The 114675-nt window shown below is 62.8% G+C and carries 101 protein-coding genes and 1 pseudogene (2 of these 102 running past the window's edge); 49 read left to right on the top strand and 53 right to left on the bottom strand.

Annotated elements, in window-relative coordinates:
- The 8 genes from LZK81_RS18105 to LZK81_RS18070 all read right to left on the bottom strand — a co-directional run.
- On the bottom strand, positions 1-2428 hold the 5' portion of the coding sequence (locus tag LZK81_RS18105) for a nitrate reductase (protein WP_233954139.1). Its footprint begins 227 nt before the window's first position; 2428 of the gene's 2655 nt are visible here — the first part of the coding sequence; its start codon is at positions 2426-2428; the stop codon falls past the left edge of the window.
- 232 nt (positions 2429-2660) lie between these two features.
- Positions 2661-2999 (bottom strand): nitrite reductase small subunit NirD, encoded by a 339-nt coding sequence (gene nirD, locus LZK81_RS18100; RefSeq protein WP_233954138.1) that lies wholly within the window; start codon positions 2997-2999, stop codon positions 2661-2663.
- The gene (nirB, locus tag LZK81_RS18095; protein WP_233954137.1) at positions 2999-5461 is read right to left on the bottom strand and encodes a nitrite reductase large subunit NirB; all 2463 of its coding nucleotides are present in this window, start codon (positions 5459-5461) and stop codon (positions 2999-3001) included. Before nirB ends, nirD begins: the two co-directional genes overlap by 1 nt.
- Positions 5462-5466: 5 nt before the next feature.
- Complete coding sequence (locus tag LZK81_RS18090) at positions 5467-6264, bottom strand: ABC transporter ATP-binding protein (RefSeq protein WP_046604304.1); 798 nt, start codon at positions 6262-6264, stop codon at positions 5467-5469.
- Positions 6265-6274: 10 nt separating this feature from the next.
- Positions 6275-7168, bottom strand: a complete 894-nt coding sequence (gene ntrB / locus LZK81_RS18085) for a nitrate ABC transporter permease (protein ID WP_233954136.1) — start codon at positions 7166-7168, stop codon at positions 6275-6277.
- Positions 7169-7231: 63 nt separating this feature from the next.
- Positions 7232-8530 carry a CmpA/NrtA family ABC transporter substrate-binding protein gene (locus LZK81_RS18080; RefSeq protein WP_046604306.1) on the bottom strand — a complete coding sequence of 433 codons (1299 nt, stop codon included), beginning with the start codon at positions 8528-8530 and terminating at the stop codon, positions 7232-7234.
- 348 nt (positions 8531-8878) lie between these two features.
- Positions 8879-10156, bottom strand: a complete 1278-nt coding sequence (locus tag LZK81_RS18075; RefSeq protein WP_233954135.1) for a CmpA/NrtA family ABC transporter substrate-binding protein — start codon at positions 10154-10156, stop codon at positions 8879-8881.
- Positions 10157-10193: 37 nt separating this feature from the next.
- Entirely contained in the window at positions 10194-10781 is a 588-nt protein-coding gene (locus LZK81_RS18070; protein WP_046624600.1) for an ANTAR domain-containing response regulator, read from the bottom strand.
- A 153-nt stretch (positions 10782-10934) separates the two neighbouring features.
- Between LZK81_RS18070 and LZK81_RS18065 the strand changes: the two genes are divergently transcribed.
- Positions 10935-13364: a DNA translocase FtsK gene (locus tag LZK81_RS18065; protein WP_233954134.1), complete on the top strand. Its 2430-nt coding sequence runs from the start codon at positions 10935-10937 to the stop codon at positions 13362-13364.
- Positions 13365-13377: 13 nt separating this feature from the next.
- On the opposite strand, the gene LZK81_RS18060 is transcribed toward LZK81_RS18065, so the two are convergent.
- From LZK81_RS18060 to LZK81_RS18040, 5 genes are all read right to left on the bottom strand, one after another.
- Positions 13378-13707: a hypothetical protein gene (locus tag LZK81_RS18060; RefSeq protein WP_233954133.1), complete on the bottom strand. Its 330-nt coding sequence runs from the start codon at positions 13705-13707 to the stop codon at positions 13378-13380.
- A 29-nt stretch (positions 13708-13736) separates the two neighbouring features.
- Positions 13737-14906, bottom strand: a complete 1170-nt coding sequence (locus LZK81_RS18055) for a pyridoxal phosphate-dependent aminotransferase (RefSeq protein WP_233954132.1) — start codon at positions 14904-14906, stop codon at positions 13737-13739.
- 93 nt (positions 14907-14999) lie between these two features.
- Complete coding sequence (locus tag LZK81_RS18050; protein WP_233954131.1) at positions 15000-15536, bottom strand: flavin reductase family protein; 537 nt, start codon at positions 15534-15536, stop codon at positions 15000-15002.
- Entirely contained in the window at positions 15533-16435 is a 903-nt protein-coding gene (locus tag LZK81_RS18045; RefSeq protein WP_233954130.1) for an aldo/keto reductase, read from the bottom strand. Before LZK81_RS18045 ends, LZK81_RS18050 begins: the two co-directional genes overlap by 4 nt.
- Positions 16435-17592 carry an LLM class flavin-dependent oxidoreductase gene (locus tag LZK81_RS18040; protein ID WP_233954129.1) on the bottom strand — a complete coding sequence of 386 codons (1158 nt, stop codon included), beginning with the start codon at positions 17590-17592 and terminating at the stop codon, positions 16435-16437. The genes LZK81_RS18045 and LZK81_RS18040 overlap by 1 nt, the downstream gene beginning before the upstream one ends.
- 102 nt (positions 17593-17694) lie before the next feature.
- On the opposite strand from LZK81_RS18040, the gene LZK81_RS18035 reads away from it, so the two are divergent.
- A complete protein-coding gene (locus LZK81_RS18035) occupies positions 17695-18399 on the top strand; it encodes a GntR family transcriptional regulator (protein ID WP_233954128.1) in 705 nt (234 codons plus the stop codon).
- 22 nt (positions 18400-18421) lie between these two features.
- The gene (locus tag LZK81_RS18030; RefSeq protein WP_233954127.1) at positions 18422-20413 is read left to right on the top strand and encodes an alpha-glucosidase; all 1992 of its coding nucleotides are present in this window, start codon (positions 18422-18424) and stop codon (positions 20411-20413) included.
- Between the two features lie 158 nt (positions 20414-20571).
- Here the strand turns inward: LZK81_RS18030 and LZK81_RS18025 are convergent, their stop codons facing one another.
- Genes LZK81_RS18025 through LZK81_RS18015 form a run of 3 tightly spaced genes read right to left on the bottom strand, consistent with a single transcriptional unit; the run spans position 20572 to position 23582 of the window.
- Complete coding sequence (locus LZK81_RS18025) at positions 20572-21213, bottom strand: ThuA domain-containing protein (protein WP_233954126.1); 642 nt, start codon at positions 21211-21213, stop codon at positions 20572-20574.
- An 18-nt stretch (positions 21214-21231) separates the two neighbouring features.
- Positions 21232-22335: a Gfo/Idh/MocA family protein gene (locus LZK81_RS18020; protein WP_046624607.1), complete on the bottom strand. Its 1104-nt coding sequence runs from the start codon at positions 22333-22335 to the stop codon at positions 21232-21234.
- 47 nt (positions 22336-22382) lie between these two features.
- Entirely contained in the window at positions 22383-23582 is a 1200-nt protein-coding gene (locus tag LZK81_RS18015) for an ROK family transcriptional regulator (RefSeq protein ID WP_046624608.1), read from the bottom strand.
- A 232-nt stretch (positions 23583-23814) separates the two neighbouring features.
- On the opposite strand from LZK81_RS18015, the gene LZK81_RS18010 reads away from it, so the two are divergent.
- From LZK81_RS18010 to LZK81_RS17995, 4 genes are all read left to right on the top strand, one after another.
- Complete coding sequence (locus LZK81_RS18010) at positions 23815-25110, top strand: ABC transporter substrate-binding protein (protein WP_233954125.1); 1296 nt, start codon at positions 23815-23817, stop codon at positions 25108-25110.
- Between the two features lie 111 nt (positions 25111-25221).
- A complete protein-coding gene (locus tag LZK81_RS18005) occupies positions 25222-26148 on the top strand; it encodes a carbohydrate ABC transporter permease (protein WP_233956613.1) in 927 nt (308 codons plus the stop codon).
- Positions 26141-27025, top strand: coding sequence for a carbohydrate ABC transporter permease (locus tag LZK81_RS18000; protein ID WP_233954124.1), 885 nt, complete (start codon positions 26141-26143; stop codon positions 27023-27025). Before LZK81_RS18005 ends, LZK81_RS18000 begins: the two co-directional genes overlap by 8 nt.
- A 22-nt stretch (positions 27026-27047) precedes the next feature.
- Positions 27048-28118, top strand: a complete 1071-nt coding sequence (locus LZK81_RS17995) for an ABC transporter ATP-binding protein (RefSeq protein ID WP_233954123.1) — start codon at positions 27048-27050, stop codon at positions 28116-28118.
- 23 nt (positions 28119-28141) lie between these two features.
- Here the strand turns inward: LZK81_RS17995 and LZK81_RS17990 are convergent, their stop codons facing one another.
- The 4 genes from LZK81_RS17990 to LZK81_RS17975 all read right to left on the bottom strand — a co-directional run bounded on the left by LZK81_RS17990 (position 28142) and on the right by LZK81_RS17975 (position 33173).
- Entirely contained in the window at positions 28142-28762 is a 621-nt protein-coding gene (locus LZK81_RS17990) for a nucleoside triphosphate hydrolase (RefSeq protein ID WP_046624611.1), read from the bottom strand.
- Positions 28763-28868: 106 nt separating this feature from the next.
- Positions 28869-31181: a xanthine dehydrogenase family protein molybdopterin-binding subunit gene (locus tag LZK81_RS17985; protein ID WP_233954122.1), complete on the bottom strand. Its 2313-nt coding sequence runs from the start codon at positions 31179-31181 to the stop codon at positions 28869-28871.
- A gap of 205 nt (positions 31182-31386) precedes the next feature.
- On the bottom strand, positions 31387-32382 hold the full coding sequence (locus LZK81_RS17980; RefSeq protein ID WP_305037965.1) for an MDR family oxidoreductase: 996 nt from the start codon (positions 32380-32382) through the stop codon (positions 31387-31389).
- Between the two features lie 32 nt (positions 32383-32414).
- Entirely contained in the window at positions 32415-33173 is a 759-nt protein-coding gene (locus LZK81_RS17975) for a FadR/GntR family transcriptional regulator (protein WP_233954121.1), read from the bottom strand.
- Positions 33174-33374: 201 nt separating this feature from the next.
- Here LZK81_RS17975 and LZK81_RS17970 point away from each other — a divergent pair, with 201 nt between their 5' ends.
- Genes LZK81_RS17970 through LZK81_RS17960 form a run of 3 tightly spaced genes read left to right on the top strand, consistent with a single transcriptional unit; the run spans position 33375 to position 39269 of the window.
- Positions 33375-34787, top strand: a complete 1413-nt coding sequence (locus tag LZK81_RS17970; RefSeq protein ID WP_233954120.1) for an FAD-binding oxidoreductase — start codon at positions 33375-33377, stop codon at positions 34785-34787.
- Positions 34788-38264: an indolepyruvate ferredoxin oxidoreductase family protein gene (locus tag LZK81_RS17965; RefSeq protein WP_233954119.1), complete on the top strand. Its 3477-nt coding sequence runs from the start codon at positions 34788-34790 to the stop codon at positions 38262-38264.
- Between the two features lie 27 nt (positions 38265-38291).
- Positions 38292-39269: a nucleoside hydrolase gene (locus LZK81_RS17960; protein ID WP_233954118.1), complete on the top strand. Its 978-nt coding sequence runs from the start codon at positions 38292-38294 to the stop codon at positions 39267-39269.
- Here the strand turns inward: LZK81_RS17960 and LZK81_RS17955 are convergent, their stop codons facing one another.
- From LZK81_RS17955 to LZK81_RS17940, 4 genes are read right to left on the bottom strand one after another with little or no spacing between them, the layout of a single operon-like run.
- Entirely contained in the window at positions 39270-41375 is a 2106-nt protein-coding gene (locus LZK81_RS17955; protein ID WP_233954117.1) for an acetate--CoA ligase family protein, read from the bottom strand.
- A 10-nt stretch (positions 41376-41385) separates the two neighbouring features.
- Positions 41386-42195, bottom strand: coding sequence for an enoyl-CoA hydratase/isomerase family protein (locus LZK81_RS17950; RefSeq protein ID WP_233954116.1), 810 nt, complete (start codon positions 42193-42195; stop codon positions 41386-41388).
- Positions 42196-42217: 22 nt separating this feature from the next.
- Positions 42218-43147: a pseudouridine-5'-phosphate glycosidase gene (locus tag LZK81_RS17945; RefSeq protein ID WP_233954115.1), complete on the bottom strand. Its 930-nt coding sequence runs from the start codon at positions 43145-43147 to the stop codon at positions 42218-42220.
- 36 nt (positions 43148-43183) lie between these two features.
- Positions 43184-44293 carry a carbohydrate kinase gene (locus tag LZK81_RS17940; protein ID WP_233954114.1) on the bottom strand — a complete coding sequence of 370 codons (1110 nt, stop codon included), beginning with the start codon at positions 44291-44293 and terminating at the stop codon, positions 43184-43186.
- 118 nt (positions 44294-44411) lie between these two features.
- On the opposite strand from LZK81_RS17940, the gene LZK81_RS17935 reads away from it, so the two are divergent.
- The 5 genes from LZK81_RS17935 to LZK81_RS17915 all read left to right on the top strand — a co-directional run bounded on the left by LZK81_RS17935 (position 44412) and on the right by LZK81_RS17915 (position 49280).
- Entirely contained in the window at positions 44412-45386 is a 975-nt protein-coding gene (locus LZK81_RS17935; protein ID WP_233954113.1) for an isopenicillin N synthase family dioxygenase, read from the top strand.
- Positions 45387-45467: 81 nt separating this feature from the next.
- On the top strand, positions 45468-46505 hold the full coding sequence (locus LZK81_RS17930) for an ABC transporter substrate-binding protein (RefSeq protein ID WP_046604333.1): 1038 nt from the start codon (positions 45468-45470) through the stop codon (positions 46503-46505).
- A 90-nt stretch (positions 46506-46595) separates the two neighbouring features.
- Positions 46596-47639, top strand: a complete 1044-nt coding sequence (locus LZK81_RS17925; protein WP_233954112.1) for an ABC transporter ATP-binding protein — start codon at positions 46596-46598, stop codon at positions 47637-47639.
- Complete coding sequence (locus tag LZK81_RS17920) at positions 47636-48493, top strand: ABC transporter permease (protein WP_233954111.1); 858 nt, start codon at positions 47636-47638, stop codon at positions 48491-48493. The genes LZK81_RS17925 and LZK81_RS17920 overlap by 4 nt, the downstream gene beginning before the upstream one ends.
- A 4-nt stretch (positions 48494-48497) precedes the next feature.
- On the top strand, positions 48498-49280 hold the full coding sequence (locus LZK81_RS17915; RefSeq protein WP_046604336.1) for an ABC transporter permease: 783 nt from the start codon (positions 48498-48500) through the stop codon (positions 49278-49280).
- Here the strand turns inward: LZK81_RS17915 and LZK81_RS17910 are convergent.
- Positions 49277-50428 (bottom strand): DSD1 family PLP-dependent enzyme, encoded by a 1152-nt coding sequence (locus tag LZK81_RS17910; protein ID WP_233954110.1) that lies wholly within the window; start codon positions 50426-50428, stop codon positions 49277-49279. The two genes, LZK81_RS17915 and LZK81_RS17910, sit on opposite strands and share 4 nt — an antisense overlap.
- A gap of 135 nt (positions 50429-50563) precedes the next feature.
- Here LZK81_RS17910 and LZK81_RS17905 point away from each other — a divergent pair, with 135 nt between their 5' ends.
- From LZK81_RS17905 to LZK81_RS17895, 3 genes are all read left to right on the top strand, one after another.
- Positions 50564-51175 carry a LysE family translocator gene (locus LZK81_RS17905; protein ID WP_046608266.1) on the top strand — a complete coding sequence of 204 codons (612 nt, stop codon included), beginning with the start codon at positions 50564-50566 and terminating at the stop codon, positions 51173-51175.
- Between the two features lie 90 nt (positions 51176-51265).
- Positions 51266-51631 carry a nuclear transport factor 2 family protein gene (locus LZK81_RS17900; RefSeq protein ID WP_046604339.1) on the top strand — a complete coding sequence of 122 codons (366 nt, stop codon included), beginning with the start codon at positions 51266-51268 and terminating at the stop codon, positions 51629-51631.
- Positions 51628-52455: a helix-turn-helix domain-containing protein gene (locus LZK81_RS17895; protein WP_233954109.1), complete on the top strand. Its 828-nt coding sequence runs from the start codon at positions 51628-51630 to the stop codon at positions 52453-52455. The genes LZK81_RS17900 and LZK81_RS17895 overlap by 4 nt, the downstream gene beginning before the upstream one ends.
- A 21-nt stretch (positions 52456-52476) precedes the next feature.
- Here LZK81_RS17895 and LZK81_RS17890 read toward each other — a convergent pair whose 3' ends face one another.
- Together LZK81_RS17890 and LZK81_RS17885 are read right to left on the bottom strand one after the other, a co-directional pair.
- Positions 52477-54432: a methyl-accepting chemotaxis protein gene (locus LZK81_RS17890; protein ID WP_233956610.1), complete on the bottom strand. Its 1956-nt coding sequence runs from the start codon at positions 54430-54432 to the stop codon at positions 52477-52479.
- Positions 54433-54827: 395 nt separating this feature from the next.
- Positions 54828-55421: a TetR/AcrR family transcriptional regulator gene (locus LZK81_RS17885; RefSeq protein WP_046604342.1), complete on the bottom strand. Its 594-nt coding sequence runs from the start codon at positions 55419-55421 to the stop codon at positions 54828-54830.
- Between the two features lie 238 nt (positions 55422-55659).
- On the opposite strand from LZK81_RS17885, the gene LZK81_RS17880 reads away from it, so the two are divergent.
- Genes LZK81_RS17880 through LZK81_RS17870 form a run of 3 tightly spaced genes read left to right on the top strand, consistent with a single transcriptional unit; the run spans position 55660 to position 59401 of the window.
- Entirely contained in the window at positions 55660-56133 is a 474-nt protein-coding gene (locus LZK81_RS17880) for a (2Fe-2S)-binding protein (RefSeq protein WP_046608269.1), read from the top strand.
- The gene (locus LZK81_RS17875; protein WP_233954108.1) at positions 56133-57116 is read left to right on the top strand and encodes an FAD binding domain-containing protein; all 984 of its coding nucleotides are present in this window, start codon (positions 56133-56135) and stop codon (positions 57114-57116) included. Before LZK81_RS17880 ends, LZK81_RS17875 begins: the two co-directional genes overlap by 1 nt.
- Positions 57113-59401, top strand: a complete 2289-nt coding sequence (locus tag LZK81_RS17870) for a xanthine dehydrogenase family protein molybdopterin-binding subunit (protein ID WP_233954107.1) — start codon at positions 57113-57115, stop codon at positions 59399-59401. The genes LZK81_RS17875 and LZK81_RS17870 overlap by 4 nt, the downstream gene beginning before the upstream one ends.
- Before the next feature lie 34 nt (positions 59402-59435).
- On the opposite strand, the gene LZK81_RS17865 is transcribed toward LZK81_RS17870, so the two are convergent.
- Positions 59436-60389 (bottom strand): LysR family transcriptional regulator, encoded by a 954-nt coding sequence (locus LZK81_RS17865; RefSeq protein ID WP_233954106.1) that lies wholly within the window; start codon positions 60387-60389, stop codon positions 59436-59438.
- Positions 60390-60500: 111 nt separating this feature from the next.
- Between LZK81_RS17865 and LZK81_RS17860 the strand changes: the two genes are divergently transcribed.
- Positions 60501-61100, top strand: coding sequence for an NADPH-dependent F420 reductase (locus LZK81_RS17860; protein WP_233954105.1), 600 nt, complete (start codon positions 60501-60503; stop codon positions 61098-61100).
- Positions 61101-61103: 3 nt separating this feature from the next.
- Here the strand turns inward: LZK81_RS17860 and LZK81_RS17855 are convergent, their stop codons facing one another.
- Positions 61104-61766 carry a sulfite oxidase-like oxidoreductase gene (locus LZK81_RS17855; protein WP_046604348.1) on the bottom strand — a complete coding sequence of 221 codons (663 nt, stop codon included), beginning with the start codon at positions 61764-61766 and terminating at the stop codon, positions 61104-61106.
- Positions 61767-61853: 87 nt separating this feature from the next.
- Here LZK81_RS17855 and LZK81_RS17850 point away from each other — a divergent pair, with 87 nt between their 5' ends.
- Both LZK81_RS17850 and LZK81_RS17845 read left to right on the top strand, forming a co-directional pair.
- Positions 61854-63026: an aminotransferase gene (locus LZK81_RS17850; RefSeq protein ID WP_233954104.1), complete on the top strand. Its 1173-nt coding sequence runs from the start codon at positions 61854-61856 to the stop codon at positions 63024-63026.
- A gap of 27 nt (positions 63027-63053) precedes the next feature.
- On the top strand, positions 63054-64334 hold the full coding sequence (locus LZK81_RS17845) for a DUF763 domain-containing protein (RefSeq protein ID WP_233954103.1): 1281 nt from the start codon (positions 63054-63056) through the stop codon (positions 64332-64334).
- Here LZK81_RS17845 and LZK81_RS17840 read toward each other — a convergent pair.
- The 5 genes from LZK81_RS17840 to LZK81_RS17820 all read right to left on the bottom strand — a co-directional run bounded on the left by LZK81_RS17840 (position 64316) and on the right by LZK81_RS17820 (position 69211).
- Positions 64316-64549, bottom strand: a complete 234-nt coding sequence (locus LZK81_RS17840) for a tautomerase family protein (protein ID WP_038590168.1) — start codon at positions 64547-64549, stop codon at positions 64316-64318. The genes LZK81_RS17845 and LZK81_RS17840 overlap by 19 nt on opposite strands.
- A gap of 86 nt (positions 64550-64635) precedes the next feature.
- Complete coding sequence (locus LZK81_RS17835; protein ID WP_233954102.1) at positions 64636-65844, bottom strand: pyridoxal phosphate-dependent aminotransferase; 1209 nt, start codon at positions 65842-65844, stop codon at positions 64636-64638.
- A 15-nt stretch (positions 65845-65859) separates the two neighbouring features.
- Entirely contained in the window at positions 65860-66501 is a 642-nt protein-coding gene (locus LZK81_RS17830) for a TetR family transcriptional regulator C-terminal domain-containing protein (protein ID WP_038545783.1), read from the bottom strand.
- Positions 66502-66609: 108 nt separating this feature from the next.
- Complete coding sequence (locus LZK81_RS17825) at positions 66610-67845, bottom strand: MFS transporter (protein WP_233954101.1); 1236 nt, start codon at positions 67843-67845, stop codon at positions 66610-66612.
- Positions 67846-67849: 4 nt separating this feature from the next.
- On the bottom strand, positions 67850-69211 hold the full coding sequence (locus tag LZK81_RS17820; protein WP_233954100.1) for an LLM class flavin-dependent oxidoreductase: 1362 nt from the start codon (positions 69209-69211) through the stop codon (positions 67850-67852).
- A 94-nt stretch (positions 69212-69305) separates the two neighbouring features.
- Here LZK81_RS17820 and LZK81_RS17815 point away from each other — a divergent pair, with 94 nt between their 5' ends.
- Complete coding sequence (locus LZK81_RS17815; protein ID WP_370649316.1) at positions 69306-69869, top strand: helix-turn-helix domain-containing protein; 564 nt, start codon at positions 69306-69308, stop codon at positions 69867-69869.
- 109 nt (positions 69870-69978) lie between these two features.
- On the opposite strand, the gene cydB is transcribed toward LZK81_RS17815, so the two are convergent.
- Positions 69979-70983, bottom strand: a complete 1005-nt coding sequence (gene cydB / locus LZK81_RS17810; protein ID WP_233954099.1) for a cytochrome d ubiquinol oxidase subunit II — start codon at positions 70981-70983, stop codon at positions 69979-69981.
- Positions 70973-72391 (bottom strand): cytochrome ubiquinol oxidase subunit I, encoded by a 1419-nt coding sequence (locus tag LZK81_RS17805; protein ID WP_233954098.1) that lies wholly within the window; start codon positions 72389-72391, stop codon positions 70973-70975. Before LZK81_RS17805 ends, cydB begins: the two co-directional genes overlap by 11 nt.
- Positions 72392-72820: 429 nt before the next feature.
- Here LZK81_RS17805 and LZK81_RS17800 point away from each other — a divergent pair, with 429 nt between their 5' ends.
- Positions 72821-73504 (top strand): phosphoribosyltransferase, encoded by a 684-nt coding sequence (locus LZK81_RS17800; RefSeq protein ID WP_046604359.1) that lies wholly within the window; start codon positions 72821-72823, stop codon positions 73502-73504.
- 3 nt (positions 73505-73507) lie between these two features.
- Here the strand turns inward: LZK81_RS17800 and LZK81_RS17795 are convergent, their stop codons facing one another.
- The gene (locus LZK81_RS17795) at positions 73508-74287 is read right to left on the bottom strand and encodes an endonuclease/exonuclease/phosphatase family protein (protein ID WP_233954097.1); all 780 of its coding nucleotides are present in this window, start codon (positions 74285-74287) and stop codon (positions 73508-73510) included.
- 65 nt (positions 74288-74352) lie between these two features.
- Between LZK81_RS17795 and LZK81_RS17790 the strand changes: the two genes are divergently transcribed.
- Positions 74353-75294 carry a UPF0104 family protein gene (locus LZK81_RS17790; protein WP_046608289.1) on the top strand — a complete coding sequence of 314 codons (942 nt, stop codon included), beginning with the start codon at positions 74353-74355 and terminating at the stop codon, positions 75292-75294.
- On the opposite strand, the gene LZK81_RS17785 is transcribed toward LZK81_RS17790, so the two are convergent.
- The 3 genes from LZK81_RS17785 to LZK81_RS17775 form a co-directional block, all read right to left on the bottom strand.
- Entirely contained in the window at positions 75274-76779 is a 1506-nt protein-coding gene (locus LZK81_RS17785; RefSeq protein ID WP_233954096.1) for a phospholipase D-like domain-containing protein, read from the bottom strand. The genes LZK81_RS17790 and LZK81_RS17785 overlap by 21 nt on opposite strands.
- A gap of 341 nt (positions 76780-77120) precedes the next feature.
- Positions 77121-77303: a hypothetical protein gene (locus LZK81_RS17780; RefSeq protein WP_046604364.1), complete on the bottom strand. Its 183-nt coding sequence runs from the start codon at positions 77301-77303 to the stop codon at positions 77121-77123.
- A gap of 64 nt (positions 77304-77367) precedes the next feature.
- The gene (locus LZK81_RS17775) at positions 77368-77562 is read right to left on the bottom strand and encodes a hypothetical protein (RefSeq protein WP_233954095.1); all 195 of its coding nucleotides are present in this window, start codon (positions 77560-77562) and stop codon (positions 77368-77370) included.
- 170 nt (positions 77563-77732) lie between these two features.
- On the opposite strand from LZK81_RS17775, the gene LZK81_RS17770 reads away from it, so the two are divergent.
- Positions 77733-78245, top strand: coding sequence for a ferritin-like domain-containing protein (locus LZK81_RS17770; protein ID WP_233954094.1), 513 nt, complete (start codon positions 77733-77735; stop codon positions 78243-78245).
- 56 nt (positions 78246-78301) lie between these two features.
- On the opposite strand, the gene LZK81_RS17765 is transcribed toward LZK81_RS17770, so the two are convergent.
- Positions 78302-78517 carry a hypothetical protein gene (locus LZK81_RS17765; protein ID WP_233954093.1) on the bottom strand — a complete coding sequence of 72 codons (216 nt, stop codon included), beginning with the start codon at positions 78515-78517 and terminating at the stop codon, positions 78302-78304.
- 505 nt (positions 78518-79022) lie between these two features.
- Here LZK81_RS17765 and LZK81_RS17760 point away from each other — a divergent pair.
- Positions 79023-80039 (top strand): glycosyltransferase family 4 protein, encoded by a 1017-nt coding sequence (locus LZK81_RS17760; RefSeq protein WP_233954092.1) that lies wholly within the window; start codon positions 79023-79025, stop codon positions 80037-80039.
- On the opposite strand, the gene LZK81_RS17755 is transcribed toward LZK81_RS17760, so the two are convergent.
- Positions 80036-81460, bottom strand: a complete 1425-nt coding sequence (locus LZK81_RS17755) for a lipopolysaccharide biosynthesis protein (protein WP_233954091.1) — start codon at positions 81458-81460, stop codon at positions 80036-80038. The genes LZK81_RS17760 and LZK81_RS17755 overlap by 4 nt on opposite strands.
- A gap of 182 nt (positions 81461-81642) precedes the next feature.
- On the opposite strand from LZK81_RS17755, the gene LZK81_RS17750 reads away from it, so the two are divergent.
- Both LZK81_RS17750 and LZK81_RS17745 read left to right on the top strand, forming a co-directional pair.
- Positions 81643-82779, top strand: coding sequence for a glycosyltransferase (locus tag LZK81_RS17750; protein WP_233954090.1), 1137 nt, complete (start codon positions 81643-81645; stop codon positions 82777-82779).
- 49 nt (positions 82780-82828) lie between these two features.
- On the top strand, positions 82829-83602 hold the full coding sequence (locus tag LZK81_RS17745) for a polysaccharide deacetylase family protein (protein ID WP_046634313.1): 774 nt from the start codon (positions 82829-82831) through the stop codon (positions 83600-83602).
- Here the strand turns inward: LZK81_RS17745 and LZK81_RS17740 are convergent.
- Entirely contained in the window at positions 83599-84396 is a 798-nt protein-coding gene (locus LZK81_RS17740) for a WecB/TagA/CpsF family glycosyltransferase (protein ID WP_052756715.1), read from the bottom strand. The genes LZK81_RS17745 and LZK81_RS17740 overlap by 4 nt on opposite strands.
- Before the next feature lies 1 nt (position 84397).
- Positions 84398-85705, bottom strand: a complete 1308-nt coding sequence (locus LZK81_RS17735) for an O-antigen ligase family protein (protein ID WP_233954089.1) — start codon at positions 85703-85705, stop codon at positions 84398-84400.
- 269 nt (positions 85706-85974) lie between these two features.
- Between LZK81_RS17735 and LZK81_RS17730 the strand changes: the two genes are divergently transcribed.
- The gene (locus LZK81_RS17730) at positions 85975-87072 is read left to right on the top strand and encodes a glycoside hydrolase family 5 protein (RefSeq protein ID WP_233954088.1); all 1098 of its coding nucleotides are present in this window, start codon (positions 85975-85977) and stop codon (positions 87070-87072) included.
- Between the two features lie 5 nt (positions 87073-87077).
- Here LZK81_RS17730 and LZK81_RS17725 read toward each other — a convergent pair whose 3' ends face one another.
- The 4 genes and pseudogenes from LZK81_RS17725 to LZK81_RS17710 form a co-directional block, all read right to left on the bottom strand.
- Positions 87078-88718 (bottom strand): GumC family protein, encoded by a 1641-nt coding sequence (locus tag LZK81_RS17725; RefSeq protein WP_233954087.1) that lies wholly within the window; start codon positions 88716-88718, stop codon positions 87078-87080.
- Positions 88719-88825: 107 nt separating this feature from the next.
- Positions 88826-90784 (bottom strand): asparagine synthase (glutamine-hydrolyzing), encoded by a 1959-nt coding sequence (gene asnB, locus LZK81_RS17720; RefSeq protein WP_233954086.1) that lies wholly within the window; start codon positions 90782-90784, stop codon positions 88826-88828.
- 118 nt (positions 90785-90902) lie between these two features.
- Positions 90903-92275 (bottom strand): annotated as a pseudogene (locus LZK81_RS17715) (FAD-containing oxidoreductase).
- The gene (locus tag LZK81_RS17710; protein ID WP_046604373.1) at positions 92272-92748 is read right to left on the bottom strand and encodes a DUF4126 family protein; all 477 of its coding nucleotides are present in this window, start codon (positions 92746-92748) and stop codon (positions 92272-92274) included. Before LZK81_RS17710 ends, LZK81_RS17715 begins: the two are co-directional and overlap by 4 nt.
- Before the next feature lie 284 nt (positions 92749-93032).
- On the opposite strand from LZK81_RS17710, the gene LZK81_RS17705 reads away from it, so the two are divergent.
- The 5 genes from LZK81_RS17705 (at position 93033) to LZK81_RS17685 (ending at position 99577) form a co-directional block, all read left to right on the top strand.
- Entirely contained in the window at positions 93033-94859 is a 1827-nt protein-coding gene (locus LZK81_RS17705; protein ID WP_267967537.1) for a sensor histidine kinase, read from the top strand.
- The gene (locus tag LZK81_RS17700; RefSeq protein WP_046604374.1) at positions 94856-96226 is read left to right on the top strand and encodes a sigma-54-dependent transcriptional regulator; all 1371 of its coding nucleotides are present in this window, start codon (positions 94856-94858) and stop codon (positions 96224-96226) included. Before LZK81_RS17705 ends, LZK81_RS17700 begins: the two co-directional genes overlap by 4 nt.
- Positions 96227-96433: 207 nt before the next feature.
- The gene (locus LZK81_RS17695; RefSeq protein WP_046604375.1) at positions 96434-97417 is read left to right on the top strand and encodes a tripartite tricarboxylate transporter substrate-binding protein; all 984 of its coding nucleotides are present in this window, start codon (positions 96434-96436) and stop codon (positions 97415-97417) included.
- Positions 97418-97599: 182 nt separating this feature from the next.
- Positions 97600-98061, top strand: coding sequence for a tripartite tricarboxylate transporter TctB family protein (locus tag LZK81_RS17690; protein ID WP_233954085.1), 462 nt, complete (start codon positions 97600-97602; stop codon positions 98059-98061).
- Between the two features lie 10 nt (positions 98062-98071).
- Positions 98072-99577, top strand: coding sequence for a tripartite tricarboxylate transporter permease (locus LZK81_RS17685; RefSeq protein WP_046604377.1), 1506 nt, complete (start codon positions 98072-98074; stop codon positions 99575-99577).
- A 173-nt stretch (positions 99578-99750) separates the two neighbouring features.
- On the opposite strand, the gene LZK81_RS17680 is transcribed toward LZK81_RS17685, so the two are convergent.
- A complete protein-coding gene (locus LZK81_RS17680) occupies positions 99751-100803 on the bottom strand; it encodes a LacI family transcriptional regulator (protein WP_233954084.1) in 1053 nt (350 codons plus the stop codon).
- A gap of 266 nt (positions 100804-101069) precedes the next feature.
- On the opposite strand from LZK81_RS17680, the gene LZK81_RS17675 reads away from it, so the two are divergent.
- The 9 genes from LZK81_RS17675 to LZK81_RS17635 all read left to right on the top strand — a co-directional run bounded on the left by LZK81_RS17675 (position 101070) and on the right by LZK81_RS17635 (position 109963).
- The gene (locus LZK81_RS17675) at positions 101070-102320 is read left to right on the top strand and encodes an ABC transporter substrate-binding protein (protein WP_233956604.1); all 1251 of its coding nucleotides are present in this window, start codon (positions 101070-101072) and stop codon (positions 102318-102320) included.
- Between the two features lie 111 nt (positions 102321-102431).
- Positions 102432-103370 (top strand): carbohydrate ABC transporter permease, encoded by a 939-nt coding sequence (locus LZK81_RS17670; protein ID WP_233954083.1) that lies wholly within the window; start codon positions 102432-102434, stop codon positions 103368-103370.
- A complete protein-coding gene (locus LZK81_RS17665) occupies positions 103367-104248 on the top strand; it encodes a carbohydrate ABC transporter permease (protein ID WP_233954082.1) in 882 nt (293 codons plus the stop codon). The genes LZK81_RS17670 and LZK81_RS17665 overlap by 4 nt, the downstream gene beginning before the upstream one ends.
- A 6-nt stretch (positions 104249-104254) precedes the next feature.
- On the top strand, positions 104255-105361 hold the full coding sequence (locus tag LZK81_RS17660) for an ABC transporter ATP-binding protein (protein WP_233954081.1): 1107 nt from the start codon (positions 104255-104257) through the stop codon (positions 105359-105361).
- Positions 105362-105414: 53 nt separating this feature from the next.
- The gene (locus LZK81_RS17655) at positions 105415-105807 is read left to right on the top strand and encodes a DUF3459 domain-containing protein (protein ID WP_233954080.1); all 393 of its coding nucleotides are present in this window, start codon (positions 105415-105417) and stop codon (positions 105805-105807) included.
- A 99-nt stretch (positions 105808-105906) separates the two neighbouring features.
- Positions 105907-106707, top strand: coding sequence for a BON domain-containing protein (locus tag LZK81_RS17650; protein ID WP_233954079.1), 801 nt, complete (start codon positions 105907-105909; stop codon positions 106705-106707).
- A 63-nt stretch (positions 106708-106770) separates the two neighbouring features.
- Positions 106771-106992 (top strand): hypothetical protein, encoded by a 222-nt coding sequence (locus tag LZK81_RS17645; RefSeq protein ID WP_046604383.1) that lies wholly within the window; start codon positions 106771-106773, stop codon positions 106990-106992.
- Between the two features lie 171 nt (positions 106993-107163).
- Positions 107164-108864, top strand: coding sequence for a sensor histidine kinase (locus LZK81_RS17640; RefSeq protein WP_046608306.1), 1701 nt, complete (start codon positions 107164-107166; stop codon positions 108862-108864).
- Between the two features lie 82 nt (positions 108865-108946).
- Complete coding sequence (locus LZK81_RS17635) at positions 108947-109963, top strand: DNA topoisomerase IB (RefSeq protein WP_233956603.1); 1017 nt, start codon at positions 108947-108949, stop codon at positions 109961-109963.
- A gap of 59 nt (positions 109964-110022) precedes the next feature.
- Here LZK81_RS17635 and LZK81_RS17630 read toward each other — a convergent pair whose 3' ends face one another.
- Both LZK81_RS17630 and LZK81_RS17625 read right to left on the bottom strand, forming a co-directional pair.
- On the bottom strand, positions 110023-110583 hold the full coding sequence (locus LZK81_RS17630; RefSeq protein WP_046604385.1) for a type 1 glutamine amidotransferase domain-containing protein: 561 nt from the start codon (positions 110581-110583) through the stop codon (positions 110023-110025).
- Between the two features lie 51 nt (positions 110584-110634).
- Positions 110635-110832 carry a hypothetical protein gene (locus tag LZK81_RS17625; RefSeq protein WP_046604386.1) on the bottom strand — a complete coding sequence of 66 codons (198 nt, stop codon included), beginning with the start codon at positions 110830-110832 and terminating at the stop codon, positions 110635-110637.
- Positions 110833-111168: 336 nt separating this feature from the next.
- Here LZK81_RS17625 and LZK81_RS17620 point away from each other — a divergent pair, with 336 nt between their 5' ends.
- Positions 111169-112233 (top strand): c-type cytochrome, encoded by a 1065-nt coding sequence (locus tag LZK81_RS17620; RefSeq protein WP_233954078.1) that lies wholly within the window; start codon positions 111169-111171, stop codon positions 112231-112233.
- A gap of 34 nt (positions 112234-112267) precedes the next feature.
- On the opposite strand, the gene LZK81_RS29265 is transcribed toward LZK81_RS17620, so the two are convergent.
- A complete protein-coding gene (locus LZK81_RS29265) occupies positions 112268-112390 on the bottom strand; it encodes a hypothetical protein (protein WP_007751416.1) in 123 nt (40 codons plus the stop codon).
- 71 nt (positions 112391-112461) lie between these two features.
- Positions 112462-112728, bottom strand: coding sequence for a hypothetical protein (locus LZK81_RS17615; RefSeq protein WP_046608310.1), 267 nt, complete (start codon positions 112726-112728; stop codon positions 112462-112464).
- A gap of 114 nt (positions 112729-112842) precedes the next feature.
- Between LZK81_RS17615 and LZK81_RS17610 the strand changes: the two genes are divergently transcribed.
- Both LZK81_RS17610 and glgX read left to right on the top strand, forming a co-directional pair.
- On the top strand, positions 112843-113094 hold the full coding sequence (locus tag LZK81_RS17610; RefSeq protein ID WP_233954077.1) for a hypothetical protein: 252 nt from the start codon (positions 112843-112845) through the stop codon (positions 113092-113094).
- A gap of 72 nt (positions 113095-113166) precedes the next feature.
- Positions 113167-114675, top strand: partial view of a glycogen debranching protein GlgX gene (glgX, locus tag LZK81_RS17605; RefSeq protein WP_233954076.1) — the 5' portion only. Its footprint extends 570 nt past the window's final position; the window shows 1509 of its 2079 coding nt (coding positions 1-1509); it begins with the start codon at positions 113167-113169; its stop codon lies beyond the right edge, outside the window.

Genomic DNA, 114675 nt, shown 5'->3' with positions numbered 1-114675 from the left:
GCTTGCGCAGGTCGGCGTGTTCGGCGGCAAGTTGGCCGATTGCCCAGTTGCGTGCGACGGCGACCGGCTCGTTCGCGAGGAAAAGTGCGGCAAGCAGCTTTCCGCCGTCGAAAAAGGCGAGGCGCAGATCGCCGGATTGACGGTCGGCATATCCGAGCGGCTCGATCTCGGCCGGGATGCCGAATGTTCCCCGGCACCACGCCACCCAGTCCTCGACCGGGTCCGCGAACGCGAGTTCGATCCGCCAGCCGCCATCGGCCTTTGCGAGCGCCCAGTAGTCCGCCTGTGGGTTTAAGGGTTTCGAGGCGGAAACGGCAAAACCGTATAAGCAAGCGGCGAAAGGCCGGGCGGCGATCCCTATGTTCTTCGACGCCGGTTGACCGGAAAACGGGTCGGTGACGGGTGCGACCAGTGCATCGATGCGCGCCTTTGCAGCGAACTGGTCGTTCCAGTGCATCGGCACGAAGACGTTTCCGCGGGCCTGGCGTTCGGTCACCAGCGCCCGGACGATTGCCTTGCCGTGCGGGCTTTCGAGTTCGACCAGGCCGGCGCCGCGAATGCCGAGTTCCATCGCATCGCGCGGATGGAGTTCCGCAAAGGGCTCGGCGATATGGCCGGAAAGCCTGGCACTTTTCGCCGTCCGCGTCATCGTGTGCCAATGGTCGCGGATGCGGCCGGTGTTCAGCGTCAGCGGATATTTTTCGTTGGTGCGGTCGGTGGCTGGAGCCTGGACGGGGATGAAACGTGCCTTGCGGTCCGGATGATAGAAGCCTCCATCGGCGAAGAAGCGAGTTTCTTGGTGTGCGGTGCCGGCCGGTTGAGGCCATTGGAACGGTGCCAAGGCTTCGTAGGTCAATCCATCGACACCGGCATGAGCGCCGATATCGAAATCCCGGCCGCCGTCATTCTCGAAGGCCGAAAGTGCTGCATGCTCGGCGAAGATCTCGGCCGCAGATCGATAATCGAAGCCGTCAAAGCCCATGCGCCGGCCGACCTCCGCCATCTGCCACCAATCGGCCCTGGCTTCCCCGGGTGCGGACAGAAACCAGCGCTGGCGGGAGATGCGACGTTCCGAATTGGTAACGGTGCCGTCCTTCTCGCCCCAGCCGACCGAGGGCAGCAGGACATGCGCGTGGCGGGCCGTATCGGTGTCCCGGAGAATGTCGGAGGCCACCACGAAAGGACAGGCCTTGATCGCAGCCTCGACCGCATCTGCATCCGGCATCGAAACCACCGGGTTGGTGGCCATGATCCACAGCGCCTTGATCCGCCCATCGGCGACGGCGCGGAACATGTCGACGGCCTTCAGGCCCGGCTTTTGAGCGATCCGCGGCGAGGCCCAGAAGCGCTGCACACGGTCGCGATCTTCCGCGCTTTCGATCGCCATATGGGCGGCGAGCATGTTGGCGAGACCGCCGACCTCGCGGCCACCCATGGCATTCGGCTGGCCGGTCAGAGAAAAGGGACCGGTGCCAGGCCGGCCGATGCGGCCGGTCGCCAGATGGCAGTTGATGATGGCGTTGACCTTGTCCGTACCCGACGACGACTGGTTGACGCCCTGGCTATAGCAGGTGACGACCTTTTCCGTCGTCTCGAACAGGTGAAAGAACTCGCGAAGCTGCATTGCCGGCAGGCCCGTCCGCTCCATCAGTTCCGTGAAGGAAAGCGCGGAAGAGGCGGCAAAGGCTTCGCCAAACCCTTGCGTATGTGCGGCGATATAGTTCTGGTCGATCGCCGGGCTTTGCGCGAGGTGGGCGAGCAGGCCCATGAACAGCGCCACGTCGCCATCCGGCCGGATGCCCAGATGCAGGTCGGCGATATCGCAGGTCATCGTCCGGCGCGGATCGATGACGACGATCTTCATGCCCGGTCGCTCGGTCTTGGCCGCTGCGAGCCGCTGATAGATCACCGGGTGACACCAGGCGAGATTGGAGCCGGTGAGGATGACCAGATCGGCGAGTTCGATGTCCTCGTAGGTGCCGGGAACGGTATCGGATCCGAAAGCGCGGCGGTGGCCGGCGACGGACGAAGACATGCAAAGTCTTGAATTGGTATCGATATTTGCCGAGCCGATAAAGCCCTTCATCAGCTTGTTGGCGACGTAATAGTCTTCGGTCAGCAACTGGCCGGAGACATAGAAGGCAACGGAATCCGGTCCGTGTTCGGCAATAGTTTTCGAGAATTTTTGGGCGACGAGATCGAGCGCCTCGTCCCAATCCGCCTGCCGGCCGTCGATCTCAGGCGAAAGGATGCGGCCGTCGAGATCGATGGTTTCGGCGAGCGCCGAGCCCTTCGAGCAGAGCCGGCCGAAATTGGCCGGATGCTCGGGATCACCCTTGACCGTCACGGCGCCAGAGTCCGCCACTGTGGCGATGACGCCGCAGCCGACGCCGCAATAGGGGCAGGTCGTCCTGGTTTCAGTGGGCATGATGGTGCCCCTTTACATATGGAGTGCTGCGGTTACCCCCCTCTGTCTTGCCAGACATCTCCCCCTCAAGGGGGGAGATCGGATGGAGCACGGGCTTCTCAACCCAAATGCCGCGGTGGCTCCGAGCCCGTGCGCCCGATTTGAAGCAGGGAGCAAGCCACTCGCCGATCTCCCCCCTTGAGGGGGAGATGTCCGGCAGGACAGAGGGGGGTATCTCCGCATCCATCCGGAACTACTCCGCCGCCGCCAGCATCAGGTTTTCAAGCGCGATGAACAGCTTTCCGTCCTCGTTGCGGATGGGGATGATGCGCACCTCGCCTTCATCCGCCCCGAGTGCCCTGCCTGTCTCCAGCGAGATCACCCAGTTGTGCAGCGGGCAGGTGACCGAGGTGCCGTGCACGATGCCTTCCGAGAGGGGCCCGCCCTTGTGCGGGCAGCGGTTTTCGATCGCATAGACCTCGTGCTCGTCGGTGCGGAACACGGCGATCTTCATCGACGGTGTCTTCACGCAGCGCGCGCCGAGGAGAGGGATGTCGGAAATGTCGCCGATCGGGTGCCAGTTCATGTTCATCACTCCGCAGCTTCCGGGAAACCGACCGTCGCCATCGGCCGGAACTCGTGTTTGTCCTTGCCGGAGACACGCTCCGACCAGGGATCGACCTGGGCGAACTTCTGGGAGAAGACGAAACGCTCGTAATAGGCCTGGCGCTTGGCCGTATCGGTCATGATCTGCCGGCGGATTTCGTCGAGGCCGATGCGCTTCGCCCATTTGTAGATGCGCTCGAGGTAACGGCCCTGTTCGCGGTACATCTGCGTGAGTGCGACGATGTATTCGAGCGCCTCGTCCTCGGTCTTCACCAGGCCGAGCACTTCGGTGCCCTTGATGTCGAGACCTGCGGCGCCCGCGAAATGGATCTCGAAGCCCGAGTCCACGCAGATGACGCCGATGTCCTTGCAGGTCGCTTCCGCACAGTTGCGCGGACACCCCGAAACGGCCAGCTTCAGCTTGGCCGGTGTCCACGAGCCCCACATGAATTTCTCGATGCGGATGCCGAGGCCGGTCGAATCCTGCGTGCCGAAGCGGCACCAATCGGAGCCGACGCAGGTTTTCACGGTGCGCAGGCCCTTGGCATAGGCCTGGCCGGAGATGAAGCCCGCCTTGCCGAGATCGGCCCAGACGGCGGGCAGGTCTTCCTTCTCGATGCCGAGAAGGTCGATGCGCTGGCCGCCGGTGACCTTCACCATCGGGATTTCGAACTTGTCGACCACGTCGGCGATGGCGCGCAGTTCGTTCGAGTTGGTAACGCCGCCCCACATGCGCGGGACGACCGAATAGGTACCGTCCTTCTGGATGTTGGCGTGGACGCGTTCGTTGATGAAACGCGACTGGTAGTCGTCGGCGTATTCATCCGGCCAGTCGCAGACGAGGTAGTAGTTGAGCGCCGGGCGGCACTTGGCGCAGCCGCAGGAGGTTTTCCATTCGAGTTCCTGCATGACCGCCGGGATGGTCTTCAGGCCCTTCGCCTTGATCAGGCGGCGGACGTCGTCGTGGCCGAGCTCGGTGCAGGTGCACATCGGCTGCACGGCCTTCGGATTGTAGGCGTCGCCAAGCGTGATCGCCATCAGCTGTTCGACGAGGCCGGTGCAGGTGCCGCAGGAGGCGGACGCCTTGGTGTGGGCGCGCACGTCGTCGAGCGATGTCAGGCCCTTGGCAGTGATCGTCGAGGTGATCTTGCCCTTGCAGACGCCGTTGCAGCCACAGATTTCCGCATCATCCGGCAAGGCTGCAACGGCCGCCATAGGGTCCAGCGGGGACCCTCCCTGGTAAGCCTGGCCGAAGATGAGCGTGTCGCGCATCTCCGAGATATCGGTTGCCTTCTTCTTCAGGTCGTTGAACCAGGCGCCATCGGAGGTCTCGCCGTAAAGGACCGTGCCGATGATGCGGTTGTCCTTCAGGACGAGGCGTTTGTAGATGCCGGCGGTGGCATCGCGCAGCACGATTTCCTGGCGGTCGTCGCCATCGGCGAAGTCGCCGAGCGAATAGAGGTCGATGCCGGTGACCTTGAGCTTTGTCGGCGTGTCGGAATGTACGAAGGCCGGCTTTGTGTCGCCGGCCAGATGCGACGCCGCGATGCGGGCCATCTCGTAGAGCGGTGCGACGAGGCCGTAGACCATGCCGCCCACTTCGGCGCATTCGCCGATGGAATAGATGTCGCCGTCAGACGTCTGCATTCCCGCATCGACGACGATGCCGCGATTGACCGCGAGGCCTGCTTCCTTGGCGAGGCCGGCGCTCGGGCGGATACCGACGGCCATGACCACCAGCGTCGCCGGAATGATCGTGCCGTTGTCGAGTTCGACGCCCTCGACCTTGCCATTGCCGATGATCGCCTTGGTATTGGCCTTGCAGATCACCTTGATGCCGCGTTCTTCGACGGCCTTCTGCAGCAGGTAACCGGCGGCCGGATCGAGCTGGCGCTCCATCAGCGTCGGCATCACGTGCAGCACGGTCACGTCCATCCCACGCTGGGCGAGGCCGGCGGCTGCTTCGAGGCCGAGCAGGCCGCCGCCGATGACGATCGCCTTTTCGCGCGACTGGGCGGCGAGAAGCATGGCCTGGACGTCGTCGAGGTCGCGATAGGTGATGACGCCCGGCAGGTCCTTGCCCGGCACCGGGATGATGAACGGCACGGAGCCGGTGGCGATCACCAGCTTGTCGTAGCTTTCGGTGACGCCGTGATCGGAGGTGACGGTCTTCACCGCCCGGTCGATGGCGACGATCTTGTGGCCCTTGTAGAGCGTGATGCCGTGGTCGATGTACCAGCCGTCACCATGGATGACGATCTGCTCGAAGCTCTTTTCGCCGGAAAGCACCGGCGAAAGCATGATGCGGTCGTAGTTGACGCGCGGCTCGGCGTTGAAGATCGTCACGTCGTAGCGGCCGGGAGCCTGTTCGAAGAGGTGTTCGAGCATGCGCCCCGGCGCCATGCCATTGCCGATGATAACGAGTTTTTCTGTGCGTGTTTCTGGCATGGTTCTTACTCCGCGGCTTCGACGAAGCGGTGGCGTTCGTAGAGGAATTTCAGCACCGCCTCGCGGCACTTGAGATATGTTCGGTCGGAGGCGAGCTCGATGCGGTTGCGCGGCCGGGGTATGGTCACGTCGAGCACTTCGCCGATCTTGGCGGCCGGGCCGTTGGTCATCATCACGATGCGGTCGGACAGCAGCACGGCCTCGTCGACATCGTGGGTGATCATCACCATCGTGTTGCCGAGCCGGCTGTGGATCTCCATGACCGCATCCTGCAGATGGGCGCGGGTCAGCGCGTCCAGCGCGCCGAAGGGCTCGTCGAGCAGCAGGATCTTCGGCTCCATGGAGAGCGCCCGGGCAATGCCGACGCGCTGCTTCATGCCGCCGGAAATTTCGGAGGGGCGCTTGTCCTTGGCATGGGCCATCTGCACGAGGTCGAGGTTTTCCATGACCCAGTCATGCCGCTGTGCCTTGGTCTTGGTGCGGCCAAAGACTTTTGAGACGGCCAGGTTGACGTTTTCGTAGACCGTCAGCCAGGGCAGCAGCGAATGGTTCTGGAAAACGACGGCGCGTTCCGGACCCGGTGCGTTGACCTCACGGTTTTCGAGCAGCACAGCGCCCGCCGAGACGGGCGTCAGCCCGGCAATGAGGTTCAAGAGCGTGGACTTGCCGCAGCCGGAATGGCCGATGATCGAGACGAACTCCCCCTTGGAGATGGTCAGGTTGATGTCCTTCAGCACTTCGGCGCGATTGCCGCCGCGATCGAAATGTTTGTCGATATGGTCGAGCTTGAGATAGGCGTTCATGATCCGCTCCTCAGTTTGCCGAAGCGCCGCGGGTGATAATTTTGCCGAGTGCAGAGACCAGCTTGTCGAGGGCGAAGCCGACGATGCCGATATAGGCGAGCGCGACGATGATGTCGGGCAGGCGCGACGAGTTCCACGCATCCCAGATGAAGAAGCCGATGCCGACGCCGCCCGTCAGCATCTCGGCTGCGACGATGGCGAGCCAGGAGAGACCGACGCCGATCCTGAGACCGGTGAAGATGTAGGGGGCGGCCGACGGCAGCATGATCTTGAAGAAGAATTCGATCTGGTTCAGCCGCAGTACCTGCGCGACGTTGCGATAGTCCTGCGGGATGTTGCGCACCCCGACGGCGGTGTTGATGATGACCGGCCAGATCGAGGTGATGAAGATCACGAAGATCGCAGAGGGGCTCGAATCCTGGAAGGCGGCGAGCGACAGCGGCAGCCATGCAAGCGGCGGCACGGTGCGCAGCACCTGGAAGATCGGGTCGAGACCGCGCATCGCCCAGATCGATTGTCCGATAATCGCACCGACGATGACGCCGGTCACGGCGGCGAGGCCAAACCCGTAAGCGACGCGCTGCAGCGAGACCAGGACCCGCCAGCCGAGCCCGATATCCTGCGAACCGTAAACGAAGAACGGATAGGCGATCAGGTCATAGGCCTCCGTCCAGACCACATGCGGTGAGGGGAGCGAGGCATCCGGCGCCGAACAGAGGACCTGCCAGACGAGCAGGATCAGCGCCAGCACGACAACCGGCGGCGCGACGTTGCGCAGTGTCGTCATGCCGATCTGCTTGAAATCGATCCTCGATACGGGCTTGCCGGAAAAGCGGACGATATTGGCTGCCGGCTTTGCGGTAGCGACTGCGGGAACATTTTCTTTTTTTGCCAGGGCGGACATCGGCGCGCTCCTTAGAGTGGGTAAAAGGCCGGCGCGTGCGTCCACGCGCCGGAGGTGGGGAAATCAGGACGCTGCCTTGATCGAAAGGCTGTCGAGATAGGCCGAGGGGTTTTCCGGATCGAAGACCTTGCCGTCGAAGAAGGTCTCCTTGCCGCGCGAGGAGGTGGCCGGGATGTCGGCTGCCGCGACCCCGAGATCCTTGGCGGCGTCGCGCCAGATGTCCTCGCGGTTCACCTGGTTGACCAGCGCCTTGATGTCGGTATTGGCCGGAAGGTTACCCCAGCGGATGTTCTCTGCCATGAACCAGGCGTCATGGCTCTTGAACGGGAAGGACGCATTGTCCTTCCAGAATTTCATGAACAGGCTGGTGCCCTTCACGTCGCGGCCATTGCCGTAGTTGATGTCGCCCTTCAAACGGCCAAGGACGTCCTTCGACGGCACGTTGAACCACTGGCGGCGCCCGAGGATCTCGGCCATCTCCGCCTTGTTGTCCATGCTCTCGGCCCATTGCTGGGCTTCCATGACGGCCATCAGCAGAGCCTTGGCGGCGTTCGGGTTCTTCTCGATCCAGTCGGCGCGCAGGCCCAGCGCCTTTTCCGGATGGCCCTTCCAGAGTTCGCCGGTGGTGGCCGCCGTGAAGCCGATGCCCTGGTTGACGAGCTGCTCGTTCCAGGGTTCGCCGACACAGAAGACGTCCATGTTGCCGACCTTCATGTTGGCCACCATCTGCGGCGGCGGCACGACGATGGTCGAGACGTCCTTGTTGGGGTCGATGCCGCCGGCGGCGAGCCAGTAGCGGATCCAGAGGTCGTGCGTGCCGCCCGGGAAGGTCATCGCCGCCTTGATTTCCTTGCCTTCGGCCTTCTTCTTCTCGAACGCCGCCTTCAGCTTGGATGCGTCGAGCTGCACGCCGGTTTCGGCATATTCCTTGGCGACCGAAATGCCCTGGCTGTCGAGGTTGAGGCGGGCGAGGATCGCCATCGGCACGGGCTTGTTGTTCTGGGTCACCTTGCCGGTGTGCATCAGGTAGGGAAGCGGCGAGAGGATATGGGCGCCGTCAATGCCGTTCGCGGCACCGCCGAGCACGAGGTTGTCGCGGGTCGCACCCCAGGAGGCCTGTTTGGCGACATCGACGTCCGGCATGCCATATTTTTCGAAAAGACCCTTTTCCTTGGCGATGATCAAAGGGGCGGCGTCGGTGAGGGCGATGTAGCCGAGCTTGATGCCTTTGACTTCGGGGCCGGCCGCGGCTGCGAAGGCGCCGGACGGGAATGCGGTCTTGACGGCGCCGACGAGGGCGGCGGTGGCGGTGGTCTTGATCAGGCTGCGGCGGGTGATGCCGGTCGTCGAAATCTTGGTCATGCGCAGGTTCCCTCTGCTGGTTCTTAGGAATTCAGGCACAAAAAAACGCCGCTCGGAGATCGCGCGCCTGGGAACTGGGAGGAGTTCCGGGCAGCAAAAACCTTGCGACGTCGATGTCTTGGGAAGCGCTTATCACGCGCTCATCTGCTCCAATCGCCATTGACCGGAGCAGTTTCTAATATGCAAAGGCCGTGCCAGTTTTCGAGCGCTCTGCTAGGGCGCTGAAAAACAACAAAATTTCGGTTGTGAAAGTTTTGGCTTAAATTGTCGGCAGCTTATCGCGCTGCAATATTTTTGTGCGATTGCCAAACTGAGGGCGCCAAATGCTGTGCAGCGCTTGCCGGAATTTCAGACGTCCTGACGGTCAGAACGGGCAGCGAGAGAGCTTCGGACGGCGAAATCCCGGACGTAATCCATCATGTTCGAGGGGTCGAACACATGGCCGTCCATGAAACGGTCACCGCTTCGGTCCCCTTCGACGCCGACGTCCGGTTCCGCCGGACCGATGCCAAGGGCGGCTCGGTAGAGATCTGGACGATAGGCCGCAGCCGCGGCCCGCAGGCCTTGTTCGCTGAATTCGATCTGACCCCAGCGGATCATCTGGCTGTAGAGCCACAGTGCATGGTTCGGCCGCGGATAGTTGGCAAATCCGCGGTGGAAGGTGAAATAGTCGGCGATGACGCGGCGGTTGCCCTTGGCATCCAGGTTGAACGCACCCGAGAGGACGTGGCGGATGATATCGACCGGCGCGGCGATGAAACGGTCGGCCGCGAGCACTTCGGCGAGCGCGTCGTGGTTTTCGGCCCTGTCGCACCAACGGGCCGCGGCATCGAGCGCGACGATAAGACGGGAGACGGTTTCGGGATGGTTTTCGGCCCATTCCGGCCGCATGGCGATCACTTTTTCCGGTGCCGAGGGCCAGATATCCTGCTTGGCGGCGACAATCCGGCCGACCCCGCGTTCGGATGCGACCATGTTCCATGGCGCGCCGACACAGAAGCCGTCGATGGCGCCGGCTGCCAGTGCGTCGGAGGTCATCGGCGGGGGCACGACGACGAGTTTCACATCCCTGTCCGGGTCTATTCCGCCGGCGGCGAGCCAATAGCGGAATTCGTAATTATGCGAGGAGAAGGGATAGGTCACGCCGAACATCGGCAGTGCTTCGCCGCGTTCCCTCATGGCTTCGAGCACTTCGGCGAGCGCCTTTGCGTTCTCCAGGGCGCCCGCGGTTTCCGATATCCCGCCGACCTCGCGCATGCGCTCGAAAAGCCGCGTCGAAAGCGTGATCGCATTGCCGCCGCGGCCGAGTGAGAACGGCGTGATGGTGGGCGAGGGGTTGGAACCGAGCCCCAGCATGGAGGCGACCGGCATCGGCGACAGCATGTGGGCGATGTCGAACTGACGGAAGGCGAGGCGGTCGCGGACATTGGCCCAGGACACGTCCTTGACCAGATCGAGGGTCAGCCCCTCCTTCGCGGCAAAGCCGAATTCGGCGGCGGCGATCAGCACGGAAGCGTCCACCAGCGGGATGAACCCGGCGCGCAGTATCTTCGGTCCCTCGCCGTTCGAACGGGTAGGCGCGGAGAGGTTGCTTCCGGATCGGTCGGTCTTCATCATCATGTTCACTCCGGCTTTCTCCCGGACATTTCGGTACTCGGAACCATCACATCAACAGGCCCGCTGCCGTGACCACGCTTTGAGCGATGTCCGACATCTTCTTCTTTTCGTTCATTGCCGTCTGGCGCAGCAGCGCGAAGGCGTCTTCTTCCGACAGGCCGCGCATCTTCATCAGGATGCCCTTGGCGCGTTCGATCACCTTGCGCTCCTCGAGCGCCGATTTTGCCTCGGCGAGTTCCCGCTGAAGCCGGCTGAAGGCGTTGAAGCGGCTGACCGCCATGTCGAGGATCGCCTTGACGCGCTCCTTCTTCAGCCCGTCGACCACATAGGCCGAGACGCCCGCATCCATCGCCGCTTCGATCAGGGCCGTATCGGAACGGTCGACGAACATGGCGATCGGCCGGCTGACGGTGCGGGTCAACTGGAACAGATGCTCCATCATGTCGCGGTTGGGGTTCTCGATATCGATGACGATGACGTCCGGCTTCAACGTTTCGATGATGCGCGCGACGCCCTGAACCTCGTGGATGACGGTGACTTTGCTATGCCCAGCCTCCCGCAGCCCTTCCTCGATGATGGAAGCGCGGATGGCATTTTCATCGATAACCAGAATGGTGAGATCGGGTGGCGGCATTCTTATAGTGATGACGCAGCGCAGCAATCTTGGCAAGGGTAACCGGCACTCCGACCGATTTCATGACATCATTCGCCGCTTGGAAAGGACCAGTTAACCTTTATTTTCTACTTCCTATGAGAATGTGCCCTTCCCGTATCTCGTCTGGTTGTCATGCAGTTCTCACGCAATAATCATCCTCAGAGTTCTGACCTTTCCAACGCCGAAGACGACGCTGTCGACCCGGCGCAGCCGGGTCTTCGCCGCCAGAATCTGGCTGATCTCAACCAGTCGGCGATCGAGCAGGCGCCATGGCAGGCGGCGTTCCGGCTGGCCCCGAACGTGCGGTTCACCCGCACGCCCGAAAGCGCGCTGGCCCGCAAGGCGAACGCCGGGCAGGCTCCTGCGGAGCAGGCCGAAGCGCCGGTTGCCGAGCAGATCGAAATCATCCCGTCCGAAGCGTACCCGACCCCGGCCACGGATGATTCGCAGGTCCCCGGCGAGGCGCTCGCCGCCCCGATCGAACAGATCGCGGGCCTGCAGCAGCTTGCGGCGACGATGCGTTACCATGTGCCGGAAATGCCTGCCGTCGCCGTCGCGCGGCCCGAGCGGCTTGAGGAGGCAGCGCCAATCGCGGTGCCGCGCCAGGATATAGCGATCTCCGATTTCGCCTTCTGGGACGCCATGCCCTTCGAACTCGAGGGGCCGGTCGTTGTGGAAACGGGCGTTCAGCCGGCTGAACCGCCAATCGCAGCTGCCGTGGTGCAGCCGGGCGAACCGGTGACGGCGCTTTATCGTGAAGTCCCGCGCAGGAGCGTGGCCAGAGCCGTGGTGGTTGCGCCGTCTCCGAGACCGGAGCCGGCGAAGGCGCCGGAGCCGGTCGCACCCGTCCGGGTCGCTCCGCAGCGCGTGGTGAAGGCCAGGGCACCGGTCGTCGAACCGGCGCCCGCCCCTATCGCACAGGTGCCGGTGCCGGCACCTGCCCTGGTCACGGCGGCCCCGATCGTCGCTCAACCCGAAGTCCTTCGTCCTCGGACCGTCCGGCCGGCAGAAGCGGAATATGAATTCCCGCCGATCTCGCTCTTGCAGGAGCCGCAGGGCGAGCGTGGCCAGGCGATGCAGCCGGACGCGCTTCAGCAGAGCGCCGGCCTGCTCGAAAGCATTCTCGAGGATTTCGGCATCCGCGGCGAGATCATCGATGTGCGGCCGGGTCCGGTCGTGACGCTTTACGAATTCGAGCCGGCGCCGGGTGTCAAATCCTCGCGCGTCATCGGCCTTGCGGACGATATCGCCCGTTCGATGTCGGCGCTGTCGGCCCGCGTCGCCGTGGTGCCCGGCCGCAACGTCATCGGCATCGAGCTGCCGAACGCGACCCGCGAAACCGTGTATTTCCGCGAGCTGATCGAGTGCGAGGACTATTGGGAAACCAAGCACCGGCTGGCGCTCTGCCTCGGCAAGACGATCGGCGGCGAACCCGTTATCGCCGAGCTCGCCAAGATGCCGCATCTGCTCGTCGCCGGCACCACCGGCTCGGGCAAGTCGGTCGCCATCAACACGATGATCCTGTCGCTTCTCTACCGGCTGCGGCCGGAGGAATGCCGGCTGATCATGATCGATCCGAAGATGCTGGAGCTTTCCGTCTATGACGGCATTCCGCACCTGCTGACCCCCGTCGTGACCGATCCCAAGAAGGCCGTTCTGGCGCTGAAATGGGCGGTCCGCGAGATGGAGGATCGCTACAAGAAGATGTCGCGCCTCGGCGTCCGCAATATCGACGGCTACAACCAGCGCGCCGCGGGTGCCCGCGAAAAGGGCGAGGTCATCACCGTCAGCGTCCAGGCAGGCTTCGACCGGCAGACCGGCGAAATCCTCTACGAAGAGCAGGAGATGGATCTCTCGCCGATGCCTTATATCGTCGTCATCGTCGACGAGATGGCCGACCTGATGATGGTCGCCGGCAAGGATATCGAAGGTGCGATCCAGCGGCTGGCGCAGATGGCACGCGCCGCCGGCATCCACCTGATCATGGCGACCCAGCGTCCGTCGGTCGACGTCATCACCGGCACGATCAAGGCGAACTTCCCGACCCGTATCTCCTTCCAGGTGACGTCCAAGATCGACAGCCGCACCATTCTCGGCGAACAGGGCGCCGAGCACCTGCTCGGCCAGGGCGACATGCTGCACATGGCCGGCGGCGGACGAATTTCCCGCGTCCACGGGCCGTTCGTCTCGGATGCCGAAGTCGAACTGGTGGTCCGCCACCTGAAGACCCAAGGCCGGCCGGACTATCTCGGCACGGTCACCGAGGACGAAGACGACGAGGAAGACGAGGACGTCTCGGGCCAGGAAGCCGTGTTCGACAAGAGCGCGATGGGCGGTGACGACAGCGACGAGCTTTACGACAAGGCCGTCAAGGTGGTCATGAAGGACCGCAAGTGCTCGACCTCCTATATCCAACGCCGCCTTTCGGTCGGTTACAATCGCGCCGCTTCGCTGGTCGAACGCATGGAACAGGAAGGCTTGGTCGGCCCGGCCAACCATGTCGGCAAACGCGAGATCATTGCCGGCGGCCGCTCTGCGGCGGCCGAGGATTTCGGGGACTGATCGCTGGCGGCCCTTACCGCTGGCGGCAGATGAAGGGCAGGAAACTGCTTGCTGTGCCGAAATTCATCGCCGCCATGGTCAGCGCATTGGCGAGTTCAATCTCCTTGGGCGAGTGCGGGCAGACGTCCGCACCGCTCGAACAACCATCGGCGATGAACTTTTCGTTGCCTTTGATGAACTCGGCGCTAACGCCCTCGAGCCCGATGAAATCCTTGGCCCGGTTCCAGGCGCGCTCGTAGCGCACGCATTTCTCCTTGGCCCAGGCTTCGACCTCAGCGTCGTCGGCACGGATGGGACCGAAGCCGGCCAAAGTGACGGCAAGGATCAAAAGAATTCTGGTCATGCGGTGTCCGGATCCTTGGTTCCGGAGGATTACCGGCTGCGGATATAATCACTGAGCCGGTTGGCAGCATCCTCGACCTGCAGCGGATCGCGCAGGAAACAGGCGCGCATGAAGCCCTGTCCGCCCGGACCGAACGCGGTTCCCGGCGCCAATCCGACGCCCGTCTTGTCGACGATCCTGAAGGCTTCCTCGCGGCTGTCGGTGACGCCGTCGATCTTCAGGAAGGCATAGAGTGCGCCGGCCGGTTTCAGCGTTTCCACACGGTTGGTAGCGATCAGCGCGTCACAGAGGATGTCGCGGGATTTCCGCGCCCGCTCGATATTGGTGCGGACGAAGTCGTCGCCCTGTTCGAGGGCGGCGATCGCGCCTTTCTGCATGAACTGGGCGACGCCCGAGGTCGAATACTGGATGAGGTTGGTCAGCGTCTGGCCGATTTCCGCCGGTGCGACCATCCAGCCGACGCGCCAGCCCGTCATGCACCAGTTCTTCGAAAAGGAGTTGGCGAAGATGATCCGGTCTTCCGGCTCCATGACGTCCATGAGGGACGGCGCGCGGGCGCCTTCGAAATAATAGAGGCCGTAAATTTCATCGGCGATGATCCACAAGCCATGTTTGCGGGCAAGCTCGAGGATCGCCTTGAGATCGTCATGGGTGGCGGTCCAGCCGGTCGGGTTGGACGGCGAGTTGATAAAAATCGCGCTCGTCTTCGGGGTGATCGCCGCCTTCAGCCGCTCGATATCGAGCACCCAGCGACCGTCGGTAAAGCCGAGTTCGACGGTGACCGGCTTGGCTTCCGAAACGCCGATGGCGTTGACGACATTCGGCCAGGCGGGAGAGAGATAGACGATCTCGTTGCCGGCGGAGGCCACCGTCTGGATGGCGAGCACGATCGACTGCATGCCGGAGCCGGTGACGTAGATATTGTCGACCGACAGGTCCTTCGCGTAGTGCCGCTGGTAATAACGAACGATCGACTCGCGGAGCGCCGGAATGCCCTGCGTCCAGGTGTAGAAGGTCTCGCCGGCGAGCAGGGCTTCGCTGGCGGCGCGGGTGATGAAATCGGGCGTCGGAAGATCGCCTTCGCCGATCCAGAGCGGCATCAGGTTTTCGCGGCCTCGGGCATAGGTGACGATTTCGCCAATGCCGCTACGGGGCGCTGCCGCGGCGCGGGCGCTGATGTCCGGTCTGATGATGGTCATGGATTGCCCTGTCGGTCCTGGCTGGTTTGTCGCAAAACTGACTTGGCCCAACCGCGCCCGCGGGTCAATATTTCCCGTGCCGGATTTTGGTCTTTACTGGCTGGTGGTGCTCGCGAAGCGGCCGAACGTGCCGCGCGAGAAACACAGCGGATCGCCTTCCCGATGCGCTGCGCGCAACACGCGGCCGAGGATCAGCGTATGATCGCCGGCATCGTGCATCGAAGATAGCGCGCATTCGAAGCGAGCCAGCGTGCCGGGGATGACCGGCACGCCTTCGTGGTTCTGGTTCCAGAAAAGCTCCTCGAACCCAAGACCGCCGCGCGTGAACCGGGCGCTCAACAGGTCCTGGTCGGCGCTCAGCACATGGATGGCGAAATGGCCCGCCGCCGTGAAGGCGGCATGGCGCGACGAGCTCTTGGCTGGCGACCAGAGAACCAAAGGCGGATCGAGCGACACCGAGGTGAAGCTGTTGACCGTCATTCCGATCGGGCCATCCGGAGTTGTTGCCGTCACCACAGTCACACCGGTCGTGAACGCCCCGAGCGCATTGCGATAATGCCGCGCGGTCGATGCATCCGGAATGAAGATCTGTTCGCTGGATATGCTTGCGGTGTCGGCAGTGATCATCATGGCACCTGCTTTCCGGTTGCTGCTGTGTAGAGTTCAAACCAGGACTGGCGATCGATCGTCACCTTCGCGGTGTCCGCGATCGTGGCGATCCGGGCAAGATTGTTGGTGCCGAGCACCGGCAGGATGGCGGCGGGATGGGCCAGCAGCCAGGCGACCGCGACGGCCGTGGCTTCGACGGCCTGCTCCGCGGCGATCCGCTCCAGGACCGACATCAGGCCCTGATTGTTGAAGAGCGAGCCGCCGCCGAGCGGCGACCAGGCCATCGGCGCGATACCACGTTCCTGCAGATAGGCAAGGTCGCCATTGGTGAAGGCGCTTGCCGCCACAAGGCTGATCTCGATCTGGTTGGTGACGAGTTCGGCCTCCATGGAAGATTGCAGCAGCGAGAAATCCCAGGGACGGAAATTCGAAACGCCGACGGCGCGCACCTTGCCGGAAACGACCAGCGCGTCGAGCGCCGGGCCTGTCTCGTCCGGATCCATGAACGGGTCGGGCCGGTGGATCAGCAGGAGATCGATATAGTCGGTGGCCATGTCGCGCAGCGAGGCCTCGACCGACGCGGTGATATGGGGGGCACTGGTATCGTAATGCTTGCCGCGGACGGCGGAATGGCGGCCGGCCGGCGCGACGATGCCGCATTTGGTGACGATCTCGATTTTGTCGCGTAGCGCAGGCGAGGCTTTCAGCGCCGCTCCGAAAATCGCTTCCGCCGTGTAGCCGCCATAGATGTCGGCCTGGTCCATGGTGGTGATGCCTTGCGCCAGGCAGGCTTCGATCTTCGCCTGGACATGTTTCGGCGAGGTATCGGCATCGTCGCCGATCCGCCACATGCCATAAACGAGGCGGCTGAGCTGGAGATCGGGCGAAAGTTGAATGCGGTCTAGGTGATGAGGGGCCATCAGTGTCGTCTCCCGTTGCCGAGCGGCGTTGCGGGTGTCTCGGCCGGCACGCGACCATAGGCATGCGGCAGCGAACAGGTCTTGAGCTCGGGCAGGACCTTCTGGCCGAAATGTTCCGCTTCGTCGAGATGCGGATAGCCCGAAAAGATGAAGGCCCGGATGCCCATCTTTTTGTAGGCCTCGATTTCCGAAAGCACCTGGTCGGCGGAGCCGACAAGTGCCGCGCCGCAGCCGGAGCGAGCCCGGCCGATGCCGGTCCACAGATGAGGCTCGACGTAGCCGAATTTGTCGGCGAGTTCGCGGGCCTTCGCCTGGTGCGAGACACCGAGCGAGGTGCTGTCATGGGCGCGGCTGCGGATCAGCTGGCCGTATTCGTCGTCCAGCTTGGAGACCAGATGCTCCGCATATTCGCGGGCCTCCTTCTCCGTGTCGCGGACGATCATGTGGACGCGCAGGCCGTAGTCGAGCGTGCGGCCATGGGCGGCGGCGCGGGCATGGACCGCCTTCATGCGCTCGGCCAGCTGGTCCCTGGTTTCCGGCCACATCAGGTAGACATCGCATTGGGCGCCGCAGAGCTCCAGCGCATCCGGCGAGTAGCCGCCGAAATAGAGAAGCGGGCCGCCGTTCTGCTGGTAGGGGCGGGCAGGCTCGGTGGTGACGCCCTTGAAATTGTAGACTTCGCCCTCGTGGTCGATCGTGTCGCGGGTCCAGGCCTGGCGGAGGATCTGCACGACCTCGTGGCTGCGGCGATAACGGAAGGCGCTGTCGGCGACTTCGCCGGGGAAATCGGAGCTGATGACGTTGAGCGTTAGCCGACCCTTCAGCATGTGGTCGAGCGTGGCGACGGTGCGGGCGAGCATGATCGGCTGCATCTCGCCGCAGCGGATAGCTGCCAGCAGATTGATCCTGTCGGTTATCTGCGAGCAGGCGGCGGCGAAGCTCAGCGTGTCCTGGCCGACCTGGTAGGAAGAAGGGCAGAGGATGTTGCGGAAGCCGAGCGCCTCAGTGCGCTTGACGATGTCGGAGCAATGTTCCCAGCTCGATTTCAGCGCATCGTCGGGGACGCCGAGATAGGCGTAGTCGTCTGAGCACAGGGCGGCGAACCAGGATACCTCGGCGGCATCGAGATCCGGCGATGTTATGGGCACGATCGTCATCAGATTCTCCTCAACTCCTGGCACTTGAATATCATCCGCGTTTGTGTAAATCAATAGTGTATCAATTTGAGTGCGTCATTCCCGGGGAGGGGGAAACGGCTTATGGACAGTTATCCGGGCAGCCTGCCGATCTATCTGCAAATTGCCGAGCTGCTGGTTCGTGACATCGCGGCCGGCCGGCTCGTCGATGGCGAGAAGCTGGCGCCCGAGCGCGACATGGCGGTGCAGCTCGGCATTGCCGTCGGCACGCTGCGCAAGGCGCTGGCGGAACTGCAGAACCGCGGGCTCCTGGAGCGGGTGCAGGGGTCAGGCAACTACGTCCGAGCGATCAGCGATCCGAAGAGCGTTTATGCGATGTTCCGGCTGGAACTGATCCAGGGCGGCGGTCTGCCGACTGCGGAATTGCTCGACGTGATGCGGCTCGACAAACCCAAGGACCTGCCGAAGTTCGGCTTTTCGCCGGAAGGCCATCGCATCCGCCGCATCCGCCGGCTGTCGGGCAAAGTCGCGGCACTCGAGGAGATCTGGCTCGACGGTTCCTATGTGGCGGCGATCACCCCGGAGGAGCTGTCGGAGTCCCTCTATCTCTACTACCGCACCCGGCTGGGTCTTTGGATCGTCCGGGCGGAAGACAAGATCGACCTCGACACCGTGCCCGACTGGGCGCCGCCTGCCTTCGGCCAGAAGCCGGGCGCGCCGATCCCCCACGTGCTCCGGACGAGCCAGACACAGGACGGCGCCCTGGCCGAGGTTTCCCGCACATGGTTCGACCATTCCGTGGCGCGATACGTATCGCGGCTGCGGTAGACAACAATCGAGTACCGACAAGATGAAATTCGAGACGACACAAGACGGTTTTTCCATATCGCTGAACGGCCGCAGCATCCTGCGGCACAGCGCTGCCTCGCCATGCATATTCGTCGGCCAGGGACAGGAGCGGATGGACATGTACCGCGGCAATTTCGAGGTCGAGGATTACATCGTCGAGCGCAGCGCGCTGCGCCATGCGGATGTCGATGGCAACACGATCAGCCTTTCGGAGGCCGAGGGCCGGGCGCCGCGGCTGGAACTGACGGTCTCGGAAACCGCCGTGCACTTCCGCTCATTGGACGAGACGATCAACCGCTTCTGGATCCGAATTCATGCGGACACTGACGAGCATGTCTGGGGCGGCGGCGAGCAGATGTCCTATTTCGACATGCGCGGGCGCCGCTTCCCGCTCTGGACCTCGGAGCCCGGCGTCGGCCGCGACAAGACGAGCGAGATCACCTTCAAGTCTGACCTGAAGGACAAGGCGGGTGGCGACTATTACAACACAAACTACCCGCAGCCGACCTACATCTCCTCGTCGCGTTACGCGCTGCATGTGGAGACGACCGCCTATTCCGTCTTCGATTTTCGCCGCAAGACGTTTCACGAGATCGAAGCCTGGGCGGTGCCGGAGCGGATCGAACTGTTTGCCGCCCCGAATTTCGTCGAACTGGTCGAGGCGCTGTCGCTGCGGTTCGGGCGGCAGCCGGAGCTGCCGGACTGGGTCTACAAGGGCGCGATCATCGGCCTCAAGGACGGCGTCAATTCCTTCGAGCGGCTGGAAAAGATGCGCAGTGCCGGCGTCCAGGTCTCCGGCCTCTGGTGCGAGGATTGGGTCGGCCTTCGCCAGACCTCGTTCGGATCGCGGCTGTTCTGGGACTGGCGGGCGAATGACGAGCGTTATCCGGACCTGCGCCAGCGTATCGCGGAGCTGAACGGCGAAGGCATCCGCTTCCTCGGCTACGTCAATCCCTATCTCTGTGTCGATGGTTCACTGTTTCCGGAAGCCGAAGCGGCGGGCTATTTCGCCAAGGATCAGCTCGGCCGCACGGCGATCGTCGATTTCGGCGAGTTCGATTGTGGCGTCGTCGATTTCACCAATCGGCAAGCGGCCGATTGGTTTGCCGAGGAGGTCATCGGTCGCCGTATGCTGGATTTCGGGCTGACGGGCTGGATGGCCGATTTCGGCGAATACCTGCCGATCGACGTGGAACTTGCGAACGGCATCGATGCCAAGCTGATGCACAATGCCTGGCCGACCCTCTGGGCCGAAGTCAACGCCAAGGCGATCGCCAGCCGCGGCAAGACGGGCGAGGCGCTGTTCTTCATGCGGGCCGGCTTCACCGGCGTGCAGAAACATTGCCCGCTGCTGTGGGGCGGCGACCAGTCGGTGGATTTTTCGCGCCATGACGGGCTCGTCACCGTGATGTGCGCGGCGCTTTCATCCGGCCTGTTGGGCAATGCTTATCACCACTCCGATATCGGCGGCTATACGAGCCTGTTCGGCAATGTCCGCACGCCGGAACTGCTGATGCGATGGGCGGAAATGGCGGCCTTCACGTCGGTCATGCGCAGCCACGAGGGCAACCGGCCACGTGACAATATCCAGATCGACCAAGACCCTGAGGTTTTGGAACATTTTGCGCGGATGACGCGGATTTATGTGCATCTGGCGCCGTACCTGAAGACGCTATCCAAGGAAGCTGTCACGCGAGGTCTGCCGGTGCAGCGGCCGCTTTTCCTGCATCACGAACACGATCCGAAGACCTATGCCATCCAGGATGCCTATCTCTACGGCTCGGAACTGCTGGTGGCGCCCGTCTGGCATGCAGCGCAGGAGGTGCGGAACGTCTATCTGCCGGAAGGGATGAGGTGGGTGCATGTGTGGAGCGGGAAGGAATATGCAGGTGGGGAAGATGTGACGGTTGCGTCGCCGATCGGTAGCCCGCCGGTGTTTTATCGGACGGATGCGTCGTTTGCGGAGATGTTTGCAGCGTTGAAGGGAATGTGAGGCGCTGCGGCAAATTCCCAATCTCCCCCCTTGCGGGGGAGATGTCACCGGAGGTGACAGAGGGGGGGTGCAGCGAACTCAGTTGTCGAAGAATGTGCCGCAGCACCCCCCTCTGCCCTGCCGGGCATCTCCCCCGCAAGGGGGGAGATCAGACTGCCTCACCGCGCCGCCCAGTTCGCGCCGCGGCGGAAGATCGTCTTCATCTGCGGCACGTCGAATTCTTTCGCCTGGTGGCCGAGCGAGGAATAGAAGACGCGGCCCTTGCCGTATTTGCGTTTCCAGACGACCGGCATCACCACCCCGTCGATCCAGTAGGCGTGGTCGCCGGTAAACGTGGTCGTGGCCAGCACCTCGTTCGAGGGGTCGACATGCATGTAATATTGCTCGGACGTGTAGGGGAAATCGGTGATCCCCTCCATCAAGGGATCATCCGGCCGTGTGATGTTGACCGTGTAGTCGATGATGTTGCCTGGATGGGCGACCCATTGGCCGCCGATGATGAACTGGTAGTCGACCGACTCGCGGAATGCGTCGCCTGCGCCGCCGTGATAACCGGCAATGCCGACGCCCTTCTCAACGGCTGCGGCGAGGTTCTTCACCTCCTCCTTCTCGATCTTCGACATGGTCATGATCGGCACGATGAGGCTCAGATCGTGAATGGATGGGTCGGCGAAGGCCTCGGTCGAATGTTCGAGATAGACCTTGAAACCGTCTTCCTCGAGCATGTCCTTGATGATTTCGGCGCATTCCTGCGGTTCGTGGCCGCTCCAGCCGCCCCATACGATGAGTGCTTCACGCATTTTGTTCGTCCTCCAGAATTATTTCGCCAGCCGTCCATCGACGAGCGATTCCGACAGCGGAGCGGGCCGCTCCGTGGCCGTGGTGATCTTGATCGTGCGCCCTTCGGCGGACGCCGTGTGAAAGGCTTCCATGACCTCCAGCACATGCAGCGCCAGATCGCCGTTCGCCCGGTGCGGTCGGTTGGAACGGATCGCGTGGGCCAGGTCCGCGACGCCGATCGAGCGGTAGTTGCCGTCCGCATAGGGCAGGGTGGTGGGCTGGTCCTCGAACTGGCCGCCCTTCTTCAGATAACCGACAGGCCCCTCGAAACGGTTCGGGTCCGGAACGATCAGCGTGCCCTCGGTGCCGTAGACTTCCAGCGGCACATGTTTGTGGCCGGCGACGTCGAAGCTCATGCCGATCTGAACGACCGCGCCGTTGGCAAAGGCCATGACACCGGCCACATGGGTCGGAACATGTACCGGAATGCGCTCGCCGTTGCGCGGCTCGCTGGTGATGATGCGCTCCTTGCGGGGCGTGATGGCAAAGCCCGCGACCTGCGAGACCGGGCCAAGCAGGTTGACGAGATCGGTGATGTAATAGGGACCCATGTCGAGCATCGGACCGCCGCCGACCTCGTAATAGAAGGCCGGGTTCGGATGCCAGCGCTCGTGGCCCGGGCACATGAAGGTCGCGGTGCCGCCGACAGGCAGGCCGATGACGCCCTGGTCGATCAGTTCGCGGGCGGTCTGGTGGCCGCCGCCGAGGAAGGTGTCGGGGGCAGCGCCGATGCGCAGACCCTTGGCCTTGGCGGCTTCCGCCAATTTTTTCCCTTCCGCGAAATTAATTCCGAGCGGTTTTTCCGAATAGGTGTGCTTGCCCGCGTCGAGCGCCTGCAGGGCAACAGTGACATGCGCCTTGGGGATCGTCAGGTTGACGATGATCTCGATCTTCGGATCGGCGAGCAGCTCATCGACGGTACGGGCCTGGAGATTGAATTCGGAGGCTTTCGCATCGGCCAGATCGCGGTTGAGATCGGCCAGTCCGCGGATATCGAGGATCGGAAAGGCTGTGGTCATCGCTTTCAGATAGGCGCCCGAAATATTGCCGCATCCGATGATGCCGATACCGACTTTATCCATAGTTTCCTCCCGATGAATGCTGATGATTTCTGGTGCCTTGGCGCGCGTCAGAGCGCCGGCCCGGTGGTGCTCCAGGGCGATTCGTAAAGCTCGTAAAGTGCGACGGCGGCAGCTCCCTGCGCCCAGAAATCGTCGGTCGAATCGTCGAAGACGAGTTCGCTGACGCCTTTCAGCGACGGCGGAATGGCGAGCGCATAGGCATCGCGCAGGCTGTTCAGGAACGGTTCGCCGAGCGCCAGCGATGAGCCGACGAGGATGACACGCGGCGGCGCAAACAGCGTGACGATATTGGCGACCGTCAGCCCGACAGCCTCGCCGGCGCGAACGGCTGCGGCGATCAGCCGGTCGTCGTCGGCCTGGATCAGTGCCTGGACATGGGTCATGCCGCGGCCGAGCCTTACTGCTTCGGCAAAGCGCCCGTCCGCCTGCTGCTCGCCGAGGATGGCGCTTTCTCCGGCCTGGCTCGAAAGCCTCACGATGCCCTGCGGTCCCGTGCCGAGCACGAGATCGCCGAGATTGTGGCTGAGGCCGCCGGCGCCGCGGAAAAGCCGGTTGCCGTGCAGCACGCCGAGGCCCAGTGTCTGTTCGAGCGAGATCAGGACCATATCCTGCAGATCGCGGGCCTTGCCGAACCAGTGATGGCCAAGCGTGATAGCATGAGCATCGCTCTCGACGATCGTCGGGGTCGACAGGCGCGCCGACATTTCGGCAGCAAAATCAATGTTGATCTCGCGAAAGATCGGGCTCGAACGGACATGCCCGGTGCGGTGTTCGATGACGCCCGGAAGCCCGAGGCAGACGCTGTCGACATCCTCCAGCGACAGGCCGGCATCGACGACGCAGCGGCGCACGCCGTCCTCCACGAGGTCGGCGATGACGGCGATCGGCTGGCGGTCGATCCGGATCGGCAGGGTGAGCTTGGAGAGTACGTCGCCGCGGAAATTGGTGACGACGAAGACCATGCGGCTTGCAGCAATCTTGGCGCCGACGACGCGGGCGGCATCCGGATTGACTTCCAGCATGACGCGCGGCCGGCCACGCACCGCCTCGTTGCGGATATCGCCCTCGTGGCGCGTCAGGATCAGCCCGTCATCCAGCAGCGAACCGGTGATGGCGGAAACGGTGGTTGTCGAAAGTTCGGTGCGCTCGGAAATTTCGACGCGGGAGATGGGACCGCGCCGCCGGATCGTATCCAGCACGCTGAGGCGGTTCATCGCACGCATGAGTTCTGGATCGGCGGTTTTCATCTCTTCTGCGCACTCGTCGGCTTTTGCACCGAACCGTCATTTAATTCGAGGTGCAAATTAAATCCGCTTTGTTCTAGAGCCGATTTTGGGCGGTGTGCAATAGATAAAAGCAGGGAAAGGCGCAAATTTCGCCAAAATCCGGGAATGTCGCGTGGGGCTATTGACAGATGCGACAGGCTTGCCGATTATTTAATTCGGATACAGGAATAAAGCTTTGGGAGGAGCGCCTTCAATGTCCAACAGATATCACAGGATGCGTCTGATTTCCGCGACCGCCGTCGCTCTCGCGGGTGGCCTCTTTACGGCCGGCGTTGCTGCGGCGGACAGCGTCATTCGCTGGATGCATGTCGAGCAGGTGCCTGGGAACATAGCCGTCTGGAACCAGATCGCCAAGGATTTCGAGGCCAAGCACCCCGGCGTCAAGGTCGAACTGCAATTCCTCGAAAACCAGGCCTTCAAAGCCAAGCTGCCGACGCTTCTGCAGTCGAACGATGCGCCGAGCATCTTCTATAGCTGGGGTGGCGGCGTGCTCAAGGCGCAGTCCGAGACCGGCACGCTGCGGCCGATCAATGCGGCGCTCGATGCCAACGGAGGGGAATGGCGCAAGTCGGTGAATGCCTCCGCGGTCGACGGTCTGACCTTCGACGGCAAGGTCTGGGCTTCGCCCTTCAAGAGCGGCCTCGTTTCCTTCTATTACAACAAGGAATTGTTCAAGAAGGCCGGCGTCGATGCCTCGAAGATCGCGACCTGGGACGATTTCCTCGGTGCCGTCAAGGCGCTGAAGCAGGCAGGCGTGACGCCGATTGCCGGCGGCGGGCGGGACAAGTGGCCCCTGCATTTCTACTGGAGTTATCTCTCGATGCGCGAGGCGGGGCAAAAGGGCTTTGCCGACGCCAAGGCAGGCAAGAACGATGGATTCGCCGGCAAGCCTTTCGTCAAGGCCGGCGAGCGCATGGCTGAGCTCGGCAAGCTTGAACCGTTCCAGAACGGCTATCTGGGTGCAACCTGGAACGATGCGCTTGCCACGTTCGGCGATGGCCGTGCCGCGCTCATCCTGAGCTTCGAGAATACGCCCGCGACCCAGGCGTCGAATTCGACGAGCCGCAAAGGCCTTGCCGACGACAATATCGGTCGCTTCCCCTTCCCCGTCGTCAGCGGAGGGCCCGGTGTTACCACCGACAGTTTCGGCGGTCTCAACGGATGGGTGGTCACCAAGAACGCGCCGCCTGAAACCGAAGAATTCCTCCGCTACATGGCGAGCGTCGACGTGCAGAAGGTGCTCGCCAGGGATACGCAGATCATGCCCGTCGCCAAGGGTGCGAGCGAAGCGATCTCCAAGCCGCTGCTGAAGGAAGTTGCCGAAGCTCTTGCCAGGGAAACCTGGCACCAGAACTTCCTCGACCAGGATCTCGGTCCCAATGTTGGCGCGATCGTCAACGACGTCAGCGTGGAAGTGGTTTCCGGCGGCATGAAGCCGGCTGCCGCCGCGCAGCAGATCGAGGATGCCTATTCTCTCGAGCGCAAGTAAGCGCAGTGCCGGCGCTCCTTGAGGTCCTGACCCCGGGAGCGCCGGTTCCTGTTTTCGCCTGACGCCGTTTTGCAGCCTGAAAGGCTCGAAAAATCGATGAGCGATACGCTGATGTCTGCCAACGCCGTGCCTTCCGGGAAAACGCTTGCGGTCTCGCGGCGCAGCAAGCGGTCGCTCGCCAACAGCAAGTGGCCGGTGCTGATCCTGTTCCTGCCGCCGGCGCTTCTTGTGTTCACGGTGCTGGTCATTCTGCCCATGGGCGAAGCCGCCTGGTATTCCTTCTACAACTGGAACGGCTATGGTAGCCCGACGCAATGGGTTGGCTGGCGCAACTACCAGCTCATTTTCCGCAACAGTGCCTTCACCCAGGCACTGATCAACAACGGCCTGATCGTGCTCGCCTCGCTCTGCGTGCAGGTGCCGCTGGCGCTCTGGCTGGCGACGATGATTTCCAGCCGGATCAAGGGCGCGCTGTTCTTCCGGCTGATCTTCTTCCTGCCCTACGTGCTTGCGGACGTCGCGGCCGGCATGATCTGGCGTTTCGTCTATGACGGGGATTTCGGTCTCGTCGCCGGCATCTCGCATTTCATCGGCGTCGAACCGCCTTTCTGGCTGGCCGACCGGGACGTGGCGATGTACGCGATATTGGGCGTCGTCGTCTGGAAGTATTTCGGATTTCACATGATGCTCTTCATTGCCGGTCTGCAGGCGATCGACAAGAGCGTGCTGGAAGCGGCAGACATCGACGGTGCGACCGGTTTCCAGAAGTTCCGGCTCGTGACGTTGCCACTGCTCGGCTCCACCGTGCGTCTCTCCGTCTTTTTTGCAGTCGTCGGCTCGCTGCAGCTCTTCGACATGATCATGCCGCTTACCGGCGGCGGCCCGTCGAACTCGACGCAGACGATGGTGACGTTCCTCTATAATTTCGGGGTGACCCGCATGCAGGTCGGGTTCGGCAGCGCCGTCGGCGTGGTGCTGTTCGTGATCTGCGTGACGCTCGCCTTCAGCTACAAGCGGGTATTCATGCGCAATGACTGATATCTCGACAGCACAGCCCATCGATGCCGCCAGCGCGCCGACCTCCGGCCAGCGCATCCGCGCCGGCACGCAGGTCTATATGTACGCGTCGCTGATCATCGTGGCGGCAATCGTGGTGGTGCCGCTCATCACCACTGCGCTCGGAGGCTTCAAGACGCTGGGCGAACTGCGCGGCAACCCCTTCGGCCTGCCGGTGGAATGGCAGTGGTCGAACTACACGGACATCATCATCAGCAAGCGTTACTGGCTGCAGATGAGCAATTCGCTGATCATCGCCCTGCTGACGGTGTTCCTGACATTGACGTTCGGCGCCATGGCGGCCTTCTGTTTCGCGCATATCCGCTTCTTCGGCACCGATTATCTGGTCAACTATTTCCTGATCGGACTGATGTTTCCGGCGGCGACCGCCATCCTGCCACTCTATATCCGCATCCGCGATCTGGGGCTCGTCGATACATATTGGGGCGTGGTGCTGCCGCAGGTCGCGTTCGGCATGGGCATGAGCATCATGCTGTTCCGCAACTATTTTCGCAATCTACCGTCCGAACTCTTCGACGCGGCCTTCGTGGATGGTTGCGGCTACATGCGCTTCTTCTGGCATATCACGCTGCCGCTGTCGCGGCCGATCATCGCCACCGTCGGCATCATCTCCTTCGTCGGCAGCTGGAACAGCTATATCGTGCCGCTGATCATGCTGAATTCGGAGAGCCGCTATCCCTGGCCGCTCGGCATCATGATCTACCGGGGCGAATTCAGCACCGAATGGCAGCTGGTGCTGGCCTTCATCACGCTCACCATTTTGCCCACCATCATCGCCTTTTTCCTGGCCCAGAAGCACATCATCGCCGGTCTGACCGCCGGTGCGGTGAAATCCTGAGCCCTGACCCGGAGTAACTCGCATGGCATCCGTCGAACTCAGACAAGTCCGCAAGGCCTATGGGGCACTCCCGGTCATCCACGGCGTGTCGCTGGCGATTGAAGACGGCCAGTTCGTCGCTCTGGTCGGTCCGTCCGGCTGCGGAAAATCGACGCTGCTGCGGATGATTGCGGGGCTTGAGGAAATCACCGGCGGCGACGTCATCATCGACAACGCAGTGGTCAACGAGCTGACGCCGCGCGAGCGCAACATCGCCATGGTGTTCCAGTCCTATGCGCTCTATCCGCATATGACGGTCGCCGAGAACATGGGCTTCAACCTGCGCCTTTCCGGCACCCCGAAGCCGGTGATTGCCGAACGCGTCGCCGAAGCCGCGCGCATGCTCGACCTCATGCCGCTGCTCGACCGCAAGCCGGCGCAGCTTTCCGGCGGCCAGCGCCAGCGCGTCGCCATGGGCCGGGCGATCGTCCGCAACCCGGCCGTCTTCCTGTTCGACGAGCCGCTCTCCAATCTCGACGCCAAGCTGCGCGTGCAGATGCGCGCCGAGATCAAGCAACTGCACCAGAAGGTCGGGACGACGTCGATCTACGTCACCCACGATCAGATCGAGGCGATGACGCTCGCCGACCGGATCGTCGTCCTCAACCAGGGAAAGGTGGAGCAGGAGGGCACGCCGATGGAACTGTACAAGAAGCCGGCCAACCTCTTCGTCGCCGCCTTCATCGGTTCTCCGGCGATGAACCTTCTCGACGGCACCGTGGATGGCGATGGCGGCGAACCCTCCGCGCGCCTTGGCGACGGAACCGCGATCCGCATCGCGCCGGATCGCAAGGTAAAGCGCGGCCAGGCGATCAAGGTCGGCCTGCGTCCGGAACATCTCAGCCCCGGCATCGGGGGGACTGCGCTTGCCGGGCAGACGCTGCTGGTGGAGCCGACCGGCGCACAGACCCACATCATCTTCGACCTTGCCGGCCACCCGGTGGTCGCGATCGTCGACGGCGAATATCCGGCCCGCTACGGCGCGCGGTTCGAAGCCAACATCCCGGCCGAACAGGTACATGTCTTCGACCGCGAAACGGGCGTGGCCCTCTAGTCCGGCATTGTCCGCAACAGGCCTCAGAAGCTTTCGAGCCTGATGTCGGCAGGCCGCGAGTGGGTGAGGATGTAGCGGCCGTTCGGCAGGTCGTTGCCGTCGAGTTTCCACGCGATCCCCGCCTCGTCGAGCCCGTAATGCACCCAGCGAGCCTTGAGCCGCTCGCGCAGCACGTCCTCCGAAGGGCCGACGAAAATGGTGAAGTCGAACATTTCGGCAAGCCGCGACCAGGGCGCTTCGTCGATCAGCAGGTAATTGCCTTCCGCCAGAACGATATGAGTATCGGGCGAAATCGGGCGGGCCGAGGCGATGGCGATCTCACGCGATCGGTCGAAGACCGGCACCAGCACTTCCTCGTCACCCTGCCGCACCGCCCTCAGGATATCCGCAAAACCGCGCACGTCGAACGTCTGCGGTGCGCCCTTGCGGGGCAACAGGCCGCGGGCTTCCAGGATACCGTTGTCCATATGGAAGCCATCCATCGGCAGGACTTCTGCCAATTCGCCGCGCGCCAGCAGGGCTTCGTGCAGGGCGTCGGCGAGCGTGGATTTTCCCCCGCCCGGCGGGCCGGCGACCGCAACGATGAAGCGCCGGCTATTCTTGGCCCGGTCGATGACGGTGTCGGTGATGTCGTCCAGTGTCATTGCGTCGACGCCTTGCGTTCCAGTTCGCTGAAAGGACTTCTAACGTCCCGCAAGGCGTACACGCAATCCACGAACGGGATAGGCGACCGGCGCGCGGATCGGAGACTTATCGAGCGCCCTCCCTGGCGGCCTTGAGGGCCTCCCAGACCCTGGAGGGCGTTGCGGGCATATCGAAATCCTTGACACCGGCAGACCGGAGCGCATCCAGGATGGCGTTCATCAGCGTCGGCAGCGCTCCCGTCGTGCCCGCTTCGCCGCCGCCCTTGACGCCGAGCACATTGGTGGGCGAGGGGGCCGGCAGGTCGAAGAAGCGCGGCGTCGGCATGAAGTCGGCTCGCGGCATGAAATAATCCATGAAGCTCGCGGTCAGCATCTGCCCGCTGTCGCGGTCATAAACAATCTGCTCGCCAAACACCTGGCCCGCGCCCTGGGCAAGACCGCCATGCATCTGGCCTTCGAGCAGCGTGTGGTTGATGACATGGCCGGCATCGTCGACGCCGATATAGGACGTGACTTTCGTGTCGCCGGTATTCGGGTCGATCTCCACTTCGGCCACATGTACGCCGCCGGGGAAATTTCGCTCCGGCTGGATCGACGCCAGTGTGTCCAGCGCGTTGCCATCCGGCGTGAGGTTACGGGCGGCCAGTTCCAGAAGCGAGATCGACATGTTGGTGCCGGCCACCCTGTAGTGGCCGTGATCGAATTCGATGTCGGTTTCGGAGGCTTCCAGCGTCTCGGCGGCGAGCTTCAGGCCCTTCTTCACCACCTCGCGTGAGGTGATCGTCAGGGAGGCGCCGTGCGAGGCCATGGTGCGCGACCCCATCGTGCCGGCACCCTTGAGCTTGTGAGGCGCATGAACGCTGTTGGCGCGCAGGTTGATCAGGTTCTCGTCGATGCCGAGTTCCTTGGCGACCAGCCGCGGCAGCACCGTCTCGTGCCCCTGCCCGGCAGAGCCGGAAAGCGTGTAGAGCGTTAGCGTACCATCCGCCTCGAAGCGGATCTCGGTTTCCTCCGGCATATGGCCGCCGCCCGAAGGCTCGACGAAGACGCCCATGCCGATGCCGCGCAGATGGCCGCGCTGTTCCGATTCCTTCCGGCGGGCTTCGAAACCCTTCCAGTCGGAGATCGAGACGGCCTCTTCCAGCATCGCGACATAGCTGCCGCTGTCGTAAATCGTGGTCGGCGTCTTGTAGGGATAGGCGTCGTCGGGGATCAGGTTCTTCTGGCGGATCTCGATCCGGTCCATACCGAGATCGGTGGCGGCCTGATCGACCAGCCGCTCGACGAAATAATTGATGTCCGGACGGCCGGCGCCACGGTAGGCGGCGATCGGCGAGGTATTGGTGAAGGCGAGGCGGTTGAGCCCGAAGACGGCGGGAATGCGGTAGCAGCCCGTGCCGGTCAACATCGGGTTCAGCACGTTGATCAAGGCTCCGGCCGGCGAATGGTAGGCGCCGAGATCGCAGACGACGTTCATTCGGATGCCGAGGAATTCGCCGGCTTCGCTGAGCGCCATCTCACCGGTGAACCGGACGGCGCGTCCGTGATAATCGGCGAGGAAGCTTTCGGTGCGGCTGGCGGTCCAGCGCACCGGCCGACAGAGTTTCTTTGCGGCAAGCATGATCGCCGCATATTCCGGGTAGGGTGCGCCACGGATGCCGAAGCTGCCACCGACATCGCCCATGTGGTGCCGCACCTTTTCCGGCGGGTGGCCGGTGAAACGGGCAAGGCCATCGGCAAGGCCCGTGCCCTGGCTGGCGGAATAGACGTCGAAGACCTCCGTCTCGGCGTCGTATGCCGCCATGAAGGATTTGAGTTCGAGAGGGTTGGCGGCGACGCGCTGCGACTCGACCGTCAGCGTCGAGATATACGCGGCCTTGGCGAAGGCTTCATCGGCTGTCGCCTTGTCGCCGAAACTGTGCAGGAAGACGAGATTACCCGGCACATCGTCGAAAAGCTGCGGCGCGCCGTCCTCCAGCGCATCCTCCGGATCGATGATCGCCGGCAGATCCTCGTAGTCGACCGCGATCAGCTCGACCGCATCGGCAGCCGCCTCGGCATTGTCGGCCACGACCATGGCAACCGGTTCGCCGACGAAACGGACGCGGTCGGTCGACAGAGCATAGCGGTGCGGTGCCTTGATCTTCATGCCATCGACGCCGGGGAAGGAGACCAGCGGGCCGGGGGCGATCAGGCTCGCTTCGAGCGCATCCCTGCCGGTCAGCACGATATGGACGCCCGGTGCGGCGAGCGCCGCCTCGACATCGATCGAAACGATGCGCGCATGCGGCTGGTCGGCTCTTAAAAAAGCGGCGTAGAGCTGGTTATCCAGCACTTTGTCAGCGGTATATGCGCCCTGGCCGGTAACAAGTCTTATGTCTTCCCGGCGACCGGTGAAGACCTCATGATCACTGTTCAAAAACACTCTCCCACGCCACGCAATTTTCTGCCGTAGATATCTCTACCGCCTCTGGGCCGCGAATGGAAAGCCGCCTCTGCTCGACGAGCGGCGCGCAATCGTCCATGAGGCAGCGTGTGCGGCACACGCCAGGGAAGTGTTTGGGGTAGAGGGGGCAGTCGTGCTCAGCGGCTGATGGCTTGAGCGCTGAGCAGAATACCTTTTTCTACTTCGTCACATCGATCACCACCCGGCCGCGGATCTTGCCGGCGATGATATCCTCGGCAAGCTGCGGCAGGCTGGACATCGGTTCCGTCGTGGTGATCTCCGAAAGCTTGGCGGGATCGAGATCGCGAGCGAGCCGCGCCCATGCCGACAGCCGCTGTTCGCGGGTGGCGATGACGCTGTCGACGCCGATCAGCGTCACGGCGCGCAGGATATGCGGCAGCACGGTGCCGGGAAGGTCGGCACCGCCGGCGAGGCCGCAGGCGGCGATGGCGCAGCCGCGCATGGTCTGGGAGAGCGCGTTGACGAGGGTCGTCGAGCCGACGCTGTCGACGCCGCCGGTCCAGCGCTCCTTCTGCAGCGGGCCGCCCTTTTCGGCAAGCACGGCGCGGTCGATGAAATTGGTGGCGCCGAGCGAGGCGAGGTAGTCGTGGGTTTCCGGCCGTCCCGTGGAGGCGGTGACATTGTAGCCGCGGGCCGCGAGAAGGGCGATTGCAACCGAGCCGACGCCGCCGGCGGCACCCGTGACCAGCACTTCGCCTTCACCCGGCTTGATCGCCCCCCATTTTTCCAGCGCATCGACGCAGAGCGCTGCGGTATATCCTGCGGTGCCGATTGCCATCGCCTGTTCCATCGAGAAGGCGTCGGGCAGGCGGATCAGCCATTCCGGCTTGACGCGCTGGTAGCGGCCAAAGGCGCCCCATTCAGTCTCGGAAAGACCCCAGCCGTTCAACACAACCTTGTCGCCGGCCTTCCATTCCGGCGAGCGGGATTCGACCACGGTGCCGGATAGGTCGATGCCGCCGATCATCGGCATGCGCCGCGCGATGCGGCCCTTGCCGGATATCGCCAGCCCGTCCTTGTAGTTCAATGTCGAATAGGCGATCTCGACCAGCACGTCATTGTCGGGAAGATCGGCGATCGAGATTTCTCTGAAGGCGCCCTTCGGCTTGCCGTCGACGGCATCGATCACCATGGCGGTGAAGGTCTCAGTCATGTCTCTCTCCCGATAGTCTGGTGTGATTGAATTTAGGCGGAGGCCTGCACGGTGGTATCGCGCCTGGCGCGCGCATCGAGCACGGCGGAATAACTTTCGCGCACATAGGCGAGCAGGCGGGCCAGCGCATCGGCGGCCTTTGCATCCTCGCGGCTGCGTACCGCATCGACGATTTCCTGGTGCAGCGAGGCGACGTGGCGGCGTTCGCGCACCCGGAAGACGATCATGTTGGTGATCGGAATGAAAGCCTCGATGACGGTGTACATCATCAGCTTCAACGGGCCGTTGCCGGTCGATTCCACCAGCGCTCTGTGGAAACGCACGTCCGAAGCGCAGAAATCCTCGTCGCTGACAGCTTCGTCGAGCTGCACCGCGATCTCCGCCTCCATCGCAACGAGATCGGTTTCGCTGCGATTTGCGGCGGCCAGCCGGCAGCAGACGGCCTCCGTCTCCAGCCTGGCGGTGATGATCTCTTCGATATCGAAGGCGCCGATGCCGACCAGCAGGGTGGCGGCGCCGGTAATCGCCTTGGACAGGCCTTCCGGGTCCGGCCGCTTGACGAAATTGCCGCCGGTCGGGCCCCGTTTGGAGTGAATAAGGTTCTGGGCGGCGAGGCGCTTCAGGGCCTCGCGCACCGTCGGGCGGGAAATGCCGAAGCTCTTGGCAAGTTCTTCCTCGGTTGGCAGGCGCTCGTCGATCTTCAGCCGGCCGTCCATGATCGCGGAACGGATATTGTCCGATACCTGCCTGGCGATGCCCGTGCGGACGACCTCGTCGTATTTGAGGATCATGTCACCCTTCCCATGGTTCCTGCCATAGTGATGCCACGGGAGGGGCAAAAAGGCTACTGCTTTTTAAATATAGGTTTGACAAATAGGGGAATGGGAATAACCTCGCCCCCAAGAAACAAGGGGACAAGAGGATGGGCGCAATCGCATTCGGTGAAGCCGGAGTGCAGGGCCTTAAGGCAGGATATTCGCGGGAGGGCGTCCTTGTCCTCTGAGCGCGCGAACCGCCTTCTCTCCCACCTCGAAAACCGGCTGGACGCCGCTGCGATCCTCACCGGCGATGCGATTTCGGATGGGTACGCTGCGGATGCCACCGCTCGCGGCGCCCGGCCCGCAGCCGTTCTACGTCCGCGCAATACCGAAGACGTTTCCGCCATTCTTTCCGCCGCCAATGAACTGCGCCAGCCGATTGTCGTGCAGGGCGGACGCACCGGGCTTTCCGGCTCCTCCCGGCCGGTCGAGGGGGAGGTCTCCATCTCGCTCGAACGGATGAACGGCATCGAGTCGATCGACATTGCGGCCCAGACGATGATCGTCCAAGCTGGCACGCCGCTGCAGGTCGTGCAGGAGGCGGCGAGCGATGCGGGCCTGTTCTTCGGCGTCGATATCGGTGCGCGCGGCACGGCGACGGTCGGCGGTAATATCGGCGCCAATGCCGGCGGCATCCGGGTTCTGCGTTACGGCATGTACCGGGCGCAGGTCATGGGTCTGGAAGCGGTGCTGGCGGACGGGACCATGCTTTCCTCCCTCAAGGGGCTGCCGAAGGACAATTCCGGTTACGACCTCAATCCGCTGTTCATCGGCACCGAAGGCACGATCGGGGTCGTGACCCGCGCCTGCCTCAAACTGCATCCGAAGCCGCGGATCGAGCGTAACGCCTTCGTGGCGCTGCCGTCGCTGAAAGCGGCGCAAGATCTTCTGGCAAGGCTGCGCGTGGAACTCTCCGGCCTGCTTTCCGCCTTCGAGGCGATCTTTCCAAACGTTTATGAAGGCACGGTCGACTACATGGGCATCCGCCCGCCGGTCGAAAAAGGGGCCGGCATGTATGCCATGGTCGAGATCCAGGGCCAGGCGCCGGATCAGGACAACGAGCGTTTCGAAGCGGCGCTTGCCGCCGCATTGGAAGACGGGCTCGCCACCGACGTGGTGCTCTCCAATTCGCTGCGCGAGTTCAACGGGCTCTGGGGCATTCGCGACGGCATCAACGATTATCTGTTCGGTACCGGGGTGATGATCGGTTTCGATATTTCCGTGTCGCTTTCCCGCATGCAGGAATTCCTCGACAAGGCCGCACTCGCCATCGACGAGATCGATCCGGAGGCGCGGAGCTATATTTTTGGCCATCTGGGCGACGGCAACCTGCATTACTGCATGTTCAGCCATCACGAGAAAAAGGTCGCCGAGGCGATCTTTGCGGGCATCGAGGCGGTCGGCGGTGGTGTTTCCGCCGAGCACGGCATCGGGACCGACAAGGTGAAGTATCTGAAATATGCCCGCAGCGGGGCCGAGATCGCCACCATGCGCCGGCTGAAATCCGCATTCGATCCGAATTATATTCTCAATCGCGGCCGGGTCTTCGAGGCGCCGGTGTCCGTGCAGCAGGTGGAGCGCGCGTAGATGTCGATCCATATCGCACCGGATACGAACCTCTCGGATAGCAAGGTCAGCCTCGACGACCGTTATACGCTGGAAAAAGGCCGTATCCTGGTGTCGGGCACACAGGCGCTGGTGCGCCTGCCGATGATCCAGCGCCAGCGGGATCAGGCGCGAGGCTTGAATACTGCCGGTTATGTTTCCGGCTACCGCGGTTCGCCGCTTGCCGGTTTCGACCGGGAGATGGGACGTGCGAAGAAATTTCTCGATGCGAGCCATGTAAAATTCCATCCGGGACTCAACGAGGACATGGCGGCGACAGCCGTGTGGGGCACGCAGCAGACCGGCATGTTCCAGGGCGTGCGTTACGACGGCGTGTTCGGCATGTGGTACGGCAAGGGGCCGGGCGTAGACCGCAGCATGGACGTGATCCGCCATGCCAATGCGATCGGCACCAATCCCAACGGAGGCGTGCTGCTGCTGGTCGGCGACGATCACGGCGCGGTATCCTCCACCCTGCCGCACCAGAGCGAGCACAACCTGATCTCAGCCATGGTGCCGCTGCTGTCGCCTGCCGGCGTCGGCGAATATATCGAATACGGCCTGCTCGGTTTTGCGATGAGCCGCTATTCCGGCGCCTGGATCGGCTTCAAATGCCAGACCGAGATCGTCGAATGTTCGGCGACGGTCGATCTCGATCCGGACAAGCCGCAGATCGTTTTCCCCGACGAGACTTTCGCGCCCGACGGCCTGTCGTTGCGCTGGCCGGACGGGCCGCATGCGATGGAACTGCGGCTCGAGCGCAAGATGCTCGCCGTGCAGGCCTTTGCCCGCGCCAACGGTCTCGACCGCGCGATCTGGGGAACCACGGGCCGCGCTCGTCTCGGCATCGTCTCGACCGGCAAATCCTGGCTCGATCTTTTAGGCGCCCTGGCGCTGCTCGGCATCAACGAAGCCCGTGCCGCCGAACTCGGCATCGCGCTCTACAAGGTCGGGATGGTCTGGCCGCTTGAGCCGCAGGGGATCGCGGAATTCGCTTCCCGTATCGACGAACTGCTCGTGGTCGAGGAAAAACGCTCGATCCTCGAAGACCAGATCAAGGCGCAGCTTTTCAACCTGCCCACTGAGCGGCGTCCGCGCGTGTTCGGTAAGGTGGGCGAGAGTGGTTCAACGCTGCTGCAGGCGATCGGCGAGATCAATACGCTCTCGGTCGCCAAGGCCATTCTCTCGCGGCTCGGTACACTCGACGAGGCGCTGCAGGCGAGAGCGCGTTTCGTCGAAGAGATGACGCTTGCTCTTGGGGTGGAGGCGACCGCGCTGAAACGCGAGGCCTATTTCTGCTCGGGCTGTCCGCACAGCGTCTCGACCCGCCTGCCGGCGGGAAGCCGTGCCTCCACCGGCATTGGCTGCCACATGATGATCATCGGCAACGAGGACCGCAACACCTCGACCTTCACCCAGATGGGCGGCGAGGGCGGTGCCTGGATCGGCCTGTCGCCCTTCACCGACGAGAAGCATATCTTCGTCAACATGGGCGACGGGACCTATTTCCATTCGGGCCTGCTCGCCATCCGTGCCGGGATCGCGGCGAGGGTCAACGCCACCTACAAGATCCTCTATAACGACGCCGTCGCCATGACCGGTGGCCAGAAACATGATGGCGACGTTACCGTGCCTGGCATTGTCGGGCAGATGCTGGCCGAAGGTGCGGCGCGCGTCGTGGTGGTCGCCGAGCGGCCGGAGGTCTGGCAGGGCAATCTGCCGCGCGAAGTGTCCATCCACCACCGCGACGAACTCGACGCGGTGCAGCGCGAGCTGCGCGACATCCCCGGCGTGACGGTGCTGGTCTATGATCAGGTCTGTGCCGCCGAAAAGCGCCGCCGGCGCAAGCGCGGCGCCTATCCGGTCTCGGACAAACGTGCCTTCATCAACGAGCTGGTCTGCGAAGGCTGCGGCGACTGTTCCGCCGTCTCCAATTGCATTTCGATCGAGCCGCAGGAAACCGAATTCGGCCGCAAGCGGCGCATCAACCAGTCGAGCTGCAATACCGATCTGTCCTGCATCAAGGGCTTCTGTCCGAGCTTCGTCACCGTCGAGGGCGGGAGCATCCGCAAGCCGGCGGCGAAGTCGAGATCGGTGAAGACCGACGATCTGCCGCTGCCCGTGTTCACCGCGACCTTCGAGACCCCCTACAGCATGCTGCTCGCCGGCATCGGCGGTACCGGCGTCATCACCGTCAGCGCTATCCTCGCCCAGGCGGCTTTGCTCGACGGACTGGTCCTGCTGACGCTCGACCAGACCGGGCTTGCCCAGAAGAACGGTTCGGTCGTGTCACATATCCGGCTGGCGAAGGACCCGGCGCAGATCAATGCGGTGCGGATCGGCCCCGGCGAGAGCGACCTCGTGCTCGGTTTCGATATCGTCGTCGCCGCGCAGAAGAATTCGCTCGCCTCGTTTGCGAAGAACAAGACGCGCGCCGTCATCGACGACCATTTTGCACCGACCGCTTCCTTCGTGAAGGATACGACGATCGATTTCCGGCAGGAAGCCACGCTGAAATCGCTGCGTCGTGCTGCCGGTGACGAGGCCGTCGAGACGGTTCCCGCAACCGACATAGCAACCGCGCTGCTGGGTGACGCGATTGCTGCGAACATGTTCCTGCTCGGCCATGCCTGGCAGCGCGGGCTGGTGCCGATCAGCCTCACCGCCCTCGACAAGGCGATCGAGCTCAATGGCACCGGCATCGCTATGAATCGCGCCGCCTTTGGGTGGGGCCGCCGTGCCGCCGTCGATCCGGAAGCCGTCGCCCGTGAGGCTGGCCTCACAAAGTCGGAGCCGAAGGCCGAGACGCTGGAGGAGATGGTTGCCAAGCGGGTCACTTTCCTGACCGATTACCAGAATGCCGCCTATGCCGGGCGCTACAAGGGTTTGCTGGATATCGCGAAATCGGCCGAGGCGCAGCTGCGAGGCATGACCGGTTTTGCCGAGGCGGTGGCGAAAAACGCTTTCAAGCTGATGGCCTACAAGGACGAATACGAGGTCGCCCGGCTGCATCGGGACCGGAGCTTTGAGAAGAAACTCGCCGAGCAGTTCGAAGGCGATTTCAGGATCAGGCATCACCTGGCGCCGCCGATGATCGCCAAGATCGACCGGCGCACCGGCCATCCCGCCAAGATCGCCTTTGGCGCATGGATCCGACCCGCCTTCGCGGTGCTCGAAAAGTTGAAATTCCTGCGCGGCACGTCCTTTGATCCTTTCGGCCGCACGGCCGAGCGACGGATGGAGCGGCAGCTGATCGCGGACTATTTCGATCTCGTGACCGAGCTTTCGGCCGGGCTCGATATCGGCAATCATGCGCTCGCCGTCGAGCTCGCCGGCCTGCCGGACATGGTTCGCGGCTTCGGCCATGTGAAGCTCGCATCCGTCGAGCGCTTCGAGAAGCGCAAAGCCGATCTCCTTGCGAAATGGCGGGCGAGGGAGCCGCTCACCCATGTCGCGTAACCGTTCCCGTATCCGAGAGTGACCAGCATGGCAGAGAAGATCATCATCGATACCGACCCCGGCCAGGACGACGCGCTGGCCATCCTGCTGGCGCTCGCCAGCCCGGAAATCGAGGTTCTGGGGATCGTCGCCGCCGCAGGCAACGTGCCGCTGTCACTGACGACGAAGAACATCCGCAAGGTCTGCGAACTCGCCGGCCGTCCGGACATCAAGGTATTCGCCGGCTGCAGCCAGCCGATGACCGGGCCGCTCGTCACCGCCGAACATGTCCACGGCGCGACCGGCCTCGACGGCGCCGATCTTCCCGAGCCGACCATGCCGCTTCAGGAACAGCATGGTGTCGATTTCATCATCGAAACGCTCTTGAGCGAACCGGAAGGCACCGTGACCGTCTGCACGCTCGGCCCGCTCACCGACCTCGGCAAGGCTTTGACCCGGGCGCCGGAGATCGCCGGCCACATCAAACAGATCGTGCTGATGGGCGGCGGGTTGTTCGAGGGCGGCAACATCACGCCGGCCGCGGAATTCAACATCTATGTCGATCCGCAGGCGGCAGCCGTCGTGTTCGGCTCCGGTGTGCCGATCGTGATGATGCCGCTCGACGTCACCCACAAGACGCTGACGACCCGCGCCCGCGTCGCAGCAGTCCAGGCGATCGGTACGCCGCTCTCCGACGCGGTGGTCGGCTGGCTCGATTATTTCGAGCGCTTCGACGTGGCCAAATACGGCAGCGACGGCGGGCCGCTGCACGATCCGAACGTGATCGCCTATCTGCTGAAGCCGGAGCTTTATTCCGGCCGGCTCTGCAATGTGGAGATCGAAACGGAGTCCGAACTCACCAAGGGCATGACGGTCGCCGACTGGTGGGGTGTGTCCGGCCGGCCGAAGAACGCGACGTTCATGCGCGACGTCGATGCCGACGGCTTTTATGCGCTGCTGACCGAACGGCTGTCATGGTTCGGCCGCGCGGAGGTTGAGGCTAACCCGAAGCTGCGGCTCGTTTGATCAATCCCGCTTCCGCGGAATGATCAGCGCATCGAGGATGCGCACGCCCCTGCCTTCCGGCAGGACTGCAACCGGGTTCAGATCGATCGCCTCTATATCGTCGCCATACCGGGCGGCAAAGTCCGATACCTGGACCAGAAGCTCGGCGAGCGCCTGGCGATCAGCCTTTGGCGCACCGCGATAGCCTTCCAGCAGCGATGCCAGTTTCGTTTCCCCGATCATCGCGTCGGCGCGGGCAAGGTCGATCGGCAGGAGGTCGAAGGCGGTGTCCTTCACCAGCTCCACCAGCACGCCGCCGATGCCGACGACGAGCCCGAAACCGAAGGGTTCGTGACGGATAAGACCGACCAGTGCCTCGATGCCGCCCGTCACCATTTCCTGTACCGAGACGCCGCGCAGATCCGCATTCGGGGCGTAGGCGCGGGCGCTTGCGATGATGGCGTCGAAGGCGGCGCGGGCTTCCGCTTCCGACGCGATGCCGAGCTTTACGCCGCCGGCCTCGGTCTTGTGCGGGATATCGGGCGACTCGATCTTCATCACCACCGGGAAGCCGAGCTGCTTTGCAGCTTCGGCGGCCGCGTCGGCGCTGGTGACGAGTTGTTCCCTGGGGACCGGGAGTCCTTCCGCGGCGAGCAGTTGTTTGGCCTCGCGCTCAGTCAAAGCCTCCGCGGGGAAGTTCTTCTTTGTCGCCGCCACCTTGTCGGGCCAGGAAACGACCCTGCTCCGAGTGATCAAGCTTTGGACGGCTGTCAGCGCGCTTTTCGTACCGCGCAGCACCGGCACGTTCGAAAGCTTCGCCTCGACAGCCGGATGATGGCCGGAGGAGAGGTTGCTCATGAACACGACCGGCACCTTGCCGGTTTCGGCATATTCGGACACGGCTTCGGCAATGCCGAGATATTCGGAGGCGCAGAAATCGTCCAGACCGGCGGGTGCATCCTGCGTTGCGACGATCAGGCCGATCGACGGATCGTCCGCGAGAGCGTGCAGGACGTCGCGATAGATCTTGCCGTCGGCGAAGACGACGCCCGTCGTATCGAGCGGGTTCTGGGGAGTGGCGAAGGGCGGCAGCAGCGTCTTTACCCGAACCACCGTTTCGGGCTGCAGGTCGGGCAGGGAAAGGCCGACCTCATCGGCGATATCGGAAACATGCGCCACGCCGCCGCCGGAGACGCCGACGATCGCGACGCCCGGTTTGGTGGGCCTGTCTTTCAGCGTCAGGCAGAGCGTCGCCGTCTCCATGAAGCCGTCCATATCGGGCACCTCGATGATGCCGACCCGGCGGAAGAAGGCGCGGTAGGCGTCGTTGCTGCCGGCGAGCGAACCGGTATGAGCGGCGGTCGCCTGGGCGCCGCGGGTCGAGCGGCCGGCGCGAAGGGCGATCACCGGCTTGTTGGTGGCGTGCATCCTCTCCATCGCGGCCGCCAGTTTTTCCGGTTCGCGGATGGCCTCGATGACGATGCCGACGGCGCTGGTATCGTCATCCGTCGCGAGGAAATCGAGGTAGTTCGGAATGTCGGTTGCGGCGCTGTTGCCGGAGGAGACGATATGGCTGAGGCCGAACCGGCCGGTATTGCCGAGCGCGATGGCGCTGGCGCCGGAATGGGAGAGGATCGCGAAGCGGCCCTTCTGGAGATTGGTCGAGAGGCTGGAGGAATAGAGTGCGGCGCCGGAGCTCAGGTTGAAGAGGCCGAGGCAGTTCGGGCCGCAGATCGCCATCCCGTAGCGCTCGGCGATCTCGACCAGTTGCCGCTGGCGTTCACGGCCGGCCTCGTCAAGTTCCGCGAAACCGGAGGCCAGCACGACCGCCGCCTTGACGCCGGTGCTGCCGGCCTCTTCAAGGGCCGCGATCACCTTGTCGGCGGCAATGCCGATGACGGCCACATCCGCAGGTGTATCGAGTGCGGAGAGGGAGGGCGAGGCGGGAAGCCCGAAGATCGTCGCGGCCTTCGGATGCACCGGAATGATCTGTCCCTGATAGCCGAAGCGCATCAGGTTCTTCATCACGTAGCTGGAGGAGGCGTCGGCGCGCTCGGTGGCGCCGACGACTGCAACGGAGCGCGGCGCCATGAGAGCCTGCATCGCCTTAGGCGTGTTGGCCGTCATGGCCGGGGCCTCAGTCGAGGCCCTTGAAGGGATCGTCACGGAAGGCGAGATATTCCTTCAGCGACATCTTGGCGAGGTTTGCCATCCACTCGCGGCCCTGCCGGGTGACATGGAGGGCGGCAATCGCCTCGATATTGTACTGGAACGACGGCATCAGCCCGGCAACCATCTGCTGGTTGTTGATCGAGGCCTTCGTGTATCTCAGTGCCGGCACCGGCATGCGGGCCAGCTTGCGGGCGAGGTTTTCGGTCTTTTCCTTGAGCTGGTCGGCCGGCACCACCTTGTTGATCAGGTGCATGCGCAGCGCTTCTTCGGCATCCACCATGTCGCCGGTGAACATCAGCCAGCGCACGTCGCGGGTGGCGAGCAGCCAGGGCATCATCAGCGCCGGCGGGCCGGAATTGTGGCGCACTTCCGGTTCGCCGAACTTGGCGTTGTCGGCGGCGATTGCGAGATCGCAACACATCATCAGTTCGAGCGCGCCGGCAAGAGCGTAACCGTTGACCGACGCAATGACCGGGATCGGGGCGCGCCAGATGTTGAGCAGCGCCTCGGCATTTTCCGACATGTCCTCGCGCCAGAAATCGATGTCGACGTCGAAATCGCCGCCCTGGAGGTCGTAGCCGGAGGAGAAGGCGCGCCCGGTGCCGGTGATGACGAGCGCATTGACGTCCGGATCGGCGACGGCCGCGGCAACCGCCGCGTCGATCTCGCGGATCACCGTCTTGTTCATCGCATTCATCTTGTCGGGGCGATTGATGGTGATCGTCGCGAACTTGTCGGTGGCATCCTTCTCGTACAGGATCGTCTCGTAGCTCATGGCAGTTCCCCTTATTTTTGAACTATTTGCCGGCTTTCTTGAGTGCCGCGTAGGCGACGGCCATCTTCGCGGCGAGCCGCGCATTGTTCCTCACCAGCTCGATATTGGCCTTCAGGCTTTCGCCCTTGGACAGTTCGTTGATGCGGGCGAGCAGGAAGGGCGTCAGCTCCTTGCGGCCGATGCCGCGTTCCTCCGCCTCCCGCACCGCGTCGGATATCGTGCCGTCGATGAAATCAGGGGTGAGGGCTGCTGCCTCCGGGATAGGGTTGGCGATCATCAGACCGGTGCCGGTGCCGAGCTGGTGGTGCAGATACATCGCCTTGGCGATCTCTTCCGGCGTATCGAGCCTGTGGTCGGCCTTGAAGCCGCTTTTACGGGTGAAGAAGGCCGGGAAGTCGTCGGTGCCGTAAGCGATCACCGGCACGCGCTGGGTTTCGAGATATTCCAGCGTCTTGGCGATATCGAGGATCGACTTGACGCCGGCGCAGACGACGGCGGTCCTGGTGCGGCCGAGTTCGGTCAGGTCGGCGGAAATATCGAATGTCTGTTCGGCGCCGCGATGCACGCCGCCGACGCCGCCAGTGGCGAAAATGTCGATGCCGGCGAGATCGGCCATCAGCATGGTGGCGGATACGGTGGTGCCGGCCGACTGGCCGCGGACCATGGCGACGGCAAGGTCGCGGCCGGAGGCTTTTACCACACCCTTGGCCCGGGCCAGTTCTTCCAGTTCGCTGTGTTCGAGGCCAACGCGCAGCTCGCCGTTGACGACGGCGATGGTTGCCGGGATCGCGCCGTTCTCGCGGATCACCGCTTCGACACCAAGGGCCGTTTCGAGGTTCGCAGGGTAGGGCATGCCGTGGGTAATGATGGTCGATTCCAGCGCCACGACCGGGCCGCCGGCTGCGATCGTTTCGGCCACTTCGCGGCTCAGCTTCGGTTTGATAAGGGCCATTTCGGTATTCCTTAGATCGTTTCGAGCGGCCGGAAATTAGCCAGCCAGTCGGTGCATATTGGCTTCCAGGAAGCGTTCGGACAATTCCGTATGGACGCTCGCCGTGCTTTCGGTGGTCAGCGTGCCGAGCAGCGCGCCGGTGCGGGCCGCAGTGTAGGTGTCTTCGCCGTGCAGGATCCGGTGCAGCGTGCCGGCGATCATAGCATCTCCGGCGCCGGTGATGTCGATCGGCCGGGCATGCACGGCCGGGAAGGTGCGGGCGCCTTCGGTGCCGGCAACCGCGATGCCGCGCGGACCCATGGTGACGACCGCCTCGCGGGCGCCGGCGGCCTGCAGGGCAAGCGCCGCTTCTTTGGCGTCGTCGATCGTTTCATGCGCCTTGCGTCCGAGGACCGCATTGGCCTCGTCGATATTCATGAACAGCAGGTCGATGCCGGTGAGATCCCTTGGCAGACGAGCCGCCTTGGGTGTCGAGACCGCGTCGATCGCCAGCTTGAAACGGGCGCCCTGGCGTTTGGCGATCAACGCGGAAAGCGTTTCGGCCGGCAGGTTGCAGTCGGAAAACACCCAGCTTGCGGCGGCGAGATGCGGCCAGATGCGCTCGATATGGCTCGGCAGCAGCAGGTCGAAAATGCTCATGTCGGCAATGCCGAGCACGAGGTCGCCCTTGGTGTCGAGGATGGCGGCATATTCCGCCGTCGGGCGCTCGGTGGTGGTGATGATCTGGCTGACATCGATGCCGCGGTCGCGCATGTGCTTCACCACGGCGCGGCCGCCTTCGTCATCACCGACGATCGAGACGAAACTGGTGGTGGTGCCGAGAAGTGCGAGGTTTTCCGCGACGTTGCGGGCAACGCCGCCGAGGCTGCGCACGCCATCGACCGGATTGGAGGTTTCGAAGACGAATTCCTGCTTGGCGCGGTATTTGCGGTCGAGCACGGCGCCGCCGATGCAGACGGCGCGGGTCTCGGCCGGCATTACGTAGCCGCGGCCGAGGATGTAACCTTTCTGCATGAGCTGCACGATGTGGGCGGCGACCGTGGAGCGCGCCAGCCCGAGCATGGTGGCGATCTCCTGCTGGCCCGCGAACGGGTTGTCCTTGATGATTGCCAGGACGGCCGCTTCCTGTGGCGCAAGGTCATCCATGTTCAGTCGATCGTCCTTGAGGCGAGAGAACCACGTTGCAACTTCGTTAATTTTGTTATGGACAACAACAGATGTTTTTGTCAACATCTGTTTGTCAGATGTAAATTGGAGGAAGGTCATGCCCGTTTCGAGCGCCAATCCTGTGTCATCCAATGGTGCCGTTCCCAGCATCCCCGTCATCGACGTGGGCTCCTTCATCCGCAACGAAGCCGGCGCTGCCGCCGTCGTCAAAGCCATCGAGACGGCCTGCCGCGACACCGGTTTTTTTCTCGTCACCGGCCACGGCGTTTCGCCGGAGGCGACGTCGAGGCTCTACAATCTCGCCCGCGCCTTCTTCGATTACCCGCAGGATTGGAAGAAGACCCAGGGCCGCGGCACCGGCGTTCCGGGCGGCGTCGCGTTTTCGCCGATCGCCGAAGAGGCGCTTGCCGCCACCCTCGGCATCAAGACGCCCGGCGACTACAAGGAAAGCCTGAACTTCGGCCAGAACCTTCCCGGCGACACCTGGCCGGACCGGCCGGACGGGCTGGAGCGGGCGTTCCGCGACTATTTCAAGGAAATGGAAATCCTTGCCAAGCATATGCGCCGCATCTTCTGCCAGGCGATCGGGCTCGATCAGTCTTATTTCGAACCTTCCTTCGAAAACCATCTCTCGGCGCTGCGCGTCATCAATTATCCGGAACAGGACGAATCGCCGCTGCCGGGCCAGATGCGCGCCGGCGTCCACACCGATTACGGCTTCATGACCATCCTGCGCTCGGAGGCATCCGCCGGTGGGCTGCAGGTGCGCAACCGCAACGGCGACTGGCTGGATGCGCCGTCGATCGAAGGGGCTTATGTGATCAACATCGCCGACGCCTTCATGCGCTGGACGAATGACGAATGGGTCTCGACGCCGCACCGCGTTGCCAATCCACCAACCGGTTTTAAGGGCACGGCGCGTCGTCAGTCGATCCCGTTCTTCCTCAATCCGTCCAAGGATACGGTGATCGAGTGCCTGGAGCCGTTCGTAAAGGGTGGTGCCAAATATGAGCCGATCACCTATGGCGAATACATCGACCTGAAGACGAAGCAGGCTTTTTCCAAAGGCTGATCATCGACCAATTTCGTGCGCAGAAGCGGAGAACCGCCGGCACAGCAAGGTCTCGTAAGACCGTAACAAGGGGAACTGAACATGATGGATTTGACAAGGCGGCAAACGCTTGCCGGAATGGGTGCATTCGCTGCGGCCGGCCTTTTCGGCCTTCCGGCGCGGGCTCAAGCCAAGACGCTGGTCGTGCCGACGCTCGGCGGGGTGTGGGAACAGTACTGGCGTTCGACCGTCGGTCCCGCCTTCACCAAACAGACCGGCGTCGCCGTGACGCTCGACGTCGGCAACGGCCGTGTCTGGGGCGCCAACCTGCGGGCGGCGGGGGCCGCCAAGCCTCCCTATTCGATGGTGATGACCAACGAGGTCTTCGCTTCGGGCCTGCGCAAGGAAGGTTTCTTCGAGAAGCTCGACCTCACCAAGCTGCCGAACTACGCCGACCTCTATCCGCTCGCCAAGAAGACCGACGGCTGGGGCGCGATCGGCGCCGTTTCGCCGATCGGCATCGGCTACCGCACGGACCTGGTGAAGACCAAGCCGAAGTCCTGGAAGGACCTCTGGAACAATCCGGAGTTCAAGGGCAAGATCGGCCTCTACAACTTCGCCAACAGCGCCGGCAAGATGGAACTGCTGCTGTTCTCGAAGATCTTCGGCAAGGACCAGTACGACGTCGATGCCGGTTTTGCAGCGCTTCAAAAGCTGGGCTCGGTGATCCAGGTGGATTTCAACATGTCGACCGGCCTTGCCTCCGGCGAGATCGTCGTCGCACCCTTCGACTTCGGCGAGATCGCTCGCCTGCGCCGCCAGGGCCTGCCGGTCGACTGTATCATCCCGGAGGAAGGGATGTTCATGTTCGATCAGACCATCAACATCCTCGCCAACGCGCCGGAAAAAGAGCTGGCCTACCAGTACGCCAACTTCCTGCTGTCGCCGGAAGTACAAGGGATGATGATGAAGGAGTTCTTCATCTCGCCGACCAATTCCAAGGTGATCGTGCCAGCGGATCTCAAGGTCGACGTGCCGGTTTCCGGTGCCGACATGGACAAGATCCTCACCTGGGACTGGAACTTCGTCAACGAAAAGCAGGGCGAGCTCGCCGAACGCTGGGCGAAGACCATCAAGTGATTTCCCCCGCTGCGATCATGGTCTGCCTTCAAAAGCAGATCATGATCGGCTTTTTTCGGGTCAGGCACTTCAATTGGAAAGTGGAATTTCATGACAGAGGTTAGCATCGAAAAGCTGACCAAGGACTACGGGCAGGGTCCTGCGGTCAACAGCATTTCGATCAGGATAGCCGAGGGCGAGTTCATCTCGCTGCTCGGGCCGTCCGGTTGCGGCAAGACGACGACGCTGAAGATGATCGCCGGTTTCGAGGATGCGACCGCGGGCGCGATCCGCTTCGACGGGCGAGACGTCGTGCATGTGCCGGTCGAAGAGCGCGATATCGGCATGGTCTTCCAGAACTATGCGCTCTTTCCGCATATGACGGTCGAAAAGAACCTCGCTTTCGGGCTTGAGATGCGGAAGCTTCCAAAGGACGAGATCCGCACCCGCATCGCCAAGGTGCTGGATATGGTGCAGCTCACGGGCTATTCGGAGCGTTATCCGCGCCAGCTTTCCGGCGGCCAGCAGCAGCGCGTGGCGCTTGCCCGCGCTTTGGTCATCGAGCCAAAAATTCTGCTGCTCGACGAACCTCTCGCCAATCTCGACGCCAAGCTGCGCGAGGAGATGCGTGTCTTCATCCGCGACCTGCAGCGCCGGGTCGGCATTACCACAGTCTACGTCACCCACGACCAGGCCGAGGCAATGACCATGTCCGACCGGGTCGTGGTGATGTTCGGCGGCCGCATCGCCCAGATCGGCACGCCCTCCGACATTTACGAGCGGCCGGCCAATCTGGAGGTCGCCGAGTTCGTCGGACAGGTGAACATCATCCGCGGCAAGGTCGGCAATCGCGTCGTTTCGACGGCCTTCGGCGATGTGCCGGTCAGCGGAGATTTTGCCGATGGTGCCGAGCTGATGCTGGCTCTGCGTCCGGAAGCGGTCGAGTTGCTGCCGATCAACTCAGGTTCCACAGGGGCGCCGGCCAAGGTTCTGTCGAGCTATTATTCCGGCAGTCTTGTCGATTACCGGCTGGAGCTTGCGACCGGCGCCGTCGTCAACGTGCAGACGTTCCCGCGCACGCGGTTTGCCGATGGCGAGCAGGTGCTCGTGCATGCGCCGGCCGATCGCTTCTGGCCGCTCGGAAGCGCCGCATGAATGTTCCGTCCAAGAAACGACTCGGACCGCTGCTGCTGATCGCACCCGCCGCGATCCTGCTCGGCGTCTTCCTCGTGCTGCCCTATCTCAATATCGTCGTCATGAGCTTCCGTATGCCGGGGCAGGGAACGCCCTATGGGCCGGGCTTCACGCTTGGCAATTACGGAAAATTCTTCTCGGATTTCTTCTATGTCCAACAGGTGATCAACACGCTGTGGATCGGCTTTCTGACGACCTTCCTCTGCCTGATCCTCGGTTATCCGGTCGCCTGGCAGCTGGCGCGCGGAGCCTCGGCTTTTCGTGCTGTCGGCTACGCGCTGGTGCTGTCGCCGCTTCTCGTCGGCATCGTCATCCGCAGTTATGGCTGGACGATCCTGCTCGGCAATAATGGCATCATCAACCGCACGCTGACCGGCTGGGGCCTGATCGATGGGCCGCTGCCGCTGATGTACAATGCGCTCGGCATCATCATCGCGCTGGTGCATGTCTTCCTGCCTTTCATGATCCTGCCGATCATGAGCGCCATCCAGGGCATAGATCCGTCGCTCGAAGCGGCTGCCCGTTCGCTCGGGGCGTCGAAGATCACCTCCTTCCGGCGCATCACCCTGCCGCTGTCGCTGCCGGGCATCCAGGCCGGCTGCATCCTCGTCTTCGTCCTGTCGCTCAGCGCCTATGTGACGCCGTCGCTGATCGGCGGCTTGCGCGTCAAGACCATGGCGGTGACGGTGGTGGATGCGCTGATCGATACGTTCCAGTGGCCGTTCGGTTCGGCGCTGGCGTTGATGCTGTCGGTGACGGGTGCGATCTTCGTCGTTTTCTTCGGGCGGCTGACCGTCATGAAATGGAAGGCATAGAGACATGTCGAAACCGTTCTTCACCGTCTATTGCCTGATCATCTACGCTTTCCTGTTGGCGCCGATCGCGGTCGTGGTGATTGCCTCGTTCAATGCCGGCGCTTTCCTCACCTTCCCGCCGCAGGGGCTCTCCTTCCGCTGGTACCTCGTTTTCTTCAACAACGAGGTGTTCATGCGGGCGATCCGCACCTCGCTGTGGATCGCGGCACTGACCACTGTGATCTCCGGCATCATCGGCACGATGGCGGCGATGTTCTACGTGACGCACGCCGGCAAGCTCAAGGAAACGGTACGGGTCGCCATGCTGGCGCCGCTGCTGCTGCCGGAAGTGCTGACCGCAATCTCGCTGCTGTTCTTCGTCTATTCGGTCGGCCTCGGCACGCAGAACCTGGTCGGCATGATCGTCGGCCATGTGCTGATCACGCTGCCCTTCGTGTTCATCAACGTGTCGGCCTCGATGGAAAGCTATGATCCGGCCTGGAGCCTTGCGGCGCAGAGCCTCGGGGCAGGGCGGTTCACCCGCTTCCGGCGGATCATGCTGCCGCTGATCAAGCCTGGCGTCATCGGCGGCTGCCTGTTCGCCTTCATCATCTCGTTCGACGTCTTCACCATTTCCTTCATGCTGAAGGGTGTCGGCATGTCGACGCTGCCGATCCAGCTGTTCGATTATCTGCGCACCAATTTCACGCCGGAAGCGGCGGCCGTCTCGACCTGCTCGATCGTGCTGACGATGGCGGTGGTGATCATCTCGGAAAAGGTGCTGGGCCTGCGCATCCACCGGTTCTAGTAGAGCTTGCCTCGGGCGGTGACCGGCCAGAGCGCCTCGACGCGGCCGTTCCGCACACAGACATACCAGTCGTAGAGATTGCATGTCGGGTCGCAATGGCCCGGAACGAGGAGCAGTCGGTCGTTGAGCTTCAGCGTATCCTGCGGGTCCTCGATCTTGCCGTGTTCGTCCGATGCGCTGACGAATTTGAGGTCGGGTCGTTCGAAGACGGTCGGCAGGCCGCTGTCGATTGAATGGGCCTTCAGCCCCGCATCGCAGACGGCGCGGCCGGAGGCCGGCTTGCTCATGATCGAGGTCAGTACGAACAGCGCATGCTCGAAGCTGCCGACCGTGCCGTTACCCTCCGTCGCGCGGACGCGGGCATAATCGGCATCCATGAAGATGTAGGAGCCCGGCTGGATTTCGTTGTAGAGGCCGGACGCGCCTTCGAGATTGTGGGTGCCGGTCCCCGCGCCGGTGATGATCTTCGGTTCCAGCCCCGCGTCGCGCAGCAGCTCGGCCGTTTCCCGCGCCATGCCGATCGCCTTGTCGATGGCGGCGCGGCGCTCGGCCGGATCGTAGATATGCTGGGCGCTGCCGTGATAGGCCTGGATACCGACGAAGGCGAGGTTCGGCGCGGCGGCGACCGTTTTTGCGAGTTCGACGGCCGGTGCGCCGGGCAGAACGCCACAGCGGTGGGCTCCGCAATCGATCTCCACCAGTACGTCGAGCGTCACGCCATGCCGGATAGCCGCTTCCGAAAGCGTTGCAACGACTGCCGGATCGTCGATGCAGACGGTGACATGGGCGCTCTTTGCGAGCCGCGCCAGCCTATCGATCTTCTTCGGATCGGCGACCTCGTTGGCGACGAGCACGTCGGTCACGCCACCGCGCACCAGTGCTTCCGCCTCGGATACTTTCTGGCAGCAGATGCCGACGGCCCCGCCGTTTGCCATCTGGTAAAGCGCGATATCTGCCGACTTGTGGGTTTTGGCATGCGGACGCAGCCGCACACCCATTGCCTTTGCATAGGCTTTCATCCGACCGACATTCCGCTCGAAGGCGTCGAGATCGATGATCAGCGCCGGCGTCTGGATGTCGTCGATCGTGTCGCCGACGGAGGCCGGCAGGTCATAGCCGATGTCGAGGTCTTTGGGAGAAGAGGTCATGAGATCCGGTCCGCAATGAGATGGCGCGACGATAGGTTCCTGGGCCCCTCCAAGCAATCGCCGGCCTGCAATTTCGTTCAAGATCGGTGTGGGGTTCTTCGGTAGCCATGGGAAAACCTCTTGAAAGGATCACCCATGAGCCCGGAATTCCTGATCACTTCCCTCATCGTCGTCGCGTCGCCGGGCACCGGCGTGCTGATCACGCTCGCCGCCGGCCTGTCGCGTGGCGCGCGGGCGAGCGTTGTCGCCGCCTTCGGCTGCACGCTCGGCACCCTGCCGCACATGATCGCGGCAATCTCGGGCCTCGCAGCGCTGCTGCATGCCAGCGCCCTGGCCTTCGAAATCATCAAATATCTCGGCGTCGCCTATCTGCTGTTCATGGCCTGGCAGGTGTTGAAGGAAAAGGGCGCGCTGACCGTCGCGACGGACCGGACGCCGAAATCCGTTGGCCAAGTCATCGTGTCGGCAATCCTTGCCAATGCGCTCAACCCGAAACTGTCGATCTTCTTCTTCGCCTTCCTGCCGCAGTTTGTCGGTCGGGACGAGGCAGCACCCGTTCTGCGCATGGCTGAACTCAGCCTCGTCTTCATGCTGATGACCTTCGGTGTCTTCGTCCTCTACGGCCTGTTTGCCGCCTCGGTGCGCAGCCACGTGATCTCGCGGCCGAATATCCTTGCCTGGATGCGACGTATCTTCGCCGGCGCCTTCGTGGTGCTCGGCGCGAGACTTGCGCTTTCGGCGCGATAGTTATTACCTGCCGCGTAATTGAGACGATGCAGCCGCTCCGGCATGTTCGCCCTGCCTGCCACGAGCAGGGCGATCTCAAGGAGAAAAGACATGACCGATGCGAACACCAAAGCCGAACGTTATCTCGCCATCTGGAACGAAACGGATGCCGTTCGCCGCAAGACGATGATCGCCGAAACCTGGGCGGAAGACGGGCTTTACGTCGATCCGCTGATGCGCGGCGAAGGCCATGAGGGCGTCGATCGCCTGGTCGAAGGCGTCCAGGTGCGGTTTCCGGGTTTCCGCTTCACGCTGATCGGCACTCCCGACGGTTACGACGACAATCTGCGCTTTTCCTGGGGCCTCGGCCCGGAAGGCGGCGAGGCGCTGATCAAGGGCACGGATTTCGCCGTCCTGGAAAACGGCCGGTTGAAGTCGGTCTGCGGTTTTCTCGACCAGGTCCCGGCTGCCGCATGACGACTCTCGCACCCGCCCGCCCCCTCGGTGATTTTCTGCGCGAATGGCGCCGCCGCCGGCGCATGAGCCAACTCGACCTGGCGCTCGAGGCCGATATCTCGCAGCGTCATCTGAGCTTCATCGAAAGCGGACGGGCGGCCCCGAGCCGGGACATGCTCCTGCATCTGGCGGAGCGGCTTGACGTGCCGCTTCGCGAGCGCAATCCGATGCTGCTCGCCGCCGGTTTTGCGCCGGTCTTTGCCGAGCGCAAGCTCGACGATCCGGCACTTCAGCCGGCGCGGCGGGCGATCGACATGGTGCTGAAAGGCCATGAGCCTTTCCCGGCGCTCGCCGTCGACCGGCACTGGACGCTGATGGCTGCAAATGCCGCGGTGGCGCCGCTGCTTGCCGATGTCGCCGACCGGTCGTTGATCGAGGGGCCGGTCAATGTCCTGCGGCTCAGCCTGCATCCGCAGGGCCTCGCGCCTTACATCGCCAATCTGGCGGAATGGCGTAGTCACCTGCTCGAACGGCTGCGCCAGCAGATCTCGGCGTCCGGCGATCGCGTTCTCCAGGCATTGCTGGAAGAGCTTTCCGGCTATCCGGTGCCGGACGGGGCGTCGAAATCGGCACCGAAACACGATTATGCGGGTATCGCCGTGCCGATGGAATTGCGGACGGAGGCGGGGCTGCTGTCGTTCATCTCGACCACGACCGTCTTCGGCACCCCGGTCGACGTGACACTGTCGGAGCTGGCGGTCGAATCCTTCTTCCCCGCCAATGACGAAACGGCCCGGCTTCTGCGCCAAATGGCAGAAACCGGGCCGTCGAAGAGCGACAGTTAGAGAGCTAGTCTGGCCGGCGGATCAGAATTCGGTCCACTGGGATTCGGCGGTTGCTGCAGCCGCTGCACCCCCGAAGGACTTGCTGACGCGCTGTGCAAGGCGGCGTGCCGGCGATTCCTGTGGGACGGCGTTGCGGCCGGCGGGCGCCGGGCCGGAGCCGTAGGCCGGCCGCTGCATGCCGGAACGCCGGCCGCCTTCGGAGAGCTGGAAGCGGGTGAGGAGATCACGCAGCTTGGTGCTTTCCGATGCGAGGTTGGCGCCGGCGGCGTTGGTTTCCTCGACCATCGCGGCGTTCTGCTGGGTCACCTGGTCCATCTGGTTGACGGCCGAGTTGACCTCTGCGAGGCCGACCGACTGTTCGCGGGCGGCGGTGGCGATCGCATTGATATGCTCGTTGATGGTGACGACGTGGCTCTCGATCGTCTTCAGCGCTTCGCCGGTTTCGCGCACCAGCTTTACGCCGTTCTGGACTTCGGAGCCCGACTTGCGGATGAGATCCTTGATCTCCTTGGCCGCATTCGCCGAACGCTGGGCGAGTTCGCGAACTTCCTGTGCGACGACTGCAAAACCCTTGCCGGCTTCACCGGCGCGGGCCGCTTCGACGCCGGCATTCAGCGCGAGAAGGTTGGTCTGGAAGGCGATCTCGTCGATCACGCCGATGATGTTGGAGATCTGGCTGGACGATTGTTCGATGCGCTGCATGGCATCGACGGCGTTGGCGACGACGGCGCCCGACTGGGCGGCGCTGGAATTTGCCTGCAGGGCGATCGTCTTTGCCTCGTCGGCGCGCTTGGAGGAGTTCGAGACGTTGGCGGTGATTTCGTCGAGGGCGGCGGCGGTCTCCTCGAGCGAGGCGGCCTGCTGTTCGGTGCGCTTGGACAGGTCGTCGGCGCTCTGGCTGACTTCACGCGAACCGCTGTCGATCGACTGAGCCGATCCGGCGACTTCCGAAAGGGCTTCGCCGAGACGGGACACGGCCGAGTTCAGGTCTTCGCGCAGCGCTTCGAAATCCGGAGCGAAGGGCTCGTTGAGCTGGAAGGCGAGGTCGCCGGAGGCGAGGCGGCGCAGGCCGGCGGCAAGGCCGGAGGTCGCTTGCTGGAGGCGGGCCTGAGCGGAGGCTTCCGCCTCTTCCTGCAGGTGGATACGGTCGGCTTCGGCTTGGGCACGGGCTTCTTCGGCCTGTTCCTGAAGCCGCCTGTTGGAGATCGCGGCCTGACGGAAGACCTCCACGGCACCGGCCATTGCCCCGACTTCGTCATTGCGTCCTGCAAAGGGGATTTCGGTCGCGGTGTCGCCTGCGGCAAGGCCGCTCATCGACGCCGTGATGCGCTGGATGGGTCGGGCGATACCGGACAGCACGTAGACCGCGGCACCAACGATCAGCAGGAAGACGACGCCAAGGATGCTTTCCATCGTGGTGAGCGCGGTTGAATAGGTCGTCTCCGCCTTGGCGGTTTCGAGGGCCGCCTCGTCCGTGTTCGACTTGACCAGCTTGGTAACGGCTTCCATGACCGGCTGGATTGTGACGCGCATCTTTTCCATCTCGACGCGGGCGCGGGCGTCGGAGGCCTTGCGGGAGAAGTCCAGCATCTTCTGCCCGTTGAGGACGTATTTGTCGATGCCCGTCTGGATCTGGTCGATGATCTGCTTTTCCTGATCGCTGGAGATCAGCGGCCTGTAGGTTTGGAGAGCAGCCTTGAGCGCGTCGGACTGCTGGGCGATCAGCTTTTCCGCAGCGTCCATGCCGAAATCCGACGTGGTCGTCAGATGCCCCATATAGGCGACCGTCATTCCGAGAATGGCCGTCTCTATATTCTTCGAGGCCTGGACGCTCGGCATCGAGTTTTGTGAAATCGTGGTGAGATTTCCAGCGACATTGGAGAGCGAGGAAATGGCTGCCCAGGCGAGAACGGCGACAAGCGTCGCGATCGCGCCGAAGACGGCGATGAGCGAGCTGCGAATGGAGAGACGGGACATGAGGTTCGGCTCCGGATTGGTGAAGCCTCGAAAGAGGCGACGCGTTTTCACGCGCAGATCTGATATCTGGCGGTGTGGGAAGAGAACCGGTCTCATACCGGCTCCTGCGCTACACCGGATGGCGGTCGCGCGGTAGCCGGGAGCTTAGGGTCAAACTCTTTAACGACAGATTGAATTTTGATAGTATATAATGACTTTTGACGATTTTCGGCGCAAAAAATTCGAAATTTCGTCTGTGCTATCCGCTTATTTTATAACAATAATATTGGAATCTGATTTTCTGAGTAACAGGCTACCTGTCAATCTGAGATTGCTTGATTTTCCGTTCAAACGAGATGCGAAATCTAGCCCTGTGACAAGCAGGTCGGGCGCAGATCCGATGCACGGAAGAGGCGTTATCTCCGGGTCCGCAGGCCGTCCATCAGCAGGCCGATCAGGCGATGCGACCGCTCACGCCATTCGGGCGATTCCGGGATGGAATAGATGCTCGACAGCGCGTGCAGGAGATCGGTCGTTTCGATGTCTCGGCGGACATATCCTCCATCGCCTGCAGTCTTCAAAAGACTTTCCAGCGCGCCGCGGATGAGGCCCGAGCCCTCGGAAAAAAGGGAGGAGTTGGATGTCATGAGAATGCGCAGGCTGTTGGCCATGCCCCGCTTGGTGGCAATATAGCCGACGAAGCGCCGCATCCATTCCTCGAGCGCCATGTCCGGCGAATGTAGCCTGGCAAGCTCGGTGGCGGCGCTCGCCAGGCCTTCGAGTTCGCGGCGATAGACCACCTCGACGAGATGCTCACGGCTGGGAAAATGGCGGTAAAGCGTGCCGATGCCGACGCCTGCCTGCCGTGCTATATCTTCCAGCGAAGTCTCGACGCCCTTTTCCGCAAAGGCTGCGGCCGCGACTTCGACTAGCCTGTCGCGGTTGCGGCGGGCATCGGCGCGAAGCCTGGCCGGTGCTGGCGATGCTGTCTTCGGCTCGGCCGAGGCCAAAATGCTGCTCCAGGCAAATGAGGGCTTGACGAAAATCCGTAAGCCACTAGTTTAAACGGAGGCGCCTCCGGTTATGTGGAGTGCCTTCCACTTCTTAGTCCAGAGGGGGACGGATGTCATGCCGAAATGTGCCGGTGCTTCTCTTGGCCTGGCATCATCTAGGGCATCACAGCCAGTTGGCCAGTCCGTCCCAGGCTTTAAAGTTCTCATTCTCGTGACGATGGCAGGAGCTTGATCCATGACACGAACCATCCATCTTTCGCTCGATATCAACGGGGGCCGGTACGACCTCGATGTCGAACCGCGCGTCACCCTGCTCGATGCCCTGCGCGAACATCTGGCGCTGACCGGCACCAAGAAGGGTTGCGACCAGGGCCAGTGCGGCGCCTGCACCTGTCATGTCGACGGCAGCCGCGTGCTTTCCTGTCTGACGCTCGCAGCCCAGGTCGAAGGCCGGCAGATCACCACGATCGAGGGGATCGCCGCCGAAAACGGCGAGCTGCACCCGGTCCAGGCAGCCTTCGTCGAGCATGACGCATTCCAGTGCGGCTATTGCACGCCGGGCCAGATCATGTCCGCAGTTGCCTGCATCCGCGAGGGCCATGCGGGATCCGATGAGGAAATCCGCGAATACATGTCCGGCAATCTCTGTCGGTGCGGAGCCTATAACAGCATCGTCGCGGCAGTGCGCGAAGCGGCGGAGATGGCGTGATGAGAGACTTTTCCTATCTCCGCGCCTCCTCGGCCGACGAAGCCCGCCAGGCGACGCTCCGGGCCGGTTCAGTGCTGCTTGCCGGCGGCACGACGCTGCTCGATCTTGCAAAATGCGGCGTGATGGAACCGGAAACGGTCATCGACATCACCCACCTCTCGGGCCTCGGCGAAGTCATCGTCGATGCTGGCGGCGCCACGATCGGTGCGCTTGCCAAGATGGGGGAGGTTGCCGATCACGCAGGCATCCGCGCCGCTTTCCCGGCGGTTTCGGAATCGCTGTCGCTGGCGGCATCCGCCCAGCTCCGCAACATGGCGACGATCGGCGGCAACCTGCTGCAGCGGACGCGCTGTTCGTATTTCCGCGAGCCGGACGTGTTTCCGGCCTGCCACAAGCGCAATCCCGGTTCCGGCTGTTCGGCGCTCGGCGGCGTTACCCGCAACCATGCCGTTCTCGGCACGAGCGATACCTGCATCGCCAGCTACCCCGGCGATCTGGCTGTGGCACTGGTTGCCTTTGATGCCGTGGTCGATCTCGGAGGCCGGACGGTGTCGGTCGACGACTTTTTCCTGACACCGGGCAATACGCCGGAGCGGGAAACCGCGTTGCAGCGCGGCGAGATGATCACCGCGATCACCGTGCCGGCCTCGGCGGCGGCGAGGAACTCGACCTATCTGAAGGTCCGCGACCGACAGTCCTATGAATTTGCCGCAGCCAGCGCTGCGGTCGGGCTGGAATTCGAGGCGGACGGCAAGACGGTGCGTGATATCCGCGTCGCTCTCGGCGGCGTCGCCACCAAGCCGTGGCGGGCTCGCAGCGTCGAACGGGCCCTGGTCGGCAAGGTGCTCAGCGCGGAAACCGTCGAGGCGGCGAGCCGGCTCGCCATGGAAGGTGCCGTTTCGCATGGCGCCAATCATTACAAGATCGAACTTGCGCCGCGCGTCGTCGCCCGCGCCATCCTGAAAGTTGGAGGTCTCGCATGACCATCATGGAACCCCGCAAACACGGCGACGCCTCCGACGGGACCGTCGGCGGCCGCCAGACGCGCTTCGAAGGCAATCTGAAGGTGACCGGTGGCGCGACCTATGCGTTGGAATATCCGGTCGAAGGCCTTGCCTATGCCATCCTCGTGCAGAGCACCATTCCGGCCGGTCGCGTCATTTCGGTCGATGCGAAAAAGGCGCTTGCTGCCCCGGGGGTGCTGATGGTGCTGACGCCGGATGACGACATGGGTCTCCTGGTCGCCTCCGACTGGGGTGGCAATCGCCCGGAGAACCAGCCGTATTATCCGCTGCCGCGGCAGGTGCAGTACAACGGCCAGTCGATCGCCGCCGTCATCGCGGAAAGCCGCGAACAGGCGGTCGAGGCGGCAAGGCTGATCTGCATCACCTATGAGAAGGCACCGCATGTCGCAAGCTTCGACGATGCGGCGGCCGGCGAAGGCAAGGTGATGGACAATCTGACCTCCGGTTGGGGAGATGCCGAGGCAGCGCTTGCGGCCGCACCGGTTCAGATCGAGGGCGAATATTCGACGCCGCGCGAATATCATGTCGCCATGGAGCCCCATGGGCTGACCGTGAAGTGGGATGACGACCGGATCACGGTCTGGGAACCGAGCCAGTGGTCTCACGGCATGGCGCGCAGCTATTCCGAATGGTTCGGCATTCCTTACGAAAACGTCCGCCTGATCTCGCCGTTCATCGGCGGCGGGTTCGGGTCGAAGGGGGCGGCTCTCGCCCATGGCGCGGTGGCCGCTTTCGCGGCAAGGAAGCTCGGCCGGCCGGTCAAGCTTGCGCTGACGCGACCGCAGAATTTCACCAACTATGGCGGTCGCGCCGCGACGCGCCAGAGGATCAAGATCGGTGCGACGGAAGACGGCATCCTTCAGGCGATCGTTCATCGCGGCGCCAGCGAGACCTCGACCTATGCGGACTGGCCGGAGCAGACGGGTGCTGCGACGCCGATCCTCTACAGGATAGAGAATTTCTCGTCGCAGCATCGGGTCGTGCCGGTCAATACCGTCACACCGGGTGCGTTGCGCGGCCCGGGAAAGAACCCCAGCGCCTTCGGCATCGAAAGTGCGATGGAGGAACTCGCCTACAAGCTCGGCATGGACCCGCTCGAACTGCGGCTGAAGAACTATGCCGACCACGACTACCAGTCGGGGAAACCCTGGTCGACCCGCCGGCTGCGCGAAGCGCTGACCGAAGGCGCCGAAGCCTTCGGCTGGTCAAGGCGCAGCCATGAACCACGTTCGATGCGTGATGGTAAGACCCTGATCGGCTGGGGCATCGGCTGCGGCACGTTCCCGGTCCTCCAGGCGCCGAGCGAGGCGATGATCCGCATCCTCGGCAACGGCCGTGTCGAGGTGGTCAGCGGTGCGATCGACATGGGGCAGGGGACCTATACGATCCTTGCCCAGACGGCTGCCGAAGTGTTCGGCATTCCCGTCGACCAGGTCGAGGTCCATCTCGGCGATTCCCGGTTGCCGGGTTCGGCGATTGCCGGCGGCTCGATGCTGGCGGGCTCCATCCTCGGCGCCGTGCACAAGGCGGCGACGGCGGCCCGCGACGAACTGATCGGACTGGCACTCAACGACGAGAAATCGCCGCTGCGCGATACCGGGGCCAATACGCTGACGTTCAGCGGCGGCCGCATTGCCGTTCCCCGGGATCAAGGCCCGTCGCTCACGCTTTCGGAACTGATGGCGGCACTCGGTCGCGACGAGATCGAGATCCTGAGGAATACGCTGCCGGAAGGTGCTACCGCCCAGGAGCAACGTCAGGCCTGGACGACGATGGCAAAGGTTCAGGGGCCGACCATGGGCGAATATTCCATGCACAGCTGGTGCGCCCATTTCGCCGAAGTACGGGTGGACGAGGATTTTGGAACGGTGCGGGTGTCCCGGATCGTCTCGGCCTTCGATTGCGGCCGGCTCTACAATCCGCGGCTGGTCGAAAGCCAGTGGCGGGGCGGCATTATCATGGGCATCGGCCAGGCGCTGCTCGAGGAAGGTCTCGTCGACCAGCGCAACGGCCGCACCGTCAACAACAACATGGGCGACTACCTCGTGCCCACCAACGCGGACGTGCCGCATATCGAGGTGATCTCCGTCGGCATTCCCGACTACGGCGCCTCGGCGCTGGGTGGCAAGGGCGTCGGTGAAGTCGGCATCGTCGGCGTCGCGCCGGCGATCGCCAACGCGGTCTTCCACGCAACCGGCAAACGCGTCCGCGACCTGCCGATCACGCTCGAAAAGTTGATCTGATCGATCTGGCGCACCCGGTTCCGGCCGGGCGCGCCTATCTTCTCTTCGGCATGTTCGATGCCCCGAGGCTGCCGGCAAAACGTTCGGCCAGACGTTCCTTCCGGAAATGCTCGACCACGAAATCGACAAAGACGCGGGTCTTTGCCGGCAGCAGGGTCTTGCTGGCGTAGTAGATCGATATCGGCCCGATATCCGCATACCAGTCGGGCAGCAGGCGGACGAGCGTACTGCTCTCCAGATACGATAAGGCATCGGGCATCGCGATCATCGCGACGCCGAGGCCGAGGTCCGCGGCGTGGGCAAGGGCGGCTGGGTCGTTGAACACCATCTTTTCCCTCAGTGCCACCGGCACTTCGTCGCCGCCGGCATTTCGCATCACCCATTGGCGGATACGTCCGGTATTGGAGGAACGCATATGGATGCCGTCGAGGTTCGCAAGATCCGCCGGATGGGCCGGCATGGATCTATCCTTCATGTAGGCCGGTGAAGCGACCAGAACGATATGGGCCGGCGCCAGCACCCGGGCGACAGCGCCGGGCGTCAACTCAAACCCGCCGCCGATCGCTGCGTCATATCCCTCGGCGATCAGATCGACCTGCCGGTTTTCGAACGCCCAGTCCGGGCGGATCAGCGGGTAGCACGCCATGAACTCCGGCAGCAGCGGCAGAATATAGTCCGTTCCGAAATGCGGGCTCATGCTGACCTTGAGTACGCCGGCCGGTTCCACTCCGTCCGAAGAGACCTCGGCGATCGCGGTCTGCAGCGCCTCGACGTGGTCGCGGATCTCCGACAGAAAACGTTCGCCCGCTTCCGTCAGCGTCAGCCTCCGCGTGCTGCGCTGGAAGAGGCGGGTGCCGAGGTTCCTCTCAAGCATCGCGACATTGCGGCTGACGGCCGCGGGCGTCAGCGCCAACCGCCTGGCCGCAGGCGAGAAACCGCCGAGTTCGGCGCTGCGCATGAAGGATTCGAGATTGGCGAGACTTTCCACGGCAGGTAATTCTCAACGATTGCTTGAAGATGATTGGCATTATTACCGGCTAATCAAGCGCCAATCCAGAAGCGATATTCCTGTCATCGAAACATACGGAGTATCGCAATCATGACCATCGGTATCATCGGCGCCGGCAATATCGGTGCAGCCTTCGCCCGCGCTCTTGCCCGCAGCGGCGTGCGTGCCACCATCGCCAATAGCCGCGGCCCGGCCTCGCTCGAAGCACTGACGGCTGAGCTGTCGCCCTGGATTTCCGCCGGCACGATCGAAGAGGCCGCAAGTGCGGACATGGTGCTGATCGCGGTTCCATGGACGAAGCTGCCGGCGGCCCTTGCCGGCCTGCCGGACTGGAACGGGCGGATCGTCATCGACGCCAACAATCCGATCGAGGCGCCGCTCTACAAACCGGCCGAACTCAACGGCCGTCTTTCCAGCGAGATCGTGGCCGACCTCGTGCCGGGCGCCCGGGTGGTGAAGGCGTTCAATCATCTGTTTGCAAAGCTCGTCGAGGCCGACCCCGCTTCCGAGGGCGGCAAGCGGGTGCTGTTCTATTCGGGCGACGACGCGGCGGCAAAGACGGACGTCGCCGCCTTGACGGAGAAGCTCGGCTTCTTCGGCGTCGATCTCGGCCCGCTTGCTGTCGGGGCCAAGCTGGCGCAGTTCCCGGGCGGCCCGCTGCCGGGACTGAACCTCGTCAACTTCGGCTGACGCTCAGTCGTCCGAATAGCGCTCCTCGGACCAGGGATCGCCACGCAGGTGGTAGCCGTTCTTTTCCCAGAAGCCGGCCTGGTCCCGGTCGAGGAACTCGATCCGGTTGAGCCATTTGGCGCTCTTCCAGAAATAGAGGTGCGGTACCACGAGCCGCACCGGCCCGCCATGTTCCTCGGTGAGCGGCTTGCCTTCCCACTCCGTGACGATGATCGCGTCCGGCGAGGCGAAATCCGAGAGAAGCAGGTTGGTGGTATAGCCGTCATAGCTGGTCAGCATGACGGCGACGGCCTCTTCCTGTGGATCGACGAGATCGAGGAAATCGTGCGTCGAAACGCCTTTCCAGTTGTTGTCGTAACGGGACCAGGTGGTCACGCAATGGATGTCGGAGCGCATCTCTGTCTGCGGCAAAGCCTGGAAGGCGGCCCAGTCCAGGGTTTTCCGGTTGTTGACGAGGCCGCGCACGTCGAGTTTCCAGCGCTCGGTCGAGACCTGCGGCTGCTGGCCGAGATCGAGCACCGGCCAGTTCTTGACCAGATGCTGGCCTGGCGGCAGGCGGTCGGTTTCCGGCCTGGTGATCCGGCCGGTCAGGAATTTGCCTTGTTCCGCCCATTTCCGTTTGGTGATGGTGAGCTTCGAATCCTCGGGCTCAATCTCGTCGGCCATATCCGGTTCTCCTTGCGTCGTGCGATAATCTGATAAACAAGAAAGGCAATCAATTGCCTGTTCGGAAAATCCTGTTCTCGGAAGATCATGCCTGCGTTCAATCCTCTTATCGAAAAACTCAGCCCTCCGCCCGTTCCCTCCGTCGCCGCCTGGGGCCGTGCCTATGACGGGTCCAAAGGTCCGCTGATCGACCTCTCTCAGGCCGTACCCGGTTATCCGGCCCATCCGGACATGCTGAAGCTGCTCGGCGAGACCGGCTCCTCAAAAGCCTTTACCGGATACGGCCCGATCGAGGGCGAGGCGGAACTGCGGACCGCCTATGCGGCGCATGTCTCGGAAGTGTATGGCGCGGGCATCGGGCTCAGGAACATCCACATTACGTCAGGCTGCAACCAGGCCTTCGTCTGCGCTGCGATGACGGTGGCCGGCCCCGGCAATACGGTGCTGATGACCGAGCCCTTCTATTTCAACCACGAAACGACGCTGGCGATGATGGGCGTCAAGACCGCCTTTGTCGCATGCGAAGCCGCCAACGGTTTCCTGCCGGATCTCTTAGGACTTGAAGCCGCGATCACCGGCGAGGTGCGGGCACTGGCGCTGGTGTCGCCCAACAATCCGACCGGGGCGATCTATCCGCCGTCATTGCTCGAAGCGATCTTCAGGCTCTGCCGGAACAAAGGCATCTGGCTGATCCTCGACGAGACCTATCGCGACTTTTTAGCCGTCGCAGGCCAGGCGCCGCATACCCTGTTCAGCCTCGACGGCTGGGAAGACACGCTGATCAGCCTCTACAGCTTTTCTAAATCCTTCTGCATTCCCGGCCACCGGCTTGGGGCGATCACCGCCGGTCCGGTTGCGGTCGAACAGATCGCCAAGATCATGGACAACCTGCAGATCTGCGCGCCGAGAGCGGCCCAGGCTGCCGTCGCCAAGGCTCTGCCGCTTCTCGCCGACTGGCGGGAGGAGAACCGCCAGGAGATCGGCCGCCGTGCGGATGCGCTGAAGGCGGTGATGCGCTCCGTCAACGACTGGAAGCTCGATGCAATCGGCGCCTATTTCGCCTTCGTGCGGCATCCCTTTCCGGGCAGGAGTTCCGCGGAAGTGGCGGAGAAGCTGGCCAGGCAGGCGGGCGTGATCTGCATTCCGGGCGCCTATTTCGGCGAGAGCCAACAGAATTATCTGCGCTTCGCGTTCGCCAATGCGGACGTGCCGACGATCGGGCTGTTGCGAGAACGTTTGCAGAACTTTTCCCTATCGTGAGCCTGAGCGTCCGTATATAAGCGGAGCATGGTTCAACAAGCAGGCAGTGCCGATCTCCCGCTTCACGGCGGCCGGGTTCCCCGGTGGCTCGGCGAGCGCATGACCAAGCTCGGCGCCGTCATCACCCAGGCGATCGTCATCGAATACGGCCGCGACGAACTGCTGCGGCGGCTGGCGCATCCCTTCTGGTTCCAGTCCTTCGGCTGCGTCATGGGCATGGACTGGCATTCTTCCGGCATCACCACCAGCGTTCTCGGCGCGCTGAAGCGCGGGCTGACGCCGATGGCCGGCGAACTCGGCATCCATGTCTGCGGCGGCCGTGGCCAGAGCTCCCGCAAGACGCCGGACGAATTGATCGCCGTCGGCAACCGCGTCGGCATCGACGGCAGCGGCCTTGCGACGACCAGCCGGCTGGTCGCCAAGGTGGATAGCGCCGCGGTGCAGGACGGGTTCGATCTTTACCTGCATGGCTTCATCGTCACCGACGACGGCAAGTGGGTCGTGGTGCAGCAGGGCATGAACGGCGACAAGCGCCAGGCGCGGCGCTACCACTGGATTTCGGAGGGCTTGAAGAGCTTCGTCGATTCCCCGCATGCGGCGATCGAGGGCCGTGGGCAGGGGGAGATCGTCAACCTCGCCGACCACCGTGCCGAAGCTTCCCGAAAGGGCCAGCTCGACCTGCTCGCGACGCTCGGGCCGGACCGGATCGTCCGCGAGGCGATCGCCATCGAGCCGGCTCGAAAAACGAAGGAACTGGCGCAGCCGATGCTGCCGCATCTGATCATGCCGGCCCATCACGATGTCCGCGAGGAGGACGTCAACATGAGGCGGCTGCATGGGACGCTGGCGGCGGCGGCCGATCGCGGGCCTGAACATTTCGAGAACCTGCTGCTGATGCCGGGCGTCGGCGCGCGGACGGTCAAGGCGCTCGCCATGGTCGCCGAGGTGGTGCATGGCGCGCCCTGCCGTTTTTCCGATCCGGCGCGCTTCTCGCTCGCCCATGGCGGCAAGGACCGGCATCCGTTTCCGGTGCCGCTGAAAGTCTATGACGAAACGATCAAGGTGATGAAGTCTGCGGTCGGCAAGGCCCGGCTCGGCCGCGAAGAGGAGTTGCAGGCGCTGAAGCGGCTCGACGACCAGGCCCGGCAGATGGAACGGTATGTGACAGGCCCGGACCTCAAGGAGATCGTCGCCGGCGAATTCCGCCAGTCGCACGAATGGGGCGGCCGCAGCGTCTTCGGCTGGGAGCCTCCGGCGGAGGAGGCTGCCAATTTTCCAGAATCAGCCGATCACTTGAAGGGATCATAACCGGGCTTTTTGTAGACAAGCTCCGGCTGCCCCTGGATATCCGGCACGTAGACCTTGTCCGTCCAGGCGTCCCTCGGAAAGTCCTGGATTGCGACCGACACGGAACTCTCGGCAGAGCCGAGGGCGGTCATGACCGCCTTCGTCACCTCGGCCGTCAGCGCCTGCTTCTGCTCTTCAGAGCGGCCCTCGATCATTTTGACGATAACATGGGGCATGTTGCGCTCCTCCGATGGGCAGTTTTGAAATCAACCGGAAGCGAGCATAGCCCGTCTCGTTCGTGGATTTCAATCGTGAACTCCGCTCACGCCATCGGCGTCGTCGCGCGGTCTCTCGCAGTGGATGCGATGCGGCCGGCGAGGTCGGCGATACGTTCCATGGCGGTTGCAACCACATCGTCCGGGACCGTCAGCGAGATGCGCAGGAAACCTGCGGCCTGGTCGCCGAAGGAGGTGCCGGGCATGACGGCGACCTTCTCCTCGCGCAGCAGTTCCCAGGCGAATTCCTCGCCGTTGAGGCCGGTGGCGGTCACGTCGAGCAGGACAAACATGCCCCCTTCCGGCGGCATCGGCTTGACGAGGTTGCTGCCTGCAAAGGCCTTCTCGACGATCCTGGCACGGCGGCGATAGTTTTCCCGCATCACGTCGGCGGTGTCGAAATGCTGCGACAGCGCCATGGCGGTCATGTCGGAGATGAAGGGCTGCACGCCGAACAGCATGGTCTCGGACACCGGCAGCAGTCTTTCACAGAACTCTTCCGGGCCGGCGGCCCAGCCGCTACGGAAGCCGGGGGCGGCGTGAGATTTCGAGATCGACGAGACCGCGATGGTACGTTCGGCCAGTGCCGGAATGTCGAAGGGCGAGGCGAAGGGCGTGCCTTCGAAGATCAACTGCTCATAGACCTCGTCCGAAACGATCCAGAGGTCATGCTTGCGGCAGACCTCGCCGATCGCGGCGATCTCGGCGGCGGTCAACACCGCGCCGGTCGGGTTGTGCGGCGTGTTGAGGAGCAGTACGCGGGCCTCCGGCGTGATCGCCCGTTCGAGGTCCTCGGCCTGCAGGTGGAATTTCTTTTCCGGACGCAGCGGCACGGGGATCATATGCGCGCCGGTGGAGGCGATGACGCCTTCATAGGTCGCATAGAGCGGATCGCCGACGAGTACGCCGTCGCCGGCTTCGACGAGGCCGGTCATGACGCCGTAGAGAGCGGTCTGGGTGCCGGGGAAACAGAGGAAATTGCGCTCTGTGACACCTGGCCGGCGCTTCGAATATTTCTCGACAAGCGCCTTTAGCACCGGCGGCTCGCCGCGGCCGTTGGAATAACGGGTGCGGCCGGCATACATGGCGCGCGCCGCCTCGTCGAGCAGAGCCTTGTCCGGCTTGACGTCCGGCTCGCCGATGGTGAGTTCGATGATGTCCTCGCCTGATGCCTGCATGCGGCGGGCGGTCAGGTGGAGTGCCCAGCGGCCGGAGCCGAGATGGGCGAGGCGGTCGGTGATCGAGGCATAACGCATCGGTGGTTCCTTTTCCTATCGTTGTTCGGCCGAAAGCTCGCCGGGCTGCAGGCGCAGCAGCGCTTCCACGGAGATCAGGGCATTTTCTGCGAGTTCGTGTTCCGCAAACGTATCGGCCGCAAGTGTTCCCTCCAGCCAGAGGCCGTCGACGAGCGCGTTGACCCCGATCGCATAGGTGCGGCATTGGGCGGGGCTCAGTGCTCGCTTCTCCTCGACGAAGAAGGCGGACAGCAGCGTCTCCAGAGCTTCAAGGAAAGAGAGATAGTTTTCGCGGTGGATGGCGGCGAAACTCTGGTCGATCTGGATATGGCTGATGAATGCGGCCCAGAGCGACAGCGTGCGCGGGTCGGTGACCGGCGGCGTCACATTGGCGACGATGAAGCGGCGCAGGCGCGAGCGGGCCGTCTCGCCTTCGATCGCGGCAGCAACCGCCGCCTCGGTCATGCCGGCCATCACCTTGCGGTAGGCTGCCTGCAGCATCTGGTCCTTGCTGCTGAAATAGTGCCGGATCAACCCGCCGGTGACGCCGGCGCGCATGGCGATCTGGCGGACCGTCGCGCCCTGGATGCCGAATTCGGCAATGCAATCGAGCGTCGCGGCAATCAGGTCCTCGCGCCGCTCGGCCTCGCTTGCCCTATGGTAGGTGCGGCGGTTCACGGGTCATCTCCTGAGGAACGGGCAGGCCGTTCTCGCACGGCATCACGGCTTATTATACGCCCGAATAATTCGCGCAAGCAAATTCCGTCGCCGCGCCTCGTCGCCCGATCAGCGCCTACCGCCGGCGAGCCGGACGGCTTCCGGCCTGCCGCGCAGGATCAGCATGGAGGCGGCTCCAAAGATCGGCCCGACCGCCAGCAAAACGAACGTCCACCGCCAGCCGCCAAGCAGCGCGGCTAGATGCGGCATCAGCCAGATCATGAAGATCGTCAGCGCGAAACCCATGCCCATCTGCAGCGATAACGCTGTGCCGATGTAATTGCGGTCGGCAAGTTCGGTGACGGCGGCGGAGAATTGCGCCGAATCCCCGATGATCGAAATCCCCCAGACGATCACCACCAGCGCCAGCAACCAGAAGGGGCCGTCGAAAACGAAGCCGATGGTCAGCGCACAGGCGCCGGAGACGATCATCAGGCCGGCTGTGGTGGCGGTGCGGCCGAAACGGTCCGAGAGCACGCCACCGGCGAAACAGCCGAAGACGCCCGACGCAACCGCGATGAAGGTGAGCAGCGAGGCTTCGCTGCTGATGCCGGTGCCACCCTTGTCGAGTGCTGCGGTCAGGTAGGCAAGCAGCCAGGCCCACATGGCATAGAGTTCCCACATATGGCCGAGATAACCACCGTTGACGAGGAGCAGGTTGCGATCCTTCAGCACCCGGCCGATCTGGCGGGGATCGAAAAGAGCCTTGCCGAATGGATAGGGGCCTTCACGGGTGAAGAGGAGGAGAACAACGGCGCCGACCAGCGTCGCACCGCTCGAAAGCAGCACGACATTGTGCCAGTCGACCGCCGACGACATGCCGCGGAAGAGATGTGGCAGCGACGAGCCGGCGGTGATCGCGCCGATGACGCCGGCCAGCGCCAGGCCGCGGCCGGAGATGAACCAGGTGGAGACGAGTTTCAGCGCCGGCGGATAGACGCCGGCGAGTGCAAAACCGGTGACCATGCGGCAGAAGATGGCGCCGGCCGGGCCGGGTTCCAGAGCCAAGGCGGCATTGGAGAGCGCAGCAAGCAGGGCGGAGGCCGCCATCAGCCGGTTCATGCGGATGAGGTCCGGGAGGTTGAAGAGGCTTGCTGCCAGCGCGCCGATCACGAAGCCGATCTGCACGCCGTTGGTGAGCCAAGTGGCGGCATTTTCGGACAACGACCAGGCGCGCTTGAGCTCCGGCGCAATGGCGTTTGCCGAAAACCAGCAGGAGAAGGAGAGCACGACGGCAAGGCACAGCAAAGCCAGCATCGACCAGCGGCCTTCGGCCGGCGTTTCCAAGGTCGTCGCGGCACTCATCAGTTTATCCCATGCTGCGATATCTGGCGGCGATATGCCGTTCCGACAGCCGCGGCGTTCCGAACAGTTTTTCACGGAAGGGGCCTTCGCGATAGGCGGTCTTGTAGAGGCCGCGTTCCTGCAGGATCGGGATCACCAGTTCGATGATATCGTCAAAACATTCCGGAACGACGGTACGCGACAGGTTGAAACCATCGACGCCGGCCTGGTCCATCCAGGCGACGAGATTGTCGGCGATCTGTTCTGCGGAACCCACCATCGGCGCCTGGCGGCTGCCGAGCACCATCTGTTCGAGCAGCTTGCGCTTGGTCCATTGCGGCCCGGCGGTGCGGTTCATCGCCTCGACGTTCGAGACGATCGCCGAGCTCTTGCCGGTCTCGATCGGTTCGTCGAGATCGTATTTTGCAAAGTCGATGCCGAGCGAGCCGGCCGCATGCACCAGCGCACCTTCGGAGCTCGCATAGGCGCGATAGTCCTCGAACTTTTCGCGCGCTTCCTTTTCGGTGCGGGCGGTGACGATCGTGGCGCCGACGAACACTTTGACGTCCTCGGCGTTGCGGCCGTATTCGACGGCGCGAGCCCTGATATCGTCGACGATACCCTTTACGCCTTCGATCTTCTGGCCGTTGACGAAGACGCACTCGGCATGGGTCGCGGCGAACTGCCGGCCACGGGTCGAGGATCCGGCCTGATAGAGGACCGGCGTGCGCTGCGGCGAGGGTTCGCAGAGATGGATCGCCTCGATGCCATATTGCTTGCCGCGGTGGTGGACCTTGTGGACCTTGGCCGGGTCGGCATAGACGTGGTTCGCCCGGTCGAAGACCACGGCGTCGTCCTCCCAGCTTCCTTCCCAGAGCCGGTACATGATCTCCATGTATTCGTCGGCGAGGTCGTAGCGGTCGTCATGGGCGGCCATGCCGTCGAGGCCGATCGCCTTGGCGGCGCTGTCGAGATAACCCGTGACGATGTTCCAGCCGATCCGGCCGCCCGTCAGGTGATCGAGCGTCGACATTCGGCGGGCGAAGACGAACGGCGGTTCGTGGGTCAGGTTGGCGGTAACGCCAAATGAGAGATGTTCGGTGACGGCAGCCATGGCCGGTACCAGCAGCAGCGGATCGTTGACCGGCACCTGTACTGCGCCTCTCAAAGCCGCCGCGTTGCTGCCGCCGAAGACGTCGTTGACGCCGAGCACGTCGGCGAGGAATATGCCGTCGAACAGGCCGGCCTCCAGCCTCTTCGCATAATCCGTCCAGTATCGGAGCTGGGCATAACGGTGCGACTGGTCCCGCGGATGTGCCCAAAGCCCCTGCTGGATGTGGCCGACGCAGTTCATGTCGAAGGCGTTGAAACGAATTTCGCGCGTCACGATCTTCCCTTTGAATTCCTCATTGCCGACAAGGCGTGTCTCTTATAGGATGTCTCTGTCCACTATAGAAGACGATCATTGAAAGGCAAGCCGCTTGCAGCAGATGGAGAACGACCCGGTCCAGGCGATCGCCACGCGGCTGAAGATCGAGCGGGAGGCGCGGGGCTGGTCGCTCGCCGAGCTTGCCGAACGCTCGGGCGTGTCCAAGGCGATGATCAGCAAGATCGAGCGCAGCGAGGCGAGCCCGACGGCGACCGTGCTCGGCCGGCTTTCGGGCGCTTTCGGCCTGCCGCTTTCGGTGTTGTTGGCGCTTGCCGAGCGGGCGCAGGAGCGCGTCGCGCTGCAGGCGGAACAGCCGGTCTGGACCGATCCGGAGACAGGTTATACCCGACGCGCCGTCTCCCCGGCCAATTCCCCGTTGGAGCTTCTGGACGTTTCGCTGCCTTCCGGCGTGCGCGTGCCCTATCCGGCATCCGCCTTCGCTTTCCAGCACCAGCAGATCTGGGTTCTGTCAGGCCGGCTCGATTTTCAGGAGGGGACGGTGATGCATCATCTCACAGAAGGCGATTGCCTTCTGCTCGGCCCGCCTGCCGATTGCGTCTTCTTCAACCCAGGCAAGGAACCGGCGCGTTATGTGGTGGCGCTGACCCGGCGCTAGGCGCCGAGCCAGAATTTGATGATCAGGCCGACAATGCCGACCGTTACCACTCCGGCCACCCAGAGTCCGACGAACCAGGCGAGCCGCCTGAAAGTTTCGCCACCTGCCATCAGTGATAACCCTCTTCCGGATCGACCTTGCCGCGGAAGACCCAGTAGGCATAGCTCGTATAGGCAAGGATCAACGGCACCAGGATCAGCGCGCCGACCAGCAGGAAGCCGAGGCTTTCGTCCGGCGCCGCCGCATCCCAGATCGTCACGGATGTCGGCACGATATAGGGGTAGAAGCTGATGCCGATGCCTGCGTAACCGAGTATGAAAAGGCCGAGCGCTGCAAGGAACGGGCGGCTATCGCGGTTGTTTTTCAGGCCCGTGAGCAGAAGCCAGAAACAGCCGAGGACCAGCAGGGGCACGATGACGCTGAAGATCGCGGTCGGCCAGGAGAACCAGCGGTTCAGATAGAGCGGCTCGAGAAAGGGCGTCCAGAGGCTGAAGATCGCCATGGCGGCGAGCGTCGCGAGGGCGGCGATGTAGGAGAGGCCGCGGGCCTTGTCGCGAAGGTCGCCCGTCGTTTTCATCACCAGCCAGGTCGAGCCGAGCAGTGCGTAGCCGATGACGACCGCAAGGCCGGTGGCGATCGAAAAGGGAGTCAGCCAGTCCCACCAACCACCGGAATAGGCGCGGTTTGCAACCGGAATGCCCTGTACCAACGCCCCGAGCGCGATCCCTTGAGCCAACGCCGCCATGAACGAGCCGCCGGCAAAGGCCCAGTTCCAGAGATATTGCGCCCGGCCGGTGCGCCAACGATATTCGAAGGCGACGCCGCGAAAGATCAGCCCGAGCAGCATGGCGATGATAGGTGCGTAGAGTGCCGGCAGGATCGTCGCGTAGGCGAGCGGAAAGACCGCCATCAGCCCGCCGCCGCCGAGTACCAGCCAGGTCTCGTTGCCGTCCCAGACCGGGGCGACGCTGTTCATCATCACGTCGCGATGGCGTTTTTCCGGAAACAGCGGGAAGAGAATGCCGACGCCGAGGTCGAATCCGTCGAGAATGACATAGGCAAGCACCGCAAAGGCGATGATGGCCGCCCAGATGAAGGGAAGGTCAATGACCATGACGGCCTCCTGCAGGGAGCGTTGCGGTATGCGGGGCCGGCGTGATGCCGGCGGTTCGGATCGGGCCTTCGCCGAGATCGCCGCTCGGATCGCGCGGCAGGCGGGACATCAGCCGCAGGATATAAAAGGTGCCCGCGCCGAAGACGAGGAAATAGACGATGATGAAGGCGACCAGCGAGGAGCCCACAGCCGCCGCCGCGATCGGCGAGACGGAATTGGCGGTCAGCAGGTGGCCGTAGACCGTATAGGGCTGGCGGCCGACCTCGGTTGTCACCCACCCGGCGAGCACGGCGACGAAGCCGGCTGGCCCCATGACCATCGCGGCCCGGTGCAGCCATTCGGAGGTGTAGAGGCGGCCTCTCCATCGACAGTAAAGGCTCCAGAGGCCGAGGCCCAGCATGGCGAAGCCGAGGCCGACCATGATGCGGAAGGACCAGAACACGATTGGTACCGGCGGCTGCAATTCGCGCGGCACCGTGTCGAGGCCCTTGAGCGGCGCATCGAGGCTGTGTTTCAGGATGAGGCTCGAAAGCTTCGGGATCTCGATTGCGTAGTCGATCCGTTGTTCGGCCTGGTTCGGCAGGCCGAAGAGGATCAGCGGCGCGCCGTCCGGATGGCTCTGGTAGTGGCCTTCCATCGCCATGACCTTGACCGGCTGGTGCTCCAGCGTGTTGAGGCCGTGCTGGTCGCCGGCAAAGATCTGGATCGGGGCGACCAATGTCAGCATCCACATGGCCATCGAGAACATCGTGCTGGCCCGCAAGGGGGCGGTGCGGCGCAGAAGGTGCAGGCCGCCGACCGCGCCGACCACAAGGGCGGTGGTCAGATAGGCGGCGAGCACCATGTGGACGAGGCGGTAGGGGAAGGACGGGTTGAAGATGACCGCCCACCAGTCGGCCGGGATGAACTGGCCCTTGTCGTTCATCGCAAAACCCTGCGGCGTCTGCATCCAGGAGTTGGCGGAAAGGATCCAGGTGGCCGAAATCAGCGTGCCGACCGCGACCATCAGCGTCGCGAAGAAATGCAGGCCGGGGCCGACGCGGTTGCGGCCGAACAGCATGATGCCGAGGAAACCGGCCTCCAGAAAGAAGGCTGACAGCACTTCGTAACCCATCAGCGGGCCGATGATCGGGCCGACCTTGTCGGAGAACACGCTCCAGTTGGTGCCGAACTGGTAGGACATGACGATGCCGGAGACGACGCCCATGCCGAAGGCGAGGGCAAAAATCGTCTTCCAGAAGTCGAACAGCTCCAGATAAACGACCTTTTTCGTCCACAGCCAAAGACCTTCCAGCACAGCGAGATAACTCGCCAGCCCGATCGAAAACGCGGGGAAAATGATGTGGAACGAGACCGTGAAGGCGAACTGCATGCGCGCCAGCAGCGTCGCGTCGAAGGTCTCGAACATGGCGTATCCCTTTTCTGGCGCGGCCAATGGCCCACCCATCTCATCGGATGACAATCGGTGCGGGGCGTCAAGAGATCAATACGCGTGAATGCCGCGCGCCCCGATGCCGCAGTCCTGCGTCGGACCGCCACAGTGAACGAAAAAGCGCTTCCCGGTGAGGGGAAGCGCCAAGTTGGGGAGGGTACTTATGACAATGTCGGCCGCGTGGAGGTCATGCGTCCGACCCGCGGTGAACCCATGATCATGAGTTTTGTTCCCCTATCGCCTGCATTCTCGTGTTTCGAAAACGGGGCAGTTGACCGGAGCGAATGGAACCTAAACCATGCCCCAAGGTTGTCCGGTGTCCTGGCGGTGATATGATCCGCTGCGGGCTGGCATTACGAACCAAGTGCAACGGCAGACGCCATCGCACCATCCTGGGAGGATGACATGTCCGGTCTAAGCCCAACCTTTATCGATCGCGAGGATGCCGGCAGGCAATTGGCGGAAGCAATGCAGGCGGCGCCGCTTCCTGATGCCGTGATCCTGGCCCTGCCGCGCGGCGGCGTTCCCGTCGCCTTCGAGGTGGCGCAACGTCTGGGGCTGCCGCTCGATCTCCTCATCGTTCGCAAGATTGGCGCGCCCGGTCATCCGGAATATGGGATCGGCGCCGTCGTCGATGGTCGGGAGCCGCATATCGTCGTCAACGAGGAGGCTGCTCGCCATTTCCACGTGCCGCCCGGCTATCTTGCGGCGGAACGTGAGCATCAGCTCGCCGAAATCGAGCGCCGTCACCGGATGTATTTCGGTGAGGATGAACCGAGCGAGCACGATCATAGGGGCCGCGACATCATTCTCGTCGACGACGGCATTGCCAATGGCGTTTCGATCCGCGCCGGCATCCATGCGTTGAAGGACATGGGGGTTGCATCGATCCGGATCGCGGTGCCGGTCGCGCCGCGTCAATTACTGGAATCCCTGCAGGATGAGGTGGACGACATTGTCTGCCTGTCGGCTCCAGACCGCCTGGAGGCGGTCAGCCTGCATTACGGCGACTTCAGGGAGACGACCGACCAGGACGTGGTGCGCCTTTTGAAGGAGGCTCACCGGCTCAGCCGCACCCTGACCCATTGAGGATCAGAGCTCGACAGTGACCAGAAGCGGCAGATGATCGGAGGCCCGGCGGGAAAGCGGGGTCGATACGACCTGCGTCGCGATCGGCGTGACTTCGCTGGAGACGAATACGTGGTCGATCCTCAGGAGCGGCAGACGCGACGGGAAGGTGGCTTTGGGCCTTCCCCCGCTCAGAAGCGGTGCGTCCGCCATCTGGCGGGCGACGGCTTTGTAGGTCGCGGTCACGGGAGTGGCGTTGAAATCGCCGATCAGGATCTTCGGCTTGCCGTGGCAATCCGGTGCCCCCATCCAGGACGGCCCGAGGATCTCGCCGATCTGGCGCATCCGGTCGCCGCCCAGCAGGCCGAGATGGGTATTGAAGACCTGCAGCTTGTGCTCGCCGACCTCTATTTCCACCCAGACGGCGCCGCGCTGCTCCCCATGTGAGGGCAGGCCGGCACCCTTGACCATTCTTGCCGGCAGGGCCGTCAGGATCGCATCGCCGTAACGCTCTTCGGCGACGTTGAGTGCAGCATGGAAATGGAATTCCATCTGTAGAAGAGACGCAATCGCGTGCGCCTGGTCTATCCCGCCGGTGCGGCTGCGGCCGACATCCAATTCCTGCAATCCGATGATATCCGGTTCCAAGGCCGCGATAACCTCGGCCACCCTGGCGGGGTCGAGCCGGCGATCGGTACCGATGCAGCTATGCACATTATAGCTCAGGATTTTCAGGCGATGCCTTGTCTTCAAAGGCTGGGCCGGGGAGGGGCCGGCTCTGGCTGGCGATGTCTGATCAGTCATGGAGCTGGGAACACCTCGGTCCCGGTTTCGTTCCCATTGTTATACAGCCGTTTACGGGAGGGACCATGATCGCCAGACGCCATCTGCTCAAGTTTCTGATCGGCGCTGCGATCTGCCTGGCGGCCTTCCTCGTCTATCGCAGTCTCGGCCGCTACACGGTCGACGAGATCGAGGAATCGGTCCGGTCGATCGCCGCTTTCCGGCTCGCGACCGCGTTTTTCTTCGTCGTCCTTTCCTATCTCTGCCTCGGCGGCTTCGATGCGCTTGCCGTGCGGTATGCGGGCAAGCCGCTTCTCTTGCGGCAGACCTCGCTCGCATCCTTCACGGCGCTGTCGATCGGTCACAATGTCGGGCTTTCCGCGCTCAGCAGCGGTGCCGTGCGCTACCGGTTCTACACGCGCTGGGGTCTGACCGGCGAGGATATCGCCAAGGTCATCGTCTTCTGCGGAGTGACCGTCGGCCTTGGTCTGGGAACGCTGGCCGGGCTGGCGCTGCTGCTCCAGCCCGGTGACGCGGCGGACCTGCTCGGCCTCGACCGACCGGCGCGGCTGGCGGCAGGGCTTCTCTGCCTGGCCGGCCCTGCCGCCTATCTGCTGATCTGCGCCTTCGTGCGCCGTCCTCTTGTCGTGCGCAGCTGGCGTTTCGAACCGCCGGCGATACAGCTTGCGCTCGGCCAGATCGTCGTCGGCACGCTGAATTTCGCCTGTGTCGCGGCTTCCATCCAGCAGCTTCTCGCAAGCTTTACCGATGCCGGTTACCTGGCCGTGGCCAGCGCCTATGTCACCGCCAACATAGCCGCGCTGATCAGCCATGTGCCGGGCGGGCTCGGCGTGCTGGAGGCGACCATGCTCGGGATCCTGCCGACATCCGCGTCGATCGGCGCTCTGATTGCCTTCCGTGTGCTCTATTTTTTCGTGCCGCTCACGGTCGGGGTGCCGACATTTCTCGTCACCGAGGCTTATTATCGTCATCGGGGCGGCAAGTTCCTAGAGCAGACGGTGATGTGACAGGCGTGCGAAAAGCCGCCTGAGCCCAGCCTTGATTTCCGGAATCGGCCAGAAGGGCTGTTTCGGGTCGATGATCCCCGTGCCGACCAGAGATTCCGTTTCGCCTTTGTCCGTATCGACGTCGTAGCTTCGCAGGCCGCGCGGCTTGACGTTCAGCCGGTCGACGGCCGCCAGAATGGAGCCGGTTTCCGCGATGATCCGCGCAACTTCCGCCGGTTGGGCGTCGAGATGTTCGGCGATCAGCTCGTTGCGGAGCGCGGCGATCGCCTGCCTGCCGGACGGGTCCGAGGTTTCGATCGCAAGGTCCGCCTCGGTGTCCAGCCCTTCGGAGCGGTTGTTGAGATTGGAAGAGCCGACCCGCACGAACTGGTCGTCGACGATGATCAGCTTGGAATGGACAATGATCTCCTGCTCGCCGCCGTTGCCGTCGGAAACCGCAGCAAAGAAAACCCGCAGGCGTCCATAACGATCTGCGCGCTTGAGGCGACGGATCAGCCGGTTGCGGTTATGGCCCATCATCAGCTTTTCTAGGAAGCCATGGGATTCCCGGGTGACGATCACGAGGATCTCCGGGCCGTCGGCCTTCCTCAACCGTTTGGCGAGGGTTCGCGCCACGCCGAAGGAGGCGAGGTACTGCGTTTCGATATAGAGGTGGCGTCTGGCCGCCTTCAGCGCGTCGTGGGTCAACCGTATCGCCTCGCGGTGGCCGCGATGGCCCTTCCATTTCCACGCCTCGGTGAGCGCCAGGCCGGTGTTGCAGCCGGTCAGCGCCGGCTCCAGGTCTGCCGGCCAGGCATTTCTGCCCGGCATATCGAGGGGGGAAAGGACCTGGCGTGTCGCCTTTTTCCACCGACGGCGTGCGACGTCGCCGATCAGCCTTGCCGTATCGCCGGTCACGATCGTCTGTATGTCGTGGACGGGCCCGTAGGCGGTTCCGTCCGGCGCCCGGCGCAGCGCGTTGTCAATCGCATGGCTGCGGTCGTCCCAGCGGCGGGCGGTCAGGTCGATGCCACCGAGGAAGGCGGTCCGGTCGTCGATCGCGACGATTTTCTGATGGTGGCTGGCGCGCAGCGGATGATCGAAATCGAAATGCAGGAAGATCCGCGGATGGTCTTTCCAATCCATCTTGCCGAACATCTTGAGGCTCTTGCCGGAATAGACAGGCCCCATGCCCCAGACCAGGATGCGGATTTCAAGCGAGGGCTTTTCCTCGACCATCTTGCGCAGCAGAGCACCGATCGTTTCACCGTCGGGGTCGCGCGGACGAAGGACGATGTCCGGATCGAAATCCCAGCCGATGATGAAGATCGAACGTTCCGCCAGCCTCAATACCTGATCGAGCCGGCGAAAATAGTCGTCGCCATCGATCAGGAAGGCGAGCTTTTCGGCCTTCGCTCTGCGCCAGACATTCCGGCCGGGCCGGATGATGGGTTCGAATGAGAATCCTGCATCCCGCGTCGGGATCGATTGCGTCGCTACATCCACCTGGCCACCTCATCATGGAATGGCAGATGAACGCGCGGATTTTGTCCTTGTTCCAAGGCTGTATTCCCGCACATAGCCGGATGGAGTGGCCGGATGGCGGCGCTACTCGATAACCGTTTGCTGAGGCGGGTTGGGTGCAATGAAATTGTTGTTGCCGTCTCGGAAGATTTCCATTGCGACAATGAGCCCGAGAAGGATGAGAGCTGCCGCACTCAGCAACTTCCCAAGACCGCCCGTCATGGGTTTCTGTCGGCTCTCGTCCTGCGCTTGCCTGTGCTCTGCACGTGTACGGCCATGGATGTTCATGATCGATCTACCGGCGCTTTCGCGCCGGTACCTCTTCAACTGGATGCCAGATTGCCGGGCGGCATATAGACTGGCGGATTGGGATTCTCGTCGGGATTGGGCAACGGCGTCTCATCCGGCAGCCGATCCGGTTCCGGTTCGTTTATCGGTGGGTCCGGCTTCCAGATGGGCGCCGGCATGGGCGGGCGTTCACTTGGTTCGCGAGGATCGGGTATCATGGAAAACTCCCTGTTACTCATTTCACAACCGCCCGGCATGGCGATTGTTCCTCGCTAATTGACCCTAACGGTTCGTGGAGCCGGTGCTGGTCGGGTCTGTTCCCGGAGCCGGCGTCTGCGCCCTATCGCTCGTCGCAGGAGGTGCCGGAGCCTGTGCCGTATCATCCGACCTGCCGGTGAAATAATAACCGACGGCCATCAGGAGGAGCGCTATGGTAATCCCTCCGACGATGGAATTTGCCCTCATCTCGCGTGACATGATCTTCGCCTCTATGGCTCGTGATTTTACTACTGGACAATTCACAAAGGGCGGCAATGTTCCAGGCATTAAGGCGAAGAGGAACTTCGCATGCTTTCAGGGGTTGAATCTGGCTGTCTTGCGTTCCCAAAAGCAATCGATTTGGGCAACCAACTTGCGAGGAGAAGCGAATGACCCATGCCCGAGACAATTTCCTCGCGTGGCTGCGTGCCGCCCATGCCATGGAGGAACAGGCGATCACTACGCTTTCCGCTCAATCCCGGCGGATCGAGAGTTATCCCGACCTCAAGACCCGGATCGTGCAGCACCTGCACGAGACGGAGGAACACGCCCAGGCGCTGAAGACGCTCCTCGATCACCTTTCGGCAACCGGCGGCGTATCGGCGATCAAGGACATGGCTGCCAAGCTGGCGGCCAAGGCGCAGGGCGTCGGCGGCATGTTGACCAGCGACGAGGTCGTCAAGGGAGCAATGGCAAGCTATGCCTTCGAGCACATGGAAATCGCCAGCTACCGGGTCCTGATTGCAGCGGCCGACGAGCTGGATGAAATGGAGGCGAAGACGGTTTTCGAACGCATTCTTGGCGAGGAGATCGCAATGGCCAACTGGCTGGAAGCCAATCTCGACGCCATCACCCGCGTATTCCTGATGCGGGACGAACGAGACCTGATGGCCAAGAGATAAGTGGCGAAGCGTTGAAGAGGGTGGCCAGCCGATACGATGGCGGCTGGCACCGGACGTCAGGTTCTTAAGGGGGCATCCGTATCGAGATGGATCTGCAGATCTCGTGGATCGCGTATGCCCTGTTGATAAAGCTGAATGATCTGTGCTGCGAGATTGTTTGCGGCGAGGCTGCCGCCGGCAAGTCCACGCTCTGCGCAGATCTCGTCGAACAAGCGTTGGAGAAATGCCAGTTCCGTCGGTTCGAAAGTGTTGGTCAGGACTGCTGCATTCATCTTTTCAGCCTCCCAAATGGCGGCGAAAGCGCTTCCTGTCTTCCAGTCGCCGGCGCGCTCTTGTCTTCAAGCCGGCAATAGCCAAAGACTACTACTTCTCTTCCACTTTGCAAGGGAGGAAAGCCGGGTGGGCGCAGCAGTGGATTGCTCAAAATCCTTTCTCAAGCAGTCGTGAATGTAAGTGTTTTTTCAGTGGTCAAGATGGTTCGCCTGGTGATCGTGATACTGTTCGGTCTGCACCGTCTTGCTATCCAGTCCGCGTTGATGTCTGCTTCCTGATTGTAGTGTTCGCTCAAAGGGTAGAAGCGCGCAGGGGAGTTTTTGATCCGCGAAAAAGCGGATAGGAGAAATCTGAATGATCTCCCTGCTCAGATTTTAAGATTTCAGCCCTAGGGTCCGGCTCATGAGGCACGAATTCAGCTCAGCTTTTCCAAAAGCTGCCGATACCCTAATTCCTTCGGGGAAGCGGATTCTCCAACTGGTAACCCATGACAAGATGGGGGGCGTGCGTACCCTCGTGCAGATGGTGGAGACCGGCTTGCACGCCCGCGGTTTCGAGGTGCAGACGCTGCCTCTCGACACCGGTCATGGAACGGTCGCCACTCTTCGCAATCTTGCACGCCTTGGCTGGACCATCCTGTCGGGAAAATACGACGCGATCTTCACCTACCAGGCTGCGGCCTCCGTCTTCGGCGGTTTTTTCGGCTTTCTGGGCCGCGTGCCGGTGCGTGCCGCCCATCACACCGCAGCGCCGGAGGGTATTCGCCGGCATTGGAAGGCACTTGACTGGCTGTTCGGTTCGGTCGGGATATTCACCCATTTCGTATCGAATTCCGTTTCCACCAGCGCGTCGTTCGGCAAATGGCCTGCTGCCTACCGGCGGCGGTTCATTCTGATCCCGCATGGTGTCGATCCCATTCCGTCGGCTCGCGCAGCGGTCGACTGGCGGCAGCGCCTTTCCATTCCGCCAGATGCTTTCGTGCTGGTCGCGACCGGGAGGCTGGTAGATCAGAAGGACCACGGGGTATTGGTGGAGGCGCTCCGGATGCTGCCGGGCATGCATCTGATCATCGCCGGCGACGGGCCGAACCGGGAGGCGCTGGAGGACAAAGCCCGCACTCTGGGTGTGGCGGAGCGCGTCCATCTGGTCGGCTCAATCGAGCGGGATGCGCTCGGCGACATCCTGATGGCCGGCAATATCTATGTGTTCCCATCGATCTGGGAGACTTTCGGTCTTGCCGGGGTGGAGGCTTCGATGGCCGGGCTGCCGGTCGTCGCGTCCGATCTCCCTGTTCTGCGGGAGGTGCTGTGCATCGGCGACGGGCATCAGAACGCAGCCATGACGCGGTTCCATCCGCCCTGTGACGCGATCAGCCTTGCCGACGCGGTCAAAAATCTCGCTGCGAATTATCCGGATGCGCAGCTTCGGAATGATTTTGCGCGATTGCATCAAGAGCATCACAGCCGGGAGCTCATGCTGGAGCGCTATACGAATTTCCTGCACTCCGAGAGCGGCGTCTAACCGCGTCGCGGATAAAAGCGCTGAAGCAGCGAGCGGGCGTCGAACAGGTTCCAGCGTAGCGCGATATAGGCGCTGGCGATGCCGATCAGGACGAAATTGATGGCGCTTGCAGCCGGCTCTTCCGCCAGGAACTGGACACCTTTGCCGATGACGACGAGAGCTATGCCGAGAGCCAGCAGCAGGCCCCCACGGGGCAGGTCGAGAGGCATGCGCAGGTTCCCCGACGCGTAGACCAGGCAGATCAACAGCGCCGCCGCCTGCCCGAGCGTAAAGGCGATGGCGGCGCCGATTGCGGCGTATGAAGGGATCAGCAGGTAGCTCAGCGTTCCGGTGACCGCCAGCATCGCGACGGACGCGACCAGTTCCAGGTTTGTTGTCCCGCTGAAATAAATGATCTGGCCGAAATAGTGGGCGCGCATGACGAGAATGGCATTCGCGACGAGCAGGATCGGCATGATCTGGGTGACGACCGGCAGATAGCTCGGAGCGAGCAGGATCCCAAAGATGGCGTCGCCGAGCAGGATGAAGGACGCGGTGCCAAAAATGACGATATAGCAATGCGTGATGAAGGCGCGCTTGAGAGTATGCCGGGCTTCGCTCCCTTTCCCCTCTGTATGGAGGTTCTTGGCGCTCGAAATATATCCTGCGCTTATCGCCTCGGCCAAGACCAGGAACGTCTGCTTCATGAGGTCGAGTACGGTCCCGTAAGGGGCGACGGTGCCGGTATTGTAGAGGCCCGCCAGCAGCAGCCGGTCGACATTCATGGCGGCAGCCGAGGCGCCGAAGGCGATGGCAAGCGGCCAGCCATAGCGCCACATCCGCCGCACGTCGCTGCTCCGGGGCCAGACGAAGCCGGACGCCCATATGGTTCGGCTGAAGTGCCGGAAAACCGGCACGGAACCCAGCGCATAGCCGAGCCCCACGCCTGCCAGCAATGCGCCGGGCGTGTCGAATTCGAGGACGGCGATATAACCGAACAGCAGCGAGAAGACGGCGCGGGCGATGGTCGCGATTGCAACAAGCCGGACCAGAAGGTGGGCGCGGCTGATTTCGATGGCGACGAAATACAAGGTGAAGCACACCACCAGCAGGCTGCTGCTGACCGCAACATCGGCATGCAATGTTCCAAACAGGTAGAACAGGTATATGAAGCCGATCGCCGGCAACATCACCACCCCCGAAACCAGCATCAGCGCCCCTGCGAGCCTATCGGCTTCCTTGGGGTCGTATCGTCCGAAATGGGCGAATACGATCCACTGGACGCCCAGGCTGTAGACCATCATGCATATCGAAAACCCGACGATATACTGGCCGTACACTTCGGCGCTGGTCATGCGCGTGAAGATGGAAACCGACACGAGATTGATGATGGCCGATGTCGCCCGCGAGGCTAAATACACCGAGGCATGTCTATCGCTCAATTTCGTCGCCCAATAATATGCATTTGGTCAGAATTAACCGCTAACCCTCTAGGGTAGGCTCGATCGCCGGGAGTGACGTAGATCCTTCCTTAGCAGGAACAAACGCAATAATCATAGGGCATGTGATGATTATGAATAGCTCTCGGATTGTTGATCCGGTCGCAGCCCGAATCTGTTTTCTCGTGCGTGGTTTCGATGGCGGCGGTGCCCAACGCGACGCCATCCTGCTGGCAAACGAACTGCAGGGTCAGGGATTTCCGAGCGCAATCGTTACGCTTCAGAGCTCGGGCCCGTTGCGGGGCCTGATCCGCGCCGACGTGCCCGTTGTCGATCTCGGCAACGGCCGCAAACTGCGCCTCGCCTTTGCGCCCGCCGCATTGCGAAGGTTGCTGGTCACGGGGCGTCCGAGGGCGCTGGTGTCTTCCGAGGCGGCGGCGAATGTCCTGGTGGTCCTGGCCTCCCGAGGGCTTGCAAGGGAAACGCGGCCGTCGATCGTCCTGCGCGAGGTGGCAAGCCCCCTGCAGGCGCGAACCGGCGATCCCTACTGGCAGAACCGGCTGGCCTACAGGCTGATCCGGTTTGCCTATCCGCGCGCCGATCTGGTCCTGACGCTGACGGCCGGTGCGCGAAACGACCTCATCGACCGTTTTGGGGTGCCGGCCGCCAAAGTCGCCAATCTCGGGACCAATGCCGTGCTGACACCGCAGATGCGGAAGCGGATCGAGCAATTGGGCCGCGCCCCGGAACCGGGCCACATCGTCTCGGTCGGCAGGCTTTCCCCGGAAAAGGGGTATGCGACGCTGATCGAGGCCTTTGCGCAGCTCAGGCAGATGCGCGCGGCGCAGCTGACGATCGTCGGGGAAGGCGATGAGCGCGGCAATCTGGAGGCTTTGATCGAAGCCTTAAATCTATCGCAGGACGTCAACTTGCCGGGACACGATCCGGACCCGTTGTCGATCGTGTCGCAGGCCTCGCTTTTCGTATCCTCCTCCTCGCACGAGGGGCTGGGGAACGCGCTGATCGAAGCCATGGCCTGCGGCGTGCCCGTCGTGGCGACGGATGCGCCTTACGGTCCGCGCGAGATCCTGCAAGGCGGCAGGCTTGGACGGTTGGTGCCGGTCGGCGACGCGACCGCGCTTGCGCAGGCCATGGCGAAGACGCTCGAAGAGCCGCCCGAAAGCGCGGTTCTCCAGGCCCGCGCCGCGGAGTTCAGCGTTGAGACATCGGCCGAAAGGTTCATCCATCTTCTTCAGGCGGCAGGGATCGCGGGAAATGCCGTTTCTGCGGCGCCGGAGATTGAGACAACCGTAAGTATTTGACATTATGTTCTGAAGCTCTGGGAGATCCGACCGCAATGGATGGGGGTAGATGAAAAAGCCGAAACTCTGGGAGATGTCCGGTTCCGAGATACTGGCGGGAGTATCCCGCAAGATCGGGCGACACGTATATTTTCGCCCGCACCTGTTGAAGCTGGATGCGCCTGTCGTTGCTTTCACGTTCGACGATTTTCCTGTCTCGGTCTTCGAAAATGCGGCGCCCGCTCTTGAGGATGCCGGCATGCTCGGCACGTTCTACCTTGCAAGCGGCCTGATGCAGCGCGTCGAAAACGGCCAGCTGATCGTCGATGAGGAGATGGTCGCGACGCTTTCGGACAGGGGACACGAGATCGGCGGTCACACCCATGGCCATATCAATGTCCAGAAAACGCCCCGTCGCGACCTCATGGCCGATGTCAGGCGAAACGACGAGGAAATCGCCCGGATCGTCGGCTCCGCAAAGCCGGTTTCCTTCGCTTATCCCTTCGGGATGATTTCGGTCCCGTCCAAGCTGGCGCTGATGCATCACTATCCGGGCCTGCGCGGCATCAAGGTCGGCACCAATTCCGGCCTCATCGATCTTGCCCATCTGAAAGCGCAGGAACTCTATGACTGCAGCAACGATTCCGCTTCGATCGACAGGATGCTGGACGATGTCGAGCGGCGCTGCGGCTGGCTGATCTTCTATACCCACGACGTGCGCGAGGACCCGACGAATATCGGCTGTTCGCCGGCCTTCTTCTCGCAGGTGGTCGACAAGGTGCGCCGGCGCGGCATCAAGGTGGAGACGGTGATCGATACGCTGAAGCGGATCGGCGTCGCCTAACGGGTCTTGTCCGAGCCCGGGCGGTCGGCCATGACATCCTTGTAAACGGCCCAGCAGAACGCCCAGGACGTGACGAAATAGCGCCGGGCCAGGCGGCGCGGCTCGGTCGCCACGCGCCAGAGGAATTCTAGCCCGGCTTTCCGCAGGAAGACCGGAGCACGCGATTTGACGCCGGCATAGAAATCCAGCCCAGCGCCGAAACCGAAGCCGTAGCAATCGGGAAGGTCGGCGCGGTGCTTGTCCATCCAGATCTCGGACTTCGGGGCGCCGATGCCGAAGAAGATATGGGTGACGCGTCTTTCCCGGAGCATCGCCACCAATTCGCGTCCAAAGGTCTCATTCTGCTCGAAAGCCGGGGGCGCTGTGACGATGAGGTGCTCGGAAAAACCGAGCGCCTTCAGCTTGTCGTCGAGGATCGCTGCCGTGGTTTCGCTCGAGCATAGGAGCAGGGGCCGGTGGGTGCCCGGCTTGAGGCGCTCGATGATCTCGGGAAACAGGTCCGCGCCGGTGATGCGGCCGGGGACGGCCAGCCCGCGCAGCCGCGCATAGAGAAGCACGGGGGCTCCGTCGACGGTGGTCAGCCAAGCCTTGTCATAGGCGGCCCTGAAGGCGGGGTTCCTGTTCAACTGCACGATGTGATCGAGATTGGCGGTCACCAACAGCCGTAGGCCTTCACCGGGCGGCACCGGTTCGGAGACGATCGTGTCGACGATCCTGCCGGCGTCCCAAGTGGAGAACTCGATGCCGAAGGCGGACGTCCGCTGCCGCTGTTTTACCGGTGCTTGCTCGGACATTTCAGGCGTATGCTGGTCCATAGGCGGGCTCGGCCTTCCTTGAGGCTATGATGCGGTAGCGGGCCTGGTAACCAAGGCCGAACATGGCAACCATCATCGTGAACCAGATAGGCCCCGACCGGGCAAGGAATACGCTTTCGAGGCAGGCCAGGAAGATCGAGAAAAGCCAGATCCTCAAGAAAAGCCTCGTCAGCGGCGTGAAATTTTTTGCGGCGTCGATTGCCGCCAGATTTTTAAGGGGAGTAGCCAAGACCCATATCACCATCAATATCAATCCCGGTATGCCGGCGTTCATGGCGGCATCGACATAGGCATTGTGGGCATCCACCGCACGCACGGCCCAGTTCAAGGTGCGCATGTCGCTGTTGACGAGGCTCTCCGCACCCCAGAAAGAGCCGAAGCCATAACCGGTGATCGGTTGCTGTGCAATAGCATCGAGTGCCAGCCGCCAGATGTCGGCGCGTGCCGTATAGGTGGTATCGATCCCGGTTGCCGCGACAATCTCCCTCAGCGGCGCGATCGTCGACACGCCGACGGTCGCCAGGTTGAGCAGTCCAACGCCGCCGAAGACGACAGGAATTCGGATCCAGCGCCAGCGCTCGAAGAAAATGCTGAGGACGAAGATGCCGGGCAACATGGCGGTCGAGGTCTTTGCGCCGGTTTTCAGCAGGAACAGGCAGCTCGCAGCAATGACCAGCAGTCCGATGACCCGGGACCATGCGGACATCAGGTAGATGCCGACGAAGCAGGAGAGCGCCATGACGACGCCGGTCTCGTTCTTCTGGACGTAAATTCCCTTCCAGAGCCCCGCATGCTGCGGCTCGAGAAAGTCGGTCAGCTGATGGACGGCAAGCCTCGGAAGAAACAGCACGCCGAAATAACAAAGGCCGACGATCAGCATGACGCCGCCGCCGGCAAGCCTTGCAAACTGGCTCTCGCCCTTCGGCAGCATCAGAAATGCGCTGGCGCTGATGCAGACGGTGAGCGCAATCAGGACGCGCCTGACGGCACCGAGCGGGTCGACCGAAAGTGCCGCCGTCAGAAACAGCCACCCGAATACGAACGCAAGCAGCAGGCGCGGCTGGAAGATGACGCTCCGCACCCTCGGGGTCATCGCATAGACAACCACGATCAGGAACAGAACGTAGGCGAGCAGCTGGCTCCAGAGAGCAGGCTTCGCCAGGGCAGGATTGAGGCTGGTGTCGACGAAAGGCGTCAGGGTGATCCAGTAGAAGCACCCGACACAGCAGAACAGCAGCTTTGCGCCGAAATTTCCAGAAGACGCAACTTCGTCCGTGTCTCTCGCCATCCACCCGCCGCCGCGTTCTCTTCGCGCGCGAATCGTAACAGAAACCGCCGAATCTCGCCAGCATCCATATCCGGCGGCCACTGCTGCGAGGTTCGTCGAGAGCGGCCGAAGCCGACTTCGAGGACCGTGACCGCGACGATGCGAGATTTCGGCCGTTCATCATAACTGCATAAATTTAGCCGGTTTGCTTGACCTTGATGGTGTCGAACCAGAACTTGCGCTCAGCCTGCAATCCCTGGCAGGCTTGCTGGCTCCAATGGAGATTTCGAATGCTGGGAATATTCTGTCGGCTTGCCGGATCTCTCATGCTGATGGCACTCGGAATTGCCGGTGCGCAGGCGCAGAATTTCGTGCTGAAGCCGTTTTCGGAAGCCCACGCGCCTGAAATTGCCGGGTTGACGGCGGCTGAGCAGAGCAAGGCGCTGGGGCGAGGGGTCAATTTCGGCGGAACGCTGGAGGCGCCGAGCGAAGGCGCCTGGGGAGGCAGGCTTTCCACCGAGCTGTTCGCGGCCGTCAGGCAAGGCGGGTTCCAGACCATCCGGCTGCCGGTCCGTTTCAGCAGCCATGCGGCCCTCTCGGAACCCTACAAGCTCGACGAGGCTTTCATGAAGCGGGTCGACTTTGCGATCAACAACGCGCTGTCCCGGGGCCTCAACATCATCATCGACTTCCACCATTATCATGAGATGGATGGCGATCCCCTCGAGGCGGAGGAGGTCGCGATCGGTGTGGAGACGAGCCGCGAGCGTTTCCTGGCGATCTGGGAACAGCTGGCGCAGCGATACCAGAGCCTGCCCAACGACAAGGTGCTGTTCGAAATCTACAACGAACCGCACGGCAAGACGGAGGAGGTCTGGAACGATCTGCTCGCCAAGGCGCTTGCGGTGATCCGCAAGACAAATCCCTACCGCTTCCTGATTGTCGATCCGGCGGAATGGAGCACGGCCTGGGGGCTCGAGAAGCTGGCGATCCCGGCCGACGACCGCCGCCTGATCGTTACCATACACAATTACGCACCGTTCAAATTCACGATGCAGGGCGCCAGCTGGATCGAAGGATCCAGGCCGTGGCTCGGAACATCCTGTTGCGAGAAGGCCCAGATCGAGGAGATCAGGACGCCGCTCGACATGGCGGCCGAATGGGGGAAAAAGAACGACCGGCCGATCTTCGTCGGGGAATTCGGCTCCAATTCGCTCGCCTATTATCCCGACCGGGTGACCTACACGCGGATCATGCGGGAAGAGATCGAGAGACGCGGCATGAGCTGGGCCTATTGGGACTTCGCGTCGCACGAATTCGGCCCCTGGGACCCAACCACCAAGTCATGGCTGCCGGAACTGCACGAGGCGTTGGTTCCCAAGAAGTAGAAGGTTCAGGCGAACTCGCGGCCGGCTTCGCGCATATGGCCGAACAGGCCGAGTGTGAGTGCCATCAGCACGCCGAAAATAGCGCCGGCGGAAGCCCCGCCGATCAGCAGCAGCACCGAGCTCGGCGGCCAGCTCTTCGACTGCGGCGGCATCGGCGGTGAGATCACCCGGACATTGCTGGTGTCGATCTGCTGGCGCTCGCTGATCTGGTGCGTCCGCGACAGATAGGTTTCGTAAACGGCTGCCTTGGATCGGGCGTCCCGCTCCAGTTCGCGCAGGCGCACCTGCGCATCGTTTTCGGTAAACACGGTCGATCGCGAAGCGTCGGACTTGCGGCGCAGTTCCTGAAGGGCGCTGTTGGCCTGATCGACATCGGTCTTGGCGGACTGGAGAAGACGGGCGGCTTCCTCGGAGATCGCGCGGTCGACCGAAGCGAGCTCCGACTGCAGGGCGACAAGGCGCGGGTGCCGGCTGCCGTAGACGAGCGTCATCGAGCTGATCTGCTGCTGCAATGCGCTATAGCTGGCGCGCAGGGTGACCATGCTGGCAGAATCGAACACCGCCGAATTCACAACCCGTCTGTCGGCATAGGCCGCCTGGAGCTGCTTGTAGCGGGTATCGGCCTGGATCAGCCGCTGCTGGGCATCGAGAACCTGCGTATCGAGGGCGCCGGAAATGCGGGTGCTGGTGAGTTCGCCGGCGGTCGATTGCAGGTCGTTCTGGCGCTTGAACTGCTCGACCTTCTCCTCGGCTTCCGTCACCGAGCGGCGCAGTTCGTCGAGCCGGCTGTTGAGGCCGATTGCGAGCTGGCCGGCGCTATCCGACGAGGATTTGAACAATTCGCCTTCGAAGGCGGAGACAATCGCGTTCGACAGCTTGATCGACTTCTCGGCGTCTCCCGTCCAGACTGACAGGACGACGACGAACGAGCCGTCGTCGCGGGTCGCGGAAATCTGCTTTTCAAGCTGGCGCAAGACGCTCAACTGCTTGTTCTCGGGCGCGGACGGCGATGAGATCAGGCTACGCAGGCCGTCAAGCCGTCCCGGGCGGTTGAATTCCGGGTCCTGGGTCAGGTTGAGATCGTTGATGACCTTGGTCAGCACGTTGCGCGACGTCAGGACCCGCAACTTGCTCTCGACTTCCAGAAGCTGGGAATCGCGCTGCGGGTTGGCGGAGAAGACGTCGTCGGAAACGAGGTTCAGGTTGGACGGATCGATGATGATTTCGGTGCTGACCGAATAGCGCGGCGAGGCAATGGCGGCGTAAAGCAGCGCGAGCACGGCGCCGAGGATCGCCGCGGCAATGATGCGCAGGAAGCCCCTGCGCAGCCACCGGATGATATCGGTGAAATGGATATCCGTCAGGCTGTGAAGCTGTGCCTCGATCCGTTTTTCAAACGGAATGTCCTCGTATCGCATCCGGTCGTCATCTTCCCGTTCGTGGGCGGGCGGCTCACGATGATAGTCCGAACGGGTTCGATAGTCAGGTACAGAAGAAGGACGAGGCCGGTTGCGCGGCGAGGGGCGTTCTTCCGGTTCTTCTTCAACGATTGGATGATCCAGGAGGGAGCTCTGGTATTCGCTGCGATGACGCAACGCCCGGGCCGATGCCGACCGCCGAGTATGGGGCTCCTTCGGCTCGTACATGGACTACCTCCGCCCTTCCGCCCCAGCGAAAGAACCTACAATTGGACACACTCCGGCGATCATGGCGAATTGTCGTGAATTTTAAGTTAATTGAGGATTTTCAAGAGCTAATATGCAGCCTTGCGAACGGGATGCGTCTCGTCCGCTGCGGATCGGGCAAAACCCTTCAGCCAGAGCTGGGTGGACAATATGCCGACGAAAGCGGCATTATCTCGGAACCCAGAGACCGGGGCTAGGCGGCATTTCTGATGGAGTTTTGTGACGGCCCTCGGATTGAAGAGGCCGGCGGCGGCGACTGCCTGTTCGCCCAGCATCTCGCCGACATAGGCCTGTGCGTTGTTGCCGGTGAAGGAACGGCTGTCCGGTGCGCGGTAGGGCTGTTTCGGGCGCTTGCTGATGACATCCGGCAACAGGTCCCTGGCGACCCGGCGCAGGATGTGTTTCTCGTCGAGGCCCTTGAGCTTCATGTCGGGAGCCAGCCGGCTGGCGAACTCCACCAGCCGGTGGTCGAGGAACGGGAACCGGCCTTCGATACCGTGCGCCATGGCCATGCGGTCGCCCTGGCTTGACAGGATGTAGCCCGGCAGCAGGAAGCGGCTTTCCAGATATTGCGCCTGGTGCAGCGGATGCCAGCGGCCGAAATTTGCCGGCAGGCGGGAAGCGAGTTCTTCGGCCGCATCATAGCTGCCGAGCGTGGCGCGGAGATCGTCGGAATAGAAGATCTTGGCGGCCGCCGTCGAGCGGAAGCGCGGGCGGTGGGAGAAGAGCGGATCGTTCGTCCCATCGTTGCCGGCGCCGAAAAAGGCGGCAAGATATTCCGCCGACTGCTGCTTCAGTCCGGGCAGATAGGGATAGAGCTTGCGGAAGAGATGCGGCCGCATCTTCGATCCCGGCTGGCGGGCGCAGAAGCGGCGCACGCGGGCCTCGCGAAAGATGTCGTAGCCGGCGAATACCTCGTCGGCGCCTTCGCCGGTTAGCACCACTTTCATGCCGGCGTCGCGGACAAGGCCCGAGAGGCGGTAGAGCGGTGCGGGTGCGGTGCGAAGGACCGGCCGTTCGGTGAAGCGGATCACATCCGGAAAGCTCGCAGCGATATCGGCCGAGCCGCTGGCGACGGCGCGGTGGTGGGTGCCGAGCGCTTCTGCGACCTGTCGCTGGAAGGCGCTTTCATCGTGTTCGGCATCGTCGAAGGTGACCGAGAACGTGTTGAGGCCATTCGGAGCCATCGGTGCGGCGAGCGCGGTGATCAGCGATGAGTCGAGCCCGCCGGAGAGGTAGGCGCCGACCGGCACGTCGGCGCGCATGCGCAGCCGTGTTGCATCGGTCAGCAGCGCCCGCAATTCCTCTTCCCTGGCGGACTGGTCGACCTCGGCATGATCGCCCGCATCCGGAAAATCGAGCACCCAATAGGGCCGGGTTTCAGTCCGGCCGTTTTTGGCGATCATCAGGTGGCCGGGTTCGAGCTCGAAAATCCCCTTGAAGGCGGTGCGTGGCGGGATCGGCGCCCAGAGGGTGAAAATCTGGTCGAGCGCCAGCGGATCGAGTTCGGCCTCGATGCCCGGCACTTCCAGCAGCGCCTTGATCTCCGAGGCGAAATAGAGCGAGCCCTTGTGCTCGGTATAAAAGAGTGGCCGCACACCCATCCGGTCACGGGCAAGCATCAGCCGGCGTTCGCGGTGATCCCAGATCGCGAAGGCATAGTCGCCATTGAGGCGGGATAGACAGGCTTCGCCATCGGTCGCGTAGAGCTGCAGCAGGACTTCCGTATCGCTGCCGGTGCGGAAGGTAATGCCGCGCGCCTTCAGCTCGTCGCGCAGTTCGACATAGTTGAAGATCTCGCCGTTGAAGACGATGGTGAAGCGGCCCTCGGCATCCGTCATCGGCTGCTGGCCGTCGGAAAGCCCGACGATCGACAGCCGCACATGCGCAAGGCCGATGCCGGGAGCGGTGAGAATGCCTTGTCCGTCCGGTCCGCGATGGGCGATCACATGTGCCATGGAAGACAGCAGAGCCTCCGGATTTCCGGAGCCGTATGCCTCACCCACGAAGCCCGCAAAACCGCACATCTGTTTCCATCATGAACAGGGACACTGATGCCTCCGGTCATAGACGGAAATGCTTGCTGGCCCGCTTAGAGGATCGATAAAATTGTAATCGTGTCCAAAAGAGGCTCAGATCGGCTACTTAAACCGGCTTCATGCCGAGGACGACCGTCGGCCAGAATTCCGAGACCGTCGGATGGATCGGCACCGCCCAGCGCAGCGTATCATAGGTGGCGCGGGCATTCATCATGTCGAGCACGCCGTGGATGGATTCGTCGCCGCCGGTGCCGAGGATGGCGGCGCCGAGGATCTCGTGCGTGTCCGCATCCGCCACGAATTTCATCAGGCCCTGTGTCTCGCCCTTCTCGACCGCGCGGCCGACCCTTGCCATGGACTGACGGCCGACCAGCACCTTGCGGCCGGATTTCCGGGCTTCCGCCTCGCTCATGCCGACACGGCCGAGCGGCGGGTCGATATAAAGCGCGTAACCGACCAGCCGGTCGGAGACCTTGCGGTTCTCGCCGTCGAAGAGGTTGGCGGCGATGATCTCGAAGTCGTTATAGGCGGTGTGGGTGAAGGCGCCGCGGCCGTTGCAGTCGCCCATCGCCCAGATGCCCGGAACATTGGTCGAGAGGTCGTCGCCGACCTTGATATAGCCACGGGCGTCCAGCTCGACGCCGGCCTTGTCGAGGCCGAGATCGTCGGTGTTCGGACGGCGGCCGACCGCGAGCAGCACGTCGGAGCCGATCACTTCCGGTGCGCCATCGGTGCAATCGACTCCGACGGCGACGCCGTCCTCATGCTTTCGGAAGCGGATGCATTCGGCGCCGGTGCGAACATGGATGCCTTCGGCTTCGAGGATTTCGCGGATCGCCTGCGAAATATCTTCGTCCTCGCGGCCGACAAGGCGCGGGCCTTTTTCGACGACGGTGACTTCTGCGCCGAAGCGGCGGTAGATCTGGGCGAATTCCAGCCCGATATAGCTGCCGCCGACGATGACCAGATGTTTTGGCACCCGGTCGAGCATCACGATGTCGCTATTGGTCATGTAGGGCACGTCATCGACGCCGGGAAAATCCGGGATTGCGGCACGGCCGCCGACGTTCAGGAAGATCTGCGGCGCGGTCAGCAATTCGTCGCCGACGCGGATCGTGTTCTTATCCTCGAACCGGGCATGGCCACGGATCAGCGTGCAGTTCGGCATGCCCTCGAGCCAGCTTTCGTTGCCCTGGCGCGAGTCGAGCGTCACCTTGTGCGAACGCCGCATGACGGCCGGCATGTCGATCTTCACGGGGCTGTCGAGAACCACGCCATAATCACCGCCGCGGCGGGCGAGATGGGCGGCATAGGCGCTGGCGACGAGCGTCTTGGTCGGCTTGCATCCGGTATTGACGCAGGTGCCGCCGACATGTTTGCGCTCGATGATCGCAACCGTCTTGCCGGCGTCGTTGAAGCGCCCTGCGAGTGAGGGCCGGCCTGGCCGGCCCCTATGATGATTGCGTCGAAGGTTTTCATACCGCGGCCGCGACAGGCAGGGACGCGATGATGAGGTAGGCCGCGACGATCGCGACAGCGTCCTCGATGAAGGCGGCCGGTGGATCCTTGCCGAAGCTGGCGGCCAGCTTGCCGCGGACGGCGGCGCCACCATAGGTGCCGATTGCGGCGCCGATGATGCCCGCGACGAGGCCGACGATCCAGCCACCATAGGGCGTGCCGATCGCAGCACCCGTAAGCGCCCCCATGACCAGGCGGGCGCCGAACTGCTGCGGCACCTTGCGGCTCGGCGTCGAGGGGAGCTGGTCGGTGACCAGTTCGACGACGGCAAGGATGGTGAAGATGCCGACGGCCCAGATCGTGCCCATGAAGGAGAGCCAGGAACCGGAGAGATTGAGCCAGCCGAGATAGGCAGCCCAGGCAATTGCTGCAGGTGCGGTCATGGCGCGCAGGCCGGCGACGACACCGATCAAAAGTGCGAGTATATAGACCATTAAAAACCCCTTGCGCCGCCCTTGCGGCTTTCCCCATTTGCGCCTGTGATCGAAGCACGATCAGTCGTGAAGTCAAGCGGTAGGTGGAAATTATTACGAGAACACGAGGAATGCTTGCACGATCCGATCACGCCCGCCGGCTCCTCCAAACACCCCCAGCGACCATCATCCCAGATGCCGGTCGCATGCCGGAAGGATTTTATGGAAATCAGCAGTGCAGCGGTTAGAATACCGCTTTCCCGTCATCCCAGGCGGGAAAAAATGAGCGGAGGAACCCGGACCTGTTGAGATATCGCATTCTTCTGCCTTTGGCCCTGCTTGCGGCGGTCGGTCTTGCGCTGGTCTTCAAGGGCAGTGAGATCCTCGCGCGCGGCTATATCGAGGAGGCCGAAGTCCAGGCAGGCACGACTTTGCGCCTGGCGGTCTCGGCGCTCGACGGCCATCTGAAGCGCTACGAGGCGCTGCCGGCGCTGATCGCCGATCAGCAGAATATCGAGGCGGTGATCCTCGATCCGAAGAACGAGACGCTGCGGGCGACGACGAATGCCTATCTCAAGGAGATCAACGGGCTTCTGAAATCCTCCGATATTTATGTGATGACCATGGACGGCGAGACGATCGCGGCCAGCAATTATGACAGCCCGGTCAGCTTCGTTGGCGAGAATTTCACCTATCGTCCCTATTTCCAGGATGCGGCGGAGGGCCGTCAGTCGCGCTTCTACGCGCTCGGCACGACGTCTTTGAAGCGCGGCTACTATTTTGGCTCGCCGATCGTGATCGGCGGCGCCATCCGAGGCGTGATCGTCTTCAAGGTGGATATCGACATCCTCGAAGCCTCCTGGGGCGGCGGCGACGACCGGATTTTCGTGTCGGATCCCGAAGGCATCATTTTCATGACCGGCAGTCCGGAATGGCTTTATGCGAGCATCCTGCCGCTGACGCCCGACCGGATCGCCCGCACCGAGGCGTCGCGGCGGTATGCGGATGCCAAGCTCCGCGAATTGCCGGTCGAGCGCGGCAGCTTCGCAGGGCGCGATGTCATGACCATCCGGGATGGCGGGGTCGAGAAGGAATATCTCGTCGTATCGCAACCGATGCCGGATGCGGGCTGGACCGTCAACGTGCTGATGGATACCGGCTCGGTGCATACCCAGGCGAAGACCGCGGCGGTTGCCGCACTTTTGACGCTCTGCCTTGCAGGCTTAGGGCTCGCCATCGTCCTTCAGCGCCGTGCGCGGCTCAACGAACGCCTGATGCTGCAGGCCGAGGCCCGCAACGAGCTCGAGCACCGCGTCGCCGAACGCACCGCCGATCTCGCCCGCGTCAACAGCCGCATCGAGGAGGAGATCGCCGAACGGCGGCTCACCGAACAGCGGCTGCGCCAGACCCAGGCGGACCTCATCCAGGCGGGCAAGCTCGCAGGCCTCGGGCAGATGTCGGCGGCCCTGTCGCACGAACTCAACCAGCCTCTCGCCGCTGCCAAGACCTATGCGGAAACGGCCGGAGTGCTGATCGATCTCGGACGCACCGACGATGCGCGGGACAATGTCCGGCGCATTTCGGCGCTCATCGACCGCATGGCCTCGATCAGCAGGCATCTGCGCAACTTCGCCCGTAAGCCGAACGAGAAGCTCGGGCCCGTCGCGCTGGACGACGTGATGCGCGACACGCTGGAGATCGTCGCGGCGCGCCTGAAGGCGGCGGATGCGGAACTGGACATCGAGATCGATCCCGCTATTCCCGCGGTGAAGGCAGGCGCGGTGCGGCTTCAACAGGTGCTCGTCAACATTATCACCAATGCCGCCGATGCCGTCGAAGGCCTCGACGACCGGAGGATCGCGGTTTCCGCCGAGCAGGCGGGCAACAAGGTCGTGGTGTCGGTGCGCGATCGCGGGCCGGGCGTCGCCGCGGCCATCCACGAGCGTATCTTCGATCCGTTCTTCACGACCAAGGGTGTCGGCAAGGGCCTGGGGCTGGGGCTGTCGATCTCCTACAACATCATCAAGGATTTTGGCGGCAGCTTGAGCGTTGCCGATCATCCGGAAGGCGGCGCGGTCTTCCGGATCGAACTCGAGGTCGCCGACGGCAATCTTCTGGAGGCGGCCGAGTGAGCGAGCAAAGGGTTCTGCTGGTCGACGACGAGGAGGAGTTGCGCCGTTCGACGGCGCAGGCGCTGGAGCTCTTCGGCCTGGCGGTCCTGACCTTTTCCAATGCCGATCATGTGCTGGAACTGACGGGCTTCGGCTTCGACGGTGTCGTCGTCAGCGATATCCGCATGCCGGGCACCGACGGCATGACGCTGCTCCAGAAGATTCGCGAGCTCGATGCAGAAATCCCGGTTATCCTGGTCACCGGTCATGGCGACGTGCAACTCGCGGTCAAGGCCATGCGGGAAGGCGCCTACGATTTTCTGGAAAAGCCGTTCACGCCGCAGCATCTCGCCGGCATCATCCGGCGCGCGCTCGACCGGCGCAGCCTGGTGCTGGAAAACCGCCGCTTAAGGGCCGTTGCCGGCAAGCGTGACGATGTCGAAGCCCGGCTCCCCGGCCGCACCCAGGTCATGGTCGATCTGCGCTACAGGATCCGCGCCATCGGCGCCACGGATGCCGATACGCTGATCATCGGCGAAACCGGGGCCGGCAAGGAAGTGGTGGCGCGGGGCCTCCACGACATCAGCTCGCGCGCCAACCGGCCCTTCATCGCCATCAATTGTGCAGCCCTTCCCGACAACCTGATCGAGAGTGAGCTTTTCGGCCACGAGGCCGGCGCCTTTCCAGGAGCGCTCAGGCCGCGCTACGGCAAGTTCGAACACGGCCGCGGCGGGACGATCCTGCTTGACGAGATCGGCTCGATGCCGGTCGATCTGCAGGCGAAGTTCCTGCGCGTGTTGCAGGAGCGGGTCATCACCCGGCTCGGCTCCAACGAGACAGTGCCGCTCGACGTGCGCTTCATCGCCACCAGCAAGGTGGATTTGGAAGCGGAAGTGGCGGCCGGCCGATTCCGCGCCGACCTCCTTTACCGGCTCAACGTTGCCACCATCCATGTGCCGTCGCTGGCGCAGAGACGATCGGATATTCCGCTTCTCTTTCTCCAACTGGTGCGGGAGGCAGCGGCGCGCTATGGCCGCGATGATATGGAAGTGCCGGCCGAGGTGATTTCGGCGATTGCCCAGCGCGACTGGCCGGGCAATGTCCGGGAACTCCGCAACGCCGCCGACCGGCTGGTGCTCGGTCTCGACCCGAAGCCGGGCGAAACCGGCGGTGCGAAGGATGGGGCGGGGCGGCTTGCAGACAAGGTTGCAGCCTTCGAGCGCAACCTGATCGCCGGCGAGATCGCAGCGCATGGCGGCGCGCTGAGACCGGTCTACGAATCCCTCGGCATCTCCCGCAAGACACTGTACGAAAAGATGCAGAAATACGGGCTCGACAAGAAGCTGCTCGGTCCGGAGCACATGCTGCAGGATGACAGGGACGGTTGACAGCGGCTGCATGTGTGGATTTCCACCCATGCTTTTTGGCGATTGTTCCCGAATCCACCCATGTTGCGCCGCGGTATTTACGGAAATGCTGTTTTAAGGGCTCCGCAACGATTGCGCGTGCTGCGCGCCCTGCCGCAGATGGTCCTCAGGTTGGCGCCGGAGGAACTGGGCGTCCGCTGTGCCACATTTCATCCTGGAGGAGCCCCGATGAAAATTCTGAACGCCCTTATCGGCGCGACCGCTCTTGCGGCGCTTTCCCTTTTCTCCGCTTCGGCGAATGCGCAGGGGTATCCTGACCGCCAGATCACCATGGTCGTGCCATTTGCGGCCGGCGGCCCGACTGACACCGTCGCGCGCCTCGTCGCTGAATCGATGTCGAAGGATCTCGGCAAGCAGATCGTCGTTGAAAACGTCGGCGGCGCCGGCGGTACCCTCGGCGCTGCCCGCGTTGCGAATGCCGAAGCGGACGGCTATACCGTTCTCCTGCACCACATCGGCATGGCGACCAGCGCTTCGCTCTATCGCAAGCTGCCCTATGACACCCTGAACGCCTTCGAATATGTCGGTCTCGTCACCGACGTTCCGATGACGCTTCTCGCCCGCAAGGACATGCCGGCGACCGACCTCAAGGGTCTCATCGAATATGCCAAGGCCAACAGCGACAAGGTGACGGTTGCGAACGCCGGCATCGGCGCCGCTTCGCATCTGTGTGGCATGCTGTTCATGAGCTCGATCAAGACGTCGCTCGTCACCGTTCCCTACAAGGGCACCGGGCCTGCGATGACCGATCTTCTCGGCGGCCAGGTCGACATCATGTGCGACCAGACCACCAACACCACCAAGCAGATCCAGGGCGGCACGGTAAAGGCCTATGCGGTCACGTCCCCGGCACGTCTCGGCGTCCTGAAGGACATCCCGACCGTCAAGGAAGCCGGTCTGCCCGACATGCAGGTCGGCATCTGGCATGGTCTCTACGCGCCGAAGGGCGCCCCGAAAGAGGCGATCGACAAGCTCAACAAGGCCCTCAAGTCTGCCTTGAAGAACCCGAACGTGGTCGCTCGCTTCGCTGAACTCGGCACCGAGCCGTCGCCGGACAACGACGCCACTCCGGCGGCTCTGAAGGCCAAGCTCGAGAGCGAAATCGCTCGTTGGAAGCCGGTCATCCAGGCCGCTGGCCAATACGCGGACTGAGTTGGTGCGTCTGGCCGATCTCCCCCTTGCGGGGGAGATGTCCGGCAGGGCAAGGGGGGTGTTTCACCACACTCCTGTTGAACTAGTCGCACCACCCCCTCTGTCACCTCCGGTGACATCTCCCCCACAAGGGGGGCGAGGGGAGTTGGCGGCAAAAGCCTCTCCCACTTCACGGAGACACCATGAATTCTCTGAAATTCGACACTGCCAATCTGATCTGCGGGCTGCTGCTGGTCGCGACAGGCCTGTTCTTTGCCTACCAGTCGTTCGAACTGGAACTCGGTACGGCGCTGCGCATGGGGCCTGGCTATTTTCCGTTCATCCTCGCCTGCGCGCTCATCCTGTTCGGCGCGCTCATCCTCTTCCAGTCGATGCGGGTGGACGGTGGGCCGATCGGAGCGCTCGCATTGCGCGGCATGGTCTTCATCCTGCCAGCGCCGATCTTCTTCGGCCTTACCGTTCGCGGGCTGGGCTTCGTGCCGTCGATCTTCGTCACCGCACTGATCGCCTCCTTCGCCTCGGGCCGCATGAAACCGCTCACCGCACTCGTCCTGTCGGCGGCGCTGACGGTCTTCTCGGTCGCCGTCTTCAGCTATGGCCTCGGCCTTCCGTTCCGCCGTTTCGGGCCCTGGCTCGGTTATTGAGGATTGACTGATGGATCTGTTCAATAATCTCGCGCTTGGTTTTGCGACGGCGACGTCGCTGGAGAACCTGTTCTTCTGCCTGATCGGCGTGCTGCTCGGCACCCTGATCGGCGTGCTGCCCGGCATCGGCGCCACGGCGACGATCGCCATGCTTCTGCCGATCACCTTCCAGCTCGAACCGGTGTCGTCGCTGATCATGCTCGCCGGCATCTATTACGGCGCGCAATACGGCGGTTCGACCACGGCGATCCTGATCAACATGCCGGGCGAGTCCTCGTCTGCCGTCACCGCCATCGACGGTTACCAGATGGCGCGCAAGGGCCGGGCCGGAGCAGCTCTGGCGATCGCCGCGATCGGCTCGTTCTTTGCCGGCACCGTATCGACCTTCCTCGTCGCGATCTTTGCGCCGCCGCTCACCCAGATCGCGCTGCAGTTCGGCGCGGCCGAATATTTCTCGCTGATGGTGGTGGGCCTCGTCTCCTCGATCGCACTCGCCCACGGTTCCATCGTCAAGGCGCTCGCGATGGTGGCGCTCGGCCTGCTGCTCGGTCTCGTCGGCACCGATATCTACACCGGCACGCCGCGCTTCACGCTCGGGATACGCGAATATGCGGACGGGCTGAACTTCGTGGCGGTCGCGGTCGGCGTCTTCGGCATCGCGGAAATCCTGCGTAATCTCGAAAACGAAAAAACCCGCTCCGTGCTGATGGCGAAGGTCAGCGAGCTCATGCCGTCGCGGGAGGATTTCAAGGCGATGGTCGGGCCGGTCCTGCGCGGCACGGCCATCGGCTCGATCCTCGGCATCCTGCCGGGCGGCGGCGCCATCCTTGCGGCGTTTGCGTCCTACACGGTCGAAAAGAAGGTTTCGAAACATCCGGAAGAATTCGGCCACGGGGCGATCGCCGGCGTTGCCGGTCCGGAATCGGCCAACAATGCCGGTGCGCAGACGTCGTTCATCCCGCTGCTCACCCTCGGCATTCCGGCCAACCCGGTCATGGCGCTGATGATCGGCGCGATGATCATCCAGGGTATCGTTCCAGGCCCGAACGTGGCAACCGAACAGCCGGCCCTGTTCTGGGGCATCATCGCCTCGATGTGGATCGGCAACCTGATGCTCGTCATCCTCAACCTGCCGCTCATCGGGCTGTGGGTGAAGCTGCTCACCATCCCCTACTACGTGCTGTTCCCGATCATCATGGCTTTCTGCTCGATCGGGGTCTACAGCGTCAACTCGAACGTCTACGACCTCTACGCCGTCGCCTTCTTCGGCCTCATCGGCTACGTGCTGTTGAAGCTGCGCTGCGAACCGGCGCCGCTGCTGCTCGGCTTCGTGCTCGGGCCGCTTCTGGAAGAGAATCTCCGGCGGGCGATGATCCTTTCGCGCGGCGATCCGGCCACCTTCGTCACGCGTCCCATCAGCGCGGCCCTCCTCTTCCTCGCGGCCCTCGTCCTCGTCATCGTCTTCTTGCCAAGCGTGAAGAAGAAGCGCGAACAGGTCTTCGTCGAAGAGGACTGAGAAGCCGCGGACAGCGCGTCATCGGATCTCCCCCCTTGCGGGGGAGATGCCGGCAGGCAGAGGGGGATGGTTCCACATCCTCCTCGTAAGTTGAGTTCGCTGAACCACCCCCCTCTGTCACCTCCGGTGACATCTCCCCCGCAAGGGGGGAGAAGGGAGTTTGCTGCACCGCCTCAAACCGTCTGCAGCGCCTGCAATTCCTGTATGGGGGCGGGCCCGGCGATCCGCTTCAACAGCAGCTTGCCCATCAGAAAACCTGCTTCCGTCAGGTCTTCGTAGATCGTCTCTACGCGGGGGCGGATCTGGTCGAACAGGCCCGATGTCTGCTTGGCCACCAGCCTTATATCCCTGCCGAGTTCGAGACGATGGTCGTAGGCGGATGCCATGACCGCGAGTGCCGATACCTCGCCGCCGCAGATATATCCGTCCGGGCGCTCCGGCTCGCCCATTCGGTGGAACAGATAGTCGCGAATGTCATCCGACTTGCTGTCGAGCGTGACGTCCTTGGCGATTTCGAAGCCGATGCCTTCCTCGCGCACCGCCGTCATGAAGCCGTGCCTGAGGTGGTGGGCGAAGGTGAAACGCTCCGGCGGCAGTATGATCGACAGCCTTCTCGCACCTGTGGCGATCAGCTTTTTCGCGGCCTGGTACGCAAAACTGTAATTGTCGTAATCGACATAGGGATGGGCGGTGGCAAGCTCGGTCCGGCCGTGACAGATGAACGGAAAATTGTTCTCCATCAATAGCTTGACGCGTTCGTCCGCCGGTTCGGTACGGGTGAAGACAATGCCGTCGGCCATGCGGTTGCGCATGATATGGCGCACCGGTTCGATCTGCGGCGTATCGGAAAAATGCGGCGTTATGACCAGATGATAGGCCGTGCCTCGCAAGGCTTCGGTCAGGCCGTTGATCATCGAGGTGGCATAGCCGAGGATTTCCTCGTGCGGATCGAGAACGAGGCTGATGACATTGGTGCGGCCAGTGCGCAGGCGCTGCGCCGCCCGGTCCGGCAGGTAGCCGATATCGGCTGCGACCTTGCGGACGCGCTGACGTGTTTCGAGCGCTATCTGCGGCGCATCGGCAAGCGCGTGCGATACGGTCGTGACCGCAAGTCCTGTCAGTTCGGCGATCGTCTTAAGGGTGGGCTTCGCGCCAACGCCGGATTTTGCGGCTGCCCGCTCCGACTTCGCCCGCCGACCCTTGTCCCCCAGGTCTTCCAGCGACATATCCTCTTCTCCTCCGCTCCCGCCCCGGAACCGGAGCGAGCCTCATCTATATCGTTACAAATTTTTCGAAAGTCGCCAGGAATTTTTCTCGATTCCTGAGTAAAAATTCGTCGCGTACCAATTTTGCTAGTTTTTTCCTCATGTTAAGCCGATCGCTTGGTGATGTAAAAAATCCTCCGAGCGGGTTGACACTGACTGCAATTATATCGTTATAAATCGCCATATCCGGAGAGGAGCCCGGATGCAAAGGGAGATTCTCAATGAATATTCGAATGATTGCCAAACTCGCCGCCGGTGCGGCACTTATCGCCATGACCGCCGGTGCCGCCAAGGCGGCAGAACAGGTCGAAGTCCTGCATTGGTGGACTTCGGGTGGTGAAGCGGCCGCGCTCAACGTGCTGAAGGAAAACCTCCAGAAGCAGGGCGTCGCCTGGAAGGACATGCCGGTCGCCGGTGGTGCAGGCTCTGCTGCCATGACGGCGCTGCGCGCCCGCGTCACGGCCGGCGACCCGCCGACCGCCGTCCAGCTTCTCGGCTTCGACCTGAAGGACTGGGCCGAAATGGGCGTCGCCGCAAACCTTGACGACCTCGCCAAGAAGGAAGGCTGGGACAAGGTTATCCCGGCCGCTCTCCAGAACTTCTCGAAGTTTGACGGCCACTGGATCGCCGCTCCGGTGAACATCCACTCCACCAACTGGCTGTGGATCAACAAGGCGGCACTCGACAAGGCCGGCGGCAAGGTTCCGACCAATATTGCCGAGCTCATCACCATGCTCGACGCCTTCAAGGGCCAGGGCCTCACCGCCCTCGCTCACGGCGGCGTTCCGTGGCAGGACGGCACGCTCTGGGAAGCCGTCGTGCTTTCGACCGGCGGTCCGGACTTCTACAAGAAGGCCGTTCTCGATCTCGATCCGGCAGCACTTTCCGGCGATACGATGAAGAAGGTCTTCGACACGATGTCGAAGCTGCGCACCTATTTCGACCCGAACTTCTCGGGCCGCGAATGGAACCTTTCGACCGCCCTCGTCATCGAAGGCAAGGCCGGCGCCCAGGAAATGGGCGACTGGTCGAAGGGCGAATGGCTGCGCGCCAACAAGAAGCCGGGTACGGACTTCGTCTGCATCCGCTTCCCCGGCACGCAGGGCTCGGTCCTCTTCAACGCCGACCAGTTCATGATGTTCAACGTTGGCGGCGACGCCGAAAAGGCCCAGCTCAAGATGGCGTCCGCCGTCGAAGATCCCGCCTTCCAGATCGCCTTCAACACGGTCAAGGGTTCTGTTCCTGCCCGTACCGACGTCTCGAACGAAAAGTTCGACGATTGCGGCAAGAAGGGCATGGCGGATCTCACGGAAGCTTCTTCCAAGGGCACGCTGATGGGCTCGCTCGCCCATGGTTACGCTCAGCCGGCTGCCATCAAGGAAGCCATGCTCGACGTCATCACCCAGCACCTCAACGGCCAGCTCACCACCGAAGCAGCGCTGAAGCGCCTGCCGGAAGCGGTGAAGGCTGCCAAGTGATCGCGTTTTCGCGAAAGTTCTGACATCCGAGTGGCCGGGATAATCTCCCGGCCACTTTTCAAATTCCGGCTCGCCGGTATCTCTTAGTTCTGGTGTCTGCCGGAGGTCATGATGACGACAATCGAACCGGTTCCCGCCCTGTCGCCCCAAGGGGCGCCGCAGAGACAGGGACGCACTTTTGCGGACGGAGTGCGCAACGCGCTGCCGAAGATCGTGCTGGCGCCGTCGTTTGCGGTGATCCTCGTCTTCGTCTACGGCTTCATCCTCTGGACGGTCTACCTTTCCTTCACGACCTCACGCATCCTGCCGGTCTACAAATGGGGCGGTTTCGACGCTTATTTCCGCCTCTGGTCGCAGCCGAACTGGTATGTGGCGATGCAGAACCTGGCCATCTTCGGTGTCCTCTATATCGGTATCTGCATCATTCTCGGGCTTGGCATCGCGATCCTGATGGACCAGCGGATCCGCGCCGAAGGCCTGCTCAGGCCGATCTTCCTCTATCCGATGGCGCTCTCTTTCGTCGTCACGGGTACCGCGTGGAAGTGGTTCCTCAATCCGGGTCTCGGGCTCGAGAACACCATGCACAATCTCGGCTGGACGAGCTTCAAGTTCGACTGGCTGGTCAATCCCAAGATGGCGATCTACACCGTCGTCATTGCCGGGGTCTGGCAGGCGTCCGGTTTCGTCATGGCGATGTTCCTGGCCGGTCTCCGCGGCATCGACGGCGAGATCATCAAGGCGGCCCAGATCGACGGCGCTTCAACTGTCTCGATCTACCGCCGCATCATCATTCCGCTGCTGCGACCCGTCTTCCTTTCCGCGTTCATCGTGCTCGCGCATATGGCGATCAAGTCCTACGACCTGGTCATCGCGCTGACCGGCGGGGGGCCGGGCAATGCGACCGAGCTGCCCTCGACCTTCATGTATTCCTACACGTTTACCCGTAACCAGATGAATGTCGGATCGGCGAGCGCCGTGATGATGCTGATGGGCATTACCGCGATCATCGTGCCCTATCTCTATTCGGAACTGCGGGAGAGAAAGCAATGAGCGCGACACAAGAAACCGTCAGCGCCGGCGGAGCCCGCACCGCCCGCTATTTCATCTATGCAGCCCTGATCATTCTGGCGCTGGTCTACCTCCTGCCGCTCTACGTCATGTTGTCGACGTCCTTGAAGTCGCTCGACGAAATCCGCGGCGGCGACATGCTGGCACCGCCGCGCGATCCGTCGGTCGCCGCCTGGGTGCGCGCCTGGGGCGAGGCCTGCATCGGGGTCAGCTGCGTCGGCATCAAGGGCTACTTCTGGAATTCCATCAAGATGGTGGTTCCGGCGGTTCTGATCTCGACCCTGCTCGGTGCGCTCAACGGCTACGTGCTGACCAAGTGGCGCTTTCCGGGCCACAAGCTGGTCTTCGGCATGATGCTGTTTGCCTGCTTCATTCCGTTCCAGGCGGTCCTGATCCCGATGGCACGCGTGCTCGGCACGTTCGGCCTGTCGAACTCCACCGCCGGCCTGGTCCTCGTCCACGTGATCTACGGACTCGGCTTCACCACGCTGTTCTTCCGCAACTATTACGAAGCTTTTCCGGATGAACTCGTGAAGGCCGCGATGATCGACGGCGCGGGTTTCTTCCGGATCTTCTGGCGCATCCTGCTGCCGAGTTCCGGGCCGATCATCGTCGTGACGATCATCTACCAGTTCACCAACATCTGGAACGACTTCCTGTTCGGCGTGTCCTTCTCGTCCGGCACGTCCTCGCCGATGACGGTGGCGCTCAACAACCTCGTTGCCTCCTCCACCGGCGTCAAGGAATACAATGTCGACATGGCGGCTGCGGTGTTCGCAGCGCTTCCGACGCTGTTCGTCTATGTCGTCGCCGGACGCTATTTCGTGCGTGGCCTGATGGCCGGCGCAGTCAAGGGATAACCGCACATGAGCTTTCTTGAAATCAAGGATATTCGCAAGAAGATCGGCAATAACGAGATTCTGAAGGGCATCAATATCGAGCTCGAAAAGGGCGGCTTCCTGGTTCTCGTCGGGCCGTCCGGCTGCGGCAAGTCGACCCTGCTCAACGCGATCGCCGGCCTGCTGCCGCCGTCGTCGGGCGATATCGTCATCGACGGCCAGGTGGTCAACGATCTGCACCCCTCGCGGCGCGACATCGCCATGGTCTTCCAGTCCTACGCGCTCTACCCGAACATGACGGTCGAACAGAACATCGCATTCGCGCTGGAAATGCGCGGCGTCGAGAAGACGCAGCGCGAGGCGGCGGTCAAGCAGGTCGCCAAGACGTTGCAGATCGAGCATCTCCTGAAGCGCCGCCCGAGCCAGCTCTCCGGTGGCCAGCGGCAGCGCGTCGCCATGGGCCGGGCGCTGGTGCGCCAGCCGCGCGTCTTCCTGTTCGACGAGCCGCTCTCCAACCTCGACGCCAAGCTGCGCGTCGAAGTGCGCGCCGAAATCAAGGCTTTGCACCAGAACACCCACGCCACCATCGTCTACGTCACCCATGACCAGATCGAGGCGATGACGCTTGCCACCAAGATCGTCGTGCTGAAAGAGGGCATGGTGCAGCAAATCGGCACTCCGGCGGAAATCTATGGCCGTCCGGCCAACCTCTTCGTCGCCGATTTCATGGGCTCGCCGGCAATGAACATGCTGAAGGGCAAGGTATCCGGCGCCAATGGCCAGCAGGGCATCGCGCTGTTCGGAAACGACGGCGTCAGGGTCGCCATGCCGCCTTCCGTGACCACCACCCTTCCGGAGGGCAAGGACGTCATTCTGGGCCTGCGTCCGGAGACGATTACCGATGCCGGTCTCGTCGATCCGCAGGCCCGCGCCACCGCCCGGATCGAGGCTGAAGTGACGATGATCGAACCGACCGGCTCCGATACCTTCGTCACCGGCAAACTGGACGGCGCGACCTTCACCGCCCGCACCCGCTCCGACGTACATGTCGCGCTCGGCCAGAAGTTCCCGTTCGCCTTCAATCTCGACAAGGCCGTCGTCTTCGATCCGCAGACGACCAACCGTATCGAATAAGCGGGCGGGGGCGTTTGACCTCCGGTCCTTTTGCCTTTTTCGGTGGAAACCCGGTGAACGGGTCGAACCGGGAGAATATCTTCGACCCGAACGCGGTGGAGACGTTCGATCGCTCGAAGCTGCATTGGGATCGCGCTCGCACGCCGGAAGGGCAGCTGCATCGCGACCGCATGCGCACGCTGATCGCCAAGCGGCGCAAGCATATCGTTCCTGGACTTCTCGCCGTCCCTCCTCACTCGGGCAGGATGCTCGATACCGAAGACGGCGTGATTGCCGTCGATTGGCGGCTGGCGGACCGCCTGCTGCAGCTTCGTGCCAATCTGACGGCCAGGGAGCAGGCGGCACCGCCCGTTTCCGGCACCGTCATCCATGTCGAACCGGCTGAAATCGCTGCCGGTGATATTCTTCCGGGCCTCTCCATGGTTGTGGCCGTTTCTCCCGATTGACCTCCAGCATTCCTCCCAAAGGGGGAACAATCCCGAGGAGGCGGGGTTGAGTCTGTGTCCCATGCGAAACGGGACCAAACCAGACCGAGGAGACAGACAATGGCTAGTGGAAATCATTCCCAATCGGGCGGGTATCGAAACGACCGGATGCGCGACGAGCGTGATTTCGCGCGCGAATCCTCCAGCGATTACCGCCCGGGCGATACGGGTTATGTGCGCGGTTCCAGCGACGATCCGCGCAGCCGCGATGCAAATCGGGAGGACGGCGATCCCTCGCGATTTCCCCGCTACGGTCGCAGCGAACAATGGGTATCCGACGATGGCGGGTTCGAGGCCGGTTATGGTGATTCGGAGCGGTCGCAGGCCTGGGCCCGCGAGTCCTACCGCGGCCGGCCTTCGTCGTTCAGCTACGAGCCGGGCCGCAACCGCGTCAACCAGGCCTATGGCGACCGTTACGGCTCGGACTATCGTTTCAGTGGTGAAGGCCGTTCCGGTTCTGACAGCCGCTTCCGCGGCGCGGACGACTATGGCCGCAAGCGCGGCTTCATGGAGCGCGCCGGTGATGAAGTCGCCTCCTGGTTCGGTGACGAAGGTGCCGAACATCGCCGGAAGATGGATGAACATCGCGGCAAGGGGCCGAAGGGTTATCAGCGCTCCGACGCCCGTATCGAGGAGGACGTCAATGATCGCCTCAGCGACGATCCGGTACTCGACGCATCGAACATCACCGTGACGATCCAGGGATCCGAAGTGACGCTCGACGGTTTCGTGTCGAGCCGCTGGGACAAGCGGCGGGCCGAGGATCTGGTGGACGAGGTTTCCGGCGTCCGACACGTCCAGAACAACCTGCGCGTCAACAATAGTTCGACCGATATGCTGACCGGTTCGACCACGATCTGATCCGGTCTGATCCACGAGTCAGGCCGCTGTCGGTGGCCTGACTCCATTCTAGAAGGAGACATCATGACCGAGAACAATGATACCGCCAAAATCCACAAGGACGCCGCGGGGCAGTACGCCAAATCCCAGGCGGACGGCAAGGCAAACGGCGTCGCAAGCGCCAAACCGACTGTGATCACCGGCTCCGACGACGCGACGAAGCACCGCAATCCGCCCGGCGAAAAGGGGCCGGAAAAGGACTGGGATGTGAATTTCGACGTGTCGGAGCGGCCTCGACACAGCTGAGCCGTCCCGTTCCGGAAAACCATATCGCCGGCAATCAATCCTTGGCCCGGCCTCTAAAACCAGTTAGATAAGACCCGCTAGAATATTAGCAGATGGCGGGACACGGAAATGAATAATGCCGGCAGGTGGCACAGGCACCTGCAGCTTTTTTCCATAGGGTAAAGACGCGGAATGTTTAGAGTTTCGCGGTTTTTTCCAACGGCGCCGATCGGTGCCTACCTGGTCGCACTGGCGGCTGGCGTCGCCTTGCCATTGCTGATTTTCGTCGGTTACCTGATGACGGAGCTGGAGGCGAACGAGCGCGAGATCCTTGCAGCCGAGACCGCCGAAGACGCCCAGCTCATCGCTCGCTCCATCGACCGTGAGCTACAGGACATGGCGACGACGCTTCGGCTGCTTGTCACGTCGCCGGAGCTTGAGGCCGGTGACCTGCGTGCCTTCCACAACCGAACCCAGAATAGCCTGCGGTCCGACTCGCTCTATATTCTCGTCGTCAATGCGGATGGGCAGCAGCGGCTCAACACCCGGGTGCCGTTCGACGCGCCGCTTGGCAAGATCTCCAGCATGCTCGGGCTGCAATCGGCTGTGAACAACGGCGTGACCGAAGTCTCCAACGTGTTTTTCGGCGCCACCAGCGGCAAGCATGTCTTCAACGTCACGATGCCTTTGCCCAAGGAGATTTCCCATTCCGGCGCCGCGATGATCATGACGCAGAATGCCGAGGACCTGCAGAAGCTGATCTCGACGGAGGGGCTTCCTGACGGCTGGTCGGTCGCGGTCGTGGACGGGGCCGGAAAGGTAGTGACTTCCCTCGGCGCCCATGCGCTCGGTTCCGGCACGGCGTTTCCCTCCGACATGCTCAAGCTGATGACTGGCTTCAAGGGTACGATCGAGGATGTCGACGGCAACCGCCGGCAGATGTACGGCTACGCCCAGATCACCGGGTGGACGTGGAAGGCCGTCGTCTGGGGGCCGATCGATGCGGCGCAGGCGAGCATCCTTACCACATGGCGGCAGTTGATCGCCGGCGGTGCGATCTTCCTCGCTCTCGGCATGCTGATCGCCTGGTTCGTCGGCCGTCAGCTTCGCATCCCGATCCGGCAGATCGCCGAAATGGCCGAGCGGATCGGCAAGGGCGAGATCGTCTCTCCCGTGGAGACGAAGATCCGCGAAGCCAACCAGGTGGCGGTCGCTCTTTCGAATGCCTCCTTCGACCGCAGCGAGGCGGAAGATCGGATTCACCTCATCCTGCATGAGCTGGTTCACCGGACCAAGAACATCCTCACTCTGATCCAGGCGATGATGCGCCAGCTGGCACGCCAGGACACCACGATGGAGGAGTTCCAGAAGGCGATCAGCACCCGCCTTCAAGGCCTCGGCAAATCGATCGAGGCGCTGGCGAAGGAGCAGTGGGCCGGGGTGTCGATCCGCCGCGTCATCGAAATCCACATGAGCACGTTCGCGGACGTGGCCGACCGGGTCGAGCTGCAGGGCACGGATTTTATCCTCAAGGCCGAAGCGGTCCAGAACCTTGGCCTCATCCTCCACGAGCTTGCCACCAACTCGGTGAAATACGGCGCGCTCTCCGTGCCGCAGGGCAGAGTGCGCATCGCCTGGAAGGACATGGTCGACGAAGATGACGGCGAAAGCCGGCTTGAGCTCGTCTGGGAAGAGAGGGACGGACCGGCGGTTCACGAGCCTTCCCGCACCGGGTTCGGCACGACGATCATCAGGCGCCATGCGGCGGCGGCTTTCGCCGGCCAGGTCGAGATCGACTTCCGCAATGAAGGGCTTCGCTGGTCCTTGAATGCGCCGCGCTTGGCCTTCGAACGAGGCGAGGGCGCCGAAACTCTCAAGGACATAGCCATCTAGCGGTTATCTCCGTGAGCGCCGGAACGAAGCTGTGGTCCTCGCCGTTTGGTCGGCCATGGACGCCATGCTCACCACGATCGACATCGATCAGGATTCCCTTGAGACCATCGGCCTTACCTATGTCGGCGATACGGAGCCCGGCATCCGTCGGCTCAGGCGCGGCAAGGGTTTCACCTACCGCCTGCCCGACGGCACTTTGCTCTCCGATCCGGAGCATCGCCTGCGGATCGCATCGCTCGGCCTGCCGCCCGCCTATGAGAATGTGTGGATCTGCCTCGATCCGCGTGGGCATCTCCAGGCGACCGGCTACGATTCACGCGGCCGCAAGCAGTATCGTTATCATCCCGACTGGCAGAACTTTCGCAGCGAACGCAAGTTCGATCAGCTCGTCCGGTTCGGCGAGGCTCTGCCGCGGATCCGCCGCAAGGCGAAACGCGACCTCGAACTTGGCCTCGACAAGTCCGACGCGGTGATCGCCGCATTGGTGGCCCTGATGGACGCAACCCATCTGCGGGTCGGCAATCGTCTCTACGCCAAGGAGAACAAGACCTACGGTGCGACCACGCTGCTGAAGCGCCACATGACGCTGTCCGGCGAGTCGGTCATGCTGCGCTTCGTCGCCAAGGGCGGCCGGCGCGTGCAGCACACGCTGAAACATCCCCGTCTGCAGCGCATCCTGGAAGAAATAGCCGATCTGCCGGGTCGGCAGCTGTTTTCCTGGCCGGACGAGCAGGGCGTGCCGCGTCCGATCGATTCGGGCCGGCTCAACGCTTATCTTGCCAAGGCCGCAGGGTTCGCGGTCTCGGCCAAGACGTTCCGCACCTGGGGCGGCAGTCTCGCGGGGCTGATGGCGGCCTGGGAGGTGGTAGAGCAGGAGGGCCGGCGCCCGAAGATCAAGGCGATGTGCAAGGCGGCGGCGGAAGCTCTGCACAACACGCCGGCGGTCTGCCGCTCAAGCTACATCCACCCGGGCATTCTGGCACTTTCGGAGGATGTCTCGCCGCTGGAAAAGGTGATGCGGGACAAGATGGCGCTGACGCGGCCGAAGGAGTTGCGCGCCAACGAACGGCGGCTTCTCGCCTTTCTGAAGCAGGTCTAGGCGTCCGTGTCGGCCGCCCGCGAGGAGGTTGCGGACGGCCGGAGCCGAGCTACGTCAAGTTACGCTGCCCGGCGATTGAGGCGTCCTTCCTGGACTTCCTCGACGATCTTCGCCACGAATTGCGGCAGATCCTCGGGCGAGCGCGAGGTGATGATACCGTTGTCGACCACTACGGCCTCATCCTTCCATGATGCGCCGGCATTGCGGATGTCGGTGCGGATCGAATGATAGGAGGTCGCCTTGCGACCGCGAAGGGCATCGGCCTCCACTAGCAACCATGGGCCATGGCAGATCGCTGCGACCGGCTTGCCGCTTTTCACGAAGTCCCGCACGACCTTCATCGCATCTTCGTTGTCACGCAGGATGTCGGGGTTGATCTGGCCGCCCGGCAGCACGAGGGCATCGAAGTCCTCCGCGTTGACGTTCTTGGCCTCCAGGTCCACCGGGACGGTATCGCCCCAGTTCTTCTTGTCCCAGCTTTTGATCTCGCCTGCCTTGATGGAGGCGATCTTGACGACGGCTCCACGTTTTTTCAGTTCCTCCAGCGGGACGCGCAGTTCCGATCGCTCATAGCCGTCGGCCGCGAGGATCAGGATGTTGGCGGACTCGATGGTGGTCATGCTGGTCTCCTTTGGTTGGCAGTTCCGTGGTGTGCAGAGTCTCGGCCGGCCTCACAGCCGGCCGGTGGAGAGGTCCCGGCCGTTGATGGAGGCGGGGACGCTGATTTCCTCACGAGGCGACTTGGGCAACGGAAGGACCACGGCATCAGGGACGACGACCTGCAGTTCTTCCGGATGGGCCACGGCGAAAGTTTTCTTCTGGTGCGTGCCGGTGAGCCTGTTTCTAAGCATTTTTAGAAATTGCATCATGATTTTCTCCCGTCGCGAACGCTGGGCGATTGCCCGTTCACAGGGGAGCAAACCCCTCGTCGGAGGATTCGTTCCATCTTTTTCACAGTCGGTTACACAAAGTTATCCGGCGGCTGGAACAAAATTCCCGATGGTACGTTCGGTGCCGAATTTTCCCAGTTCCCTGCTGAAGCCTCAACCACGGCGTTCGGCGTGCTGCTTTCCCTTTCTCTCCATCCGCTTTACGGTGAAAGGCCGAGACATCTGCCTTCGCCGCGACGCTCCGCCGTTGGGGATCGCGGGCAGGGGTGGCGTTGCTTGCACGGCGCCGGCCGTGGCTTTGGGAGGAGTAGCCGGATGACGATCCGCTGGAAATATCTCGCGATCCTTGTGATCGTGGCGCCGCTTCTGGGGCTTGGGTTCGCCTGGTCCGGACTGATGAGCGTCAAGGCAAGCACCGGTCATTGGGGGATCACGGATTGGTTCCTGCACTGGGTGATGCGCAATTCGATCCGTACCGCGGCTCTTTCCATCGAAGTGCCGCCGCTCGACAATCCGGCGCTGCTGCCGCCGGCGGCCGGGCATTTCGAGACCGGCTGCGCCATCTGTCATGGCTCGCCGGCGCAAAAGGCTTCAGGCGCCGTGCTCGCCATGCTGCCGCCGCCGCCGGATCTGAAGACGGTGGTTCCCGGCTGGAGCGATGCCGAACTCTTCGAGATCGTCAAGCACGGGGTGCGCTTCACCGGCATGCCGGCCTGGCCGGCTCAGGCGCGCGACGACGAGGTCTGGGACATGGTAGCGTTCCTACGAAAGCTGCCGGGCATGGACGGCAATGCCTATCTGCAGGCGTCCGGCCTGCATGGTATCGGCACCGCGGGCGAGGTGTCGCCGCTGCCGATCACCTGCGAAAGCTGCCATGCGGAAAAGCGGCTCAACGGCAACAGTGTCATCCCGCGGCTCGCCGGGCAGTCGGAAGCCTACCTGCTCAACAGCCTGCGCGCCTATGCGCATGGTGAGCGGGCAAGCGGCGTCATGAGGGTCGCGGTCGGGACCTTGGCGGAGGAGAGCCTGCCGGAGCTTGCGGCCTATTATGCCAAGCAGGCAAGACCGCAAAGGCCTTCGGTGCCGGTTGATCTACAGCTCGTGGAAAGGGGCCGCGAGATCGCGGAAAGGGGAAGAGCGACAGACAAAATTCCCGCCTGCCTCAGTTGCCACGAAAAGCCCGGCGGCAATCCTGCCTATCCGCGCATCTCGGGTCAAAACGCCCCTTATCTGGAGCGCCAACTCCGCCTCTTCCATGCAGGTGTGCGAGGCGGGTCTTCGTTCAACCACCTGATGACCGAGGTGGCAAAAAAACTAAATGAAGAAGATTTTGCCGCTCTCGCGGCCTTCTTTGCCGGCCGCGAGAGCAGTGGGCCTTAGATCAAGGCCTCTCTCCTCCCCAGGAGCTTGAAACTCAGACGGGGATGACCATCATGTAGCAGGCGGCGATCACCAGAACAAAGCCTGCTGCTTCTACCCATTCTCTGACCATCGTCGCCTCCATCGCTTCGGTCGTGAATGAACGAGAAAGTCGCATTGTAGTTCCACGAAATGGCCATAAACGTGGCGGGATCGCCTTAAATGTGACCTGGCACGGTTAACGGCACCTCAATTCTCGTCGGCTGCGGCCCGGGCACGTGCCGCGTCGAGGATCGACCGCACCTCGCGCGCCGCCGAATTCTCGATTGCGAATGCGCCCTCCGGCAACACGCCCGGATCCTCCTCATTGTCCTTGAAGGTCGCGTCGTCGCGCAGCCGCTTGAGGAGTGACGTGATGGTCACTTCGCCCCCGATCATCGCGGACAAGAGCTCGATCAGCAGTTCTCGGTGGGCATTCAGGCGCCCCTCCAGTTCATGCGGGGTCAGTGTCGACATGGTTTCCTCCTTGTCCCGTGCTTCGCTTCTTCAAGGAGATAGCGGAGGTTCCGGCGGAGGGAACAATCGCCGGAACCGAAAGTTGACCCTTCAGCAGGAACATGGAGGAAGACCGTGGCAGACTTCGCCAGATCGAAAGGCGGTCAGGGGCAGCGCGATGCGCGCGACCGGCTGATCCTCGCCCTTTACGCCCAGTTGAAGGCCGAACGGCAAACCCGCGAGGCGCTGGAATACGTCATTCGCAACGGCGCGCTGGCGCCCGAAGTGCTGGAAGCCATCGCCGGCGACCCCATCTCGGCCGCAACCGCCGAGGATGTCGCCGCGGTCGAGAAGGTGATCGCACTCGACGCGCATCGGTGCAGGTAGTTTATCTATCCGCCCAGGGAACGAAATGTTGTGCCGCACCATTATGACGTCAGTATTTCAATTGGGTGTGGCATGGATACAAGATCAAACCACTTGGTTATCGAGCGCGGCTCCTGGCTTCAGCTTGGAGCCAATTTTGATGGCGAGGGCGTCAATTTCGCGATTTTCTCGGCCCATGCGGAGCGCGTGGAGCTTTGTCTCTACGACGCCAGTGGTAGAATAGAGATCGCGAGGCTCGAGCTTCCCGAATACACCCATGAGGTCTGGCACGGTTATGTGCCGGGGCTGAAGCCGGGCACGCTCTACGGCTTCCGGGTGCACGGACCCTACGATCCGGAAAACGGCCATCGCTTCAACCCGAACAAGCTTCTGATCGACCCCTATGCGCGAGAATTCGTCGGCGACGTCGACTGGAACGAGGCGCATTTCGCCTATGATCTCCTGCACGAAGACAAGGACCTGATCTTCGACGAGCGGGACAGCGCGCCCTACATGCCGAAATGCCGGGTCATCGATCCGAACGAGTTCGACTGGAAGGACCAGAACCGGCCGAATATCGCCTGGCCGGCGACGATCGTCTACGAGACCCATGTGAAGGGCTTCACCCAGCTCAATCCGGGCATTCCCAAGGACCTGCGCGGCACATTCGAAGGCATGGGCCACAAGGCCTCGGTGGACTATATCAAGAGCCTCGGCATCACGTCCGTCGAGCTGATGCCGGTCCATTATTTCCCCGACGATCAGCACCTGCTCGACAAGGGGCTCCATAATTTCTGGGGCTACAACACGCTCGGCTTCTTCGCGCCGGCATCCCGCTATTATGGCCCCAGAGGCATCCAGGGGTTTCGCGACATGGTGCGGTCGTTCCACGACGCGGGCATCGAGGTCATCCTCGACGTGGTCTACAACCACACGGCCGAGGGCAACGAACTTGGGCCGACGCTCTCCTTCAAGGGCATCGACAATTACTCCTATTACCGGACCATGCCCGACCAGCACCGCTACTACATCAACGACACCGGCACCGGGAACACCGTCAACACCTCGCATCCGCGCGTGCTGCAGCTGATCATGGATTCGCTGCGCTACTGGACCGAGAGCATGCATGTCGACGGGTTTCGTTTCGATCTTGGCACGATCCTCGGCCGCGAGCCGCAGGGTTTCGACGAGCGCGGCGGGTTCTTTGATGCTATCAGCCAGGATCCGGTGCTCTCCAAGGTGAAGCTGATCGGCGAGCCGTGGGACATCGGTCCCGGCGGCTATCAGGTTGGCGGTTTCCCGCCTGGCTGGGCCGAGTGGAACGACAAGTATCGCGATACGGTGCGCGAATACTGGAAGGGCACCAATGTCTCGACGGACTTCGCCGCCCGCCTGCTCGGTTCCGGCGATCTCTACGATCAGCGCGGCCGCCGCCCATGGGCGAGCGTCAACTTCATCGCCGCCCATGACGGCTTCACCCTGAACGATCTCGTCTCCTACAACGAGAAACACAACGAGGCGAATGGCGAGGACAATAACGACGGCCACAACGACAATCGCAGCTACAATTACGGTGTCGAGGGTCCGACCGAGGACGAGGGC

The organism is Neorhizobium galegae (assembly GCF_021391675.1).
GTDB lineage: Bacteria > Pseudomonadota > Alphaproteobacteria > Rhizobiales > Rhizobiaceae > Neorhizobium > Neorhizobium galegae_B.
The sequence above is the reverse complement of the archived record's forward strand: the minus strand, read 5'-3'. Positions and strand labels throughout refer to the sequence as shown.

Bases quoted from the DNA above. Each gene is read 5' to 3' on its own strand.
- LZK81_RS17650 (WP_233954079.1), top strand. From the start codon at position 105,907: ATGGCTAGTGGAAATCATTCCCAATCGGGCGGGTATCGAAACGACCGG.
- LZK81_RS17770 (WP_233954094.1), top strand. From the start codon at position 77,733: ATGACCCATGCCCGAGACAATTTCCTCGCGTGGCTGCGTGCCGCCCAT.
- LZK81_RS17845 (WP_233954103.1), top strand. From the start codon at position 63,054: ATGGTTCAACAAGCAGGCAGTGCCGATCTCCCGCTTCACGGCGGCCGG.
- LZK81_RS18030 (WP_233954127.1), top strand. From the start codon at position 18,422: ATGAAATTCGAGACGACACAAGACGGTTTTTCCATATCGCTGAACGGC.
- LZK81_RS18070 (WP_046624600.1), bottom strand. From the start codon at position 10,781: ATGCCGCCACCCGATCTCACCATTCTGGTTATCGATGAAAATGCCATC.
- LZK81_RS17640 (WP_046608306.1), top strand. From the start codon at position 107,164: ATGTTTAGAGTTTCGCGGTTTTTTCCAACGGCGCCGATCGGTGCCTAC.
- LZK81_RS17660 (WP_233954081.1), top strand. From the start codon at position 104,255: ATGAGCTTTCTTGAAATCAAGGATATTCGCAAGAAGATCGGCAATAAC.
- LZK81_RS17775 (WP_233954095.1), bottom strand. From the start codon at position 77,562: ATGTCACGCGAGATGAGGGCAAATTCCATCGTCGGAGGGATTACCATA.
- LZK81_RS17995 (WP_233954123.1), top strand. From the start codon at position 27,048: ATGGCATCCGTCGAACTCAGACAAGTCCGCAAGGCCTATGGGGCACTC.
- LZK81_RS18065 (WP_233954134.1), top strand. From the start codon at position 10,935: ATGCAGTTCTCACGCAATAATCATCCTCAGAGTTCTGACCTTTCCAAC.
- LZK81_RS17900 (WP_046604339.1), top strand. From the start codon at position 51,266: ATGACCGATGCGAACACCAAAGCCGAACGTTATCTCGCCATCTGGAAC.
- LZK81_RS18050 (WP_233954131.1), bottom strand. From the start codon at position 15,536: ATGATGATCACTGCCGACACCGCAAGCATATCCAGCGAACAGATCTTC.
- LZK81_RS17940 (WP_233954114.1), bottom strand. From the start codon at position 44,293: ATGGATGACCTTGCGCCACAGGAAGCGGCCGTCCTGGCAATCATCAAG.
- LZK81_RS17895 (WP_233954109.1), top strand. From the start codon at position 51,628: ATGACGACTCTCGCACCCGCCCGCCCCCTCGGTGATTTTCTGCGCGAA.
- LZK81_RS17860 (WP_233954105.1), top strand. From the start codon at position 60,501: ATGACCATCGGTATCATCGGCGCCGGCAATATCGGTGCAGCCTTCGCC.
- LZK81_RS17965 (WP_233954119.1), top strand. From the start codon at position 34,788: ATGTCGATCCATATCGCACCGGATACGAACCTCTCGGATAGCAAGGTC.
- LZK81_RS18035 (WP_233954128.1), top strand. From the start codon at position 17,695: ATGGACAGTTATCCGGGCAGCCTGCCGATCTATCTGCAAATTGCCGAG.
- LZK81_RS17685 (WP_046604377.1), top strand. From the start codon at position 98,072: ATGGATCTGTTCAATAATCTCGCGCTTGGTTTTGCGACGGCGACGTCG.
- LZK81_RS18025 (WP_233954126.1), bottom strand. From the start codon at position 21,213: ATGCGTGAAGCACTCATCGTATGGGGCGGCTGGAGCGGCCACGAACCG.
- LZK81_RS17780 (WP_046604364.1), bottom strand. From the start codon at position 77,303: ATGATACCCGATCCTCGCGAACCAAGTGAACGCCCGCCCATGCCGGCG.
- LZK81_RS18020 (WP_046624607.1), bottom strand. From the start codon at position 22,335: ATGGATAAAGTCGGTATCGGCATCATCGGATGCGGCAATATTTCGGGC.
- LZK81_RS17680 (WP_233954084.1), bottom strand. From the start codon at position 100,803: ATGTCGCTGGAAGACCTGGGGGACAAGGGTCGGCGGGCGAAGTCGGAG.
- LZK81_RS17725 (WP_233954087.1), bottom strand. From the start codon at position 88,718: ATGTACGAGCCGAAGGAGCCCCATACTCGGCGGTCGGCATCGGCCCGG.
- LZK81_RS17795 (WP_233954097.1), bottom strand. From the start codon at position 74,287: ATGACTGATCAGACATCGCCAGCCAGAGCCGGCCCCTCCCCGGCCCAG.
- LZK81_RS17920 (WP_233954111.1), top strand. From the start codon at position 47,636: ATGAATGTTCCGTCCAAGAAACGACTCGGACCGCTGCTGCTGATCGCA.
- ntrB (WP_233954136.1), bottom strand. From the start codon at position 7,168: ATGTCCGCCCTGGCAAAAAAAGAAAATGTTCCCGCAGTCGCTACCGCA.
- LZK81_RS17735 (WP_233954089.1), bottom strand. From the start codon at position 85,705: ATGGCGAGAGACACGGACGAAGTTGCGTCTTCTGGAAATTTCGGCGCA.
- LZK81_RS18060 (WP_233954133.1), bottom strand. From the start codon at position 13,707: ATGACCAGAATTCTTTTGATCCTTGCCGTCACTTTGGCCGGCTTCGGT.
- LZK81_RS18045 (WP_233954130.1), bottom strand. From the start codon at position 16,435: ATGGCCCCTCATCACCTAGACCGCATTCAACTTTCGCCCGATCTCCAG.
- LZK81_RS17915 (WP_046604336.1), top strand. From the start codon at position 48,498: ATGTCGAAACCGTTCTTCACCGTCTATTGCCTGATCATCTACGCTTTC.
- LZK81_RS29265 (WP_007751416.1), bottom strand. From the start codon at position 112,390: ATGCGACTTTCTCGTTCATTCACGACCGAAGCGATGGAGGCGACGATG.
- LZK81_RS17990 (WP_046624611.1), bottom strand. From the start codon at position 28,762: ATGACACTGGACGACATCACCGACACCGTCATCGACCGGGCCAAGAAT.
- LZK81_RS17645 (WP_046604383.1), top strand. From the start codon at position 106,771: ATGACCGAGAACAATGATACCGCCAAAATCCACAAGGACGCCGCGGGG.
- LZK81_RS17695 (WP_046604375.1), top strand. From the start codon at position 96,434: ATGAAAATTCTGAACGCCCTTATCGGCGCGACCGCTCTTGCGGCGCTT.
- LZK81_RS18090 (WP_046604304.1), bottom strand. From the start codon at position 6,264: ATGAACGCCTATCTCAAGCTCGACCATATCGACAAACATTTCGATCGC.
- LZK81_RS17855 (WP_046604348.1), bottom strand. From the start codon at position 61,766: ATGGCCGACGAGATTGAGCCCGAGGATTCGAAGCTCACCATCACCAAA.
- asnB (WP_233954086.1), bottom strand. From the start codon at position 90,784: ATGTGCGGTTTTGCGGGCTTCGTGGGTGAGGCATACGGCTCCGGAAAT.
- LZK81_RS17620 (WP_233954078.1), top strand. From the start codon at position 111,169: ATGACGATCCGCTGGAAATATCTCGCGATCCTTGTGATCGTGGCGCCG.
- LZK81_RS17870 (WP_233954107.1), top strand. From the start codon at position 57,113: ATGACCATCATGGAACCCCGCAAACACGGCGACGCCTCCGACGGGACC.
- LZK81_RS18005 (WP_233956613.1), top strand. From the start codon at position 25,222: ATGTCTGCCAACGCCGTGCCTTCCGGGAAAACGCTTGCGGTCTCGCGG.
- LZK81_RS17690 (WP_233954085.1), top strand. From the start codon at position 97,600: ATGAATTCTCTGAAATTCGACACTGCCAATCTGATCTGCGGGCTGCTG.
- LZK81_RS18010 (WP_233954125.1), top strand. From the start codon at position 23,815: ATGTCCAACAGATATCACAGGATGCGTCTGATTTCCGCGACCGCCGTC.
- LZK81_RS17840 (WP_038590168.1), bottom strand. From the start codon at position 64,549: ATGCCCCATGTTATCGTCAAAATGATCGAGGGCCGCTCTGAAGAGCAG.
- LZK81_RS17765 (WP_233954093.1), bottom strand. From the start codon at position 78,517: ATGAATGCAGCAGTCCTGACCAACACTTTCGAACCGACGGAACTGGCA.
- LZK81_RS17790 (WP_046608289.1), top strand. From the start codon at position 74,353: ATGATCGCCAGACGCCATCTGCTCAAGTTTCTGATCGGCGCTGCGATC.
- LZK81_RS17875 (WP_233954108.1), top strand. From the start codon at position 56,133: ATGAGAGACTTTTCCTATCTCCGCGCCTCCTCGGCCGACGAAGCCCGC.
- LZK81_RS17745 (WP_046634313.1), top strand. From the start codon at position 82,829: ATGAAAAAGCCGAAACTCTGGGAGATGTCCGGTTCCGAGATACTGGCG.
- LZK81_RS17625 (WP_046604386.1), bottom strand. From the start codon at position 110,832: ATGATGCAATTTCTAAAAATGCTTAGAAACAGGCTCACCGGCACGCAC.
- LZK81_RS18040 (WP_233954129.1), bottom strand. From the start codon at position 17,592: ATGACGATCGTGCCCATAACATCGCCGGATCTCGATGCCGCCGAGGTA.
- LZK81_RS17880 (WP_046608269.1), top strand. From the start codon at position 55,660: ATGACACGAACCATCCATCTTTCGCTCGATATCAACGGGGGCCGGTAC.
- LZK81_RS17960 (WP_233954118.1), top strand. From the start codon at position 38,292: ATGGCAGAGAAGATCATCATCGATACCGACCCCGGCCAGGACGACGCG.
- LZK81_RS17615 (WP_046608310.1), bottom strand. From the start codon at position 112,728: ATGTCGACACTGACCCCGCATGAACTGGAGGGGCGCCTGAATGCCCAC.
- LZK81_RS17910 (WP_233954110.1), bottom strand. From the start codon at position 50,428: ATGACCTCTTCTCCCAAAGACCTCGACATCGGCTATGACCTGCCGGCC.
- LZK81_RS18055 (WP_233954132.1), bottom strand. From the start codon at position 14,906: ATGACCATCATCAGACCGGACATCAGCGCCCGCGCCGCGGCAGCGCCC.
- LZK81_RS17710 (WP_046604373.1), bottom strand. From the start codon at position 92,748: ATGGTCTATATACTCGCACTTTTGATCGGTGTCGTCGCCGGCCTGCGC.
- LZK81_RS17835 (WP_233954102.1), bottom strand. From the start codon at position 65,844: ATGCGTTATGCCTCGATCACCGACCGCCTCGCCCATCTCGGCTCCGGC.
- LZK81_RS17980 (WP_305037965.1), bottom strand. From the start codon at position 32,382: ATGACTGAGACCTTCACCGCCATGGTGATCGATGCCGTCGACGGCAAG.
- cydB (WP_233954099.1), bottom strand. From the start codon at position 70,983: ATGGTCATTGACCTTCCCTTCATCTGGGCGGCCATCATCGCCTTTGCG.
- LZK81_RS17670 (WP_233954083.1), top strand. From the start codon at position 102,432: ATGACGACAATCGAACCGGTTCCCGCCCTGTCGCCCCAAGGGGCGCCG.
- LZK81_RS17805 (WP_233954098.1), bottom strand. From the start codon at position 72,391: ATGTTCGAGACCTTCGACGCGACGCTGCTGGCGCGCATGCAGTTCGCC.
- LZK81_RS17630 (WP_046604385.1), bottom strand. From the start codon at position 110,583: ATGACCACCATCGAGTCCGCCAACATCCTGATCCTCGCGGCCGACGGC.
- LZK81_RS17825 (WP_233954101.1), bottom strand. From the start codon at position 67,845: ATGAGTGCCGCGACGACCTTGGAAACGCCGGCCGAAGGCCGCTGGTCG.
- LZK81_RS17930 (WP_046604333.1), top strand. From the start codon at position 45,468: ATGATGGATTTGACAAGGCGGCAAACGCTTGCCGGAATGGGTGCATTC.
- LZK81_RS17945 (WP_233954115.1), bottom strand. From the start codon at position 43,147: ATGGCCCTTATCAAACCGAAGCTGAGCCGCGAAGTGGCCGAAACGATC.
- LZK81_RS17730 (WP_233954088.1), top strand. From the start codon at position 85,975: ATGCTGGGAATATTCTGTCGGCTTGCCGGATCTCTCATGCTGATGGCA.
- LZK81_RS17950 (WP_233954116.1), bottom strand. From the start codon at position 42,195: ATGAGCTACGAGACGATCCTGTACGAGAAGGATGCCACCGACAAGTTC.
- nirB (WP_233954137.1), bottom strand. From the start codon at position 5,461: ATGCCAGAAACACGCACAGAAAAACTCGTTATCATCGGCAATGGCATG.
- LZK81_RS17905 (WP_046608266.1), top strand. From the start codon at position 50,564: ATGAGCCCGGAATTCCTGATCACTTCCCTCATCGTCGTCGCGTCGCCG.
- nirD (WP_233954138.1), bottom strand. From the start codon at position 2,999: ATGAACATGAACTGGCACCCGATCGGCGACATTTCCGACATCCCTCTC.
- LZK81_RS17890 (WP_233956610.1), bottom strand. From the start codon at position 54,432: ATGTCCCGTCTCTCCATTCGCAGCTCGCTCATCGCCGTCTTCGGCGCG.
- LZK81_RS17935 (WP_233954113.1), top strand. From the start codon at position 44,412: ATGCCCGTTTCGAGCGCCAATCCTGTGTCATCCAATGGTGCCGTTCCC.
- LZK81_RS17665 (WP_233954082.1), top strand. From the start codon at position 103,367: ATGAGCGCGACACAAGAAACCGTCAGCGCCGGCGGAGCCCGCACCGCC.
- LZK81_RS17925 (WP_233954112.1), top strand. From the start codon at position 46,596: ATGACAGAGGTTAGCATCGAAAAGCTGACCAAGGACTACGGGCAGGGT.
- LZK81_RS17800 (WP_046604359.1), top strand. From the start codon at position 72,821: ATGTCCGGTCTAAGCCCAACCTTTATCGATCGCGAGGATGCCGGCAGG.
- LZK81_RS18000 (WP_233954124.1), top strand. From the start codon at position 26,141: ATGACTGATATCTCGACAGCACAGCCCATCGATGCCGCCAGCGCGCCG.
- LZK81_RS17740 (WP_052756715.1), bottom strand. From the start codon at position 84,396: ATGTCCGAGCAAGCACCGGTAAAACAGCGGCAGCGGACGTCCGCCTTC.
- LZK81_RS17850 (WP_233954104.1), top strand. From the start codon at position 61,854: ATGCCTGCGTTCAATCCTCTTATCGAAAAACTCAGCCCTCCGCCCGTT.
- LZK81_RS18080 (WP_046604306.1), bottom strand. From the start codon at position 8,530: ATGACCAAGATTTCGACGACCGGCATCACCCGCCGCAGCCTGATCAAG.
- LZK81_RS17955 (WP_233954117.1), bottom strand. From the start codon at position 41,375: ATGACGGCCAACACGCCTAAGGCGATGCAGGCTCTCATGGCGCCGCGC.
- LZK81_RS17975 (WP_233954121.1), bottom strand. From the start codon at position 33,173: ATGATCCTCAAATACGACGAGGTCGTCCGCACGGGCATCGCCAGGCAG.
- LZK81_RS18015 (WP_046624608.1), bottom strand. From the start codon at position 23,582: ATGAAAACCGCCGATCCAGAACTCATGCGTGCGATGAACCGCCTCAGC.